Genomic DNA, 115,343 nt, shown 5'->3' with positions numbered 1-115,343 from the left:
GTTCAACATAGAATGTATCAGTTTCGGCTAATGTACCTGCAGCAACACCACGCATAACATTGGTAATTGAACGTTGGCTGATAACATCATCAATGTTTAGGTTAAAGTAATCGACTTTAAGACCGATGTCATCAACGATATCCCATGCAACACCTAAGTTAATATACTCTGAAGTTTCAGGGCCTAACTCACTGTTTGCACTAATATACGTATCATATTGCTTCTCAGAACAATCTGCATCAGCTACACCTGTCGATGTACAGAAAGGATAATCTGTTCCTGACTCTGCGCTGAAAGTCGTTGCTGCGTAAAGCTGACTTAATGAAGGTGCACGGAACGCTTCAGAATAAGAAGCACGTACCACAACATTATCAAGTGCCTGCCAACGAATAGATGCTTTTGGAGCAACGTTGTCACCAAAGTCGCTGTAGTCATCGTAACGAGCGGCTAGGTTTAATTCGATATCGTCAGTTAATGGCAATACTGCTTCATAGAACATCGCCCAAACTTGACGGTCGCCACCAGAAGAGTTACCCGCACTGCCGCCTACCAAACCTGCTTCAGACTGTGCGTCATACACTTCGCTGAACTGTTGGTCAAAGTATTCCATACCAACGTAATGCGCTACTGCACCGCCTGGTAATTCAAATGCATCAAAACCAAGACCTGCACTGTACTGGTCGAATGTTGCCTTACCAGTAGTAAGTGTAGTGGCTTTCATGTTATTAATGCCAGCTTCTGAACCTAAATCAATATCATTAGCTTGGTTGTAAGCAAGACCAGAATAGCTTAAGTAGTACTGACCCACTGACTTGTTGTCAGCGATGTTGTGGTGGTAATAAACTTCCCACTCTGCATCATTTAATGCACTAATAGTACCGCGTAAACCAGTTAAATAATCTTGGTTGTAATCGTCTACGTAACCATCACGCGTACCGATGCCTACCCAACGGAAATAACCTGTAGTTTCTTCACCAAATGGATTGTTTGGGTTATCAGCGGCCATGTTACTCCAAGCTGCCGCAGGAGGTGCATAACGACCAAATGAACTGTTTTGTGTAACCATCACACGACCAAACCATTCTACGTCTTCTGCAACTTCATAGTTAGCGTCAACATAAACAGTATTACGGTCAATAGAGGCTTTGTTGTAAGACACGTTAGCAAACGCATACATACAATAAGTTGAGCCAGGGCTCCAATCGTTGTCAGCTGCAACAGTTTGGAAAACGTTTGAACCATATTCAGCTTCTAAGTCATCACACAGTAATGACGCTTGTGCAGTAGAAAAATCTGGAGCCGCGACTGTGGCACCATAGATACTCCAACCAGCTGTTTCATCATAAGCTTGGATTTCGCCATCACCGTTAAAGTCAGTCATGCTTGCAGCAGTATATGAACGGTCAGCGTCTGATATACCTTGGCGATCTTGGTGATCAAATGCAAAAGTAATGTTACCTTTGTCCATTTGATAACCGGCAACTACCGAGAATTCTTTACTGGTTAATCCGCCGTCTTGGTCACGTGATCCACCACCAACATTGAATTCAATACCTTGGTAGTTCTTTTTCATGATGATGTTTACAACACCAGCAATCGCGTCAGAACCATAAGTAGAAGATGCACCATCGGTAAGGATGTCGATACGCTCAACAGCCGCCATTGGAATAGCGTTTAAGTTAGCTGATGCACCACCAAGTGTTGGTGAACCAGGGAAACGCTTACCATCAATCAATACTAGAGTACGGCTTGAGCCTGCACCACGTAGGTTGATTGTTGCTTGAGATTGTGCTGAACTACCAGAACGTTCAGAGAACGAACCGAAAGAGTTTAAGTTACTGTTACGAAGTGCATCAGCAACAGTAAAGTTACCTTCCATCTTCATGTCTTCAGTAGTAATGGTCGTAATTGGAGAAGCGCCTTCTAGGTCAGAACGCTTAATACGCGAACCAGTAACCTCAATACGTTCTACTTTTGCGCCATCTTCATCAGCAGCGAAAACTGCTGGTGCAGCAAATGCCGTTGCAGCAGCACCACCGATCAGTGCTAAGCGCACCGATTTAGCTAGGATATTCTTATGCATTGTCTATCTCCCTGGACTTTATATCTTTCTTATAATTCTAACGACCTTTTTAGGCGCTAGTTCAATGAGGGAATGCAACAGAAATCATCACAATCACTCAATTACGTATGCAATAAAATCACATTTGATACAACTAATCAACAATTGAAGTGCCGTAAGCGCAAAAGTTAATCAAATGTGATATCCATTCCTGTTAACAAAAATGGACACTAAAAAATAAAAACATTTAAAAGCATGGGTTTATAAAACTTTTGTTTTATTTTAATAAATTGGGGAACTTAAAAATAAAAAACTTAACATCCTGTTTTGCTAGCTGATTTATTGTGCTAGGACCGTTTTTTATTCACTGTTGCAACCAATAAAAATTTAACATTTATAAAAGTAGGCTTTGTAGAAAAGTTGTTAACATTGTCATTTTAGAGGCATGAGAGAGGAGATTATGTTGTTTTAGCGGGCGGTATTTCTGGCCACAATAGACCCATTCATAAGTGTTTAGTTGTTTATATTGGGATCCCTTTACGACGTAGGCAGTGTTGTTAATTAATCATGAAATCTCCATGTTTGTTAAACGCTACATATTTATAGTTCACAATGAAATGAGTTTTAGATTAATGAGAGTTGATCATTTACAAGAGCATCAAATCGTTGACCACATAATTGTAAAACCGGTTCGGCAATGGGCTGTATCTGTTTACTGATATAATATTCGTAATCAATATTATTAGGCTCAGCTTCAACAGCTTGAGCTCCTGTTGTCGTCATCAAGTATCTGATTTGATACCCTCTCCTTGTCGCTTTATTTGTACCCTGTATTTGTGCCAATTGTTTAGCCGCTTTAACATGGGGAGATGATTTTGCAGTGTAATCCTCTGCATGACGGCGTAAGCGCTTTTTAAAAATAAGTTCGCTGTCTCTTTCACCTTTTTTTAGGGCATCTAATTCTTGGCGTAAATAATCAATAACATCCTCACCATTGAAAAACATCTCGTATAAGACAAATTGCATCTTACGAGCTATCGGGCTCCAATCACTTCTCACCTGCTCCATGCCTTTAAATATCAACTTAAGCTTATTGTCTGCACCTAATGAAGCTCCGACATAACGTTTTTTACTTCCCTCTTCAGAGCCTCTTAGTGTTGGCATAATAAATTGATCAAAGTGGGTTTCAAACTCTAACTCTAGAAAACTGTTTAATTGATATTCTGCTTCACACCAAGCGTGCCAGCGCGTTGTTATGCGAGTTGCGAGTTGTAATCCCAAAGCATTAATGTCTTCAATACCATGATTAGCGCCCAGCCAAACAAAAGTAGAATCTGTATCGCCATAGATAACTTGATAGCCACATTCTTCTATCCATTGCTTAGTCAATTTCATGATTTGATGGCCGCGCATGGTAATTGAGCTTGCTAATTTTGCATCATGGAACACACAACCTTTTGAACCTAATACACCATATAAAGAGTTCATGATGATTTTTATCGCTTGTGATAACGGTGCATTTTTTTCTATTTTTGCCATTTCTCGTTGCGCTGCTAGGCTGGCAACTAAATCAGGCAAAATAGCGTTATCACGAGCAAAGTGAGCCCCCAAATAACCAGGAATGGTTGAAGCAATATCACCTGCTTTGGCCATGTGTAAACCTTCAACTAATCCTTTTGGATCAATTAAAAAAGTCCGAATAATCGATGGATACAAACTTTTAAAATCTAAGACCAATACATCTTTGTAATGACCAGGTATGGATGACATGACATAACCGCCAGGGCTTTCTAGGCCTTGGCTAGTTGGATGCGCTGGTGCGACAAATCCATTTCGATGTAAGTGAGGTAAATATAAATGATAAAATGCGGCAATCGATGCACCAACACGCCCAAACTCTAAGCCCGTTAATTTTGCCCTTTCAATAGCAAAATCTATCAATTGCGTTTTTTCAAAAATATCCCACACTAACCTGCTGTCTGTGATGTTATAAAACGCCAGTGCATTTTTATCAGTGTGAAATAACGAGGTAATTTCTTGGCCTCGGTTTTCAACATGATCAATTGCTTTACCTTCTTCGAGTAATTGCCTTGAAACAAACTCCAATGAGAAACTCTCAAATTGATAAAATGCTGCTTTTAACCAATCAATACCGTCAAGCACAACCCGCCCCGGCAAAGACAGGGTTTCGGGCCTAAATTTATCAGCGACCTTCCAGCTTAACTCAGTGCCACCTCGGCCGATTAATAAGGGGATGCAATGTAAAATGCAGCGGCGATATAATAAAGCTAAATCAAAAGTGACTACCGCCCAACCTATAATTATGTCTGGATCGTATTGCTCGAACCAGGTAATTAAATGATGGATAAGTTCTACCTCATCTTTTACCCACACAATAAAGTCATGACTATCATTTTGCGGCTCACCAACCATAAACACGCATTGGTATTGCTCACCATACAACCCTACTGAATAGAGTTCGCCATCAAAGCTGCATTCAAAATCTAACGATATTACAGATAATGTAATATCAACGTCGGTTGTTTCTGCTACAGGTTTTCTGGCTCGCTCAAGTGTCATTAACGGCAGTGTGGAATCGAGACTTATATTGTGAAAAGCCCCAACACATTCAATATCAAGAGCAATAAAACGTTCGATTAAATATCGCTGTTCGGGTCTAATGTCGACTTCAAATAGGATAATTCCCACATCGTTCGCAACCCTAATTAAGCCTTTCAATTGGCTGTTAGATTTTAAATACAAAGCGCATACCGGTTCATGAGCAAAACTGGTTAGCGCTATGAGCTCAGACTTGAGCGAAAAATCGACTTTTTGAGATAAAGTATTCACATCTTGCTGACGACAAAAACAAATCACATCACTGTGTGGCAATTCAATTAATATCGGGCCATTTGCCGTTTTTAAATAATATTGCAACACCAGTTGACCATGACGGTATATCGCATGGCGAGTCAATACACGCCCCTTCACACGCTGCAATGCAGACACGCTTTGATGAGCATGGGCGGAATGTTTTAATTGCGGCGGTAAATGATTCAATTTTATTTATTACTTCGTAGCATGCTAATTCACTGTTATTATGTACAGCATAATTCAGACAACGCAGAAATCATACTTCTATGCTACCGGATACGATAAAAAGTCAAATTCGCACAATTTACAAAGAAATTGCTAACGCTATGCCGCAATTTCGTTCTCGTCGCGAACAAAACTACATGGTAGCCGAAATATCAAAAACTTTAGCAGGAGAGTATGACAAAGATCGGCGAATTATTGTTGTTGAAGCGGGTACAGGGATTGGCAAGTCACTGTCGTATATTCTTGGCACGATTCCATTAGCCTTAGCCAGCAAAAAAAAGGTCTGCATAGCCACAGCAACGGTTGCACTTCAAGAACAGTTACTCCACAAAGATTTGCCATTTTTTTTACAGCAATCTGGCGTTGATTTTAAATTCGGCCTAGTTAAAGGTCGCCAACGTTACGTGTGTTTAGCCAAACTTGAAGCCATGATTGGCAATCAAGACAGTTCACAAATGGCCATGTGGCAAACAAAGCCAGACCAAAGCCAAATTAACGAGCTGCAGAAGCTACATCAAGACTTCCATCAAAAACGTTGGAATGGTGAAATAGATACCCTGCAGCATCCTATTCCAGATTTTCTATGGCAACAAATCTGTTGTGACAAACACAGTTGTCATCGACAAGTGTCTGCACATCACAATTGTCCATTTCATAAAGCTCGTGAAGATGTCGATACCTGGGATGTACTTATTGCCAACCACAGCTTGCTTTTTGCTGACTTAGAATTAGGTGGCGGTGTTATTTTACCTGATCCAGAAGACATGTTTTATGTTATCGATGAGGCACACCATTTACCGATTGTGGCAAGGGACTTTTCCAGCGCGCAAGCGACATTACGTGGTGCTTGTGATTGGTTAGAAAAAGCCTCTAAAACCTGCTCTAAGCTGCAAAATCAACTCAAAACAAATAACATTATTGCTCCTGTGCAAGCCATGCTTGATCATACAACCGACTTAACCAACTTATTAACTCAAGTCGCGCATTATTGCGATACTCAACCACAATTATTTTCCAACCCAGAAAGTCGGCTTCGCTTTGAGCATGGGCAATTACCGCAAGCATTATTGATTCAGGCAGAAAATTTAGCCACAGCATCAGGTGCGGCGGTTAAACAGTTTAATAAAGTAGTGTCAGTGCTAAGTGAGGCGATAAAAGACGGTGAAGTGCCTAAGCATCAATCTGAAGGTTTATTGTCTGAAACAGGTTTTATTCTTCAACGCTTAGACAATTTACATAAATTGTGGAAAATGATGGCCAAAGAAGACAGTAAAAAAGGGGCGCCAATGGCGCGCTGGGCAGAACTGATTACCGGTAAACAGCAGGATTACTTATTTTGCTCATCGCCAATAGAAGTCGGTTTTATGCTCGAGTCGATGCTATGGCAAAAAGCGGCAGGCGTTGTATTGTGCAGTGCAACATTACGTGCTCTAAACAACTTTAATCATTTTGCTCATCAAGTCGGCTTAGGGATTAATGATGGCACACGATTTTTAGCATTGTTGTCGCCATTTGATTACGAAAATAATGCCACATTGTTTATTCCGCAAATGGTTACAGAGCCTACTGATGATAACTACACCGCCGAAATCGCAGAGCACATTATTGCATTAGTGGATGGAGAAATGGCCACGTTAGTATTATTTGCATCTTATTGGCAAATGGAAAAAGTGGTTGATTTAGTTGAAGGAAAAATTGCCAAAGATCAGTTATTTGTTCAAGGTGAAATTCCACGGCAACAAATTTTAGAAAAGCATAAGCAGCGCTGTGATGATGGTCTGCCAAGCATCATATTCGGCACAGGTAGCTTTTCTGAAGGTTTAGACCTACCGGGCGACTATTTAACAAACCTAATTATTACTAAACTGCCTTTTGCCGTACCTACATCACCGGTAGAACAAGCACATGCGGAATACGTTAAAGTAAAAGGTGGTAATCCTTTTTTACAGCTGACAATTCCAGATGCATCGCGTAAATTAGTCCAAAGTTGTGGTCGTTTGCTGCGTAAAGAGCAAGATTACGGGCGAGTCACTATTTTAGACCGTCGCCTAGTGACCAAACGTTATGGCAAATCATTGATTGATGCCCTTCCCCCTTTTAGACGTGTTATTGAATAGGTACTGAGTTGGATTTATTATTAGACCCTAGCCATTGGGCAGTATTAGCGGTCATCGGGATTATTGCAGGTTTTATTGATGCCATAGTAGGTGGTGGTGGTTTATTGTCGATACCAGCATTGTTAACAGTGGGTATTCCACCGCACTTAGCCTTAGGCACCAATAAGTTAGCAGCGTGTTTTGGCTCATTAACTTCAAGTGTTACCTTCTACAAACAGCAATTATTTAATCCTAAATTATGGAAAGCCTGTTTTTTTGCCACTCTCATAGGTTCTGTCACTGGATGTATTCTCGTTTTTCTAATTGACCCAGCATGGCTAGATAAAATTTTGCCACTATTAATTATCGGTATTGCCATTTATACCTTGTTTAGCCCAAAAGCAATGGGAGACAAAAATGTCAACCTACCCATTGAACGCTCATCTGCTCGTAAGCAAATCACGCAAGGTTTTATACTTGGAAATTACGATGGATTTGCAGGACCAGGTATTGGGGCATTTTGGACCGTTTCATCAGTATCAATTCACAAACTCCCGCTGTTGCACAGCTGCGGCTTAGCAAGGGTGATGACTTCTGTAAGTAATGTAACTGCATTACTGATATTTGCCTCTATGGGGCAAGTGCAGTGGATGCTTGGACTATGGATGGGTGTTTGCATGATGGCTGGCTCTTATATTGGCGCAAGGAGCGCAATTCGATTTGGCATACCTTTTATTAAACCTATTTTTATCGTTATGGTATTGTCGATAGCAATTCACCTAACTTGGAGTGCTTGGGGATGAATACCCAGCAACTGGTTTTAATGTTAAAGCAGCAGCTTACTCAACTTGAGCAAGATGCCCTAATGCATGACCAAAACTTAGCACCCAACCAACGTCAAACGTTACAACAAACAGAACGATTTAATAGCCAACTTTTCGCCCAACAGGGCGGCCTACTCAGCCCATGTATCTCGCAGCTTCGCCAAGATATTCAAAAGCTAGAAAAACAATTATTACTAAAATTGAGTGGTCCTGTTATTCAACTCAGTTGTGATCGGATACAAGACCGCTTTATCGCGCTAAAAAGAGCCTTGCTCACCACCGACATTAATTTAAAAGCCGAAGCACAACGTAAAGCCAGTAATCGTGCGAGATATGCAAAAAAGCAGCAACAAGCAGTTCAAGACAGTGGTTTTGGCTGGATAGCCAGTAATGTGATGCAAAACAGCCATCAGCTATATGCTGAACTTACCAAACATCTCAACTGGGCGAAAAAAATTGAACAAAAAATACAACAAATGGAAGCAAATCTTGAATTCTGTCATAGTGATGACAAAATTCAATTGCAAAATGACATCCTTTTGATGCATCGTCGCTTAGGAAAATGTAAACAAGCAACAAGTTATATTGAAGAGCGCATTCAATTATTTGAACGACCTCGCCAAAGTTACCCTCGTTAAGGAGCAACAATGAAATCTGTATTCACCACTAGTGCGCTGTTAGCATTTTTAACTTCATCATCAGTATTTGCAGCTAATTTAACTATTCCAATGTCTTTTGAATATTTAGCTCTTGATGGCGAAGCAATTGAAACAAGCATGTTTAAACATCAATCGGATTTAACATTAACTAATGGCACTCATAAAATCGCCATCCGCTATCACGATGTCGTCGATGACTCCTTCAGTGACAGCCAATCATTTGTTAAATCAACGCCCTTTATTGTCACCCTCACGGTTGATGGTGATTATCAATACAATCTAAAACCGGCTAATGGTGATGTAATTAAAAAGCCTAAAACCTATGCAAAAGCCCCAGAAGTAAAGGTTAGCCGTCAAGATAACGGTTCAGTTTCTTATAGTGTTGAACAAACTAATTTTACTGAAGAGACATTTATCACTAGCTTGTTTAAAACCAATAAACAACAAGACTTTGAAAGCTTATCAGCATCTGCAACTGGTGATGGCACAACGGTTGTAGCACAAGCACCGGAGCAATCAGACATTGCTGTAGCAACCAACATGGCTCCCGTGACAGTAGAAACAACTGTGACAAAAATGCCTAAAAATAAAGCAACTACGCCAGCGCAAGCGGAGCAAATGTTACAGTACTGGTGGTTACAAGCTGATGAAAAAACTCGCAAAGAATTTATGGGTTGGGCCATTAAACAACTTTAAATGATAGCATCCATCCCCTTTGTGTATCACGCCAGCTATTCGCAGCTGGCGTTGCCTCGCACACACCGATTTCCAACGACAAAATATCAACTGCTTTATGAATATGCAATTGAGCAACAACTACTGCTTGGGTCATCACAGCATATTCCCACACCAATCAGTCTCGAAACACTGCACACTGTGCACTGCCCGCAATATGTTGATCAATTCATCAATGGAAAACTCGAACACAAAGCGCAACGACGTATTGGGTTTCCTTGGAGCCAACATCTTGTTACGCGTACATTACATGCCGTGAATGGCACAGTATTGTGCAGTCAATTAGCATTAGAGTATGGTTTTGCAGTGCATTTAACTGGTGGATATCATCATGCTCATTATGATTTTGGAAGTGGATTTTGTGTATTTAACGATTTAGTTATCGCGGCAAAATCAGCAATAGATAGCGGCAAAGCGGATAACGTGCTGATATTTGATTGCGACGTACATCAAGGTGATGGCACCGCAACGTTAACTCGGCAATACCCCAATATTATTAGCTGCTCAATCCACTGCGCACAAAATTTCCCCTCGCGTAAGCAAGTGTCAGATCATGATATTGATTTAAATAATGGCTGCAGCGATCTAGAATATATTGAGCATATCCAACAAATATTGCCCTACCTTATTCGACTGCATCAGCCAGACCTTATTATTTATGATGCAGGGGTGGATATTCATCAAGACGATGATTTAGGCTACTTCAATATTTCGGACCAAGGCATTCTAGCAAGAGATACCCAAGTGATATCAATAGCCAAAAGCCACAACATCCCCCTTGCAGCCGTGATTGGTGGAGGCTATAGTCGTAATGAAGCCGAGTTAACTCATCGACATAGCCAATTACTCGTTGCAGCAAATAAGTTATGGTTAAGCAAAGGCAACTAATCAACATAGCTAGTGTAGCGAACGCTTACACCTAATATATTCGACATAGACGTCGACAACACTGGTCTCAATGGAGCATATAATGCACTTAGATATTCGTAACTATTATGAAGTTCTATTAATGGAAATACTGAGAGATGAAGGCTTAATGGAAGAGTTGCCTGAAGAATACCTTGCCGATTTATGCTGCGTCACGCTCAATCAATTGCCTGTGCGTTACATTCGCCACTTGGTTGATACCTATTTTTTTGAAAATTATCAAGAATTGCACATGATGAAAACCGAGATTTATGATGCTCTCGAAAAGTCCCGTCAATTTCTTAAAGCCAATTTACAAAAACGCTTAAAAGAAGAAGCAGAAATAGCAGCGGCGCAGCAAATTTAAAGTTTAAAGATAATTATGCGAAGGTATACAGCCTTTAAGTAGCGACTTAAGCATGAAATAGATAACTGAATGAAAATGATGAGGGGAGTAAATTTGGAGGTTCCCCTAGAGCCGACACCCCGGCACACGAGTCGCTTGCTGCGGTTGCTCCCTTCCGGGCCTGGCCGAGTTCACAAGTTATCATTGCGGGGGGACCCTAGGGTCACCATTGACTTCTGATTAACAAATCTTATTTTTCAGAACGAGGCGATTATCCCCTAACCTATTGGCTTGATCAAGCCTTAATCCTGATAACTGTGCAATCACTTGCTTAGTTGCACAATACTTATGCAAATTTCAAACAATATGCATTTATCAACTTAACTTATGTTATTCCCTTACCGCTATTTTACTCTATTGTTTTGTAATTAAGCCTATGTTCGCCAAAGTTGCTCTCAATTAGACAAAGATTAACTGGACCCTATTCTTGCTAAGTTAAGGTAATAATTTCGCCTTTGACTCCAACAGATGACATTTGCCATTTACTCCCAAAGGAATAGTCAGATCTTAGTCACAACTCTGCACTTATTTCGATGAGTAACTCGCAAAGGTTAGCTAATATGAAAATTGAATAAAATCCGCACACTGTTAACCCTTGGTGAAATGCGCGATAACTAAAAGAATGCAGGGAATACATGATGAAAACAATGACCGTTCGTCCCGCAAAAAAAGCGGTATTAAGTGCAGGGCTTCTTGCGTTGGTACTATCGGGCTGTGGAGGCAGTGATGGTGCTAATGGCGAAGATGGTATCGATGGCATCATCGGTGTCGATATTGACAGCACATCCACATTACAAGCCACTTTTACAGATGCAACAGTGACTGACGGGAGCGTCAATGTTACTTTTAGTCTAAAAAATGGTAATGGTGTTGCAGTTCTCGGGTTAACAAAGGATCATGATCTCCGCTTTGGTATTTCGCAATTAACTCCAGTGACTGAAATAGTCGGTGACACACAAATTGATCGCGGCTACCAATGGCAGTCTTATATCAATGTATTAAAACAACCTAATACCAGTACGATACCTGATGGTGAAACCAATATATCACCCTCAGCTCAATATCAAGCAGAAGTTGAAGTTGCATCAGCTTGTGATACTTGTTTAGTTGATAATCAAGATGGTACTTACAGCTATACGTTCCAAGCTAATGTTGGCCAAATTACTGAGCCATTAACGATTACCTACAATCAAGATAACACCCAGCGTATTACCCTTGAATTAAAGCAACCGCTCATCACCGCAAATGCACATTATGACTTTCAACCTTCTACAGGGTTAATCGAAGATATCGCCTCGCGAGATGTAGTATCAATTGAGGCGTGCTATACCTGTCACCAACCAGATAGTCTCGAATTACACGGAGGTCGCAGAATTGATCTTGAAAACTGTGCATCGTGCCACACAGCAACATCTGGCGATCCAGAAACAGGTAACAGTGTTGACTTTGGTTACATGATACACGCTATTCATAAAGGCCAAGACCGCGTAACACATACCGCAACAGGTGAAGAAGCAGCCCCTTACAAAGTCATAGGTTATGGCGGTGGTGTACATGATTATGGCAACGTGATGTATCCGCAAAAACCTGCAGCAGATTGTAGTGCATGTCATGTCGAAGGCGCTGATGCCCCTAAAGATGCCGCATTATTTACTGCTAATAAAAGTGATACAGCTTGTATAGCGTGTCATACAGAGTCAGCATCAGAGCATCACGTGGGGTTAAGTACTCAATGTACTTCTTGCCATATTGAAGATGGTTATGCACGTAGTGCAAAAGAAGCCCATGGCGACGTGATGACGGCTTACAATGAAACACAGACCATGAATGTTGTCTTTAGCAATACAACAGTAACGGCTGAAGGTAAATTTAGCACAACTGTTAAATTTACAGATGAGTCCGCTAATGTTATAGCAGCTGAATTTATCGATACGAGTAGCCGTATTGTCATGGCATGGGACAGTGATATCGATTACCCCGCTTATAACGATGCCAGCTACAACTTTAGACGTTTAAGACTAAGTGAAGGTGTTGCAAATGCAGATAATAGTTGGACGTTAGTATGGAACAGCGTAACACTACCGACTGACTATGTAGGTAAAACCTTTGAACTTTGGTCTGCTGTAACGGCATGTTACAACAATGGCGGTTATGGTCGCCCTGAAGTGCAATTAACCTCGTGCGAGACTGACGATGTACGAAGCGTTGAAATAAAAAGCAATGCATACCACTTTGTCATGGCCGCTGATGCAGTAGATACAACTCAAACTGCAGCAACAAGAAGAAACATTGTAGATACAACAACCTGCCAAGGTTGTCATAACCAAGAAGTTTACCATTATGATAATGGTATTAACTGTCAAACTTGTCATACACCTGATAAAACGCTCAAAGTAGATTCGGCATACCCAGGGGGTAAAAAATCAACCAGTTTTGCATTTAAAGCTCACAGCGCTGAAGGTCACGATTTAAGTGTTTCAGGTGTTGAATCTGGCACAATATTAAAAACCGATTGTGCTACCTGTCATACAGCTGACGGAATTAGCTTAGGCCGTTCAGAAGAGAGAGTTTGGCGTTATGCAGATACTGACACTGGAGCGGATGTTTGGGTATCTTCAGATACAGGCGCATGCTTAACATGTCACCAACAATACATTACAGAGTCGACTATATCGCATATAGAATCTAATGGCGGTATTGTTGATGGTATGAGTGAAGAAGATGTCCATACCCGCTCAGCCGAAATGTGCTCAACGTGCCATACTCCTGCACGCTTAACCGAAAGCCACGGCTCTTAATGTTAATAACTTAATAGTTTATGCTTATTAAAAAGGCCCCAATTACATTGGGGCCTTTTTATATTACGAACAATTAATATGAGTTAAGTCTGTATTTTACATACCTCTTTATTAATAGCCTGATCACCATCACACTATTGCGTTCGCTTTACAGACGTCTTGATATTTGTAAAGTAATCTTAGTGTTGGGAAAACTTTTTACACATCAACTTAACTGATTTTTAATATTGCAGAAAATACTGCCAGTAAGTTTGATTGATGACCTTTGCAGGGACAATATGATGAATATAAAACACACAAAAATTGCATTATTACTTGCTATGTCAGCATCAATGACACTGGTTGGTTGCGGTAGCGGAAGTGACGGCGAAGATGGTGACGCGGGTAACCCAGGTGGCGAACCAGCTGAAACAATTCAAACACTAAATCTTGATATTACAGACGTAACATATCAAGACAACAAGCCGACAGTAACGGTATTCGCGACCAATCAAAGCGATTTACCAATCGTCGGTCTGACAGAAATAGAAGTTAAAAAGGTGGTTCAGCTAATTCCTGCTGGAGCATCAGGTGCCGGTAATGCTGCACAATGGCAATATATAGGCTCACAAGATGCGTTTACCGATTTAGGTAACGGCAAATACACTTTTACTATTGATGTAGAAGGCTTTAACTCAGAATTAACCCAACGTTACAATGTCATTTCAAGTGCGTCGACATTACTTGATGGTGTAACAACGGCCCCAAGAGCTGAAATCACAGAAGATTTTGACGGCGAAGGCTATACAGCTAAATACACTAAAAATGTGGTTAGTGATGCCACCTGTAACAGTTGTCATGCTGAAGGCGAAAGCATTTACCACAGCTATACCGATTTAACGACCTGTATCAGTTGTCATACCAATGAAATGGCAATCGAAAAAGATAAAGTCCAAGTCGACTTCAGCCACCTAATCCATAACGTCCATAACAATGCCAAAATGTATGGCCGTAATTTAGATAAAAGTGCCGAAGCTGCTCATGCGCTAGTACAAGACAACTGCTCAACCTGTCACGTTGAATCTGAACAGTTAACAGAATGGAACAACTGGACACGAATTCCAACCATGGAAACCTGTAGTAGTTGCCATACTGATATCGACTTTAAAACTGGTGAAGGTCACTCACAACAAGCCGATAACTCCAATTGCGTTGCCTGTCATAATGCGAGTTGGACAGAAACCTTACATATTTCTGCATTCAGTGAAAAACAAACATTAATTAACCAATATGGTATGAGTGCCATGCTAGTTGCCAATAAAGCCACAGATGATGACATGTCTGCGACGTTATCGGTTACCCTTACTGATGCCAATGGCACAGCGATTGATGCCACTACTTTAGTCAGCAAAATCCAAAGAATTGAAACGATTACCAATGTAGGACCAAACTTCCCTATTATGGGTTATAACGCTAGCCCAGGAAGCGGATTGGCAAAAATCAGTAAAGATTTAGTCAAAGTGGGCCAATTACAAACTGATGTAAGCATTGTCGATGGCAAACTAGTGTACACCATTGCATCACTACCTTTTGGCAGTGGTGATACAGACACCGCATTTAGTTTTATTGGTTTAGAGATGTGCAGCAATGGCAACGAAGCAATTGACTGTGTTGATGGCGTAGACACAACCAGTATGAAAGCAGAGCTTGCTCATGCCACATTATCAGGCGACACCCCTAGCTACCGCCATATCGACTCAGTTAATTTTGGCTCATGTGAAAGCTGCCACGGAGAAACCTTTGAGCTGCATAAAGGTTATCACGCCGGATTTATCATGACCGAACAACTTGGTCGTGAACTAAATGGTAAAATGACCGTAGGTGTTGATGGTTGTGTCACTTGCCATACGCCAGACGGTACATATGCATCGGGCGGCAATCAAGGTGCGCTTGAAATGAAACTACATAGTGTTCATGGCGAGCAAGGCATTATTAAAGACTGTACTCAATGTCATGATGACTTCAACCTAGATGCATTTAAAGTGAAAGGCGCCCTTGCTACTTCTGCGGGCTTATATACCACACCTATCACAGCAACATGTGCATCTTGCCATGGCTTTGACGAAATATCGCAACATGCGACAAGTCAGGGTGCAATTGTCAATGGTAGTTATCAAGAGGCAAATGATGCTGCACAATTAGAAACATGTTTCTACTGCCATGCACCCACCATTGAAAATCACACTGAAGTTAAATTTTAATTTGTCCATTGGGGAGAAGCATGGCTTCTCCCCAATGCTATGACTTACTTTATCGAACTGTTGATCATCAAAATGGACAAATTAGGAAGTCTACTTATGAAGACCACAAATCAAATCAATACGCTCTTATTTACTCTGCTCTGCCTCACGGCATCTGCCTTATTTTTATCAAATCAAGTTCATGCAGCAAAGTGGGATGCCACTATGACGCCTGCAGAAGTTGAAGCCACACTAGATAAAAAATTTGCAGAAGGAAAATATTCTCCTAAAGGTGCTGACTCATGCTTAATGTGTCATAAAAAATCTGAGAAAGTCATGGACCTATTTAAAGGTGTACATGGTGCGATAGACTCATCAAAAAGCCCAATGGCAGGCCTTCAATGTGAAGCATGTCATGGTCCATTAGGTACACATAATCGTGGCGGTAAAGAGCCAATGATTACTTTCGGCCCAGACTCAACACTTGCCCCAGACAAACAAAATAGTGTTTGTATGAGTTGCCACAACGACGACAAACGTATGACTTGGGAAAGCAGCCATCATGCAAATGCAGATGTTGCCTGCGCTTCTTGTCACAGTGTGCATGCTGCGCATGACCCTGTATTGTCAAAACAAACAGAAATGGACGTGTGCACCAGCTGTCACACTAAACAAAAAGCAGACATGAATAAACGCACAAGCCATCCTATGAAATGGAATCAAATGACTTGCAGCGATTGTCACAATGCACACGGTAGTTTAAGTGATGCAGACCTAGTGCAACCTACAGTGAACGAAACCTGTTATAGCTGCCATGCAGAGAAACGTGGCCCAAAGCTGTGGGAGCATGCACCCGTCACCGAAAATTGCGTAAATTGCCATAACCCTCATGGGTCGGTTAATGATGCAATGCTGAAAACGCGTGCTCCACAACTATGCCAACAGTGTCACTCAGGCGACGGCCATACAAGTAGTGCTTACCTTGGTAATACAGATATGGGTTCAACGGTTAATGGTAACGCATTTACTGGCGGACGAAGCTGCTTAAATTGTCATAGCCAAGTCCATGGGTCAAACCATCCATCGGGCAAACTATTGCAGCGCTAAGGAGAGAACATCATGAAAACAAAATTAAACATCATCACCTTAGCATTATTATCAAGTTGCAGTTTTGGTTTATTCGCACAAGGATACGGCTTGTCTAATGCTAAAACGGACAACGTAAAATTTGATGCATGGCAATGTAAAGGATGTGCTGTAGAAACAGGAACAACAGGTTATGTTGATGCTGGTATTGCTTATAACAGTGAAGACGATATCAAATCCGCGAATGCATTCAATAGCAGTAACCAAGTGGCAGGCAAAGTTGACGCTGATATTCGCTATAAAGGCAAAGAAGGTTATCAAGCTAACGTTGAGGCCCATAATCTCGGTATGGATAACGGCCGATTAGATATCGATGTCGGTAAACAAAGCGTATATAACATCAATGTTAACTATCGCTCTTTTGCCCATTATCAATCAAACAGTGCATTAAGCCCTTATCAAAATATTGGTAGCGACTACTTAACACTGCCAGATAATTGGGTTACAGCAGGCTCAAGCCCTGACATGCCAATGCTCTACCGTAGCTTAAATCCTGTAGAACTCTCATTAACGCGTGACCGTGCAGGACTTGGGTTTGAATACCAGACAGAGTCGCTGTTTACCACTTATGTGAATTTTCAACGTGAAGAGAAAACAGGTACTAAAACCACATCAGGCAGTTTTTATAACCAGTCTATGATGTTGGCAGAACCTGTCGATTACACCACAGATATCCTCAATGCGGGGATTAAGCTTCGCGGAGACAATTGGTTTACCAGCGTAAATTACACTGGCTCGGTGTTTAAAAATGACAATAATCAACTCGGTTTTGACAGCGCATTTAATCCTACATTTGGCGCACAAACGACGGGCTATATTGCACTAGATCCTGATAACGAAGCCCACACAGTGTCTTTATTAGGCCAATATAATATGGCCATGACGAACCTAAGTGGTCGCTTACTGATTGGGCAAATGACGCAAGATCAAACGCTCACGACTATCGGCTACGGATACCCACTCCCTGCAAACAGTATTGATGCAAAAGTGGATATCACTGGCGCGACCTTAAAGGCGGTGACAAGACTTAACCGCGCTTGGCGAGTCAATGGCAGTTATGACTACAACGACCGAGATAATAAAACCCAAATAGAACAATGGACCCAAATTAGCATCAACGATGTAACCGGAGAAGCTGCGTACAACACGCCGTATGATCTCACCACTCACCGCGCCAAATTATCAAGCGACTATCGTATTACCCACGGTATCAAGCTCGATGGCGGTTATGACTTTAAACGCGAAGAACGCAGCTATCAAGACCGTGAAACCACCGATGAAGACACCTTATGGGTTAAGGTAAATGTTAACAGCTTTGACATGTGGAATATGTGGTTAAAAGGCAGCGTGAGTCAGCGTGATGGTTCACAATATCAAGCAACAGAAACTGCGTCATCTGAGCAAAACGCATTATTACGCCGTTACTATTTGGCCGATCGTGACCGCAGCCAACTAGAAGCACGTTTCAGCCACACGCCATTAACCGATTTAACCGTCGACTTTGGTGCTCGTTATGCATTAGACGATTACTCTGAAACCGACATTGGTCTCACCAAATCAACAGACACTTATTACGATATTAATCTGCATTATATGGTCAACGCAGATCTATCGCTAAATGCATTTTATAATCATCAAATCATTGAATCTGAACAATCAGGCAGTTCAAGTTTTAGCGTCGCTAACTGGCAAGCTGACATTGAAGACACCATTGATTATGTCGGTGCAGGCATGAGTTACAGCAACTTAATGGACAGTCGACTAAAACTAGGCTTAGATTATGCTTACTCAGATTCAGACAGCACCACCCAGGTCAGACAAGGCGTTACGGGCGATTATGGTGACTACTTTGCCAAAGTGCATAACATCAACCTCTACGGTCAATATCAAGCCACAGACAATATGAGCATTCGTGTTGACTACAAAATGGAAAAATACCTTGATAACGACGACGCCAACGACCTCAATCCAGACACCATCTGGAACGTAGTCAGCTTTGGCAATGTCGACCATGATTACACTGCACATATGATTATGCTGAGCATGCGCTATAGCTTATAAACGATTGTGTTAACAATTAAATGCCAACATCTTTAATGTTGGCATTTTTATATTGTGGACAAAAAACTTGCAATACAACCATATTTAACATTATATTAACAAGGTGAATATCTTGTGATTGAAATTTGGGCAAAAGGATATTGCCCACATTTTATTTTTATTTTACCTCAACTGAGCATTAGAGTTGAAAATAAAACATTTAATATCAAAACAATAAAGCTCATCTATTTCAAATTGTCATTTGTTTTACTATTAAGGCGAACTGACGAGTCAATAACTATCCTATTACAAATTAATTAACCACAATTAGCGAAAAAATGGCTATTTGAAACCTTTTGCGACTCTAACTTCAAGTTATAACCTCTACTAACTATCCTCAAATGCATTTATTAAACATTGATTGTCACTATTGATACAACATAAGTTATCATGACCTTAATCAAGACTTAATTGCTACACACGAGGGATCTCGAGAGAATCATGCTTCAAATTGATACCGATATTGCGAGTAAAATTGTCGACCGCACGATGAAAATTATTGGTCACAATATCAATGTCATGAACGCGCAGGCAGTCATTCTCGGCTCGGGTGAAAAACATCGTATCGGCACCATTCACGAAGGGGCTTTACTCGCCATTAGCCAAAACCGTAACGTTGAAATAAATCACACGATTGCGGCTAATTTACAAGGCGTAAAACCCGGTTTAAATCTTCCCTTGCACTATCAGGGGCAAGTTGTCGGCGCTATAGGTATTACAGGCGAACCTGACACCTTAAGCCATTATGGCGAATTACTTAAAATGACCGCAGAGATGATTGTCGAGCAAGCTAATTTGCAAGAGCAACTTCAGTGGCAAAACCGCCAGAAAGAAGAGTTTATCTCACAACTTATCCTTGCGAGCGAAGCAGAGTTACCATCGCTAAAACAATGGGCTTTGCAGTTAGGCATTGATTTATCGATGCCACGGGTTGCAGCCATTATTGAACTTGATGGTCATAACGCCGCTTTCCAACAAGACAACCAAGCTCTCAAACAAGTCATGTACTTACTTCAAAATCCCATGCGTGACAATTTAATCGCCATGACATCACTGACTCAATTAGTGATCCTCAAACCTGCATTTTTAGACGGTAAGCAATTTAATCCCGAACTTGAAAGCCAACGCATCGATAAATTACTTAAACGCCTACCCGCTAACATGCAATTGCGATTACACATATCATTAGGACATTATTTTAGCGGGGACTTAGGCATTACATACTCCTACCGTACAGCCAAAGAAACCCTCGACATTGGTAAAAAATACCACCCAGAAAAAAGCAAATATCTATATCAAGATTACAGCTTACCTGTATTACTTTCAGGTTTGCGTCATCATTGGCGAGGTAATGCACTTGCAGCACCTTATCAAAAGTTAATTGAAGCTGATAATAACCAACAATTACAAAAAACCTTAGCGGCATATTTACAACACATGGGCGACTTACAAGCGTGTGCCAACAGCTTGTTTATCCATAGAAATACCTTGCGTTATCGCCTAGATAAAATTCAAAATGTGACCAATATTGATCTGCATAATTTCAATGGTTTACTCAGTTTGTACCTCGGGCAACTTATCCACCAGCCCGAATAAGTTAACCGATGCAATATATTGTGCATTTGCACAACAAACAAAAAAAACACCCTACTCAGTTGATGCAAACGAACAAAGCAATTTAAACCTAATGATTTACTATTATTGAGTGTTTTTACCCTTAAACAATAATAATGAGTAACTTATGGGCTTAATATTGATCCTACTTGGTGTTATCGCATTTATCGTGATTGCCACCTCAAAATTTAAATTACATCCGTTCTTAACCTTAATCTTAGCGTCATTTATTGCTGCTTTTGCTTACGGCTTACCTAGCCAAGAAATAGCCAAAACGATTACAAACGGATTTGGCGGTATTCTCGGTTATATTGGTCTGGTGATTGTCTTGGGGACTATCATAGGCACTATTTTAGAAAAAAGTGGCGCGGCCATTACCATGGCTGAAGTAGTCATAAAACTGTTTGGTCAGCGCTTTCCAACATTAACGATGTCTATCATCGGCTATCTCGTGTCAATCCCGGTATTTTGCGACTCAGGTTTCGTTATTCTAAACTCGCTAAAGCAATCAATGGCCCACCGCATGAAAGTCTCTAACGTGGCTATGAGTGTTGCGTTAGCAACCGGTCTTTATGCGACCCACACTTTTGTACCGCCAACCCCTGGTCCAATTGCCGCAGCGGGTAACTTAGGTCTAGAGTCACAGTTAGGCTTGGTCATTGCTGTAGGCGTATTTGTTGCAGCCATTGCGGCATTTGCAGGCATGCTCTGGGCTAACCGCTTTAAAAATGAAGAACCCGACGGTGAAGGCGCAGAAGAGTTAACTCAACAACTTGATCATCTCGATGACCTTAAAAATGCATACGGTAAGTTACCGAGCCCAACCAAAGCATTCGCCCCTATTTTTGTGCCTATCTTACTCATTTGCTTAGGGTCGATAGCCAACTTCCCTTCTAAACCACTTGGCGAAGAAAGCATATTCTCAATATTGGTATTTTTAGGCCAGCCAGTTAATGCTTTAATGATTGGTTTACTGCTGTCTTTATCACTTTTAAAAAGTGATAAAAAAATTGCCGAGTTTAGTGACCGCATAAGCCAAGGCTTAGTCGTTGCGGCCCCCATTTTACTCATTACTGGTGCGGGCGGAGCATTTGGCGCGGTATTAAAAGCAACGGAAATTGGTGCTTTTCTTGGCAGTAGTTTATCAGCGTTAGGTGTGGGTATATTTATGCCATTCATCGTTGCAAGCGCTTTAAAGTCAGCTCAAGGTTCTTCAACAGTGGCTTTAGTTGCCACTTCGGCATTAGTTGCGCCATTATTAGGTGATATCGGTCTTGATTCTGAAATGGGTCGCGTACTAACCGTGATGGCTATTGGCGCAGGTGCAATGACCGTATCTCACGCTAATGATAGCTTCTTTTGGGTTGTTACTCAGTTTAGTCGCATGAGTGTAAAACAAGCTTACCGTGCACAAACTGCAGCAACATTAATCCAAGGTGTCACAGCGATGATTACTGTGTACATCCTCAGTTTATTTTTACTGTAAATCACAGGTCTATATATGAAAATCGTAATTGCACCGGACTCGTTTAAAGAAAGCCTTAGTGCACTTGAAGTAGCAAACGCTATTGAGCAAGGGTTTAAACAAATTTTCCCCAACGCGCAGTATTGTAAAGTGCCTATGGCAGATGGTGGCGAAGGCACTGTACAAGCGATGGTGGATGCAACAGGTGGACATATAGTTGAACGTCGCGTTACAGGGCCGTTAGGCACTCCGGTTAACGCATTTTATGGCATCCTTGGGCAACCAAATGCAAACGGTCACCATACCGCCGTCATTGAGATGGCGGCAGCATCAGGCCTGCATTTAGTGCCATCAACACAACGCAATCCGCTATTAAGCACGAGCTTTGGTGTGGGTGAATTAATTGCAGATGCACTTAACCAAGGGATCAAGCACATTATTTTAGGCTTAGGGGGCAGTGCGACCAATGATGCTGGCGCCGGCATGATGCAAGCTCTCGGCGCTAAACTCACCGATGTTACAGGTGCTAATATTAAGTTTGGTGGTGCTGCACTTGCCACATTGCATAATATTGATATTCAATCACTACATCCAAACATCAGTGACTGCACCATTGAAGTTGCATGCGATGTAGACAATCCATTATGTGGACCTCGTGGTGCAAGTGCGATTTTTGGTCCACAAAAAGGGGCGAGTGCTGTCATGGTAGAGCAACTCGACCAGGCATTAGCCCACTTTGCCAACGTGATTAACCGCCAACAAACACCACAGATTACATTAGGTTGTGAATATCAAGCAGGTGCGGGCGCCGCTGGCGGGATGGGTTTTGGCGTGATGGCCCTTTTAGCTGCATCCTTAAAGCCTGGTGTTGAAATTGTGACTCAAAGTGTTGGGCTGGAAAAACATTGTCAAGATGCAGATTTAGTCATTACTGGCGAAGGTCGTATTGATGGGCAAACTGTCTATGGAAAAACCCCAATGGGTGTGCTCAATGTGGCCAAAAGATACAATGTGCCAACCATTGCAATAGCCGGCTGCTTAGGTGATAACGCTGATGCCATTATTCAACAAGGAATGATTGCAATTTTCCCTATTATTCCCGCAGTACAATCTTTAGAACAAGTATTGTCTGACGCTCAATTAAACCTAACCAATACGGCTCAGAATATTGCAGCAGTATGGTCACTCTCACTCAAGCCAATATAAGTTTGGAGCTCGTGACAAAAAGCGCCTAACACTCAACTGTATTAGGCGCTTTTTAATCTGTAAACAGTATAAATACTTGAAGCTAAGCAAGGCTTACAGTAAAGTTAGCACCCTCTTTTCGTCCTGTAGGCACTGCGATCATTTTAGCGCATTTGTCATCGTCTATAGGCTGCATTTTTCACCATAACGGCAAGCACAATGACCTCAAAAATTCCGCGTCAAGCACAGGCTTCAGCAGACAGTTTATTGCGAATTTTTACCGCACCTGAAGATGCTTCATCGACGCTAAGCATTATTGAACAGAGGTTATCACAAGACTTAGCCGGTTTTTTAGGTAATAGCATTGCGGCATTAGAAAAGCCTTTATCTGAAATTGAAACTGATTTTAATGCCCATCAAATTCCAGTCGATCCTACTTTTGTTTCTGACTACGCTGACGAAATCATGCGTAATTTAGTCGCTCATTCAGTTCATACTGCGGCACCGAGCTTTATTGGCCATATGACCTCTGCTCTGCCGTATTTTGTACTGCCATTATCTAAAATGATGGTCGGATTGAATCAAAATTTAGTTAAAATTGAAACATCAAAAGCTTTTACTCCATTAGAACGTCAAGTATTAGGCATGATGCATCACTTAGTGTATCAACAACCAAGTCAGTTTTATGACCAATGGATGCACAGCGCTAATCATTCCTTAGGTGCATTTTGCTCTGGGGGCACTGTGGCTAACATCACAGCATTATGGATAGCACGTAACCGTTTACTCAAACCGCAAGGTGACTTTAAAGGCATCACACGCGAAGGAATGCCTAAAGCACTGCGATTTTATGGGTTTGATGATTTAGCGATTTTAGTCTCTGAACGTGGTCATTACTCTCTAGGTAAAACCGCTGATCTACTCGGTATCGGTCGCGACAACATCATTAGTATCCCAACCGATCATCAAAATAAAGTCGATGTTGCAGCAATGCGCGTAGCCGCTAAAAAATTAGCGACGCAAAATATTAAAGTAATGGCGATTGTCGGCGTTGCTGGCACGACCGAAACAGGCAATGTAGACCCATTAACAGAACTCGCTGAGCTTGCGACAGAATTGCAATGCCATTTCCACGTTGATGCTGCTTGGGGCGGCGCAAGCTTGTTGTCGAACAAATATCGCCATTTACTTAAAGGAATAGAGCTCGCGGACTCTGTCACCATTGATGCTCATAAACAGATGTATGTGCCAATGGGGGCTGGCATGGTGATATTTAAGGATCCTGAACTAGCACAAGCCATTGTGCATCATGCTGAATATATTTTACGAGTTGGCTCTAAAGATTTGGGCAGCCAAACGCTTGAGGGATCACGCCCAGGCATGGCCATGCTGGTACATGCTTGCCTGCAAATTATTGGCCGCGACGGCTATGAGATTTTAATTAATAACAGTTTGGAAAAAGCTCGCTATTTTGCATCCATTATCAAACAGCACCCAGAGTTTGAGTTAGTAACCGAGCCTGAGTTATGTTTACTTACATATCGCTATATTCCAAGTGCAGTACAACAGTTTTTAAACGATGCAGTGACAAACCAAAATGAGTCATTGGTATCTCAAATCAATGAACTTCTCGATGGCTTAACTCAATTTATTCAAAAGCACCAACGTGAGCAGGGAAAATCGTTTGTATCACGTACACGCATTAAACCGGCTAAATACTTCAGGCAACACACTACCGTATTCAGAGTCGTGTTAGCTAACCCGTTAACAAACGAAAAAATCTTACATGACGTACTAACAGAACAGATTGAAATAGCCGCGTTAGACAAAGACTATTTACCACAGCTGTTGGCGTTAGTCGCACAGACTCATCAATAACGTCGATTTATATAGCTTGTTAGCTAGTTTTGCGTCGTCCCGCCATCTAGGTGTTTGTATTTTTTACTTATAGCCTATTGCAATAGGTACAAAAGAACAAAGACAAAATAAACACCTGGATCCCAGCTCAAAAGCATTACCGGGACGACGATTAAATTAACCTGCATAAATGGACTTGACTTGAAAAGGTGCCAATTCAACTCAAAATATGGGTAAACTTAACAATAAAACTCAAATTTCAGACGTAAAAAAGCCCCAACTAATGTTGAGGCTTTTTTACACCACTCTCTATTGCTAGAGATTATAATGGTACCCGAGGCCGGACTTGAACCGGCACGCTTATTCAGCGAGGGATTTTAAATCCCTTGTGTCTACCGATTCCACCACTCGGGCAAAGTGTGTTTTAACCGTTACTCATTGTAACCATTAAAAGCAATTTGTGGAGGCGCGACCCGGAGTCGAACCGAGATCGACGGATTTGCAATCCGCAGCATAGCCATTCTGCCATCGCGCCATACTTACCAACTTCAAATCCATCGGATAAGATAAGAAATTGGAGCGACATATCGGGTTCGAACCGATGACCTATACCTTGGCAAGGTATCGCTCTACCAACTGAGCTAATGTCGCGTTTCAATCTATTTTAAATGCTTTATCAAATCGGCAAGAAAGGTATCGTCTTTAAACCTATCCAACTGAGTTAATGTCGCATTTCAATCTATTTTAAATGCTTTATCAAATCGGCAAGAAAGGTATCGTCTTTAAACCTATCCAACTGAGCTAATGTCGCATTTTTTACTCTTGTAAACAATATTGATTAACATCTAACCTTAAGGCTTGCTGCTGACTCATCACTTGTCTACGGGGTGGCATTTTACCTAATTAACCTCGTGTGTCAATTATTGATTTAAGCAATTTTGACTGTTTGCGCACTAAATAAACTTATTGAACTATTATTGCACTATTCGGCGGTTAAATCTTTCCAAGCTGCTGAAATATAACTCATCATAGACCAAAATGTCAGTGCTGCTGCAACATAAAACAATGCATAAGCGAGGTCAGTGAGTAACGGTGTTGGTTTCCAAATCAAACCAACAATCGCCGCCATCTGGGCTGCCGTTTTATATTTACCTATCCAAGACACTGCAACTACGCCACGTTTGCCGATTTCAGCCATCCATTCCCGTAAAGCAGAAATAACAATTTCACGGCCAATCATAAACAGAGACGCTAAGGTTAAATACATATTGTCATTTTGCTGCACCAGTAAAACCAGTGCAGTAGACACCATGACCTTGTCGGCAACCGGATCTAAAAAAGCACCAAACCGGGTTAACTGACCTAATTTGCGAGCCGCGTAACCGTCTAACCAGTCAGTTAACGCTGCTAACCAAAAAATAAAGGCAGCGACAAAAGGCGCCCACGTGTAGGGGAGATAAAAAATCACTACAAATACTGGCAGCAAAGCAATACGAAATAAAGTCAGTGCGATAGGTACATTAAACGGCATAAAAAGACCAATTTGTCAGAAGCAGCGCCAATCTTGCCTTAATTTTAGCCCCCTCGCAATGCATCATGGATTGTTTGTGCCATTTCTAAGCTAATTCCGGGAACTTTTATTAATTCAGCCACACTAGCGCCTTTGACTTCTTGAATACCACCAAGATGTTGTAACAATGCTTTACGCCTTTTAGGACCAACACCAGGGATAGATTCGAGTGTTGAAGTGTTACGCGTTTTTTGACGTTTGTTTCTATGTCCGGTAATAGCAAAACGATGTGATTCATCACGAATATGCAAAATAAGGTGAAACGCGGGGGAGTCGCTTGGGATCTCAAAGGTTTGTTCACTGCCGCCCACGGTAAAGGTTTCTAACCCTGCTTTACGTCCCTCCCCCTTAGTAACACATATTAACAGTGGTGGATTATCAATCTTAACGCACTTTTCATCGACAATAGTTTGCGCAACTCTGAGTTGGCCAATACCACCATCAATAAAGACTAAGTCAGGTACTTTGCCGTTATTGTCGATTTTATCAAAACGGCGGCTAATAGCCTGCTCCATTGCCGCATAATCGTCACCACCGGTAATGCCTGTGATGTTATAACGTCGATAATCTGCCTTGTGTGGACCTTCTCGATTAAACACCACACAAGATGCAACAGTGCTTTCACCCATGGTGTGACTAATATCGAAACATTCCATGCGTTTAATCGGCTCGTTAAGCTCTAAAGCCTCTTCTAGTAGCTGGAAGCGTTGCTCTACGGTATTTTTGTGCGATAACCGTGTGGCAATGGCATTACTAGCATTTGTCATGGCAAGACGTAAAAAATTGGATCTTTCACCTCTAACTTGGGTTTTTAATTCAAACTTTTTATCCAAAGCATGTGCAATAGATGCTTCAAGCTCTTTAATGCCCTCAAAATCATGGCTAAGTATGACTTCTTTTGGAATGGTGCGTTGAATATCTGCGTTTAAATAAAATTGACCTAAGAATGACGATAACACCTCTTCAATGTCGGTTTCGGCTGGTACCGTGGGGTAATAGCTGCGACTACCAAAAATTTTGCCGTCGCGAATGAACAACAAATGAAAGCAGGCAATACCAGAGGCATAATCCACACCAATCACATCCATATCACCTTTATGATTAGACACTTCTTGTTGCTCGGCCACACGCCTTAATGCAGTTATTTGATCGCGGTATTGCGCCGCTTGTTCATACTCCATATCAACCGCAGCGACTTCCATTTTGGCTACCAACTGCGAAATCACCTGTTTATCTTTTCCACGTAAAAACAATCCAGCTAACTTAACTTGTTCGCTGTACTCTTCATCGCTCACAATGCCAACACAAGGAGCACTACAACGATCGAGCTGGTATTGTAAGCATGGCCGTGAGCGCGACTTATAGTACAGGTCATCACATTGGCGAATAGGAAAAAGTTTTTGCATTAAGTGCAAGCTTTCGCGAACCGCGCCGCCATTAGGATAAGGTCCAAAATAGTGGCCTTTTTCGCGCTTAGGGCCACGATGATAGGCAAGCCTTGGGTGTTTATGGCCGCTCAATAAAATATATGGATAAGACTTATCATCACGCAACAGCACATTGTATTTTGGCATGTACTGCTTGATATAATCGTTTTCGAGCAACAATGCATCGGTTTCGCTGTGAGTCACCGTCACATCGATATGATCAATATGCGACACCAAAGCTTGCGTTTTTACACTGGGGATATTACTGCGAAAGTAAGAACTAAGGCGTTTTTTGAGATCTTTGGCTTTACCAACATAAATCACTTGTTGGCGTATATCGTACATTCGATAGACGCCGGGTGCGCTGGTAACCGTTTTTAAGAAAGACTTGGCATTAAAACCACTAGGCATGATTAAAGCTACTTAATGCGTTACGCGGGATATTCCCAACTAAAATGAACCAGTATCGAGCATTTTGTAACGAATCGCCAAACGGGTCAACTCAACATCACCACCAATACCTAATTTAGCAAATAAGCGATAACGATAGCTATTAACTGTTTTAGGGCTTAAGTTAAGCTTTTCAGAAATATCATTGACCTTTTCACCGTTGGTGATCATCAACATAATCTGTAGTTCGCGCTCAGACAAACTGCTAAATGGGTTTTCATCAGAATGATTAAACTGACTGAGAGCCATTTGCTGAGCAATTTCAGGTGACAAATAACGCTGACCACGCGCCACTTGGGTAATGGCTCTTAGCACCTCAGGCGAGGTTGAGCCTTTGGTTAAGTAACCCGAAGCTCCAGCTTGCATAACCTTAGTAGGAAACGGATCTTCGGTTTGTACTGTTAATACAATAATCCGAGCCTCTGGTTGATAGCGTAAAATCTTACGGGTAGCTTCTAGCCCGCCCATACCAGGCATGTTCATGTCCATCAAAATAACATCAGCTTCATTCTGTCGAGACCACTGAACTGCAGTTTCACCGTCGGGAGCTTCACCAACAACTTTAATACCGCGTTCGTCTTCAAGAATGCGACGTATCCCCGTTCTCACGAGTTCATGATCGTCAACCAAATATACAGATATCACGTTCACCCACCTATTTTTATGCGTTATTCTTTTAAAATCTTTAGGGCCGTTTTATATAAAAAACATTCATATGAGGCTGGAGGCAAAATAGTGCCAATAAAACCCCAGATGTTAATTGTATGATTAAGACGCCTGAATTTAGCATCTTTACATTTACTTACACAAGCAAAGTCATAACCGAAAGTGAAGAATGCATACAAAACAGACAATTATATTATTTCATTTACACTTTACCTGTGTAATAACTCAAATTGGATAGACTATTCGCCTTGGATTGTAACAATTATTGTTCTTGAGGACGCATTATCGCGATGCTCGCACAAATATAATCCCTGCCAAGAACCTAAGTTCAAGCGCCCATGAGTAATTGGTATTGTTTGGCTAACGCCTATTAAGGTTGATTTTATATGCGCTGGCATGTCATCAAGCCCTTCATATGTGTGCTTAAAATAAGGAGCACCTTCAGGTGCAAGCACATTAAAATGACGTTCCATATCACAGCGGACTGTCGGATCTGCATTTTCGTTAATGGTTAAAGAGGCTGAAGTATGCTGAATAAATACGTGCATTAAACCCACCTCAATATCACGCAGTTGTGGTATATGCTTAACCACCTCATCGGTAATAAGATGAAAGCCGCGTTTTTTTGGGGTAGCGTAATACTTTTTTGTGTCCACATAGCGAAAACCTTAAATAACCAAAGCAAAGCTCAAATAACGACGACAATAAAATATCAACCGGCATAAATGCACTTGCCATTAATAAACAGAGCATCATACCATAAAATAAAATGACACAATCAACTTAGAGCATACACTCAAGTTAACCTCATCGATAGAATATATCGCGTAAATATCAACAACACAGTTTTAATGGTAGAAACATCCCTACGACAACGAAGTTAGTAACATAACGAACAATAACCCTCGTTGGCTAAACGATTATTTGTAAAGGATATTGCGGTGAGTAACGAATTTACTGAATGACTAAATGAGGCGTTTCTAAAATACTGACAATCAAAAAAAAGATGATGTCGAAATGACTTAATATAAGTTAAGGCTCACAGAAATAATCTAAGCGAATATTGATTGGGCATAATGGCATCTTGAATGGTCATCAAATAATCTAAGCCATTTCCGTATTCATTCAGACATACGAAAACGGCTTGTAATATCCGAGGTTACTCGCCTATTAAACGTTTTATATCGGTAATCAAGTTAGCAACAGAGGTATTATTTAAACCATTATAGATGCCTCTAATATGCCTATTTTTATCCACCAGCACTAGGTTTTCTGTGTGTAAAAAATCTTCTTTACTGACATATTCGCCTAAATCTTCATTGGCAAAATAAGCCTTTTTGGCAAGCGAGTAAATCTGCTCACGCTCACCAGTAACTAACAACCATTTAGCGGCATCAATATGATTTTTCTTAGCATATTGTTGTAGTACTTCAACGGTGTCATTACCTGGTTGAATCGAGTGAGACAGAATCATAACGTCGTCATCATCAATAAACTCACTTTGTACTTTAGACAACTGCGATTTCATTCGAGGGCAAATACCAGGGCATCGAGTAAAGAAAAAGCTCGCCACATAGATTTTATCTTTTACCGTATTTTGCGTGACGATTTCACCCTGCTGATCGGTAAAGCTAAATGCCGGAACCTGATGAAAACCAGCCAATTCAGGGCTATCAGGTTTAAACCAATGTGGAGTAAAATCAGCACTACCATAGTAAGGTAACTCAGCCAATGCTAGTTCACCACTCGGGTGAGCCGTCACCGGCATAGCCACAAACTGAACAGCTAACGCAGCAATTAATACATTAATCAGATTCAACCACTTCTTCATTTTCTAATCCTACACACATATTTGAACGTTTAAGGCCAAACACTCGCCCGTTAATATATTGATAATTACTAAAAAGTTTACCGTTTCGACGCCAAGCTTGCTGTAAACCAGCTTCAACTCCATCGACATAATTCATCTTTTTAAATCGCTCACCTGTGGCATACCATTGCAAAGACGTTCCATTAACCTTACCTTGATGATAAACCGACTCAGAACGCATATTTCCATTGCTCCACCAGCTTCGCGTTATGCCCTCAAGCACACCAAAAACATAGTGAGAGTCGAACGCTAAAGTTCCGTTTTCAAACCATTGGCGTAAAAATCCGTCTCGCAGACCTTGTTCAAAATGAGCTAATTTTGCCATTTGCCCATTGGGGTAAAAAGTGACTGCATCACCTGTAAAAGGACTATTTTGGTACATCCTTAGCCCTGTTGTTGGCGAAATACTGATGTGCTGACTTGCTACAGGCCCAGCTTTTACCATAAAAAAGTGCCCATAACTCAATCCCGCTAACAGTATTGAGCCCAAAATAACCAGCAATGCCTTAACGGATAGCACTGGCTGAACCTTGATAATTACCTGGGAATAAAATGTAGTACGAGCCTAAATACAGCTCATTTTGAATGTGATAATGGTATTCAGCATCTTGCGCGAATTGGGTTATCGACGTATGCCCGCCAGACTCATCTAAGTCTGTTGGGTAAGTACCAGTAGAGTTGCATTTACGACCGTATAAAAAGAAACCATCGGCAATCACACCAATTAAATTTGAATCATCGTCTGAAAATGAAATCGGTTCCAAGTGATAATGATAGCTTTGCGGCCCCGTGTGCGCGCCGTTAAAGTCTAGGCTAGTTGCCGCATCATCTAATGGCACACCAGGACCTTCTTCATCGTTATAAATTACCGAACCACTCACTGCAATACCAATAGCACCAAGCCCTGTCGCTGAGGTTGTACTGGCTTTTGATGGTGAGTTATCAACGGTTAAGGTATAAGTGCCCACAAAGTCATCGATATAGCCAGGCGCCATTTTTGCGTAAGAAGTGACTGTAGGTTCCACATGCAGTTCATTGCTAGATGACCAGTACGGGGATGTATGGTTGGGTAATCCGTTTGTTTCAATCACAACCTTAGTGCCACTCAGTACCACGTTGACGTTATCTTGATCAAATTCATAATACGCCGTATGTAAAATACCACTGCCCAGATCTTCTGAATCTGAATCTGAATCTGAATCTGTGTCTGTGTCTGTGTCTGTTACAGTATCAGTTGAACTCGAGCTAACGGTATCGGTATCTTCGGTACCGCCACAACCAGGTAAATTCAACAATAAGGCGCAGGAAATCGCAATCGTCAGTAAACGTAAAGGATAGGGATTCATGTGATATCTCATGATGTAAACATAAGACAAAGCTTAACAATGAAATGTGCAGAAAACATGCAGAAATCATGAATAAACAGCACGTTTGTATCTATTTTGTTAATCCCGTTAATCCCGTTAATACTCTTTGCATCATACTTAATATATGTTTGATTATATTAGACTGAAGAATTCTGCATCAACTGAATCACAAAGCATATTGGCATATTTAACACTTGTCAGAACTAAGCTGCCCCATTATTTTTCAACTAATTATGATACATAGCCACAATGAGAATCTCTTCACAAAATTAATTATCACAAAGACTTAGTATCAAGTTATCACGATAATTCAACAAAAAAGTTAGTCAACTTAAACCACAGATCTCTTCATGTTAACGGTGTATTTTCCACCCTAAGGATGCGGCAATGAAAAGTACTGATATTCGTGTTATTCCAGGCATCATTTCAATTGCGATAATTCTCTTTCTTTGGTTTATCGTCGAGCCGCCGCAAGGTGTGTCTGCAAATGCATGGCATTTGCTTGCGCTATTTGTTGGTACCGTTGTCGCTATTATCGGTAAAGCAATGCCTATTGGGGCTATTGCGGTGTTAGCCATTACCTTAGTCGCGTTGACTGGCGTAACTAATGACAAGCCATCAGATGCAATTAAAGATGCACTAAGCGGCTTTTCTAATTCATTAATTTGGCTAATAGGTATTGCGATTATTATCTCGCGAGGATTAGCCAAAACAGGTCTTGGAAACCGGATTGGTTATTACTTTATTTCTCTGTTTGGTCGAAAAACCATTGGCATTGGGTATGCATTAGCACTATCAGAACTCGTCATCGCGCCCGTTACACCCAGCAATACTGCGCGAGGAGGTGGAATTATCCATCCAATAATGAAATCAATAGCCTCAAGCTTTGGTTCATCACCAGAAGAAGGCACATCTAGAAAAATTGGTCATTATCTTGCCTTAGTGAATTATCACACCAACCCCATTACCTCAGCGATGTTTATTACTGCTACAGCCCCTAACCCACTAATAGTAAAATTAATTGCCGATGCAACGGGCGCAGATATTAGTATCACGTGGGGAACCTGGGCATTGGCGGCGTTGTTGCCTGGTTTATTATGTATTGCGTTAATGCCTTTAATTATTTATGCCGTATATCCTCCGGAGATTAAACGAACTCCAGACGCCAGCATTTATGCTAAAGATAAATTAGCCGACATGGGCCCTATGTCTTACCCTGAAAAAATCATGATCAGTGTCTTTGGATTGTTATTATTTTTATGGGCAGGCGTCCCCGCCATGATATTTGGTGCTGCATTTGCAGTTGACACGACTGCGGTGGCATTTTTAGGCTTATCCATTTTATTAGTCAGTGGTGTACTAAGCTGGGAAGATGTGCTCAAAGAAAAAGCCGCTTGGGATACCGTGGTGTGGTTTTCTGCATTAGTCATGATGGCCACATTTCTCAATAAGTTGGGATTAGTGACTTGGTTTTCTGGAGTGGTTGAAAGCAATATCGCCCAACTTGGGGTTGGCTGGATGGTTTCGGTGATGATATTAGTGGTGGTTTACTTTTATGCTCACTATTTTTTTGCTAGCACAACCGCACACATTACCGCCATGTTTGCTGCATTCTTTGCGGCAGGTATCGCGTTAGGAGCCCCGCCTTTATACCTTGGTTTACTGCTTGCGGGAGCATCGTCATTAATGATGTCGTTGACTCATTATGCCACAGGTACCTCGCCCATTATTTTTGGCTCTGGTTATGTATCAATGGAACATTGGTGGATAATGGGGTTTATTATGAGCGTAGTTAACTTAACCATTTGGGGTGTAGTTGGCGGACTTTGGTGGAAGGTACTTGGCTTTTGGTAAAAATAGCTAAAATAAAATGATTCTACGTTAAGTAAAGATATTAAAGCTGACAAATTACATCGGTGATTTGCCAGCTTTATCATTTCTTCTATTATTAAGCTTGCGATTATTCTGTCTTAAATTGCTTTACGTTTAACTCTAAACTCTGCGCTAAAGCTTCAAGTTGATAACTTGCAGCAGTAATTTTACTCGCCTCCTGTTGAGCTAATAAGGCGGCATTAGTGATTTGAATAAAGTTTTCATTAATGTCTGCAGCAACCACAGATTGTTCCTCTGCCGCTGTCGCAATTTGAGTATTCATATCACTGATTTTAATCACAGTGACATTAATAGCCGTTAATGACTCACCTGCACTTTTAGCTTGTTGAACACTGCTATTTGCTTGATTTTGGCCTTCATTCATCACAGTTACAGCTTTAACCGAACTCGTGCGCATACTTTCAATAACCGCTTGAATTTGTCGTGTAGACTCTTGAGTCCGCTGCGCCAGGTTACGCACTTCATCCGCAACCACGGCAAAACCACGGCCTTGTTCGCCTGCTCGCGCAGCTTCAATAGCGGCATTTAATGCCAATAAGTTGGTTTGCTCTGCAATACCCTGAATAACATCAAGTACCGAACCAATTTCTTTACTGTCTTCTGAAAGCAAATTGATGATGTCGGCAGCTTCACTGACTTTAGTGGCTAAAGCATTAATATCATGTTGAGTTTTAGTCACCTCAATCTGACCTGCATTAAACTCATTTGTGGCGGTTTGCGATAACAATGCCGCATCACTCGTATGGCTTGCGACCTCAGTTACGGTACTCGACATTTGTGTAATTGCCGCAGCACCATTATCGGTAGCAATTTTTTGATTGTTGATAAGATGCTCGTTTTGTTTTGCCGTTTGGTATAAGTCTTTAGAGGCCGAAAGTAATTTATTGGCAGTCAACATCGAATTTTGAGTTATCTCGGTTAAATTAACAGTTAAATCTTGAACCGCACTTAATATACTGTGAGGAGAATCAACCGATAGTTTCACTGTAAGATCGCCACGAGCAATTTGTTGGATTATATCAGCTGCATATTCTGGCTCACCGCCAATAATATTCCTTAAACGTTTAACTGAAGTCAATGCAACACCACAGCCAATTAATAATGCTATAGCAGTTACGATTAACATCACCGACTGAAAACTAGTAGTTTGTTCACGCGCAGCAGACACTTGTTGTTGAATTTGTGTTTCTTGATAATCAATAAGCTTATTAATTCTTTTTAGCCACTCACTGTATAATGGCGAAACGGTCACTAATAAGTGTTCTGTTGCCACATCATTACGGCCCGAGTTAACCATATCTAACAAGGTTTCAGTCGCCACTAATGTGGTTTTCTCAATATCTTTAATCCCTTGCAACAAGCTTAATTCTTCATTGCTGTGCTGCACATTGGCATACATAGCATTAAGCGTCTGCCCTGCAGTAAGGTAAAACTGTTTAAGACGATCAATGTCATTTTGATGTTGTTGTGATAATGAAGCATTGTTGACTAATACGGCATCTCGAATGGAAATGGCGCGGTCATGCACACTGCCTCTGAAATTAATCGCTTGGCGCTGTTCAACTGCTGTCTGCTCTGACAATTTGGTTAAATTATTGTCTGCGATACTTATTTTGAGTAAACCAAACAAGGTTATACCAACCATAATGACCAGTAAACTTGCAAAGCCAAAGTAAAGACGGCTTATTATTCTCATTGTTAAGACCTTTTGTGTAATTAAGTGTATTGGTACTTTTCGGTAAAATTTGAAGCGTAAAATTGAGTCAGTAAAATTAAAAACATAAATAACAAGCGCTAAAGACAACAGCTATAGGCAATTAAAAACCTGACTTATATGAGGGAACTAAAATCAACTTCAATCATTGATGGTAATAGTGTAGTTGATGTAAGCCATTATCGAACACCATAACCAGTAAAGACCGGATAATCGTTTCAATACTTTCAGCAACACTTTTACAGCCTAACCTAAAGGATGGACTGATAGAAAGCGCAAGTGCGATAAAATAATGTTCTGCAATCAGCAGACTCAATACGCTTAGCGGACTACTTAGTTCACTTTTATCACATTTTTCGTCAATGCATTTAAAGTCATCAGATTCAAATTAATCAACAAAATGTCGTAAATAGAAATACCTGTTGTCAAAATGGCAACTCGTACCTACACACCTTTCAATCTATTATTCTTACAACATTAAGTGAGGGTTTTATGACTAGATTTATACTGTGTAGCTTTGCGTTGGTTCTGCTTTACCCCACTGCAATTGATCTTTACTTGGTTGGTTTACCACAAATAGCCAAAGACTTAGGCGCAAGTGAATCACAGCTCCATATCGCTTTCTCAGTGTATTTAGCGGGTATGGCCACCACGATGGTATTTGCCGGTAAATTATCAGACGTTATTGGCAGACGACCCATAGCGATTACTGGGGCCATTATTTTTACATTAGCTTCGTTCATGGGCAGTACAGTAGAAAACAGTCAAACTTTTTTAATTGTCCGCTTTATTCAAGGTGTTGGCGCAGGCAGTTGCTACGTTGTCGCCTTTGCCATTTTACGAGACAAGTTGGACGATAAGCGCAGAGTAAAAGTGCTATCTATGGTCAATGGGATAACCTGCATCATGCCCGTTATCGCCCCGGTGATCGGCCATTTGATCATGCTTAGCTTCCCATGGCCAAGTCTGTTTATTACTATGGCAGGCATGGGTGGAGTGGTGTCTTTATTGTCTGTGCTTGTGTTAAAAGAAACCAATACTACACGCCAATCTTCAATGGATAATTTAACGCTAAACGTCGATACACGCTCTCAATCAGCAAGCCAATCAGCGATAGTGGCAGAATCACTTTACCAACGATTCTTTTTAAGTAGATTACTCATCAGTTCCATTGCAGTCACAGCAATTCTTACGTTTGTAAATGTATCGCCAATGCTGATCATGAATACAATGGGCTTTAGTCGTGGCGAATATTCAATTGCAATGGCACTAACAGCACTTGTTAGTATGCTAACCTCATTTGCTATGCCACTGGCGTTATCATATATCAGGCAAGGTACTTTAATGCTGGTATCGCAAATACTGTTTGTCGCTGCCGCAGTCATACTCGGGTTAACCCAGTTAAGTGCCGACAGTCAAATTATTAGCCTATTTGGTTTTAGTCTTATCTGTGCAGGATTTTCAATTGGATTTGGTGTGGTAATGAGCCAAGCGCTTAGCCCCTATCGTTATCGGGCTGGTATTGCCAGTTCCATTCTTGGTGTTGCGCAAATTTGCAGTTCCGCTTTGTATATTTGGTTATTAGGCTTATTTGGTGTGAGTGCATTGAATATGCTGTTGTTAATCTTACTGATTGGTGGTGTTATTAGCGCTGTTTTAATACTATTCATTCCCTCATCACTGCCGAGTCTTTCCAATGAAGAAATCATTAGCACGCCTTGATCTAAACTTACTGATCACTCTGCAGTTGTTATTACAGGAATTAAGCGTCACTAAAACAGCAAAAAAACTGAACGTGACACCGTCAACCGTGAGCAAATCTCTTAGCAAGTTACGAGAATGGTTTGACGACCCTTTGTTTATAAAAACACCTTATGGATTTAGCCCAACGTCACTCGCCATCAGTATGGAACAAGAACTGGCTGACTGGTTACAAGTCAGCAGTCAAATACTCGCAAAACGCGGCGATGAAATCCCTAATGGCGTGCGCTTTAATCTTGCCATGGAATCGCCATTACTGCTGACCATGTTTAACCAACTTACACAGCACATTTTTCAGCAGTATCCAGACGCTAAAGTTAAAGTTCATAACTGGGACTATGACTCAATTGAGGCGATCATTAGAGGGGAAGTCGACATTGGTTTTACTGGCCGAGAGAGCCACCCAAGGTCAAAAGAATCGATTAAGCTTTTACCCTACTTTATCAATTACGAAGTGTTATTTACCGACCTCCCCTTAGTGTATTTGCATAAAGATCATCCAGCCTTAAAAGAAGATTGGAATATTGATACTTTTGTAAAATACCCACAAATTAACATCACATGGGAAAAGTCAGACACCTGGGCATTAGATGAAGTGTTAATAGAAATGGGCTTAAGCCGTAATATTGAATTAACCATGGCCACGTTCGAACAATCTTTGTTTATGACAGCGCAGCCTGGTCACAACATGATTACCACTGCACCACAATATTGCCAGCACTACTGTCGTAATATACACCCAGATTTGGTGTGTTTACCCATTCCTGTTGATAAAGCATTACAAGATAAACTGATGATCCCCTTCACCATGATTTGGCATAAACGAAACAATCAAAATCCAAAAATAAAATGGTTAAGAGGTGCGATAAAAGCCTTATATCATGACCTTAATAATACCGACTTGCGTTAGCGAGACCATTTTCAAGAGAACAACGTGGTCAGTTTTTGCGAAAAAAAATGCTTTATCACGTAATTGTTTAGCGCTATCTCCATGTAAAAGTAAAATATCGTCTTAGTCAACCCAGATAAACTTTCGAATGGGTTGTGATTGCAATAGTTCATTAGCTTACACCATTTGAAAAATTGGAATACGGCAGCTAAGTATTCTTTATTGCTTTTGTAGCTTCGGCCTTGAATCAATAAGGCATCGCGATAGATCATCGAGTCTGCGCTGGTTATATCGTGCACGCATTTGCTCTCAGTTTTGAAAGTAGATTTTGATGATACGGTATCAATAAAATGGCGTATGCGTTGTTCAAGCTGCTTGATAGACAGCGGCCTAATGGCTGATTTCTGTTTTGAGATAATAAACGCACTTAATGCTTCGTTTAACCCAATAATAGGCTTTGCTTGCGCCACAGCGGTAGTTTCACGATGCTGAGACAATTTAGTCTCTCTAATGGGGATAGCATGAGGTTTCGGCGTGATGTTGAACGTAATATCAGAATCATCAGCATCAAACTGAGCTCTAAGATGGTTAATGACCTCATCGACGTAGCGAATAAAGTCGTTAATACGGGTTTTATGGTCAATGGACTTGATGATTTTTTTGAGTGTTCCGGCAACATCAATGTTACGGATGACCGCTTCTGCTCTGTCACTAGTCAGTAAGGAGACTTTTACATCAAAGGGGAAACCCTTGTCACGTAAATATTTGGATAAACAGATACGCGTAAAGTATACGTTGTTGGGTGCTCGATAAAGATACATTGTCTGAGTCAATCCTTATGGAGAGCCCCTCAAACGCCAGAAACAAAAAAAGCCGTTGATAATCAACGGCTTTTCTCGTATTTAATGTGGCGGAGGGATAGGGATTTGAACCCTAGAACGGGATAAACCGTTGCCGGTTTTCAAGACCGGTGCATTCGACCACTCTGCCATCCCTCCGAACGGCGTGAATAATATAAGTAACTCGTTTGCTTGTAAACCATAAATTTCAAAAAAATGACTGAATGTTTAGCATTTAAACAGCTTGCTATGATTTTATACATTCGCACTTTGGAAGTGTTTAGCGGTAACAGGTTAAATTCATTAGTGACGTAATCGATTTGAACTAAGAATCAGCTAAGGCTTTTGTGATGCTTTATGCTAATATCATCAGATTATTTTTCGTTGCTATGGCCCGATTATTACTCTATGAATCCAACGTTATTGCCTAGTGCCAAACTTGCCCCTCAATATCATTTACCAGAAACTGCCACATCGGTTTTTTTTCCAAGTCATTTATTGCTTGGACAAGAGCGCGCTGTTGATGCATTTAAATTAATGACCAAAATCGATTCGCAACATTTGTTTCTTGGTGATTTTCCTGGTGTTGATAGACCATTATTTATCAAGGCATTAGTGTCTCAGGCTGATACGCCGTCGAATAACTATTTAGTCGCGACGAAAAAGTTGTCTGACGATGCAGAGATCCAGTTTAAATGGCAAGCTGCAATGCCTGCACAAAATGTTGGCATTGTTGCTAAGCAAGAATCATTGTCATGTTATTTACAAGGTACATTGCGCCGTGCTGATTTACTAGGTCGAATGATTAAAACAGACAAAGCCAGTATTTATAAACCGGGAGCTTTGGCAAGTAATCATATGGTTTTTATTTGTTTAGAATCCATTTGGCAACGAGAAAATCTGTGGGACTTGTTAATGCAAATTCTGCATGATGGTTTCTATCGAATCAATAATGAGCTTGCCCCTATCCCGGTTAATTGCAAAATAATTTTAGTTGGATCTGGTCTTGCTTATGGCCAATTGCGAGTAGAAGACCGCAAATTTAACCGTCACTTCCCTATACTTGCAGAAATGAACAACGAGGTTGATTTAACTCAGCACCCTGAATCCGCTTACGTACAATGGCTTAGCGTGTTGGCTAATGATGAAGCCGCCGAATTGGAACCTTCTAGTTTATTACCACTGTTTTGGTTTAGTTCTCGCCAGGTTGAGCACCAACAACGTTTAAGTTTAAACATGTTGGAGATTAAGCAACTCATCGCTCAAGCCAAAGCTTATGCAGGTAAGTCATCGCTTAATGCTTCTGCTATAGCTAAAGCGCTGGAGAAGCTCAAGTTTCGCCATAATAGCTCTGAAGTATATTCGGCCCAAAGCTTTGACGATAATTTCATAAATCTGCCAACTAAAGGTGCTATGGTGGGGCAAATTAATGGACTAACGGTCATTGATACTGGCGATTACACTTATGGTGAACCGGCTCGTATTACGACGTCAGTGCATTATGGTGATGGCGAAGTTGCAGATATAGAAAGAAAGTCTGAATTAGGTGGCAATATTCATGCTAAAGGTATGATGATTTTGTCCGCTTGTTTATATCGTATCTTTGGCCGTGATGCGCCGCTGCATCTTAATGCTAACATTGTGTTTGAACAGTCATATCAAGAAATCGACGGTGACAGTGCATCATTAGCAGAGTATTGCTGTTTAATGTCAGCCATTGCTGAACAGCCCATTGTACAGAGCCTCGCGGTGACAGGGGCATTAGACCAATTTGGTAACGTTCAAGCCATTGGCGGAGTGAATGAAAAGATTGAAGGGTTTTACACCTTATGCCAACGTCGTGGGCTCAGTGGCGAGCAAGGTGTGATTATTCCTAAAGCAAATGTGTTGCAGCTTAATTTGGAACCTGCTGTAATCGATGCGGTAAATAAAGGTTTATTTCATATCCATGCGATTGAACACATGGACCAGGCAGTTGAAATTTTAATGCAAATGCCAGCAGGCGTTGCCAATGAAGATAACGACTTTGCAGCTGAAACCCTTTATGGGTTGGTACAACAACGACTGGATAAACTCGCAGGTCAAGATGATGACGATGTTGAGCTCAACTTTTTTGCTAAATTGTTAGCTAGGTTACGGATTATATAGTGATCGGAGTTGTTTAGCTTACACGTGTTCGCTATCTTGTTTGAATTAATAGTTGATAAAGTGGTAAAGAATTAAATGGAAAAAGCTAACAGTTTCACTAAAGAACAACTTATCGCCTGTGGTAATGGTAACCTTTTAGGCCCAAATAGACCTCGTTTACCTGTCGATAACATGTTGATGATTGACCGTATTATTACCATCAATGAAGATGGTGGTGAATTTGGTAAAGGTGAAATTGTTGCCGAACTTGATATCACTCCTGAATTATGGTTTTTTGATTGTCACTTTAAAACTGACCCAGTAATGCCTGGCTGTTTAGGTTTAGATGCTATGTGGCAGTTAGTGGGTTTCTATTTAGGCTGGGAAGGTGCTGAAGGCAAAGGTCGAGCTCTAGGTGTCGGTGAAGTGAAGTTTACAGGTCAAGTATTACCCAATGCAAAAAAAGTGACTTATAAACTCAATATTAAACGTAAAATTCATCGTAAATTGGTGATGGGCATTGCAGATGCAACCATGGAAGTTGATGGTCGCCAAATTTATTCTGCAACCGATTTAAAAGTCGGTATTTTCAGCGATACTTCTACGTTCTAACATATTAATGTGTTTTCCCCTATTACAAAATGCCCTCATATGAGGGCATTTTGTTGGGCATTATTTGTTAAATAAGCCACTGAGTCGACCATCAACTCCTTCACGCCATCCACCAAGCCATTGAGACCGTGAGTCAAGATTAGCGTGAGGGCAAACTTCTTTTGATCGCCCTCCTATCCCGGCCTGAAATCCTTTTGAAAAAGCTCTGTCTAAACGATCTCTTTTCTGTCTTTTCATTCATGCGTCCTCTTCCATTTACAGGCTTCTGTTTAACGGGATGAAGCTGAAGCCGTAAATATAGAAATAGACGCTTTTTTAACCAAAATCAATCAAAAAAATGACCGAATTATGGAATTTTTATTAAGGTATTGAGAAATAAATTAAAAAAAATCGAGGAATTATTCCTCGATTTTTTGATTAGTCATTTGGATCAAATATGTTGAAGCAAATATTAACTAAGGGTTGAGTTATTTTTTTACTCTACGGCGAAGCCATAATAGAGGTAATGCGAATAACCAGCCAAAGCTTGCAGCGCCCTGACGCTCATAGTCGGCGTCTTCAACTGAATCTGATGTTGAGCATGGTTCACCTGCAGTTGGCTTTAATACTACCATACGCGGCAGGTAAGAGGTTACAGGCTCACCGTTACCATCTAACTCAAATAGTGGTAAACCATTTTCACCAATAATTAAATCGCCAGTTGTCGAATCATATTGATATTCAGGCTTTAAAATAAACGCAGTACCGACAATGGTGCCGTCTTCGTTAATACTATTGGCTTCGACTACTGAGATTTCAGTATTATAGGTTAACACTTCACCCGTGCCGTCTTGAACACTCACTGTATGACGAACCCAGTCACCTTCTAAGTTTCTTTCATAACCTTTTGACTCACAGGTCAATTGATTATTTAAGTTAACAAATTCAGTGGTAGTACTGTCATACAAAAAGGCCACTTTAGGGCGAGGTAATTCTTTATCGTATGTCGACTCAATATAACCAACAACCTGGCCTTTGTTGTTAATGTCTTTTGGCTTGCTACTTAAATCAGACAGTGAGGTTTGGAAGTCATTAGGGGTAGTAATGCCCTCTTCTGGATTATTGGTATCCAACATAAAGAACTTACTACGTAGATAACCACTGATGTACTTACTGTAGCTACCAACTAAGATACCAGAGTCATTGATATCATAAGCAATTGAATAATAAACATCATCATCCATTTCTACCCAGTTGTACTGGTAGTTGCCATTACTGTCTTTATTCCAGTATGCCGCATCAAAATATAAATCATCTTCATCACCGTTACGATATACATGTGAACGGCCGGCAACATCACCGTCAGAGTTAATTCCTAACCCTTGCGATGTAAAAATGAGCGTCGAATCTTCATCTGGAGTTAACCCTAGTGGTAGCTCTGTACTCTCAGGTAAACCATCTTCATCTAAGTTATTTAGATCCCACACAAAGCCGCGGGTTTGGTATTGAATATAGCGCGTACCATTATCATCTGGATACTGCCATCCTTGGACGCAAATATCAGTAGGAATTGGGTTGTCTTCATCAGTATCTTCTGCATCTTCGATACAATTATCGATACGAGTTTCACTTGATGATGCCAAGGCAGTACTACCGTAACCAACCACTAAATTATCATCATTTACCTTGGATGCGAGTGACCAACCACCGACTTCAACAGTCGCAGCATCAACGTCAGCAGTTTGCTCACGTTCGTAAGTGGTAAATGACGGTAATAATGGATATTCCACACCGTTTTTTACTGCTATCCCACGCATTTCAAATTCACGATAATAGAAATATTCTTGCGTAGTGCTGGTGCCTTCATAATCTAAGGTCAATTGCGGGCCAGTATAAGCGCCTACTTTTACACCATTATTGTTAATGCCATAAAAGAAGGTATCGACATCATTTACAATTAGCTCATCGTCGTCATCATAATCTTCATTAGAAGGGTCGAATGTATCCGCCATGCTAAAGAATTCAGGAACCCAAGAGCCCACGGCAGCATTATCGCTTGCTATAAAAGTAAAGTTGTTCGCTTCAATTTCAGAATAAACAGAATATGTGATCGAGTCTGCGGCGGTTATACCATCTTCGATATCAATCACTGAATCATCGACGTCGTCGATGCTTAGCTTGTTTTTACCTTTAGAAATACCAACAAGTTCGTCTTCATCGTTAACGGCCATGGCATAACCATTTCTCGTGCCATCTAAAGTGCCATTTAAATCGTAATCTTCGATGTTAACAATTTCATATACAGAGGCGGCTTGAGCCGAACCGATAACACTTAATACGCCTATTGCAACTAATGATAAGGCTTTATCAAACTTTAACTTCATGTAACCATTCCTGTTTTATTATGCTTTACTTCAGTGACTCAAGTTCTTCCCAGCGTTGGAAGCACAGCTCTAAATTCTGTTCTTTCTCTGCTAATGTTTGCAGAGCCTTGTTAACCGTTTCTGCTGGCTGACTATAAAAGTCAGCACCACTAACGGTTTGCTGTAATGTTTCTATCTCTTGTTCGAGCTGTTCCATTTGATTTGGAAGCGCTTCTAACTCTTTTTGTAATTTATAAGAGAGCTTTTTAGCAGGCTTTTCAGGTGCTTTTACAGGCTTTGTTTCAACAACGGGTGCTTGTTGGACAACAGTTGTTGCTACAGGTTCCTCAGAATAAAATTTAGCACCCTGAGAAATGGCATCTTGATAGCCACCCACGTATTCAGACCAATGTCCGTTACCTGCAAACCACCAGCTACTCGTCACGGTGTTGTCGATAAATGCTCTGTCATGGCTTACGATAAGTAATGTACCAGCAAAATCAGCAAGCAGAGACTCTAGCAATTCTAAGGTCTCAATATCAAGATCGTTTGTTGGTTCATCAAGAATAATTAAGTTTGCTGGGCGTAATAACAATCTAGCCAATAACAAACGGTTTTTCTCGCCACCAGACAATGCTTTAACTGGTGTACGCGCACGCATTGGTGAAAATAAGAAATCTTGTAAGTAACTTAAAATATGTCGGTCTTGGCCATTAATCGTAACAGTACTTTTACCTTCGCCGACGTTTTCTTCAACGGTTTTTTCAGGGTCAAGAGCTTCGCGATACTGGTCGAAATAAGCCACTTCTAACTTTGTACCAACTTTAATTTCGCCAGATTGAGGTTGTAGCTTTTCAATCAATAATTTAATTAATGTTGATTTACCACAACCATTAGGGCCAATTAATGCAATTCGATCACCGCGCATCACGGTAGTGCTGAAGTTTTTAACTAAATTTTTATCCGGTAAATTGTAGTTAACATCTTTAACATCAAACACCAACTTGCCAGAACGTTCTGTGTCAGACACTGCCATTTTGGCATTACCTTGGCGGTTTAGTCGCTCCCCACGCTCAGCTCGCAATGCCTTTAATGCTCTTACACGGCCTTCATTACGGGTGCGTCGAGCCTTGACGCCTTGCCGGATCCACACTTCTTCGTCGGCCAATTTTTTATCAAAATGGGCATTCTTTTCAGCTTCTACTCGTAACCATTCTTGCTTACCATCTAAATAAGCTTGGTAATTACCAGGGAATGAGATCACCACTCCACGATCTAAATCTACGATTCTGGTAGCCATGCGTTGAATAAAGCCACGGTCGTGGCTGACAAATACGATAGCGCCTTTAAAACTTAATAAAAACTGTTCTAACCATTCGATGGTATCGATGTCTAAATGGTTCGTTGGTTCGTCTAGTAACAACAAATCGGGGTCAACAACTAAGGCGCGCGCCAAGGCAACTTTACGCTGCCAGCCACCTGATAGTTCATTAAGTGGTTTATCAGGATCTAAACCCAATAATTGACAGTTTTGAATGATGCGCGAGTCAAGCTGCCAGCCATTGTTATGGTCTAACACTTCTTGGATACGTTGCATTTCATTTAGCATGCGATCCATTTCTTCAGGATTTGCGTCTGCTACGTCGTGAGATAACTGATGATACTTCTCTAACGCTTCACCAATGTCTTTTAATGCTGCTGCAATATAAGAATAGACCGAGCCAGTTTCGGCTTTAGGAGGGTCTTGTTGTAAGCGACTGACATTGACATCGTTAGCGATATTGAACTCGCCTTCGTCAAGCAGTACGTCTTTTGACAGCACTTTCATTAAACTGGATTTACCCGCACCGTTTCTGCCAACGATACAAACTCGCTCGCCAGGTTCAATGGTAAAGTCTGCATTTTGCAGTAAAGGAGTATAACCGTAGGCTAACGAGCCATTATTTATCCGAACCAGACTCAATCTAAACTCCTATAAACTCTTGTAATTGTTCGCCATCAAAAGGCCAAAATAATTCACGCTTACCATGTGTTAACACAGGTATGCTTGTGCCATAACGCTCAGCTAACGAGGCGTCATCACAAATATCAATGTGTTGAAAATCAATGTCTGTTTGCTCAACGAGTGCCAAAGCAATATCACACAGATGGCAGCCATCTGTGTGATATAAAATGTAGGGTAAAGCACTACTTGGCATGTGTGAGTAACCAAACATTATGAATATGTGGGTTGCGCTTATAATCTAACGGTAAACATAAATGGTCGATATTCGTGACGTTAATGCCAGCTTGGCTTAACGCTTCAATATCCATCTTAAATTTACGTTTGTTATTTGAGAAAATAAGCTCACCCGTTGGAGACAGTAGTTTAATTAATCCGCCTAACATCTCGGCGTGATCACGCTGTACATCCCAGCTGTCTTCCATACGTTTTGAATTTGAAAACGTGGGTGGGTCAATAAAAATCAAATCAAATTGCTGATGACTATTGTCTTTTATCCACTGCAAACAATCAGCCTGGATAAAATCGTATTTAGCACCAGACAAACCATTTAGAGCAAAGTTTTCTTTCGCCCAGTTGATATAGGTATTTGACATATCAATGGTGGTGACGGTTTTAGCGCCGCCAATAGCCGCATGCACAGAAGCAGAACCAGTATAAGCAAATAAGTTTAGCACTCGTTTACCTTTAGATTTATCACCAACTAATTTGCGGGTCACTCGGTGGTCTAAAAACAGTCCAGTGTCGAGGTAGCCCGTAAGATTAAGTTTAAATCTGGCCCCATATTCTTCGGTTATAACTTCAACTTTACGTTCATCTAATTTTTGATATTGACTCGCGCCTTTTTGACGTTCGCGAGTTTTTAATGTCACACGATCTGGGTGAATACCTAAAGCACTTGGTAGTGCTAACAAAACATCGCTAATGCGTCGTTTTGTCACAGCTTCAGGAATTGTTGCCGGGGCTGAGTATTCTTGAATAACTACATAATCAACGTATTTATCAATGGCGACATTGTATTCTGGCAAATCTGCATCGTATAAACGATAGCTATCTATACGCTCTTTTTTAGCCCATTTTTCAAGCAGCTTAACATTCTTTTTAATACGATTAACAAATGAAGGCGCTATATCGACAAGCTCGACACCTTCAGGTAGAACAACAGCCTCGCGACGTGTACTGTTAGCATGCAAAGTATAAATGTTAAATGCACATTCTAATGCACCATTGAACATCTTCATTTGCTTATCTGCTTTAAGCTTGAGCGATGACATTAACTCTATGTCACTACACAACATGGCAATTTTCCAACCACCGAACTCTTTTTTCAGCTTGTCACCTAGCTGGTAATAAAGTTGTAGTAGTTCAGTGACATTACCTAAACGCTCACCATATGGCGGGTTGGAAATTAAAAAGCCTTCACTTACTGGTGGTGTGACATCTAATGCGTCAGAAACCGTAAATTCAATAAACTCTGCTACGCCAGCATTTTCGGCATTACGTTTAGCAATTGAAACGAGGTGCGCCTCAATGTCAGATCCATAAAACTTAATTTTACAACGTGTTTTACCTAATGTCGCACGAGCCTGAGCTTCGTCAAAAATGGCTTGCCACATCGTTTTGTTATGACTTTGCCAATTTTCAAAACCGAATTTTTCACGATTTAAACCGGGAGCGATATCAGCCGCCATTAAAGCGGCTTCAATTAATACCGTGCCACTACCGCAAAATGGATCGAGAATCGTGGTTTGATTTGCTTGCCAACCACTACGCACTAACATATTGGCTGCGAGGTTTTCTTTTAATGGGGCTTCGCCGGTTGTTGAACGGTAACCACGTTGATGTAACGATGCACCCGAAAAGTTCATCGAAATAGTGACTTGACCATTACGGAAATGAGCATCGATTTTAAAATCAGGATTAACACGCTCAACATCTGGACGGGGGGTACCATCATCACGAAAACGGTCAACCACCGCATCTTTGATTTTTAGTGCACCAAATTGAGTATTATTAATAAAGCCACCCGTACCGTGGAAATCGATACTAAAGGTTTTTTTATGAGAAAAGTGCGATGGCCAATCGATACAATATGCAGCGTTATAAAGTTGCTCGGCAGATTCACAAGCTCCTTTATAAATAACTAATACTATACGGCTCGCTAAGCGGGTCCATAAGGTGATCCGATATGCCAGTTCAAGCGGTGCAGAAAAGTACACACCGGCAACGCTTTCTTTAACATCGGTAGCACCAAAATCTTTCAATTCCGAGGCTAGGCTATATTCAAAACCCTTAGGGGCTGCAGCAAAAAAATTAAACATGTATTAGTCAGTCATCGTTACACAAAATTCAGTGCAGCATTATACCTGTTCAAACACATATACCCAACGACTTATCGAAAAGGGGCTATAAATTATCCAATTTGCCATATAAATAATCAATCTCATTTGATTACAGCACTACAAGCTTAATTAACCAGCAAACAAAAGGAATTATTTCGATTTTACTTGCAAAGATAAATGGGGATCGCTATAGTTCGCTCCGCTTTGAAGCAGACAGGTTTACACACCAACTGGCGTGTAACCTAGATTCAACGAAGCAGCGTTTATCGGACGCGGGATGGAGCAGTTGGTAGCTCGTCGGGCTCATAACCCGAAGGTCGTAGGTTCAAGTCCTGCTCCCGCAACCATTTCTTTAGTCAATAGAATCAAAATAATCGACAGCGTTTATCGGACGCGGGATGGAGCAGTTGGTAGCTCGTCGGGCTCATAACCCGAAGGTCGTAGGTTCAAGTCCTGCTCCCGCAACCATTTCTTTAGTCAATAGAATCAAAATAATCGACAGCGTTTATCGGACGCGGAATAGAACAATTGATAGCTCGTAGTGCTCAGCTTTTTATCAACAAGAGTCGAAGGTCGTAGCTTTTTATCAAGTCCTGCTCCCGCAACCATTTCTTTAGTCAATAGAATCAAAATAATCGACAGCGTTTATCGGACGCGGGATGGAGCAGTTGGTAGCTCGTCGGGCTCATAACCCGAAGGTCGTAGGTTCAAGTCCTGCTCCCGCAACCATTTCTTTAATCAATAGAATTAAAATAATTGATAGCGTTTATCGGACGCGGAATAGAACAATTGATAGCTCGTCGTGCTCAGCTTTTTATCAACAAGAGTCGAAGGTCGTAGCTTTTTATCAAGTCCTGCTCCCGCAACCATTTCTTGTTTAACAAGAATAAAGATAAACGGATTGAGAATAGATTCTTCGTCAATAGAATTAAAATAATTGATAGCGTTTATCGGACGCGGGATGGAGCAGTTGGTAGCTCGTCGGGCTCATAACCCGAAGGTCGTAGGTTCAAGTCCTGCTCCCGCAACCATTTCTTTAGTCAATAGAATTAAAATGTTGATAGCGTTTATCAGACGCGTAATAGAACAATTGATAGCTCGTCGTGCTCAGTTTTTTATCAACAGCTCTTTTTTATAAGCCAAAGCTGAAGGTCGTCGCTTTTCTTTTTTATCAAGTCCTGCTCCCGCAACCATTTTGAAACCTTAAGCCCAAAATCTCAACGCACTCTCCAAATAAATCATAAAAAATCCATTATTATCAGACTAATACCAAAGCAGTTGGTAGCGCGTCGTGCTGAGATTTTTATAAACAGCTCTTTTTTATAAGCCAAAGCTGAAGGTCGTCGCTTTTCTTTTTTATCAAGTCCTGCTCCCGCAACCATTACCTACGATCAAAAATCAGCTACACGCATACAATCCAGCTAAATGAATAAGCTAAACTGATGTCAGATCATGCTACTCGAGTGTCTTAAGAAACGTTTCGATACAGTGATTTACCTTATCGGGTTGTTCAGCAAATACCATGTGAGTACCCTTCTCAATGATGACGATTTGCGCTTTAGAGATATGTTGTTGTAAAAATGTGGCGTATTTTATCGGTGTCATTTGATCTTCATCACCCACAATAATTAACGTCGGCACATCAATTTGCGGCAGTTGCTCGATAACATCAAACTTATTGCAAAGAGTGAAATCATTAAGCATGACGCTAACACCATTATTGATAATTGAAGTGTTGATTTGTGATTGTAAGGGCTCGGCAATATTTTGATTTGTAGCCAATAAATAGTCTGGGAATGGTTGTTTTGAATCGACGATTGTTGTGAGTGATGCTAAAAGTTGAGGCATCACTTTTAGCCTAGCCCCTGCACCAATAAGCACTAACGCCTTTAAGTTTTCCTGTGCAATGATAGCGAGTTGCATTGCTACAGCGCTGCCTAGAGAATGTCCAACTAACACCACATCGACCAACTGATGCCGCGCAATGTAGTCTGCCAGCCATAGTGCGAGTTCATCCACATTGTTCAGTGTTTGTCCATCTGGGTGGCCGGGGTAATCAACAGCAATACTATGTTCAAAAAACTGTTGTTGGTACTGCCAAACAACATGCGTACAGCCTGATCCATGTAAAAAAAGTAGCGTCATGTTAGTGAACCTTTTTCTATTTTTCTTGCGTTGATATTGTCGGCAGTTTCGCTTTCCACCAGCTCAGCATTCCTCCTTTGAGTTGGTAGACATTATTAAACCCAAACAGCTTAAGTTTCCTCACTGCCGGAATGCTTCGATGAGCTGATAGACAAATAACAATGGTGAGTTGGTCAGTGTTCAGCTGCAATTGGTCAACTGACCCTCTAGAAAAATGAGTAATGGGTAGGTTACAAGCGCCTTTGATGTGTGACTTACCCCACTCCAGTGACGTGCGCACATCAACGATTTGAATGTTGTTATTTTCAAGGTGTTGAAAAACGGCTGTAGTATCCATTTCTGGTACATGACCAAACGGTAACCACTGAGATAATCGACTGATGAGTGACATAGGTAGTTCCCAAAATAACAAAGTGTTAGCTTAAACTATATTATGTTCAAACTTTTATTCAATCTATTAAGGCTTTAGTCGGGATAAAAAAATGCCGGATGATTTCTCACCCGGCATTTCCTGTAAATATGATTAACACGGTTCACTTAAGCCAGTGTTTAACTTTAGTCCGGTTATTATTATCACGACTTTGCTTAATTAACTCATCATCTGCTTTGACTTGAGTCATCTTAGCAAGGCGGTCATAAAGCAACACATTCACTGATGCAGCAAGATTCATACAACCTACGGTTGGCACATAAACAACGTCGGTTGCGGCATCAATCAATTGTTGCGGAATCGTGCCATCTTCGGGGCCAAAGATATAAAATGCATTGTCGGGATGAGTAAATAACGGCAACGGTGTCGCGCCTACCACCAAGTCAACGCATACGATTGTTGCGCCTTGAGGTACGCTTTCAAGTAATGACTCAACACCTACTAACGGAATACGTTTAGCTGCATCTTTAGTGTCAATATCATATTGCGCATCACCAGACTTAGCCGCTAACTCATAGCGCTTACCTGTATAACAGACGCGATCAACACGATAGCAGCCTGCAGCGCGCATAATCCCGCCAACGTTTACAGGTGTTTTGGGGTTGACTAAACCAATAGTCACTTGTGAGAACGAATTGACCATAAAGCCGATTTTTATTCCTGTTTATGCTGCTTGAGCAACAATTCGAAGACGTAATTGTTGCCAGGCGGCTTCAACTAGAGCGTAGTCGTCTGCATTTAATTCTTTATCCGCTAACGCTAAACAGGTTAATATTTTTTGATCGAGTGCCGCTAAATCTTGCTCAGATTCGACTTCTAATTCAGCTAACACAACAGCAATATGACCTTGTAAGTAACCACAAGCAAATAATGCATCATCGTCACTGTTATTTACGCTTTCTTCAATCCAAGACTCTAATGCTGCATCGTACTGTTCTAACATGGTTTAGTTCTCCACCAAATCTGGGTTGGCTACTTGATACATCACGTAATCATGGTAGCCAGTGACTATTTTGTAATAGCCAGTGAGTGCTTTGTCTAATTCAGGGTCGCCACTATCCACAATTAATGGTCTACCTTCAAGTGCTTTAAGCTTAGTTTTTGTAGCTAAGATTAAAATATTGTCTTTTGGGATGCGTTTTATCAACTCTGGTGACAATTGCTGGTTACCGCGGCCCAATATGTGCCCTTGCCCACCAATAAGAGTAATTACCAACTTAACTTTGTCGGCTGGTGTATCTTTGGTCAATTCGATTAATTGATTGGCGCTGACATCTTGAGCGATTAGCATTTTATCTTGAATAACATCAACACCGAGTAAGGTATTGTCTATACATAAATCTTCCATCACAGCAGCTACGGTGCTGCCCGAACCTATAATGAATAACTCATCGTCCATTGATTCAATAATATCAGCTGCAATATCAGCTAACACTAACTCGTCCACTTCTTTACCGCCCATTTTCACCGCTTGAATATAACGCGGCTCTGCTGGTACGGTCATTTCACCAAATCGTTTTGCTCTTACTGTGCCTTGCCTAAATGCAACTTCATCAATGTCCATCACATCGGCCACCATTAAGCTAACGAGTTCACCTTGTAATAACATACTCAGCACCAAGCCTGAAGCATGTGGCGTAATGCCGTAAACGCCAGAGTGAATTTTAACACCAGCAGGCACACCTAATACGGGTAACTTATCTTCAACTACGGCATAAATATCACGCGCAGTGCCATCACCGCCAGCAAACAGTAGTAAATCTAATTGCTGTTCGAGTAAGCAAGTCACAGCTTGTTGGGTATCTTGCGAGGAAGTGGTAGTTTCACAGCGATAAACTTCAGTGGTAGTAAAACCCATTTGGCAGCATAAGTTCGCGCCCATGCCTCCCGATGCAGTAATGATGTCTATATTATCAGCAAAAGGTAATATCACCGTTAAGGCCTGCTGCATACGCATTTGAGCTTTAGGTATTGCGCCTTTAGCGATAGCTTCTAAAGCCACACCATCAGAGCCTTTTAACCCGACACTGCCACCTAATCCAGCCAATGGATTAATGATTACCCCTAAGCGAAAACGTTTCACGATAACTCCTTGCGACCCACTTTTAGATATTAATTCTGTGCTGCGCTAACTGAATCTTCACCATTGATATTGGGGATCATCAATACCGCAATCATAGATAAAAACGCACAGCTAGCGGCAAAGACCCAAACCCACATTGTTTGACTGCCATCGCCCCAAATCATGCCGCTTATCCATGTCCCTAACGCACCACCTACACCAAAACTCACGCTGGCGTATAACGCCTGCCCAGTGCTGCGATGGCTAACATTAAAATGACGATGAATAAAATGAATAGACGCGGCATGCACTAAACCAAAAGTAAATGCATGCAGAAGTTGGCTTATGACCAACAATGAAACTGAGTCGACACCAAAAGCTAATAAAAGCCAGCGAACAGCTGTCAGTAACATACTCACTACGAGCAATGCTCGGATACCATATTGGCGAATTAACCGTGATGAATAAAAGAAAATAACAATTTCAGCAAGAACGCCTAATGCTACCAACATACCCGCTATTGTTTCTGAATAACCAAACTGCTTTAAGTACAGTACGAAGAAACCATAAAAAGGCCCAACACTCATCTGCAGCAACATCGCCGATAACATAAACCAAATAAGTGATGCATCGAATGTTAATTTAGGCCTGTCTGCACGATTAACAACCACACTGCGATTAGCCGGTAACGGTAATGAACAGGCAAACAACCCAAGAAATAATATCATGCCCATATATGGCAGCACTTCAGGGCCCCAATAATCAATGGCTAAACCACCACTTATCACTAACACAATATAGCCGACACTGCCCCAGCTACGAATTGCGCCATAACGCTCAGCTTTGTCACCTAAGGTTTCTAAGGTAATCACTTCTAACTGCGCCAGAATTGAGTTCCAAAAAAAGGTGTAAATGGCCAAGCTAATGGCAAGGTATAAAAAGCTACCATCAAAGAAAAAGCTGATGTACGTCATTGCGGCAGCGAAGGATCCGAGTTTAATTAACTCAGCACGCATACCCGTTCGGTCAGCCACTGCCGCCCAAATATTGGGTGCCACAATGCGCGTAGCCATTAAAATAGCCAACAAAAAACCAATCTCTTGCGCATTGAAACCTCGACTGTCAAAAAAGACCCCTAGGTAGGGAACCATGATGCCGAGAATAGAAAAGAAAAAGAAATAGCAGGCACCGAGCCAGCGTAAATCTGGTTCGGCGCGTTGACTTAAAGACATTAACGCATTCCAATCACAGGAGTTTGACGAACCACATCTTGGTTTTGCGCGCGGTGTCTTAATAAATGATCCATTAATACAATCGCTAACATGGCTTCAGCAATAGGCACTGCACGGATACCCACACACGGGTCGTGTCGGCCTTTAGTGATCATATCAACCGTATTCCCCTGCACAGTCATACTTTGACCCGGTACACTGATGCTTGATGTTGGCTTTAACGCAATATGAGCCACAACAGGTTGCCCAGATGAAATGCCGCCTAACACGCCACCGGCATGATTAGAAGCAAACCCCTCTGGTGACATTAAGTCGCGACCTTCAGAGCCCTTTTGGGTAACCACGCCAAAACCATCACCGATTTCAACGCCTTTAACGGCATTAATGCCCATAAGCGCATGGGCAATATCAGCATCGAGTCGGTCAAATACTGGCTCACCTAAACCAACAGGTACACCTGTGGCTGCTACCGTAATTTTGGCGCCAATTGAGTCACCCGATTTACGCAAACCACGCATATACTCATCTAATGCTTCTAACTTACTTGCATCAGGAAAGAAAAACGCATTTTGTTCAATTTGGGTTAAATCGATAGTTTCAGCACAAATTGGACCTAATTGAGCAAGATAACCGTGAATTTCAATACCATGTACTTGCTTTAGGTATTTTTTTGCAACTGCACCCGCAGCAACGCGCATGGCGGTTTCACGCGCGGATGAGCGTCCACCACCGCGATAATCGCGCATGCCATATTTTTGCTGGTAAGTATAATCAGCATGACCAGGGCGGAATGTGTCTTTAATATCAGAATAGTCTTGGCTGCGTTGATCGGTATTCTCAATCAGCAAACCAATAGAGGTACCCGTGGTTTTACCTTCAAAGACACCTGATAGAATTTTTACTTCATCAGCTTCACGCCTTGCTGTGGTGTAACGCGATGTACCTGGACGTCGTCTGTCTAAATCATGTTGCATGTCTTCAACGGTTAATTCGAGTCCCGGAGGACAACCGTCAATAATACAACCCAAGGCGACACCATGGCTTTCACCAAAGGTTGTCACAACAAAGTTTTGACCAATACTGTTTCCTGACATGCGCGTTAACTACCTCTATATTTTATTTAATCGACTGCGTGATGCTTACTCTCTATTATTCAACATCTTTGTATACAGAGAAAAGTGATTCATTTTCAACTAGCTGATCACGGGTCAACACAAATACACCATCACCGCCAAATTCAAAATCAACCCAGGTGAACGGCATATCAGGGAATTGCTCCATTAAATGCACCATTGAATTACCCACTTCGACCACTAATACCCCATTTTCAGTTAAGTAATCAGCAGCATTAGCTAAAATGCGTTTGGTTAAATCTAAACCATCGCGGCCTGATGCTAAACCAATCGCTGGCTCGTGGTGATATTCATCTGGCATATCACCAATATCTTCAGCATCAACATACGGCGGGTTTGAAACGATTAAATCGTAATGCGGTCCTTTAGGAATTGCCGAGAATAAATCAGACTGGATTGGGAAAACACGCTCCATCACATCAAGTGACTCAATGTTAATTTGTGCAACTTCTAATGCATCTTCACTAATATCAAGCGCATCCACTTCGGCATGTTCAAATGCATGAGCACAAGCAATCGCAATACAAGCACTACCCGTACATAAATCCATAATGCGATGTACAGGCTTGTTGTATAACCAAGGGCTAAAATGGTTATTGATCATTTCTGCAATGGGTGAACGAGGCACTAACACACGCTCATCAACATAAAACTCAAGGCCAGCAAAACGCGCTTTGTTGGTTAAATACGGCACAGGTAAGCGTTCACGTACACGACGAATAATTAACTCAACAATTTTATGCTTTTCACTGCTGGTAAGGTTACTTAAAATAACCTGCTGACCGATTTCTTCAGGTAAGTGTAAAGCATGAAAAACCAATGCAATGGCTTCGTCCCAAGCATTATCAGTACCGTGACCATAATAAATATTGGCATCATTAAAACGGCTAACCGCCCAGCGCAACATATCACCTATGGTACGTAACTCAGTGACCGCTTCATCTACAAAGATCTTATCCAAAACACACTCCTAAAAAATTGTTCTACGGTATTGTAACTGATGTCTATTAAGATGACCTAGAATTCAATACAATACCGCCATGAAAGACGAAAATTACTCAGACTCGTCGCTGTTTAGTCAATTGATAGACGGTATCAAACCGCTTAAGCAAGATACCCACCATTTTAAACAGCCAGTCAAACCCAAACAACAATTCGAATTTAAAGAGCGTCAAATCCACGTTGATAGCTATTTTTCGGATACTTATCAGCCGCTGCTGCCGGTCGAAGGCCCTATGCGCTGGATAAATGACAGTGCAGATAAACTTGAGCTAAAACGCTTAAGACGAGGTGATTATTCACCCGATTTGTTACTAGACTTACACGGCTTAAGGCAGTCTGAAGCTAAACTCGAGTTGGCTGCACTCATTCAAGCGTGTGTTAAACAAAGCAGTATTTGTTGTTGTGTGATGCACGGTTTCGGTACGGGGATTCTGAAGCAACAACTGCCTTTGTGGTTGGCACAGCACCCTAAGGTAAAAGCGTTTCATCAAGCACCTAAAGAATGGGGCGGCGATGCAGCATTACTGGTACTGATAGATATAGGCGAACAACCTCATCGACGCTAACCTTATTTAATGTGATTTATCGATGCTAAATTGAACACAATAGAAGTATGGACAATGAAAATTGTCGCATCATACCTAGCAACAAAGGTAAGTAACAACTTACCTTATTGTGTAGACATTATGTTTAAGACGAATAAATAGATCCATTAAGACACGACTTGATGCGGGGCTGTCATGGCAACAAAACTGCATTGCTCCATATGTTTATCTATTTGAGCAATAGCAGACGTGGCAAATAATGGCGGCTCGATACCAGCAACTAACTCACTGACCATAAAACCTAAGATAGGCATGTGAGCAATTACTAACACTTTGTCTGCTTTGTATTGCTCTGTGTAAGCTAGCACGACATCTACAGCTCTTTTAGCATCACCAGAAGGCGTTACATCATCGAGCACAACGAGCTTGCGGGGATCGGGTAAATGCTTACTGACTTCTTGCCAGGTTTGCTGCGCACGCAAATATGGACTCACAATCACTAAATCAAAGTGGCTAATATTTTTTACTAACCAATTGGCCATGTATCCACTATGAATACGGCCTATTTCAGTTAACTTACGCTCTCTGTCTGACGGTGCGTCAAAACTTGCTTCGCCATGTCGCATCAAAAATAGCTGCATACTTCTCTCTAGATGTTTTTATTATCATTCTGAGTCAATTGTAGCGCTAAATAGCGTAACAACATACCCTACTATCGCCGATATTTAGCTAAACTTTAGTCGATAAAAGCATAAAACTTGCCTCGGCTATTTGCTAAAAACTCATAAGAAGATCAATATATAACAAGTTATGTTTTCTGGAGCCTCCTTTTGCCTGATTATCCAGCAGTTTATAAAAGCCAAAATGATCATCGTCAATATCAATATCGAGTGTTAAGCAATCAGTTACGAGTGCTTTTGGTTGAAGATATGCAATCAAACCAAGCCGCAGCATCAATGGCCGTCAGCGTTGGGCATTTTGACGATCCCGTCGAACGACCAGGGATGGCACACTTTCTTGAACACATGTTGTTTCTAGGTACCGAAAAATACCCGGATTCAGGTGAGTACCATGCTTACATTAATCAGCATGGCGGTAATAACAATGCATGGACAGGCACAGAACAAACAAACTTTTTTTACAGCATTAATGCCGACGCTTTAGAAGGCTCACTAGACCGTTTTAGCCAGTTTTTTATCGCACCTAAATTTGATTTAGAGTTAGTCGACCGGGAAAGACAGGCTATTGAGTCTGAATTTAGCCTAAAGCTCAAAGATGATATTCGCCGTGTTTACCAGGTACAAAAAGAAACGGTTAACCCAAGGCATCCATTTTCAAAGTTTTCAGTAGGTAATTTGGCCACTCTAGCGGGTAAACAAGCAGATATTCGCGAAGAGCTATTAACATTTTACCAGCAGCACTACAGCGCCAACATCATGACGCTTTGCGTTGTTGCTCCGAGGCCAATTGCTGAACTAGAAGTTATTGTTAAGCAATACTTTTCAGGCATCCAAAACAGAAATGTAAGTAAACACTATCCGTTAGAAGCCCTATTGAATAAAGAACAACAACAAAAACACATTCAAATTGTGCCGCTCAAAGATCAAAAACGTGTGAGCATCTGTTTTACACTTCCTGAAATAGATCAATTTTACAAACGTAAACCTCTTACTTTTATCAGCCACCTACTTGGCAATGAAAGTCCTGGCAGTTTGTTGTCGTATTTAAAACTACAGGGACTAGCCAATAATTTATCTGCTGGTGGTGGAGTTAATGGTTATAACTTCAAAGATTATTCAATCAGTATTCAACTCACAGATAAAGGGTTCGCGGATTTAGAAGAAGTGGTCACTTGCGTGTTTGAATATATCGAACTCATCAAACAACATGGTTTAGTTGCATGGCGATACCAAGAACGTGCCAGCTTATTAGACACGGCATTTCGATTTCAAGAGCAAATCAAAACCCTAGATTTAGCCAGTCATCTCAGCATCAACATGCATCATTACGACATCGAAGATATTATTTACGGTGACTATCGAATGGATGAAATGTTGGACCATGAAACCAAACTGCTATTATCGATGATGTCTGCAGATAACATGCGCTTGATGACCGTAGCCAAAGAATCACAAGTAGAAAAACAAGCTGCGTGGTACGACACTCCTTATAAAGTCAGTCCATTAGCTGCTGAACAGCTCGAAAGGTGGGCCTCAGTAACGACAAGGTCGGCGCTTAAGTTGCCTGAAAAAAATCCATTTATTGTCGCTAATCCACAAGCGAGATCCGATAAAAGTAATACCATAGTGCCTAAGATTGTCGCCGAAGGTGAAGGCTATCGGATATGGCACAAAAAGGATGATGAATTTAATGTGCCGAAAGGCCATCTGTATCTATCACTAGACTCAGATCAAGCCAGCTCAACACCCAGACAAGCAGCATTGACACGTCTTTATGTTGAAATGCTCATCGACTATTTAACAGAGCCAACTTATCAAGCTGAAGTTGCAGGACTTAATTACAATATATACCCACATCAAGGTGGAATAACCCTGCACCTCACAGGCTTTACTGGGAATCAAGAAAAGCTGTTAACGCTAATTATCAACAAAGCGCGCGAACGTAATTTTACCGAACAGCGCTTTGACATGATCAAAAAACAAATTTTACGTAGCTGGAATAACGTCGCCCAAGCCAAGCCGATATCACAATTATTTACTAGCCTCACGGTAACACTTCAAAAAAGAAGCTTTGAACCAGCAAGAATGGCAGAAGAATTAGCCGTGCTCAGCTTAGAAGATTTACATAACCATGTCAGTGCATTCTACAAAAAAGTCTATCTTGAAGGATTAGTCTATGGCGATTGGTTAGAACACGAGACACAAAATTTAGGTAAGCGATTACAGCACTTGTTGTCATTAGTTACTAAACCCAGTGCCGAGTCTTCTAGGGAATTAGTTAATTTAGACAAAAGAGGCTCGTTATTACGAGAAAAAAACATTGCCCATCAAGACAGCGCCATCATTGTGTATTATCAATCTAGGGCAGCAACACCAGAACGTATGGCGTTATTTAGTTTACTAAATCACACAATGTCCTCAACATTCTTTCATGAGTTACGCACGAAGCAACAACTCGGCTATATGGTGGGTACTGGTTACTTACCATTAAATCGACACCCTGGGATTATTTTTTATGTGCAATCCCCTACTACTGGCCCCAGACAATTACTTGAAGCCATAGATGAGTTTATCGCAGATTTTAACTATGCCGTGATGCAGATAACCAACGAGCAGTGGGAAAGCACTAAACAAGGTATGATTAGCCAAATAATGGAAAATGACACCAATTTAAAAACCCGCAGTCAGCGTTATTGGGTGAGTCTAGGGAATCGAGATTATCAATTTAACCAACGAGAAGCTGTGGTTGCTGAAGTCATGAAGCTCACCAGAGCCGATTTAATCAAATTTATGGTGGCTCATATGCGCAGTAAAGACTGTGATCGCTTAGTATTATTCAGTTGTGGTGAACAACATCACAGCCAAGCCAGTCTTCGATCTGATAACATGATTGTCGATTTGAAAGCCTTTAAAGAACAGGCCGATAAGTTTCAATTTTAATCGATAAATTTGCACGTAAACGCTCAGTTTAACTAGTCAATAATGGGTACTTAACACTGGGCGAATACATATCATTTAAGTGTGCTTAATATATTAAAGAATAAAACAAGCACTCAATCTCAGTTCAAATCGACAGTCTAAAATTATGAAATTGCTAAGCAGATTACTTTTTAGTCAAACAGGAGGACAGACTGTTATTAACACTCTGTATTACCTGAGCAATGAAACACTTAAATGTAAAGAGTGTAAACGCAACTTACTGAATTGCGTGCCCTATAAAACTTTAGTACGACTTAAGTTATTGATAAAAAAGTAACTCTACACCATCTTATTTAGAATAATTGCTCAATAATCTACCAATCTCGTTTTTTTTGTTAACATGCTTTTGACAAACACGCAGGTTTCTGAAAAAGTAGACAATTATGCTATTTTATTGCGGCATCGACTGAGAACAAAAATAACAATTATGCCTAGAATTTTACTACTTACGTTAATTACGGTCTTGACTATTTTTAGTTCACCTGAGCTTGCAGCAATAGCTGACTCGAAGTTTAATAGTTCAGATTTTGACATTTCCCTTAACTACGATTCATACACTGTTAAAGATGGATTATCCCAAGGAACAGTGACTAGTATAGCTGAAGATAATGAAGGATTTGTCTGGGTTGGAACCTTAAATGGTCTTAATCGATTTGATGGCAATGAATTTAAGCAATATTTTGCAAATGAAAATAATTCAGGCCTACCTAGTTCGTTTATTAGAAATATATTAATAACAGATGCCGGAGACATCTTAATTGGCACAGACAAAGGACTAGTCCGATATAACCCTGAACTAGATAGCTTTATTACACCTAAGTTCGGTGACAGCATAAAAAACGAACCAATTTGGTCATTAAACGAACTAAGTGATAAAATCACAATTGGGTTAAATAACAGGTTTATTATAATTGACAAGAAATCGGACGAAGTAATATTAGATAATTACAACGAAGATATAAAAGAAATAAAAAAAATAACAATTTTAAACGACAACATTTTTATTAGAAACTATGATGGAACGATATTTAAATTCAATAACAAAGAATACAAAGTAGTTAGCGAGAAATCAAGGGATCTAATAAAAGTAAAAGGTGAAATTTTCTCAATACGTGATACTGGAATATATATAGTAAAAAATGAAACATCAATTAAATTCAGCAAACTTGTAATTAAAAGCATATCACAAAACACAGATTATAACGGGCTTTTTACTATACTTATTGACAACAGTCTCTATAAAACAAAAGATTTCATATCACTTAAAGAACTAGGTACAATAAGTGAAGTATCATTAAACTTTAAGAACATGTATATTCAAGCTGATAAAAACAATATATACATTTCAGACCTCGACAAAGGTTTTTTTTCAATAAAAGAAGACAGTAATTATGTAAAAAAAATAAATATTATAGAGAAAAACATTTGGTCAATCTCTAAAAACTCCTCAACAATATTTATTGCTAGTGACAACAGTTATATATCAACGTACTCTTTATCCTTAAAAAATAGAAAAATAATAGATATAAGTCTAACTGAAGGATATAAATTAATTGCATCATCAGATGAGTGGCTATATGTAGGCAGTAACAATGAATTAACATCAATAAACCTAGATAATAATAAAAAAGAAAAACTTACTAATGATCATATAACTCACTTAAAAAATTACGATAAAAATAAATTTATTGCTGGAACATTTGATGGAAAAATATTATTTATTGATAAAAATAAAATAGTAAAAACTATAGAAACAAAAGCAAACTATCCTATCCATGATACTTTAACAGTTGATGGTAAGCTATGGATCGCGTCCCAGAGTGGGATATTAGTTTATGAAAATGGAATTTCAAAAAATGTATTCAACTCTGACTTTTCGATTAATTTAATGCTCGTAGGCGAAAATATATTTTTCGGAGGAAGAACATCTTTATATAAAATAAACATTAAAACTTCGATTATACAAAAAGTATCTGATAACAAAAACCTTATATATTCACTAATAAATAACAATAACATTTTAACATCAAATTCTAGTGGAGAGATAGCAATAACATATGAAGGTAAAACATTATTATTAAAAAATCACAATGGTGTTGAAGATGATTATAATGTCCAATCAAACTTAATGTTAGACAACAACATACTTTTAGGCTCAACGACAGGGTTAAGTATCTTAAACCCTGAAAAAATAATAAGCTCAATTTCACAAAATAGAAAAACAAAAAAAGTAATCTTAAATAGCTTATATTTATTTAATAATATCGTAACACCAAGGGAAGGCATTCTTAAAAAAACTTTGAACAACACTGAAGAAATAACACTCAAACACTCCGACTACCCATTTAAAATTAAATTCAATGTCAATGGCTTAGTTAATAAAAATGTTGAGTTTTATTATTACCTCGAAGACTTAGAGAACAACTGGCTTTCATCAAAAGGAAACAACTCTGCAACCTATACAAATTTGTCTAAAGGGAATTATACATTCAAGGTATACGGGGTAGACCTACTCAACAATCAAAAAACTGAAATAAAAACATTAAAAATTAAAATTACGCCACCATGGTGGTCTTCAAATTTAGCAATTGGTATTTATACGGTTATTTTATTTCTTTTTATATTTCTAATTTTCCGAACCATTCATCGACGCCGTCAAACACAAAAACAAATCGCCTTGAGTGAAGAACGTTTAAAATTATCCTTGTGGGGCAGTGGCGATGAAATGTGGGACTGGGATATTGAAAGCGGTAAAATTTATCGTTCTAACATATGGGGCTCATTAGACTTCCCTCAAGACGGTCGCCGTTCAGGGAATCCAGATGAAGAAAGCAATATCCACCCACTTGATCGAGAGCGTGTAACTAAAGCTTTAAATGATCATTTTAATGCATTAACAGATCATTTCGAAATCGCTTACCGCGTTAAAGCGCGAAACCAGCAATGGGTATGGATTTTAGACCGCGCTAAGATTGTAGAGCGCGACCAAAAAGATCAACCATTACGTATGACTGGCACAATTAAGGATATTAATAATATTAAGCAAGCAGAAGAACAGCTGCGATTATTTGCTCGTGCCATTGAAAATATTTCTGAGGGTATGTTCATCCTTAACGAAAAATACCAGTTTGTTGAAGTCAACGATGCTTGTTGTGAACTAACCGCATCAACTCAAGAAAAATACCTTAATGAAACACTGAGTTTTAATCGTTACCCTGACAGTTATTCGGAACAAATTCGAGCGATTCTAAAACAACAAGGCAGCTGGAGTGGCGAAATAGAAGCGAGCAAAGGCACAGATGATTTTTTCTTGATGGAGCTCACCATTGATGCTATTTACAACGAGCAAGGCGAAACGAGTCATTATGTGGGAGTATTCTCAGACATTACCCGCCGTAAGCAACAAGAAGAAGAACTTAGAAAGCTAACCAACAATGACTTGCTAACAGGGTTGCCTAACCGCTCGAGCTTACAAGTTACTTTAAGTAATCTGGTCAAAAAAGACATTCACCATACTCTTATGGTGCTAGATTTAGATAATTTTAAACGCATTAATGATTCTTTAGGGCATCAAATCGGCGATGATTTATTAATAGGCGTAGCTGAACGCATAAAACTGGCCATTCCCAAGCATGCGAGTCTTTATCGTTTGGGGGGAGATGAATTTGCCCTGCTTGTTGACCAGCATCCAGACATAGGTTCATGTGCCGCTATCGCTTCGCAAGTGATTAATTGTTTAAAGCCTGCTTTTAGCCTGAACAACGAATCACTGGTATTAGGGATCAGTATTGGGATTGTGCTATATCCTGAAGATGAGCAAAACGAGCAAGCCTTGCTGCGTAAAGCCGATATCGCCATGTATCATGCTAAATCAGCTGGTGGCAATCGTTATCAATTCTATTCAGAATCACTAAACCAAAATGCCTTGCGTCAATTGGAAATTGAAAACCTGATAAGAGAAGCCTTAAAAGACGACTTATTTGAGGTGTACTATCAACCTAAAATTGATGTAAAAAAAGATCGCCTCACAGGCATGGAAGCGCTCGTTCGTTTAAATCACCCAACGCTCGGTTTGATTGGTCCCAATGAATTTATTCCATTAGCAGAAGAAAATGGTCTTATTGTAGAAATTGGTGACGTGGTATTACGCAAAGCCTGTTTTGCCGCGCAAAAATGGTTGGAGTCCGGATTATTTACTGGTCGTGTTGCTGTCAATTTATCGTCAAAGCAGTTTGCACTCATAGACTTACAACAACGCATAGAGTCAATTTTACGACTCACAAAACTGCCTGCAAAGCATTTAGAGTTAGAAATTACCGAAGGTACAGTGATCAAGAACCCAGAACAAGCCATAAAAGTGATGCAGCAACTGGCTAAAATGGGCGTTAGTTTGGCACTTGATGATTTTGGTACTGGTTACTCATCATTATCGTATTTAAAACGCTTCCCGATTAATTGTTTAAAAATTGATAAAACGTTTGTTGATGATATCGATAAGTCCGATCGCGACCTTAAAATGGTCGATTCAATTATCACCATTGCTCACAATATGGGCTTAACGGTTGTGGGTGAAGGTGTAGAGCAAACTGCGCAGCTCAACATACTAAAAGCTTTAAATTGTGAAGAAATTCAAGGCTATATTTACAGCAAACCGATTAAAGAAGCAGACTTTGAATTGATGTTAACAGCTGACAAACTCAAGTTTGATACGCTTACCCTCACACAAATGAAAAAATAAATCATTCTCTTTAGCATTTGGCATGCTAAATGCTAGTACAAGCTCAGTAGTCAAAATAATATTGATATTAAACCCTGAGCTTGAATAATAAATAAGAGAGAATGAAAATGAACAAAGGAATAATTGCACTAGCTGTGATATCGACTTTATCTGTTGGTAATTTCGCAATGAACGATAATGTTGAAATTACCGGTTTTCCAAACATTAAAGTTCTAGATACCCAAACAGCTGGCTTTCCAAACATTAAAGTACTTGACACCCAAACTGCTGGCTTTCCAAACATTAAAGTTCTAGATACCCAAATTGCTGGCTTTCCAAACATTAAAGTTCTAGATACCCAAACTGCTGGCTTTCCAAACATTAAAGTTCTAGATACCCAAACTGCTGGCTTTCCAAACATTAAAGTTCTAGATACCCAAACTGCTGGCTTTCCAAACATTAAAGTCCTAGATACCCAAACTGCTGGCTTTCCAAACATTAAAGTTCTAGATACCCAAACTGCTGGCTTTCCAAACATTAAAGTTCTAGACACCCAAACTACTGGGTTTCCAAACATTAAAGTGCTAGACACTCAAACAGCTTAAGGAGAACATGATGTTTACTTCTCTTAAAATCGCACTGGGTTTAGCCAAACCTGCACGTAAAAAGGTTAAACTACCTGAAGGGTTGAATCATTTAGAAGTTATCCAAGCCAAAGCTTGGTGGAAGTAACTCGCGCGCGCCAAATTGTAATACCCAATAAAAAAGGAGCTTATGCTCCTTTTTTATTAAATCTTAATAAGTGTTATCCGCGATTTTTAGCATTCAATTCGATACTTTCCATAACGTAATAACTTTACATCAGCCAGGCGTTTGTGTGCGCTAAATAACGGGTATGTAAATGGACCGAGCAGTAATCCTAGGCAAGCCCATCGTTTCACCGCTAAACCTTGCTTATAAGCTGCTAATGCAAATGCTATACAACTACTTGCGCTCGATAACACAAGAATCACCAACAAACTTACCGGCATATCGCTTAACCTCAACGTTAAAAATATCGTCCATAGGACGTATACCAAAGAAATTATCAAACCTCAGGGTATTTGAATTTACTCACTATGACTCAAGGCTTCGAAACAAAGCAGCCAACCTAGCCTAAAGCATGAGCACTATACGCTAAACAATGACATTATTCGATTAAAAATCAGGCAAAGGTATGCCATACGATAACAAATAATCGGCAAAACATTGCCGCTTATTTGTACATTAAAGCAATGCTCAGTCAAAAGTTTGACTGAGCATTCATCTGGACAAAGTCTACACGGTATGTATTTTTGTAAATAAGCTTAATTCCAGCTAAGCGTTCACATCTTTAATACTGCTAAATGATAAGCAATAAAAAACCGCTCATGATGAGCGGTTTTAAGTTAACGAGTATTTATCGTTAGCTATTATAGAACTGGCTACCGTCACTCGCCATTTTAACTAGAGTCTCACACGGAGCGAAACGTTCACCGTAAAGCGATTGGTAACCATGCAATGTGTCGACTAAATTCTTGGCACCTAGGGTATCAATATAACGGAAAGGTCCACCTAAGAATGGTGGGAATCCAATACCAAAGATTGCCCCAATATCACCATCTCTTGCAGAAGCGATAATCCCCTCTTCTAAACAACGAACCGCTTCATTTAACATTTGGATGGTGCAACGTTCAGCAACATCTTTAGACTCTTTATCTGAAGCAATTAAGATATCGAGCACTTTGTAAACCGACTCATCTACCAGTTTTGCTTTTTTGGCTTTAGGGCCATATTGATAGAAACCTTTACCATTTTTGCGCCCCTTGCGATCATCGCCTAATAACTTATCAAACGCGGCGGGTGCTTTAAATCGCTCACCGAGCTCTTTCTCTAAAATAGGTGAAATCTTAGCGCCAACATCGATACCGACTTCATCAAGTAATGTCATCGGGCCTACTGGGAAACCAAACTTCACTAAAGCACGATCTAAATGCTCAATGCGCTGACCTTCTAATAACAGTTGCGCGGCTTCGTTCATATACAAGGCTAAGATACGGTTAACATAAAAACCGGCACCGTCTTGAACAACAATTGGGGTTTTACCCTGCTTGCGAGCAAAGGCCACTGTAGTTGCAATGGTTTCAGGCGACGTGGTTTTATGGGCAATAACTTCCACTAGCGGCATTTTTTCTACAGGAGAGAAGTAATGCAAACCAATCACATTTTCAGGACGACTTGCCGCAGCGGCAATTTGGCCAATAGGCAGCGATGAAGTGTTTGATGCAAAAATAGTATGCTCACCACATTCGCGTTCAACATCTTTAACCATCTGATGCTTAAGCGCTAGGTCTTCAAATACAGCTTCAACAACAATATCAGCGTCTTTGATGCCGGTGTATTCAGTTGTTGTAGTCATCAACGACATAATATTGTCACGGGCAATGGGCGTCATATGACGACGTTTAACGCCTTTGTCCAATAATTTATAAGCGTACGATAATGCATTGCTTAAGCCCTGCTCTGAAATATCCTTAACGCGGGCAGGAATTTTCGCCTTAGTTGTTGTGACAGAGGCAATACCGCCACCCATTAAGCCGCCGCCCAATACCATCACTTTTTTAACTTTGCGCGGTACAGCACCTTCAGCACCGGTTTCTTTCTTCATTTCTGTGGTAGCAAAAAATAAGCTACGTAGTGCAGCAGATTCTTTTGACATCACTAAATTAGCAAAGTGAGTCGCTTCAACCTCAAGACCTTGTACCATGCCTTTGTTCATACCTTGACGGACACAATCAATAATCTTCGCAGGAGCAGGGTAATTACCTTGGGTTTTCTTCATGACCTGTTTACGAGCTTGATCAAACATAATGTCGCGCGTAAACGAGCTAGACTCTAAAAACTGATTAATTTTAGATTGCTTAACAGGCTTCGCAGCTTGCTTGCCTTTTTTAGCAAGCTCTACTGCAGTTTCAACCAAAATAGAATTGGGTACAACATCATTCACCAAGCCCATTTTCAATGCTTGTTTGGGACGAATTTGTTTGCCTGTCAGCATCATATCTAATGCTGTCGCAATACCAACTAATCGAGGTAAACGCTGTGTTCCACCGCCACCAGGCAATAAACCCAGTTGTACTTCAGGTACGCCTAACATGGTTTTTTTATCGTCACTACACACTCGCAAATGACACGCTAATGCTAGCTCTAAACCGCCACCAAGGCACGCGCCATTAATCGCGGCGACAACCGGAATAGACAAGCCTTCAAGTTTAGAGAAAACCACGTGCCCTTGCTGAGACAAAGCTTTCGCATCTGCCTCACTTTTACAGGCGGCTAACATTGTGATATCGGCGCCGGCAACAAAGGAATCAGCTTTACCTGAAGTCACAACCAAACCTTTAATACTACTATCAGCTTTGATTTCAGCCAATATCTCGGTGATTTCAGGTCCAAATTGTTCTTTTAAGGTGTTCATGGTTTCACCAGGAACATCCATTGTTAAAATGGCAATACCATCTTCACGACGAGTTAACTTAAATGTCTTTTCCATGCTCATTACTCCACCTCTAAAATCATTGCTGCACCTAAACCACCAGCAGCACAAGCTGTTGCCAAACCAGTACCACCGCCACGACGTTTAAGTTCACGACATACTTGAGTAATCAAGCGAGTGCCAGTAGCAGCAAATGGGTGACCATAGGCTAGCGAACCACCTAGCACGTTAAACTTACTCATATCGATTTCGCCAATCGCGCGGTTACGCCCTAGCTTTTCTTCAGCAAACTTTTTAGATCCAAACATCTGCATATTTGCTAATGTTTGTGCAGCAAATGCTTCATGCATTTCAATTAAGGTTAAATCCTCTAATTCCATACCAGCACGTTTAAGCGCTAATGGCGTGGCATAAGAAGGTCCCATTAGCATGTCTTGCCAAACATCAATGGCAGTAAAGGCATAGCTTTTAATGTAACCAATCGGTTGATAACCTAATGCTTTAGCACGGCCTTCACTCATTAGAATAATCGCAGAGGCACCATCGGTTAATGGCGTACTGTTTGCAGCGGTCACGGTACCGTGCTTACGGTCAAACGCAGGACGTAATTTGGCATAAGACTCAAGCACAGAATTTTCACGGATATTATTATCACGGTCGATAAACTGCTTATAAGGTGGAATGTGCGCCGTCATCACCTCTTGTTGAAGCACGCCAGAATTCCATGTTTCTGTCGCTAAAGTGTGTGAACGATGAGCTAATGCATCTTGATCTGCTCGGCTAATATTATATGTCTTAGCCATTTGTTCTGCTGTTTGTCCCATTGACAAACCCGTTGAGTATTCTGCTACGGCTGGCGGTACAGGCATTAAATCTTTTAAGCCTAAACGACGTGCAATCGCAAACTTTTGCTTAAAGGTACGTGCTTTATTAAGGTCTACCAATGCGTGAGCTAATTTTTTCGACACGCCAATCGGTAATACAGACGATGAATCTGAACCACCAGCCAAACCGATTTCAATATTTCCGGTCATAATGGATTCAGCCACGTTAACCGCCGACTGGAAACTCGTCGCACAGGCACGCGTAACTGAGTAAGCATCAGTTGTAACATTCATACCTGTACCTAATACGATTTCACGTGCAATATTTGGCGCAGCAGGCATTTGAACAACTTGACCATACACTAATTGTTCAATAAGCAGAGGGTCTATTTCAGAGCGAGACAGCAACTCATTCACCACCATTTTGCCCATATCCAGCGCAGAAACACCATGGAAAGCAGTGGCTTGTTTAGCAAATGGAGTTCGTAAACCGGCAACAATCGCAATGCGTTCGCCCCGGGCATTCGTTACCTGTTGTCTATCACTCATATGTCACCCTCTATTATTGTTAGCTCATCAAGGCAGAGCCGATAAGTATTCTATTTTTGCCAGATTATCTGGTCAGACCATCAAAGTGTGATCTGATTCTAACTTTTTATTGAATAGTTTTAAACAGCCGTTTACAACTATCTGATTCATTAATAGTTAAAATATGTTAATCCTACTAGCCAAAAACCCATAGAATTCATAACATAGGCTTCAATAACCCCAATGCCAACTAAATAAATTGAGTACAGCTATGCCGTTAAGTCGTTTCCACTCACTGCGCACCTATTTAGATACTGTTGTGTTAGGTCAGCCCGTATTAACCGAAAACCTATTAATTGCACTTATCGCTAATGGACATTTATTAGTTGAAGGCCCTCCAGGTTTAGCAAAAACCCGTGCTGTTAAAGCACTTTGTGACGGGGTTGAAGGTGAATTTCATCGTATTCAATTTACGCCAGATTTGTTGCCTGCAGATTTAACCGGTACTGATATTTATCGTCAACAAACTGGTACATTCGAATTTGAAGCCGGACCGATTTTTCACAATCTTATTCTAGCTGACGAAATTAACCGCGCACCAGCAAAGGTACAATCAGCATTATTAGAAGCGATGGCAGAAGGTCAAGTGACCGTGGGCAAAAATAGTTACCCATTACCGCCACTATTTTTGGTCATGGCAACCCAAAACCCATTAGAAAACGAAGGTACTTACCCACTGCCTGAAGCACAGCTTGACCGCTTTTTAATGCATTTAAATCTTGATTATCCCAGTGCAGAAACTGAGTGCCAAATTTTGCGTCAATCGCGTAAAGAAGCACAAACACATCAGTTGCCAACAATCGACCCCGTTGCCCAAGCAGATGTATTTGCCGCGCGCGATCAAGCATTAGAGATTTATTTAGCCGATCCGCTAGAGCAATATATCGTTGAAATTATTATGGCTACCCGTCAGCCAGCACGTTACAGTGCCGAGTTAGCTAAATGGTTAGAATATGGCGTAAGCCCGCGTGCAACTATTTCATTAGAACGTTGCGCCCGCGCCCGTGCTTGGTTACACAATCGTGATTTTGTGTCACCTGAAGACATTCAAGCCGTCGCGCCTAATGTATTACGCCACCGCCTATTATTGAGCTATCAAGCGCAAGCAGAAGGTGTGACAGCCGATCAGGTTATCAACCATATTCTTAGCCAAGTTGCCGTACCTTAAAGGCGCAATTGCATGTTGATATTAGTAAGTATAATAGCGCTATGATGCACGATAATCATTCATTGCCACTTTATAGCGACGGTGTGAACCTCACCGAGCAAGAGCTCATTGCCTGCCAAAGCCTGTCGCGAGCGATCCCAGATCGCCAATCGCGAGCTAAAGCCGCCTTATCCGGGCATCGCAGTAGTCTGATTAAAGGCCGCGGTATGGAGTTCGCTGAAGTACGTCATTATCAAAATGGTGATGACGTTCGTACCATCGACTGGCGCGTTACTGCACGTACCGGTGTGGCGCACACAAAATTGTTCGTAGAAGAGCGTGAACGCCCTATTCTGCTACTTATAGATTTAAGCCACAGCGCTTATTTTGGCTCACAACTCTTACTGCAGTCGGTGCAAATAGCCCACCTTGCCACCACGCTTGGCTGGAATGCCATTAACCATGGCGACCGCCTAGGTGCACTAATTGCCAGTGAGTCGACTCATTTAGAACTTAAACCTCGCAGTCGTCGCCAAGGTATTTTGCAATTAACCTCAGGATTAATTGACGTTCATCAACAACAATTAAGCCAAATTAATCAGCTTGTGTCTGCTCCAGACCATATGTTTAAAGCTTGCCAGCGGTTACAACGTATTGCTAAGCCGGGTTCATTAATATGGATTATTAGTGATGGTCAACATATAAACCAACAATGCTTAGCGCCGCTTACAGAATTGTCGCGCCACTGTGATATCGGCGCATTTGTGGTTACGGACCCTATTAGGCAAGGTACATTAGCCTTGCCCAAACAGTTCACTTTACCTGTGCGTGATGGCCAACAACAGCTAACGTTAACTCGCCAAAGTTATGAAGCATGGTTAGCAAACCAGCAATCACAACAACAGCAATTTATTAACCTAATGAATTTGATTAAAGTACAGCCTAGATTAATTGATGCAGCAAAACCACTTAGTGCCCAATTGGATATTTTACGTTAAATGACAACCTCAAATTCGCCAATGCCGCCAATAACAACTGATGCCAGCACGTCACCATTAGCACAGTTACAAGATATCAAGCTTCCCGATCAGATTAGTGCAATGCCAATCGCACCCGGCTACTGGATGATTGCCGCATTCATTATCGCCATTGCAATTTGGCTTGGTTATCAACTTTATAAAAAATATCAATATCATGCGCCAAGAAGAATGGCTCTAGCCATGTTGAATCAATATGATATAAACGACGATGGCTTTGCCGCGCAGGTCAACAGCTTACTTAAACGTATAGCCATGACTTACCTGCCACGAGAAAACCTAGCCAAACTCAATGGTCAACCATGGTTTGACTGGTTAGACACTCGACTGCCTAGTAAACAACAGCAAATCATAGGTCGACTACTGACTAAGCGTCACCAAGCCAGTGGGCTAACATTGGACGAAAAACAACAACTGGCATTACTTGCAAAAGCTTGGCTCAGTAATAAACAAGCATTTAGCGACGCTTCGTTAACACATCACAATAGCGTGCAGGGGGTCTAATGTTAGCTTTATATTGGCCTTGGTTACTGCTGTTACTGCCTTTACCATTTTTGATAAAACAGACCAAAACGACTGATGTGGGTGGGCATTTACATATCCCCGGCATTGGGACAACAACTACTGTCATCCATACCCACAAAAATAAACAAAGTCGTAAACGCTACTGGTTAATGTGGACATTTTTATTAATCGCCATCGCTAGACCCCAATGGTTGGGCGATCCGATTGAGTTACCATCAAAAGGCCGCGATTTAATGATGGCCGTTGACCTTTCAGGCAGTATGCAAATTGAAGACATGGTGGTTAATGGGCAAACCGTTAATCGTTTTACCTTAATTCAGCACGTACTAAGTGATTTTATTGAACGTCGTAAAGGTGACAGGCTCGGGCTTATTTTGTTCGCCGACCATGCTTATTTACAAGCACCCTTAACCCAGGACAGGCGCTCTGTTGCAACCTTTTTAGACGATGCCCAAATTGGTTTAGTTGGTAAACAAACGGCAATTGGCGAAGCTATTGCTCTGGCGGTAAAACGCTTCGATCAAGTCGATGAGAGTAACCGAGTATTAATTTTATTAACCGACGGCTCAAACAACGCCGGTAATATTGAACCAGAAGTAGCCGCGCAAATTGCTGCTAAGCGTAACATCACCATATACACGATTGGTGTCGGTGCTGAAGTACTTGAGCGCCGGACCATATTTGGTAAAGAACGTATTAATCCATCAATGGATTTAGATGAAACGCAATTGAAAAAGTTAGCAGAAATGACCAATGGTTATTATTTCAGAGCTCGCAACACCGAAGAGTTGAATAGTATTTATCAACAAATCGATAAACTCGAACCCGTCAGTCGTGACCAACTGAGTTATCGCCCTAAAAGTGAATTGTTCTATTGGCCGTTATTATTGTCATTGCTCATCAGTTTACTGATAGTGCTACAACAGCAATGGCCAACAGTTTTTGCTCCTAAAACCAAGGAGGAAAATTGACTATGTTGCATTTCATTCGACCAGAGTGGCTATTTGCCCTGCTACCAGTGGCCTTAATCAGCTTATTATTTTGGCGTAGACACAGCCAGCAGTCGGCGTGGAAGCAATATATCGCGCCTCATTTAAGCCAGCTGTTAATTACGCAAGGTACTGGCAACAAAGGCCAACCTAAGTGGTTATTAATAGCGTGTTGGATTATCGCAGTTATTGCCTTAGCTGGGCCCGCTGTTAACAAACAAAACTTGCCCGTATTTGCAACAGAGCAAGGGCGCGTGCTCATAATGGACATGTCATTGTCTATGTATGCCACAGATTTAAGCCCCAATCGTTTATCATATGCGCGCTTTAGAGCTACTGACTTATTGTCAGAGTTAAAAGAAGGTGAAACCGGCCTTATTGCCTACGCTGGTGATGCATACACCATCAGCCCTTTAACCCGTGATACCGCAACGATTCTTAATCTTTTACCCACTCTGTCACCAGACATTATGCCGACAAAAGGGTCTAACCTCGCCTCAGCGCTTACCCTTGGAGAAAATCTGTTGGCACAAGGTGGTCATGTACGGGGTGATATTATTTTGATGACCGACGGTGTCTCAGATGCCCAATTTAACCAAGCTGCTAAAGCATTAAAAAATAGCCGCTACCGCTTATCAATTATGGCATTTGGAAGCCAACAAGGTGCACCCATTAGTTTGGGCGATGGTCAGTTACTACGCGACAGTAGCAACGAAGTGGTGGTTGCTAAAACAGATTACGGTTTATTGCAAAAGTTAGCTCAACAACATCAAGGGATTTTAGTACCCGCTCAAACCGACGGTAGCGATATCAAAACACTAACCGAATGGTTAGCCATTGATGGTGATGCCACCGAAACCGAACTTGCTGGTGAATCTTGGCAAGATTTAGGACCTTACCTTGCAATATTATTGGTATTACCTATGCTCATGAGCTTTCGCCAGGGATTATTGACAATTCTATTAAATCCCGCTTTTTTACTTGGCAGCCTAATGGGGTTAACGGCAATAAATAGCCAACCAGCGCATGCATCTCTCTGGCAAGACTTATGGCAGACTCAAGACCAACAAGCACAGTCGGCGTTTGAGCAAGGCGACTTCACCCAAGCCGCTGATACCTTTAAAGATCCACAATGGCAAGCATCTGCACATTACAAAGCCGGTGATTATCAGCAAGCCCTTGAAGGTTTTGAGCAAGATAGCAGCGCCAATGGTTTATATAATCAGGGTAATGCATTAATGCAACTAAGCGACTACCAAGAAGCCATTAAGCGTTATCAGCAAGCTATTGAATTACAATCACCTTTTACTGAAGCTCAACAAAATTTAGAAGTCGCAAAAAAGAAACGTGATCAACAAAAAGAACAATCGTCAAATCAAGATCAATCTGGCGAGGGTGAGCAATCAAACGATTCAAATTCTGATGAGTCTAGCCAAGATAATTCATCCTCTTCTGAACAATCACAATCTGATGAGGCGGATGATAAACAAGATGGGCAACAATCAGATGATAATCAACAAAGCGATGCTGACAATCAACAACAGCAATCGCCGCAAAATAATGCTAGTGAGCAAGCTAACGATTCACAAAGCAATCAATCACAAAACAATGATTCAGATGATTTAGATGATTCAGATGATTCAGATGATTCAAAACAAGATAGCCAGCAACAATCAGGCTCTGAACAACAAGCGGATAAAGAGCAACAGCCTAATGACAATAACCCAGCGTCAGATGAGCAATCTGCTGTCGACAACGCGCAAAATGATCCACAGTCGCAACAAACAGATCAGCAACCGAGCGATAGTGAACCATTAAGTAACGAAGCCAGCATGCAAGCTGCAGCAGATGCCGCCGAAGATCAAGCTAACCAGCAGCAAATGAATGCGAGCGAAGTAACAGAAGCGCCTAAAGATAAGCCGCAAGGGACGTCTTCAGAAGTCATTTCAGCATCTCAAGTTAATCCAAATGATTTACCTGCAGATATGCAACGAGCATTACGAGCCATTAACGAAGACCCGCAAGTGCTGATCCGTAATAAGATGCAGCTAGAATATCAAAAACGTCGTCAAAATAGTCAACCGTCTAAGGATAATGAACAGTGGTAATCAGAACTCTATTTAGCCTATTGCTATTTATTATTGCTTCACCCGCCTTTGCACTTAGCCAAATACAAGCCACAGTCGATAGAAATCCCGTGGCTGAAGGTGAATATTTTGTGCTTGATATCGTGGCTGATGACGACCTCAATGCCGGCGCACTCGACACCTCAATCCTGCTTGATGATTTTATTGTTGGCAGAACAAGTGTTGGTCGCAGCACTAAAATGGTTAACTTTGACACCACGCGCGAAACTCGCTGGCAAGTATTACTGTCACCAAAATCAACTGGCACAGTCATCATTCCGGCTTTTAATATTAAAGATGTCAGCTCAAAACCTATTGCTTTAAAAGTGATGCCATCAGGCGCATCAGCAGATGAAGTACAAAATGTCTTTATTAAAGTACACACCAATGCTTCAGAAGCGTATGTTGGCCAATTGATTACGTACAAGGTTAAATTGTATCTAGCAGTAGAGTTACAGCGTGGCGTATTGAGTGCGCCAGCCGTTGAAGGCGCTCAAATTAAACAAATTGGCGAAGATAAAGACGGCAGTGAAATACTCGACGGACGTCGCTTTAGAGTCATTGAACGCACTTATGGCATTATTGCCGATCTTCCTGGCGAGCTCGTCATCAATGGGGCCAGCTTCTCGGGGGACGTATTAGTTGAAGCGCAGCGTCGTGGTGGCATGTTTGGCTTTAATGAAAGCAGGCCAATGCAAACAGAAGCCGAGCGTGAAGTGATTCAAATTAACTCGACGCCACCAAGCTATCAAGGTAAATGGTTGGTGAGCGACATCGCCATATTAAAAGAAACGTGGCCAGAAGAAGTCACTGAATTTGAGGTCGGCAGCCCAATCACCCGTACCATTAGTCTTATTGCCTCTAATACCGACGACACTAGCCTGCCCGATATTGATATCCCGCTAGCTGAAGGATTAAAATCATACCCAGAAAAACCTGTTAGACAAACGTTTGTACGTGACAATCAAGTCGTGTCGCAATATAGCCTGACTACCGCCATCGTACCGACAAAGCCAGGGACATATGTCCTGCCAGAAATTCGCGTGCCATGGTGGAACCCACATCTTAAAAAGCAACAGTTTGCCACTTTGCCACAACGCACAATCACTGTAATAGGCAGTAGCGCAACCACTGCCGATATTCCTGCTGCAGATAGTTTCAGCTCAACAACAACTAATGAATACTGGCCAATAGTGAGTGCTGTGTTTGCGTTATTGTGGTTAATCACACTCGTCTTATGGCGCAGAGCTGTCGCGGCAAGTTACTCGTTCAATCGAAATGCGAATACAGAGCAGACTACTACACAGAGAAAAACAGCCACTACTGGCTTAAACGCTATTATTCATGCATGTGATAGAAATGACAGCAGCGCAGCCATTACGGCGGTACAGGCCTATTTTAGCGAACGCTGTGGTACATCAATGACCTTAACCCAAATCAGTGGATTATCGCCTGCTTTAGCGCTTGCTATTAATAAACTGCAAGCCGACAAATACAGCCGTCAGCCTCAAGCGATGGATAAAAAATCATTGATGGATGCCATCTTGGCGTATAAAGAAAAGCCTCACTCCAATTCAACATCCCTCATTGCGGACTTAAATCCCTAATGACGGTTAAATCTTTCACCTCAGTGCTATCGTGATGATTGAGAAAGTCACTAACTATGGTGCTGAGGTGATTTATCTTGCTATTGCCGCTCGGGCTTTTTAAGCTATTGGACATGTTTAACTAAAAAAAGTTAAAAAATGTTCGGATCCCTACGAAAGAAAAAGACTGATGTCGCGGTCTTATCTGACATGGTAACAAAACAACGACGATACGATAGCCTTGTCAGGGCACTTCATACAGACATTTTCCGTTACGCCTTTTGGCTATGCGGAGATAAGCATGTTGCTGAAGATATCACTCAAGAAACGTTCTTACGAGCGTGGCGTGCTTTAGACTCTTTAAAAGATGATAAAGCAGCAAAAGCGTGGCTCATTACCATCTTACGACGGGAAAATGCCAGACGTTTTGAGCGTAAACAATTTGACTATAGTGATGTTGAGCAAGAATTACTTGAAGATGTATTTTCCTCAAGTAATGAAGATGAAACAGAACAATATTGGCTTCGTCGCCAAATAGGTAAACTCGATATCGAATACCGAGAACCTTTGTTATTGCAACTGATTGGTGGATTTAGTGGCGATGAAATAGCCGACATGCTCGAGTTGAACCGCAATACGGTTATGACGCGCTTATTCAGAGCTAGAAACCAATTAAAAGAAGCATTAGAAACACCAGAGGTAAGAGGTCAATCAAATGGATGATCTACAATTTCGTCGTCAAGCATACGGCGACCCGAATAATCAATCCGACGAGTTTTTAGCGCACCTTGCTGAAAATGAAGACGATGCGAAATTTGTCAAAGACCTAAAAGCATTTGACCAAAAACTGACTCAGGCATTAACTATTGATGTGCCTGAAGGTTTGGCTGATAAATTGCTTTTACGACAGCAATTAAGTCAACATCAGCAGACCAAAAAGCGTGGCCGTTATATGATGGCTATGGCGGCATCAGTTGCCTTTGTTGTAGGTGTCAGTTTTAGTATGTTGCGGTTTACCCCGGTGAATTTATCTGAGAACTCACTAGCGCATGTTCATCATGAAACCAAAGCATTAGTGATGGATCAAGATATTGGCTTTAATGATGTTAATTTTAAGCTAGCTAGCCTGAAAGGTCTGAGCGACTCTAAATTCATCAAACAACCAGGACGAGTGTTCTATACCTCATACTGTGACTTCCAAGGAGTAAAATCACTGCACTTGGTCATGGCGGATGAATTAGGTAATAAAGTCACTTTGTTCATTGTACCTGTTGAAAGTCGCATGGTATTAGAAGAAGCTTTTGCTGACGAACAATACAAAGGACAAAGTTTTCAAACAGCAGACGCCTATATGGTATTGGTCGGCGAGCCAGCTTCAGACCTTGATTTTGTCAAAAAAGAAGTCGAAAACACCTTTATTTAATACTGAAGCTGTATCACTAAAAATCCGCTATTTCCTTGAATAGCGGATTTTTTTGATCATGAAAAAAATCAAAGTGTGAACAAGATCAGACTTCTGCTAGGATTGCGCCCATAAAAATAACTCACTGGACGATATATGGAAATTCAAACACCAATCATCATCACATTTGTTGGATATTTAATGCTAATGATGGGCATAGGCTATTGGGCTTATCGTAAAACAGACACGGTTGACGACTATATTCTAGGCGGCAGAAAAATGGGCCCTGCAGTAACAGCGCTCAGCGTAGGTGCCTCCGATATGTCGGGCTGGTTACTCTTAGGCTTACCTGGAGCTGTCTACCTTAGCGGCTTGGGAGAAGCATGGATTGGTTTTGGATTGATTTTCGGTGCATGGTTAAACTGGTTATTTGTCGCCAAACGCTTACGTATATACACCCAGATGGCAGATAACGCCCTCACACTGCCCGACTTTTTCGAAAACCGCTTTAACGACAGCCATGGTTTATTAAGGTTAGTCTCTGCTGTGACGATTCTGGTATTTTTCACATTTTATGCATCTTCTGGCATGGTCGGTGGCGCAATATTATTTGAAAAAGTCTTCGGCCTCGATTATACCGTCGCGTTAGTTATCGGCTCGTTCATTATTGTGTCATACACGTTCGTGGGTGGTTTTTTTGCTGTTAGTTGGACTGACTTTTTCCAAGGTTGTTTAATGTTATTAGCCTTGATAATTGTCCCAGTTGCCATATTTAGCCAACCGGATACACAAGTTGGTTTTGAAAAAATAGACCCTGCGATGCTGTCATTTATTAACGACAACACCACGGTTTTAGGCTTAGTGTCTTTATTGGCCTGGGGCTTAGGTTATTTTGGGCAGCCGCATATCTTGTCTCGTTTTATGGCCATTGGCGATCCAAAAGATTTGGTGCTATCTCGCCGTATCGCCATGAGCTGGATGATCTTATCCTTAATTGGTGCATTAGCAACAGGTATTGCTGGCAGTTTGTACTTTGCCGCAGAGCCGTTAGAAAACGCTGAAACGGTTTTCATTAACTTAGCTCATATTGCATTTAACCCGTGGATTGGAGGCTTGCTGATTGCGGCAATTTTATCGGCTATTATGAGTACGATTGACTCACAACTGCTGGTTTGTTCAAGCGTAATCACTGAAGACTTTTACCTTAAATGGTTACGCCCTAAAGCTAGCGACAAAGAGTTGATGCTGGTAGGACGCTTTGGTGTTATAGCAATTGCCTTAGTGGCTGGCATTGTGGCATTAAACCCTGCCAGTAGTGTATTAGGTTTAGTGAGTTACGCTTGGGCTGGGTTTGGTGCTGCATTTGGACCTGTGGTTATATTGTCATTGTTTTGGCGTGGCTATAGCCGTAATGGTGCCGTATTAACGATTCTTGTTGGGGCTGTTACCGTTGTGATATGGAAACAACTTACTGGCGGCATATTCGATTTATATGAAATCGTGCCAGGCTTTATATTGGCGACATTAGTTGGCGTTGTTGTGAGTAAGCTGTCACCACCGACGCCTAAAACAATGACTGACTTTGATAACTTCAATACCTCTTTAAAATCATAAAGTAATAGTAAATGGCGATTCATCAATTAACATCGCTTGGGTAACGCAATCTCGTCATGAGGTTGTGTTGCCACATCCCATCTATTAAGTCAGCTTAATTTACCCTCCTGTTTTTTAACGTTTATATTACATTTTGTATAAATGAATATTTTTTAATTAATTAATTAATTGAAAATGCGAGCAAAGCATATTTACATATACTGCCATGCTATCAAACACCTAGGATACAGTCACAAAGCATAATTAACTTAATATTAACAATAACTAACATCTGGTCGGAGTTGTTAGTAGCATATCACTTACCTAAGATGCCTCAGACTTTACGCTGTGAGTGGTCCAACAAGTTAACTCTTGTTCATCACAGTCATAATAAATGGGAAATAATAATGAATAAGTTCAACAAGACTCTTCTTGCTACAGCAGTGTTGCTTGCTAGCGCCCAAGCTTCTGCAGCAGGCTTTCAACTAAATAGCCAATCAGCAACAGGTATTGGCCGTGCAATGGCTGGCGATGCTGTTATTGCCGACAATGCTTCAGTGTTATCACGTAACCCAGCAGCAATGGCATTATTTGATAACACCTCATTATCTTTAGGTGCCGTGTACGCCGATATCGATGTGTCTGTTTCTAATGTAACGGGTTCGTATGGCGGCCAAGATGTTGACTATGGCAGCGAGCACGATGCTGCAGACTCAAAAGTCATCCCAAATTTTTATTATATTAACCCAATCGATGATAAGTGGGCTTTTGGTGTTGCTGCATTTAGTAATTACGGTACGGGTACAGATTTAACCTCATTAGCCGACAGAACACCAACCGTTGGCGGTAATGCAGTGCCATTGCCAACACCGGTGGACTTACTCGGTAACACCGAAGTGGTCACCATTAACTTAAATACCAGCGTGTCATACCGTATAAGCGAGCAATGGAGCTTAGGTTTAGGTCTTGATGCAGTTTATGGCAGCGGTACCTTAACTCGTACCACACAAAACACACAAATAGGCAGTATTGTTGACGTTGAAGCCGATGGTTGGGCTTTAGGCGGTATCGCTGGTGTTGTGTATGAAATGAATGAAAATAATCGTTTTGGCCTCAGCTATCGTTTAAGCCCTACATTAACCGCTAAAGGTGATGTTAATTATGCTTATTCTGAATATAACGAAATTGATATCCCAATTGCTGATATTGCTCAGTTTGCCGGCTTCCACCAGCTAACTAATGATTTTGCAGTGCATTACACCGCACAATGGACCAATTGGAGCAAGTTTGACCGGATCGAAGTTATCGATGGCGATAACGGTGTTGCACAAACTGATTTAAAAGAATATCACTGGAAAGACTCATGGTTCCTTAGCTTAGGGGCGACATACAACCTAAGTGAAGATTGGACTTTACGTGCAGGTATTGCATCAGATGAAGGTGTTGTTGATCAGCACTCATCACTTTCAATCCCAGATTCTGATCGTACTTGGTATACCGCAGGTGTCAGCTATGATTTGACTAATAAATCTAGTGTGGATTTTGGTATTGCATTTGTTCGCGGTGAAGATGTTACCGTATTAGAAGACAGTGCAATCTTACCTATGGTAACGGGATTAGACAGCGAGATTTCAGCACACACGCGCTCAAATGCTGTGTATTACTCTGTGCAGTACAACTATAGTTTTTAAGTCTACCGGCATATTAAATGCCTAACATACAGAAGTGATAAGTAAGAATGTGACTTATCACTTTATGATGTATCTCGCTAAACCGCCTTTTCATAGGCGGTTTTTTTATATCTCTTTGTACTAATATATAAATTTTTCTACTACACCTATTGCGTAAAAAACCAAAGTCCATTAGAATTTTCTTATAGACTTTATATAGGTGCAACCATTATGTCTCGGTTACTCACATCGCTCTCGTTCATTGGTGCTATATGCACTGCTATTTCTTTTCCGATATTTGCGGCATCTGAGGCGTTTGATACGGTCACGTTGCAATATTCTAATCATGCACAACCACGCGTATTTGACGCAAAAGTAGAAGCAGTAAAAGCCGCTACGGTATCTGCACAAACTTCTGGTCGCATTATCAATATTCATTACGACGTGAATGATTTAGTGCCTCAAGGCGCAGCATTACTTGAAATAACCAATAAGGAACAAGGTGCTGAGCTCGCAGGAGCAGAAGCTGAGCTGGCTAAAGCTGAAGCGGTAAATAGCGAAGCTCAAGCACAATACACGCGTTATAAAGAATTATTTCCAAAAGGCGCCATATCAAAAGGTGCAATGGACGAAGCGACAGCAAAAGCAAAATCATCCGCACAAGCTGTAAGCAGTGCTAAAGCACAACTTATTAAAGCCAAAGAAAGCTTAAATTACACGATTGTGAGCGCCCCTTTTAGTGGTCGTGTTACCCAGCGTTTTGTAGAACAAGGCGAAACCATTTCATACGGTCAGGCGCTATTTTCTGGTTATGATACTCAACATCTTAGAGTCGTATTTCAAGTATCACAGCAAGACTTAATTCAGATTCAACAACTTGAGAGTGTCCGTATTCAATTAGCCGATGGCAAAGTGATCTCGACTACCGAGATCAATCCATTTAACTTTGCCGATCAACTCACTCATAGCCATGCTGTAAGAGTCAATTTCATCAACCCAAACGACACAGACAACCTTGTTGGCCAATGGGTAAAAGTATTGTTTGAGCAAACTAGTCAACCAAGCTTATTCATTCCTATATCTGCTATTCATCAAGTGGGAGATCTCACCTCGGTATTCCGTAAAAAAGGTGACAACATTGTGCTCAATCAAGTGCGGCTAGGTTTTATGGATAGCACCAAGCAACAAGCTGAAGTGCTTTCAGGTTTAATGCCATCGGACGAAATCATCATCGACGCGGCACAATACTTAATTAATGCCAATGTCGCTAAGGTGAAGGAGTAATTTATGACACCTTCAGAGCGCTCATCCCATTTAGGCATATCTGGAAAAATCGCCAGTGCATTTCAACACAGTGCAATCACACCTCTATTAGCAATATTGGGTTTATTGCTGGGTATTTTTGCGGTCATCATTACCCCTAAGGAAGAAGAGCCACAAATCGATGTGACCTTTGCTGATGTATTCATTCCTTATCCAGGGGCAACGCCAACTGAAGTTGAAAATCAAGTCACCCTTCCAGCTGAGCAGATTATTTCTGAAATTAAAGGCATTGATACCCTGTACTCATTTTCGCAACCTGACGGGGCATTAATTATTGCTATTTTTGATGTCGGCGTGCCCCGAGATGAGGCGGTAGTGAACCTTTACAACCAACTATATTCCAACAGTGATAAATTTAATTATGCTGCTGGTATTGGTGAACCACTCATTAAACCTCGAGGTATCGATGATGTGCCTATTGTCGGATTAACCTTATGGTCGAAAGACCCAAGCATGACAGCGGAGCAGCTAACCTCAGTTGCATCTGTGGTGGAAACAGAGCTTAAAAGGATCCCTGGTACTCGCGAGATATACAGTCAGGGCCAACATGAGTTGGTGTTAAATGTGCGCTTAGACCCCATAAAAATGAACAGTTATGGCATAGCATTTACCGACATAAGCAGCGCGTTACAAGATAATAATCAGACCTCTGCATTAGGTTCACTCACGCAATATAATCAAGAAATCAAACTAAAAACCGGCGAGTTTTTGCGCAATGTCGATGACGTAAAGAATTTATTAATCAAGGTCAATCAAACCACCACAACCGGAGCGGCCGGCGTAGTATATTTGTCAGACATTGCTGATATTCAATTACAAAGTGACATTCCTAAACAAAGTGTATGGCATGTTAATCAACAAGGCAGTTACCCTGCGGTAACCATTGCTATTGGTAAACAAGCGGGCCAAAATGCTGTCGATATTGCCAATGCAGTACTGGCCAAAGTAGAAGCGGTCAATAATGTGCTGATCCCAGATAACGTTGAGGTGGCTATCTCACGTAATTACGGCCAAACGGCCGGTGACAAATCAAACACACTTATTTTTAAACTGATATTTGCTACTTCTGCGGTAGTGCTATTAGTGCTATTTACTATGGGGCTTCGTGAGTCGGCTGTGGTGGGTATTGCGATTATCATCACCCTAGCAATCACCTTATTTGCATCATGGGCTTGGGGCTTCACCTTAAACCGCATCTCGCTATTTGCACTGATTTTTTCCATCGGGATTTTAGTCGATGACGCCATTGTTGTGGTAGAGAATATTCACCGTCATATGGCCCTTAGCAATAAACCCATAAGCGAGCTTATTCCGCATGCCGTGGATGAAGTTGGCGGCCCAACTATTTTAGCAACGTTCACTGTCATCGCAGCGTTATTGCCTATGGCATTTGTGTCAGGTCTGATGGGCCCTTACATGAGTCCTATCCCTATTAATGCCAGTATGGGTATGCTGATATCATTGTTAATCGCCTTTATCATGACTCCATGGCTAAGCAGCCATTTACTCAAACCACATAAACATCACAGTAATGATGAGCCCGGTGTTGAACAAGAAACCGCATTAACTCGATTTTTCACAAAAATGATGAGCCCTTTTCTCATTGGTGAACATGCCGCTAAAGCGCGCAAGGGCTTAGCGCTCATTATCATGCTACTAATCGCAGTCGCTATCGCGTTACCGGTATTTCAAGCAGTTGTATTAAAAATGCTACCATTTGATAATAAATCTGAATTTCAGGTTATGGTAGATATGCCTGAAGGCACTCCTGTTGAGCAAACACAGCGAGTACTGCAAGATTTAAGTCAATATCTCACCAGTGTAGAAGAAATCGAACATATCCAGCTTTATTCAGGCACTCATGCACCGATGAATTTCAACGGTTTGGTAAGACATTACTTTTTACGAAGCAGCCAAGAACTTGGCGACATTCAAGTTAATTTAGTGGATAAAAAACACCGCGATCGCGACAGCCACACTATTGCATCATCAGTACGTGAACCCTTACAACGTATTGCCTTGCAATATAACGCCAATATAAAAATTGTTGAAGTGCCTCCTGGTCCACCAGTGTGGTCACCTATTGTGGCTGAAGTGTATGCACCAACAACACAATTACGAGAGCAAGCTGCTAATGATTTATTACAGCGCTTTAAAAATACTGAATATGTTGTCGACATGGACATATTTTTACCTGCACAACAACAGCAATGGCAAGTAGTGATAGACCGCAGCAAAGCACGTTTACTTGGGGTATCTTACAGCAGCATTATCGATGCTATTAACAGTGCAGTTAATGGCAATGACGCCAGTTATTTGCACCTAGAACAGCGTAAACACCCAACACCGATCCGCTTACAAGTAGACGAAGCCGCAAAGGTGAATTTGCAACAAGTACTGCAATTACGTGTGGCAAGTCAAAGTGGCGCTCAAATTGCGCTGACTGAACTGGTTAGTGTGAAACAACAAGCAATTGATGCACCTATTGTTCACAAAAATATGGTCCCGATGATTATGGTTGTTGCAGATATGGCAGGACCAACTGGAAGTCCATTGTATGGAATGTTTGACATGGTGAGCCAAATTAACCATGAAACAGAACAAGGCGAGCTTAACTACCCTATCGAGCAACATTTAGTAAACCAACCAGATGGGTTAACTGACGTGGCTATTTTATGGGATGGCGAATGGAAAATTACCTACGAAACCTTCAGAGACATGGGTATTGCTTATGCCGTTGGCATGATTGCTATTTACTTACTGGTAGTTGGGCAATTTAAATCTTATATCGTCCCCTTAGTGATCATGGCCCCTATTCCATTAACCATTATTGGTGTGATGCCTGGTCATGCCTTATTAGGGGCACAATTTACCGCACCATCAATGATTGGAATGATTGCACTTGCAGGGATTATTGTTAGGAACTCGATTTTGCTAGTCGATTTTATCAACCAGCAAACTGCTGCAGGCGTTCCATTTGAACAAGCGGTTATTCACTCTGGTGCAGTGAGAGCCAAACCTATTATGTTAACTGCGATGGCGGCCATTATTGGTGCTCTATTTATTATCGACGACCCAATTTTTAACGGCTTAGCGATAAGCTTAATTTTCGGAATTTTTATCTCAACCATTTTGACGCTAATTGTGATCCCAGTACTGTATTTTTCAGTGATGAAATCAAAAATGGCAGCAAAAATTACTCAGTAGTTATTATGTTATCGGGCATTAGCCCAAAGGAGCTCATTATGTCGTTAGAAAGAAGTATTATGGCCTTTGCTGGCTTTATGATTTTGTTGTCTTTAGTGTTAATGGCAACCGTTAGCCAACATTTTATCTGGCTTACTGTGTTTGTTGGCGCTAACCTATTCCAAAGTGCATTTACAGGCTTTTGCCCTGCAGCCATGATCATGAAAAAGTTGGGTATTAAAACTGCAGCGGAAATAGCCTTAAACAAATAACCTGTTTTAAGGTTAACCATAAGGAACCTTGTGTTGAAAAAAACTATTCTGATGACTATTAAACCAATATTAACTGCATTGTTTATCGTATCGACATGGTTTGCAATACCTGTGCAGGCAACAGAGCTACAGCCCGATGTTGCATGGCAAAAAATTAATGCCAATGCAACATTAATCGACGTGCGCACTGCGCAAGAGTTCGCTGCAGGGCATGTAAAAGGGGCGATTAATATTCCGTTTGAAAATATCGTTGCAGAACTAGAAAAACTCAACATCACCAAAGATACTGAGGTAGTACTGTATTGTCGAAGCGGTCGACGCAGCGGTATTGCTCAAAGTGCATTAGTGGAACAAGGTTATACAGCAACATACAATGCTGGTGGGATTGACACCCTAATGTCTACACATTAAATCATTAATGGCCTTAAATACATTTAAGGCCATTAATTTTTACTTGATAGCTTCACTGCCAAATGTCGCTGCCAATGTCATCACCTTTCATGATATATGCCCTCTTAATCATCTCCTCCTGACTTGCAACAAATAAAAATACACGAATAAATTTCACTTAATTTAGCAAGCTAGGTTAAGCGCTTTCATTAAATGTAGACCCCATCAGCACAGTAAAAACAATATCAGCACGCCACTCCACAAGAGAATACTAATTCAATAAAATCTAATAAAAATTCAAAATCAACAAGTTAGAACAGGTGTTCACACAAATCACTTGTTAACATTTTATTTACAACTGGTTAATTTTTGATTACATTTTATTGTGTTAAGCAAACATAGCTTATCGATAAAACATAATTAGAAAGACAATATTTAACCCTGATAACATGGAAGATAACATGAAAAAAAACCAACATAAGGCTGTTGTACTTAGCATGACAGCATTGGCGTTAGCCATATCAACTCAAGTGAATGCTGCACCTAGTTCTCTAACACTTTCATTAACAAATCAACAAATTGAGCAGCAATCTCCCTTACCTAAGCGTTATATCGTCAAGTTTAGAAACGACAATGCCGCGCAAGTAATGAGTGATATTGCGATAAGCCAAAGTGCTAACGAGATAACCGATGCCAGTAGCATGGACTATCAACCTAGAACTAATGAAATCTTCAGCCAGTTAAGAGCACTTAACAGCGTTAAAGCACGAGAAATGAAACGAATTGGCAGAAGTAATAGTTATTCAACAAAGCTCGACAGCACGTCTATTAGAGCGTTGCGTCTGCGTCAAGATGTCGAATACGTAGAAGAAGATTTACCGCGTCGCTTATTAGCTGAAACCACCCCGTGGGGGCAAACTTATGTCGGTGCAACAGTATTGAGTGACAGCCAAGCAGGCAATCGTACCATTTGTATTATTGATTCTGGTTACGATCGTAGTCACAACGATCTAAGCGGTAATAATGTCACGGGTACCAATAACTCTGGTACAGGTAACTGGTATCAACCGGGTAACAATAATGCCCACGGTACACACGTTGCAGGCACCATAGCAGCTATCGCCAACAATGAAGGCGTTGTGGGTGTGATGCCAAACCAAAATGCTAATATTCATGTGGTTAAGGTGTTTAACGAAGCGGGATGGGGTTATTCTTCATCACTTGTTTCTGCAGTAGATACCTGTGTTAACTCTGGCGGCGCGGATGTAGTGACGATGAGCTTAGGCGGCAGTGGTTCTACTACAACTGAACGTAATGCACTCAACACACATTACAATAATGGCGTGTTACTCATAGCCGCTGCAGGTAATGCCGGAGACAGTAGTTACAGTTACCCTGCATCGTATGACAGCGTAATGTCTGTTGCTGCGGTAGACAGCAATCGCGACCATGCTGCATTTTCACAATACACCGACCAAGTTGAGATTTCTGGCCCAGGTGAAGCGATTTTATCAACCGTAACTGTGGGCGAAGGCCGCACTGCAGATATCACTATTGCTGGCCAATCATACTTTAATAATGGCGTGGTTCCTCATAACCGCTTAACACCATCAGGCAGTAGTTATGCATCTGCACCTGTTAATGCAAGCGCTACAGCAACATTGGCTGAATGTACCGTTAATGGTACAAGCTTTAATTGTGGCAGCATGAGCAATAAAATTTGTTTGGTGGAACGAGTAGGTAATCAAGGTTCTAGCTACCCAGAAATCAACGCAGTTAAAGCGTGTAAAACCGCTGGTGCAAAAGGCGTCATTGTTTACAGTAACACCGCACTGCCTGGCTTACAGAATCCCTTTTTGGTCGATGCAAACAGTGAAATCACAGTACCATCAATGTCTGTTGACCGCGCAACAGGTTTAGCACTGCGAGCCAAAATTGGTCAATCGGCTACAGTATCAAACTTGGGCAATCAAGATTATGAATACTATAACGGGACATCAATGGCGACGCCACATGTGTCTGGCGTAGCAACATTAGTATGGAGCTACCACCCAGAATGTAGTGCCACTCAGATCCGTGCGGCGCTGAATGCAACTGCAGATGACTTAAATGTAGCAGGCCGTGACAATAAAACCGGCTTTGGTATGGTGAATGCTACTGCTGCAAAAGCTTATTTAGATGAATCATGTACTGGCCCAACTGATACGGGTAGTGGCTCTGGTGACAACGTGCTTGAAAAAGGTGTTGCAAAAACCGGTTTAGCTGGAGCAAAAAATGATGAGCTTTACTACTCGCTTGATGTGCCAGCAGGGGCAACAGCTTTGAGCTTTACCATGAGCGGTGGCACAGGTGATGCTGACTTGTATGTTCAGTATGGCGCTTCGCCAACAACGAGTAGTTACGATTGTCGTCCATGGAAAAGTGGGAATGCAGAGTCTTGCCCTATCGCAACGGCGCAATCTGGAACATATTATGTGATGGTTCAAGGCTACAGTGCCTTCAGTGGCGTAAGTTTAGTGGCTAATTATACTGCTGCAAGCTCTGGCAGTGGTACAGGCGGTCCTGCGACTTACACCAATACTAACAACTATAATATCCCTGATAACAACACAACGGGTATCTCAAGCCCTATCTCTGTTACACGTACCGGTAACTCTGGAACGGTATCAGTGTCTGTTGGTGTCATCCACACCTATATTGGTGATTTAAAAATCCAACTGATAAGCCCTACAGGCCAAACCGTTGTGTTACATAACAATACGGGAGGCGGCACAGATAATATTAGCCAAACATACACGGCAAATATGGCTGGTGTTGAATCGAGTGGCACTTGGACGCTTAAAGCCGTTGATAACGCTAATAGAGATACAGGGTATATCGATACTTGGAGCTTAAGTTTTCAATAACTTTGCTCATTAACTCATAAAAATAGCCACATCATGTGGCTATTTTTTGTTTAATCGACAGATATTAAAAATGGGGTTGTGGAGTTTTTAGTACCGCTGGCTGTTGAATTTTACTGATCACATCAAAAATAGCAGCAAATGAATTTGGAGTGCTGACATCGACCGCTAATTTTAATCTGCGGGCAATATCATTAGCCGATAACACACCTCGAATAGCGTGTTGTTGCCTGTCTAAAACGAGACAATGCTGTTGCCCTGCTGACTTTAACGTTTCGATGACATCACCGATTTTGGCATAGCTTAAATCATCGTAATCAATGGCTTTTAACTGATCTTTAGGGATCATAAAATCAATGACTTTAAGCTGTTCCCGTTGATGCCCTTCAGCAACTCTCTTTAATATTTCTTGATTATGTAAAGATTCAAAACTAATCAAACCCAAAAATTCATTTTTATGATTAACCACTAATTTAAGACGGACGTGGGATTTTTGCATCAAGCTTTCCACTTCGACAGCTGATGCATTTGATTCAATGACTAGAGGGGTCACTTTTTTGAAATCCGTAAAAATATTTACCGCCGAAGAAAGGATTGAGATATCTTCATGTGCTTCAGGTGAGGTTAATTCGTCGATTTTTTCTACTGGGTATAATGCTAATTTTTTCACAACAACATCCTTAATCTACTACCGCCACATAATAAAAACACCATAATAATCATGATGATAAAATAAAAATAGTGTTTAAAACATGCTTTGATTATCTTCCTGTGATTTTATTTGCACAATACCTTTCCAGATTAAAGTTTATTCACAATTGTGAAATTAAGGTTTAATTCACATTCCAATGCTATGAGGTGTGATAGAAAGGCAACATTAATAGGTAATCTTGAAGTGTTTTTGAAGAAGTAAATCACTAGCTAAACTGCGAGCTAACCTGACATGATGAATAATGTAGAGTTAACACAGCGATAAAACATCGCTGTGTTTGATAAAATAATGTTTAGCTATCGAGGAAGCGATAATATTAAATTTATAATACCTCTAGAAAGGAGTATGGTTAATTCGAGTAACCAAAGGTCGAATATTTCTTATTACTTAAGCTTTTCAGGCTCAATCATGACACTGTTGTCTTTGTCAGAAAACCACACTTGCCCTTCACTGATACTGACTTGAAGCGCCATATTACGAGTAACAAATATCTCTAGTTGCTTAACAGCTTCTTCAGGCAAATTAATCACAGATAAATTGTCATAACGACTTAATGCTTGCTGGTTTTGTTGCCACCAAATAGGCACACTGCGACCACCATAGGTATATAAAATAACTTGTTTGGATCGCCCACTGGCTTTACGCAACCATTTCTCATCAGCTTGGCCAAACTCAACCCATAAGTTTATTTCATCACTTAAACTTTTATCCCATAATTCGGCTTCATCATCGACACACAACCCTTTACTAAATGCCAATGTCTGTGATGCATTTAATGCAAAAGCTAACAATCGAACCATCATCCGCGTATCGGTTTCAGAAGGGTGCTGAGCGAGTGTAATAGCATGATCAGCATAGTAATGACGATCCATATCAGCAATTTGAAGTGCAACTTTATATACGGTAGCTTTGGCGGCCATTAGGCGATCTCAATAGGCATAAAAAAGCCGAGTCTACTACAAACTAGACTCGGCGTGTTAGTTGAGCACGCTTAAAACGTTATAAAGCACCGGGTCGCAAATGTTTTGCCATCGGGAAATAAGCAATCAACTGGGCCACTTTTTCAGTATTGGCGACTATCAGCATGCGCTCTCCTTGTTCATAATGATGGGAGATCTCACTTAACTTAGGAATAGAGGTTCGATTTGCATCTCTGCGTAACAACTCATTCGTATCGCTATCAACGGGTTCATCACTGAAAATAACATCAAGTTTTTGCAGTAATGGCATTGCAGCAATCGGTAACAAACTTGCAGGTGTATGCTCAGTCAGTAATAAAATTTCGCCTTGTCGAGTCATATCTTGAAAAGCATCAACATAGCGTTGCACGGTGAGATTATCGAACCTGTCTTGGTTACTATTAAAGAAACGTTCCCAAAATAGCCGACGATCTTTACCGTCGGCTAAGGTTTGCTGCACTTCCTCACGTTTACTTGCAACAAAATCAAATAATGGAGTTAACGATGCCGGCAACATAGTTTCTAAACGTGAGCGGATAGTCCTAGCAAATACAGGCGCTGCGCCCGCGGTACTAATCGCAACAACTAAGCGGCCACGGTCGACAATTGAAGGAGTTATAAACCGGCAATACGACGGATTATCGACGACATTAACCCATATACCACGTTCATTAGCTAAATCCGCAAAATCCATATTAAGCTGCTCATTTGCTGTGGCCAAATAAACGATATCCACACCAGCAATGTCAGTTTCTAATACTTCCCGGCGAGATAATTTAATCCGACCTTGCGTATGATAGGTCTCAATATCTTTAGCCACGTCTGGAGCTATCACATGAATAATGGCATCAGTTCGCGACAACAAATCGAGCTTTCGAGTTGCAACCTCACCTGCGCCAACAAGCAACACACGTAAACCTTGAGTATCAACAAAAAGTGGAAAATATTGCATTTAAATCTCAATCTTGAACAATAGGGAATTGATGTTGGATCCAGGCTCGATAACCCCCAACCATAGAAGCAACTTGAGTGTAACCCATCAATTGTAAATTATAAGCAGCCAATGCAGCACGCTGGCCTGCACCGCAGTAAAGCAAAATTGGCGTATTTTTATCAGGAAAACGGTGTTCAATATCTCGTTCAATGATACCGCGACTCAAATGCTTTGCTTGAGGCAAATGCCCCTGTAACCATTCATTGTCTTCACGAACATCGATTAATTGCCATTGATCTTGCTGTTGATACTGTTCGATAGTCACTAACGTGACATGTGACATAACTGATTCAACTAAACTAGCAAATGCTGGAGACGCTTGCATAATGAGCCCTTAAAAAGATAACGCCATTTTTAGATAATGACACTTATATACGTCAAAACTGTAAAAAAAGTTTATTAGATAGCTTAAGAAAATAATAATTTATACAAGAAGTTAGATAGACTTTATTTTGTTTCACGATGAATATTACGAAATATTAGTTAACTCCTCGCTACAAGTAACGCAGCATAAATTAACATTAGCTAACCGATTACCGCTTTTCAGGGCACCTAACAGAGTGGCTTACTGAGCATGTAACATTATTATTTAATTATGCGTTTCGCTTTTTTGTGCGCTGCATTGCCAGCATAGTTCAAAACTGCCTTCATTCATTTCATGGCATTGCACACATTGCCATTGTGGTTGCTCTATTTCGAGAGCATCAAGTAATGTTTGTGCAGCGGCTAACTGAGTGTTCATCACCCATAATTCAACAGTTTGCATTTCAATAGGAAGGCCACCCACGCCACCTATTAGCGCTTCACCTTTAAGATCAACTTCAATGCCGCTGGTTTCCAGTAACCCTTTCCATGTGTGGGCCTGTAACAGATTGCCACCGGCCAATAATACTTTTCGTTGTTCCATGCGTTATCCTACTGCATTGCTCTGCTGGCAAATTTGTTTCATCCTACTTCCTCAACCAAAATCTGTCGAGTACTGTTTATAAATTGGACATTTCTATTAAACAATGATTACCTTAAGTTTATCGATACCATGAACAAAGCTCGTAATCAAAAGGACTCAACATGACCAAGGTTGTCTTAAAAGGCGTTTTTCAAATTACCCAATGGGATGAAACCGCATATGCAGAGCATGAAGATGGCACCAAGCAAACGATTGCAAATATAAAACAAACTTATTCAGGAGACATCACCGGATCAGCGGATATTCGTTATGTGATGTCATACCAACAAGATACTACTGCTGTATTTACAGGCTTAGAAGAGCTTAATATTACGACACCTGAAATTACAGGCCGTATCATATTTCAACATAACGGCACATTTGTCACGGGTGTGGCTCAAAGTGAATTTCATATTATTGCCGGGTCCGGAACAGAAAATCTAACGGAATATATTGGACAAGGCGAGTTTACTTCAACTGAGAATGGCCAAGCTGAATATGTAATTACGCTTAACATAGCTTAATGGTTAATTGATCAATTACTTGAATTAGCCATCATTTAAAGACTAATTAGTTAACGCCAAATAGATTTTTTTGAATTTCAATCGCTAAATTAACAACTTTTAGTCAGTAAAAAGTATTACCCTACTTCTTTGCTAAGGGGGATATTTAATTATAAATAATGCCTTCAATATACTATTGAGTTCCTTTGTTTTTAGCTGGGCTTTGATTTGAACTTTAGTGCAAAGCCTGCACTCACTTGCAGCTCAGATTTGCTGCTAAGTGATTGTTAGAATATATAAATAAAAAAGCGTTATGTTAATGCCAACTTCATTACATAATCAACAAAACATATACAAACTCAATTGTTAAATGACAAAATTTACTCTACACTCGTAAATTAATCACAAACGGTATTTGTTTCCATATAAACAACCGTGCCAAATTCTACAACTAACTATTTAAGAGCCCAAACTAATGCGGACAACCAAAATAATCTTGTTATCATTAAGTTTATTAATCGGGTTATCTCTTTTAGTTATAATCACACTCAATCAAAGTCTTCAAGCCTTTAATCGCGATAATAACAACGTCAATTTGCAACAATTTGATCAGCGTAATGTGGCCCCTGTAAGTAATCATTGGGCAAGCATCTTATTGAACTATAACATTGTGTCTGATGACAAAAAAAACTATGTAGTATTATCCAAAGTTGATAATGAAATAAAAGTAATTAGCCTTAATGATGCATTCAATAATATTATGCTATTCAGTAACTTGCCTTTATTGCTTTTAGGTTTCTTTGCCATCGGTATTCCGTTTTACATTACTCGCCGACAAAAGAGAAAACTTGATAAGTCGTTAGAGGTGGTAAACAACGAAACAAACAAGTTACTGGCAGCCTTTAATATTACACCGCCTAAGGTTGAGCAACAAAATACTATCTCTAAATTGAGTTTAGCTCTGATTGAGCTCAATAAACAAATCCACGCACAGCAGCACAAAAATATCATTAGCCAACATCAAGATAAACTGACCGGGCTCATTGACCGCCATGCATATTTACAACACCTGCAAACTCAACTTGAACAAGCCCAAGCGTTAAAGAAAAAGCAGGCATTATTGTTTATCGACCTCGATGGTTTTAAACAAGTGAATGACTCATTCGGCCACAGTTTTGGTGATGAAGTATTAATTCAGGTCGCCCAGCGACTTGCGACGGTTGTACGTAACCGCAAGCTCAGTCATTTTGCACCAACATTAGGCTTGGAGTTAAGTTTATCGAGATTAGGTGGTGATGAGTTTTCCATTTTCATTGAAGACTTACATGATGAAAATCTCGTAATAGAAGTGGCTCAAAATGTATTACAAGAGATAGAAGGCGATTTTGTATTAGGTAATAAATTAATTAAAATTGGCGCTAGTATTGGGATTGCGGTTTATCCCGACAGTGCAGCAAACCCCAATACTCTATTACAAATGGCCGATGTTGCAATGTATAGAGCCAAAACAGATGGTCGAGGCATTTATCGTGTTTATTCGCCAGAAATGGGCAATAAAATGCGTCGTTATCACTATTTACTTGAAGAAATGCGTCTTGCTATGGCGAGTCAAAATTTTAGTTTATCTTTTCAACCCATTGTGAATGTAAACGATTTCAGCATCGATTATTTTGAATGTCTGGTACGCTGGCACCACCCAACTGAAGGTTCTATTTCACCTACTGAATTTATCCCCATAGCAGAAGACTCTAACTTAATTTTAGAGTTGGGTAATTGGATATTGATTGAAGCCTGTCGCCAAATGGCGGCTTGGTATAATGCAGGTATGAATAAGGTAAGAATATCGGTCAATATTTCTGGGGTACAACTAGCACATATCCCGCTTCATGATTGGGTTATGGAAACCATTAACAAAGTTGGATTACCGCCAAAAGCATTATTACTTGAAATCACCGAGTCGTGCTTTATAGATGCTTCTGAAAATGTGATATCGGATTTAGAAAAACTGCGTCAAGCAGGAGTATTAATCGCTATTGACGACTTTGGTACTGGGTTCAGCTCGTTATCCACCCTGGCTAATTTACCCGTTGATGTCATTAAAATTGATAAGTTGTTTATTGACCAAGCAAATATTAACCCCAAATATGAAAAGATTTTAAATTCGATTAGTGGCTTAGGGAAAACCCTTGATTTAAAAATCGTTGCTGAAGGTGTTGAAACAGCACCACAGTTTGAGTTAGTCAAAAAACTCGGCATTGATTGCATTCAAGGGTATTTAATCAGCCGTCCTGAAACGTCCAAAGATGTTGGCAGTAAAATGATTAGCCAAAACTTCAATCATATTGCCATGACGGGCACTGGTGTATACGCGCCACAAACAACCAAGGCTCCTATCGTGCAAATAAAGGCCAGTTAGAAGTAGTATGAATATCAGCAGTATTAAGTCGTTATAGAAGGACAATAGTCGGTTATAAACATGAATACTCAAAAAGCTAATAGTAAACCAAGTCTGATTAACATTAGCCGATTAAACACTACGGCAGGGACATTCAGAGTCACAGCAGACCATGAGAACTCGCTAAGGTTAATTATGATAGAGATTTTGAGTACCGATGGCTGGGAAGCGTTAGTCATTGAAACTGATTCTAGTTGGTATCAAACTCTGCTTACAGCCTGTAAACAACACCTTCACAAGCAATCATTAAACAGCAATGATCAGCAAAAACCAGCCTAATGCTTCATACCTACAAAATAACGTCTTATTTATAACGCCAATGAAACAAATAAGTGCATAAAAGCTTGTATTAAAACACCTTCAAAATTAGATAACTATAAAACAATAAACCCCAGCAAGCTGGGGTTTATTGTTGGCAATTGAGCTGTAATAATACGTGTTACGGCATCATAGAAGGCTGATCAGCGCCCTCTTTCTCAATCTCTACAGGTAGCATGTGTTCGCGGTTAATACCCAGTTTAATGGCGAGATAACTTGCCACATAAATCGATGAGTACGTACCCACAAAAATACCCAATAGCAATGCAGTCGCAAAGCCGTGGATCATGGTGCCACCTTTAAGGAATAACGCAATGACCGTAATCAAGGTCGTACCGGTAGTAATAACAGTACGACTCATGGTTTGAGTAATAGAGGTATTCACAATCTCTTCAGGTGTGCCTTTACGCATTTTTAAGAAGTTTTCACGAATACGGTCATACACTACGATGGTATCGTTAAGTGAGTAACCGACAACCGTTAACAAACCGGCTAATACCGTTAAGTCAAACTCCAGTTGTAATACAGAGAACACCCCTAAAGTCACAATCACGTCGTGAGCAAGTGCCGCAACAGAGCCAGCGGCTAAGCGCCATTCAAAACGAAATGAAACGTAAATAAGAATACAGATTAAGGCAACAATAACTGCGAGGCCACCCTGCTCTGCTAACTCTTTACCGACTTGTGGGCCGACAAATTCAACACGTTTTTGCACCACACCAGCATCAATTGATTGAGCTGCAGTTAATACTGCTGCAACCTGAGCATCACTTTTCAGTTCGCTTCTTACAGGTAAACGAACTAAAACGTCACGGCTAGAACCAAAGTTCTGTACCACTGCACCTTCAGCATCGTCTGTTGTCATGGTTGCACGCAACGCATTTAAGTCAACAGGTTCTGAAAACTCCATCTCAACAACGGTACCGCCGGTGAAATCTAAACCCCAGTTAATGCCTTGCACGCCTAACGATACAAAAGAAGCAATCACCAAGATAAACGACATGACACTGATAGGAAATGCATGACGAAGAAAGTCGACTGTGTTTTTTACTGAAAATATCTGAAACATATTCAACTTCTCCTTTAGATAGATAATGACTTAACGCGCTTACCACCCCAAATCGCATTCACGATTGAGCGTGTGCCAACAATGGCTGTAAACATCGAAGTCGCGATACCTATCATTAAGGTAACAGCAAAGCCTTTCACCGCTCCGGTACCCACAGCAAACAAAATAAGTGCTGTCATAAAGGTAGTGATGTTTGCATCGGCAATCGTCGAGAACGCATTACCGTAACCTTCATGAATGGCTTGTTGTACGCTACGACCGCCTAGAATTTCTTCTCGGATACGTTCAAAAATAAGCACGTTTCCGTCAACCGCCATACCAACAGTTAGCACCATACCGGCAATACCTGGCAGTGTTAATACCGCACCTGGGATCATCGACATAACGCCCACAACCATGATTAAGTTAGCCATCAATGCAAGGTTGGCGATAAAGCCAAATGCACGGTAGTAAACCATCATGAATACCAGCACAACAACCATGCCCCATACCATGGCTTGTACACCGTTTTCGATGTTTTCAGCACCAAGGCTTGGACCAATAGTGCGTTCTTCTACGATTGTTACTGGCGCAATAAGTGCACCGGCTCGTAATAGTAACGCTAGACTTTGTGCTTCACTGTGCTCAAGGCCTGTGATCACAAAATTACGGCCTAAACGAGCTTGAATGGTCGCAACCGAAATAACCTCTTCAATCTTGGTCATTTTAACGGTGCCATCAGGGTTACGAAGGCCGCTGTCTTTGTATTCAATAAACAATGTTGCCATTGGTTTACCGATATTGTCTTTGGTTACGTTCGAGAAAATCGTGCCGCCTTTTGCGTCAAGATTAATCGCTACCTGAGGTCGACTGTATTCGTCAAAAGTAGGCTGTGCACCAGTGATATGATCACCAGTTAACATCACTTCTTTTTTCAGAACGGCAATGCCACCTTCACGACGTTGATAAACTTCAGCTCCAGCAGGTACACGGCCACTGGCCGCAGCACTGACGTCTGCTTTGTCGTCAACCATACGAAACTCAATCGATGCAGTTGCACCTAAGATCTCTTTTGCACGAGCGGTATCTTGTACACCCGGTAGTTCAACAATAATACGCTCTGCGCCTTGACGTTGCACTACAGGTTCAGCAACACCTAACTCGTTAACACGGTTACGAATCGTTGTGATGTTTTGCTGTAAAGCTTCTTCCTTAATTTGCTTAAGGTATACATCACTCATCGTTGCCAGTAATACAAACTCTTTATCAGTGCTTGCATCGGTATAGATCATGTCGTTGCTGCGAGTTTTTAAATAATTCTCAGCTTGGCTAACCGTGTCAGCATCACGAAACTTAATCGCAATTCCTTTAGGGGTTTTGCGAACACCTGCATAGCGGATTTTTTCTTCACGTAGCTGGCTACGGAAATCAGCTACTTTGGCCTCTTCCATTTTGCGGATCGCTTCGCCCATATCCACTTCCATTAAGAAGTGAACACCACCACGTAAATCCAAACCTAACTTCATTGGTGACCCACCAACAGCTTCAAGCCATTCAGGGGTTGCCGGCGCTAAGTTCAGTGCAACGGTATATTTCTGTCCAAGTTGCTCAGCAATGGCCTCTTTAGCCACTAACTGTTGCTCAGAGTTCTGTACTCGAACTAATAATTGTCCGTTTTCAAGTTCAGCACGCTTAATCGCAATGCCTTTACCTTCTAACATTTGTACAACGTTAGCTTGAGTTGACGCAGTAACTTCCGCACCACGAGTTGCCACTACCTGAACAGCATGGTCTTCACCAAACAAATTCGGTATGGCATAAAAACCACCAATGGCGATGATAAGCACCACCATGATGTTTTTCCACATTGGGTATTTATTTAACACACCATAGCCCTCTTGGCTTATAACGACTGGATAGAACCTTTAGGCAATACCGCTGCGATGTAATCCTTTTTAATCGTAATTTGGTTGTTATCGTTAATGGCTAATAACACGTAATCACTTTCTTCGCTGATTTTAGTTACTTTGCCTAAAATACCACCGCTAGTTAACACTTCATCACCTTTTGAAATCGATGCCATCAGGTTTTTGTGTTCTTTAACGCGCTTTGACTGTGGACGGAAAATCATGAAGTAGAAAATCAACCCGAACATCACAAGCATAAAAATTAACTGCATGGTTTCGCCACCGGCAGCGCCACCCATTGGGCTTGCATAAGCATTTGAAATTAACATAGTTCTCTCTTCTTATTAGCTAAAATTAATCGATTAACTCAGGTACTTCACGACCAAGACTGGTATAGAACTCCTTCACAAAGGCGTCTAATGTACCTGTCTGAATTGCGCCGCGCAAACCTTCCATCAACATTTGGTAATAACGTAGGTTGTGAATGGTGTTTAAACGTGCACCTAGAATCTCATTACAACGATCTAAATGGTATAAATAAGCGCGCGAATAGTTTTTACAGGTATAACAATCACACTTAGCATCAAGCGGTGCAGTATCATCACGATGACGTGCATTACGGATTTTAATTACCCCTTCGCTGGTAAATAAATGACCGTTACGAGCGTTACGTGTTGGCATTACACAGTCAAACATATCAACGCCACGACGCACACCTTCAACTAAATCTTCTGGTTTACCTACACCCATTAAATAACGCGGTTTATCAGCAGGAATTTGCGGACAAACGTGTTCTAAGATGCGGTGCATATCTTCTTTAGGCTCACCGACAGCTAAACCACCAACGGCATAACCATCAAAGCCAATGTCTAATAACCCTTTAACACTTTCATCGCGCAAATCTTCGTAAACACCACCCTGAATAATACCAAACAATGAGTTTGGATTTTCTAGACGGTCAAACTCATCACGCGAACGTTTTGCCCAACGCAGTGACATTTGCATTGATTTGCGAGCTTCGTCATGCGTTGCTGGGTATGGCGTACATTCATCAAAAATCATCACGACATCAGAACCCAATGAATCCTGGATCTGCATTGATTTTTCTGGATCTAAAAAGATCTTTTCACCGTTAATCGGTGAACGGAAATGCACACCTTCTTCAGTGATTTTACGAATGTCGCCTAAGCTAAACACCTGAAATCCACCTGAATCAGTCAATATTGGACGTTGCCAGTTCATAAAGTCATGCAAGTCACCATGTTTGCGCATGATTTCTTCGCCTGGGCGTAACCATAAATGGAAGGTATTACCCAATAAAATGTCTGCACCTGTGGCGCGGACTTCTTCAGGCGTCATACCTTTAACAGTACCGTAAGTACCTACAGGCATAAATGCTGGCGTTTCTACAGTGCCACGGTCAAATATCAAACGTCCGCGACGCGCACGTCCATCAGTTGTGTCTAATTCAAATTTCATAAATCACCTTGCCAGATAAACAGTCTGACTTGTTTAGTTTCTATAGTAATGAGGGCGAATTTTAATGCTTCAAGGTTAAGAACACATTAAAACATCAAAACGCCCACTATTAGCGGGCGTTTATTGGCGTGTATTGTAAATCAATTTCAGGGATTAGGGGGCTTTTTTCGTCACAAACATGGCATCACCATAACTAAAAAAGCGATATTTTTGCGCTATAGCATGTTGATATGCCGCCATGACCTCATCGTAACCAGCAAACGCACTAAGCAACATGATTAATGTTGACTCAGGTAAGTGAAAGTTAGTCACCATCGCATCAACAATCTTAAACTGATAACCTGGGTAGATAAAGATATCGGTATCGCCGCTAAACGTTTCAAGGGGCGCATCACCACAAGCGCGAGCAGCACTTTCTAAAGAACGTACTGACGTAGTGCCAACGGCAACAACTCGGTGACCATTAGCTTTAGTTTGCGCGATAAGATCAACAACATCTTGCGGTACATTTGCCCATTCAGAATGCATTTTATGTTCAAGTATATTATCAACACGAACAGGCTGAAATGTCCCAGCGCCAACATGCAAGGTCACAAAAGCAACATTGACACCTTTATCTTTTAACGCGGCTAACATTGCATCATCAAAGTGCAAACCTGCTGTTGGTGCTGCTACCGCACCTGGAGTTTGGTTATAAACAGTTTGATAACGCTCTTTGTCCGCATCTTCATCTGGACGGTCAATATATGGCGGAAGTGGCATATGGCCTACTTGCTCAAGCACGGCTAATATCGTGTTATCGCCTAATAACTCAAGCTCAAATAATGCCTCATGACGCGCAAGCATCTTCATTTGGTAGCCTGAATCTAAATTAATTAATGTATCTGCTTTTGGCGATTTGGAGCTACGTACATGGGCAAGGATACGCTTATCATCAAGCATGCGTTCAACTAAGATTTCAAGCTTGCCACCTGTGGCTTTTTGGCCAAATAAGCGTGCAGGGATCACTCGGGTGTTATTGAACACCATTAAGTCGCCAGGATTAATTAACTCAAGTAAATCAGTAAACTGCTTATCCGCTAACTGTCCGTCTATACCGTCGAGGGTTAGTAGACGCGACGCATTGCGTTGTGCAGTCGGATAACGAGCAATAAGCTCATCTGGAAGGTCAAAAGAAAAGTCAGCAACGCGCATAGTAATATCTCAACAGTAAAAACGGCCGCTAGTCTATTGTGAGCGCAGGTTAAGATCAAGTTTACTGATTACTTTGTCGGCTTTTGTATTGGTGTAGCAGAGTTGGGACTGTTGTGTTCTAAAGTTGCAGTTATTGGCTGCTCAGTCGTTTTATCAGACTTAAAAGAATGAACTTCGTAGCGCATATCAATCTGTACTTTATTTGTTTTAGCCGCTATCGGCCTGCCGAATATTTTTTTAAGCCAGTTTTTCATCATCCATGATCCCTAAATAAAGCCTTAATTTTTATAATCAATTAGTTAACACTAATTTATAGCAGTAACAACAACACAGTTCACAATACTCAATGACATTTGCGTATAAAGCGTTATGATTGAACCAAGCAGCTAGTCATTATTGTAATGCTTTGTTACAAACGGCTTGTATCATACTGTAATATAATAAAATTAGAAGCACAAAATATGAACTTTTTAGCACACTTACATTTAGCTGACATAAGCGATACCCATCTAGTGGCTAATTTGTGCGGTGATTTCGCCAAAGGAAAAATTGAAGATCACCCTCAACATCTTCAGCAAGGAATTTGGTTGCATCGTCAAATAGACCAAGTAACTGATAGTCATGAAATTATTATCGATTTATTGAAACAATTCCCTAAAACGTCTCGCCGAGTCGCGCCCATATTAATCGATTTAGCATTTGACCATTATTTAGCCTTTTATTGGGAAGAATATCATCATCAAGAACTCGATGTGTTTTGCCAAAAAGCCTATCAAGAACTTAATACTACGCCCCAATTACCTGCAACCTTACAGGCTATCGCACCTAAAATAATCCAACAAGATTGGTTGAGTAGCTACAAGACGAAACAAGGATTAAATCAAGCAATAAAAGGGGTTAGCCAGAGGCTGTCAAAACCAGAATTATTTGACCATGCGATACGTGATGTAGATAAACTGTATGTCGAAATTGAAATAGCATTTCGGACCTTTTACCCGCAGTTAATGGCTTATAGTAAAATATACAGTCGTAAAACCCCAAACCAGTATTTACCTTAAAATGAAGTAAGCCCTCAATATGCCAATATGGATTACACGTTGTATTAACACTATCGGTGTAAATGTTCGTTCATCGCGATTTTGGCTACTGGCCTTACGAGATTTAGCTATGCTAGCAGCACTATTATTTGCGGTTGCAAGTTACCTTCAACGTGACATGCTAACGGGTACAGCCCCACCTATTAATGATATTGTGATCAATAACAGCTTGGCCAATAGTCAGCAACACAACGAGAGTGAGGTATCATTTTTTAATCACGCTCAGCAGACCAACAAAGCAAGCTTAGTGTACTTTTGGGGTACCTGGTGCACAGTGTGTAAAGTTACCTCGCCTATGGTCAATAGCGTGGCAAAAGAGCAAAATTATCAGGTTATTTCTGTTGCTGTGGCCTCTGGTTCAAATACTGAAATAAATGCATTTATGCAGTATAATGATTACCAATTTGCTGTCATCAACCAAACCAATAATCACCATAGCCAGCAATGGGGAGCAACGGCCCTACCAGCCATTTATATTGTCGACAGCAACAATCAAATTCGCTTTGTCACATCTGGCGTTACTAGCTACTGGGGCATGTCGCTGCGCTTGTGGTTTGCAAGTTTGTAGTTAATCTCAACTTGAAGATATTAAATGTCAGCATATCTTCACCTTTCCATAAATACCCACTTGATAGACACTGTTAACGTTATCTTATTTTCGTTACTGAACAAATTTTGTTAGTATGCGCGCGTTACCTTCAGGCATAACTCAGTTTATTAAAGAGACAATTCCATCATGCACATCTTTACTTATCGACCACCGTCAATTCCTTGGTTGGACATCCGTTATAAAGACCGTGATATTATTGTGATTAATAAACCTTCGGGATTATTATCAAATCCTGGGCGCTCACCAGACACTCATGACACAGCAATAACTCGCTTACAGCAACGTTACCCAGAAGCGATTTTAATCCACCGCTTAGATTGTGATACTTCAGGGATTTTGATTTTTGCTCGCACCAAAAAAGCGGAGTCTCACTTAAAAATCCAGTTTCAGAACCGCCAAGCTAAAAAAGTGTATATTGCCGAAGTATTTGGACAAGTATTGGAACAGCAAGGTAAAGTAAATTTTGCATTAGGCCCAAACCCTGACACGCCACCCTTTCAGATGTTAAGTGATTCGGGCAAAGCAGCACTAACTTATTTTAGTGTGTTAGAACACCGCAGCAATTCAACCTTAATGGAACTTAAGCCTCATACCGGTCGCACCCATCAGTTGAGGGTGCACATGCTTGCTCTGGGTCATCCTATATTAGGTGATGAATTTTATGGCGACAAAGAAACCATACAAGCCAGTAAACGCCTCAATTTACATGCACAATCATTAATTATTACGCATCCATATACCCAAGTTGAAATGACATTTTTTAGCCAACATCCATTCTAATAACATGAACTCAGGATAATAGTAACTGGTTTAAATCAATCACAAAAATGCCGGCACCACAGTTATCCCATGGGCCGGCATTTTTATTCTATCTGCTACATTTAACTTACTTGAGCCGCCTCTTTAGCTTCGGCTGCTTCACACGCCGCTGCCGTGAAGATAACGTCAGTAGAGCTGTTTAAAGCTGTTTCAGCGGAGTCTTGAATAACACCAATAATAAAGCCTACCGCAACAACCTGCATTGCAACGTCATTTGAAATACCAAATAAGCCACACGCTAATGGAATTAACAATAACGAACCACCTGCGACACCAGACGCACCACAAGCAGATATAGAAGCAACAATACTTAATAATAGCGCGGTCATAAAGTCGACCGGAATATTGAGTGTATGGGCTGCAGCAAGGGTTAATACGGTAATCGTAATTGCTGCCCCCCCCATATTAATGGTCGCGCCCAATGGAATGGATACAGAGTAAGTATCTTTATGCAGCTTTAACTCTTCACATAGTGCCATGTTGACTGGAATATTAGCGGCACTAGAACGAGTAAAGAACGCCGTTACGCCGCTTTCACGTAAACATTTAAAAACCAATGGATAAGGGTTACGCTTAATTTTAACAAACACAATAATAGGGTTTACCACTAAGGCAATAAATAACATTGCACCAACGAGTACCGCTAATAACTGAGCATAACCTGCTAGTGCTTCGAAACCCGTTTCAGCAAATGTTGCTGCCACTAAACCGAAAATACCGATTGGGGCTAAACGAATGACAAAGCGAACAATATTCGAAACAGCATCGCTTAGATCTGAAAGCATTTGCTTAGTGCTCTCACTGGCGTGATGCATGGTAATACCTAAACCTGCACCCCATACTAAAATACCGATATAGTTGCCGGTTAATAGCGCGTTAACGGGGTTATCAACAATTTTAAATAACAAAGTATTTAAAACCTCGGTAATACCTTGAGGTGGATTAGAACCTTCAATTCCGGTTGCCAGCAATAATGTCGTTGGAAAAGCAAAACTGAAAATAACCGCAGTAAAGGCTGCTGCAAAGGTTCCTAAAAGATATAAACCAATGATAGGACGCATATTGGTGTGACTGTTTTTCTTTTGATTCGCAATCGATGATGCGACTAAAACAAATACAAGTACGGGTGCAATGGCTTTTAGTGCGCCAACAAACAGCGAACCTAAAAATGCCACACTGTGGGCACCGGTTGTTGAAACACTGGCTAAGATCACTCCCAAAATGATCCCGCTGATAATTTGTAGCACTAAGCTACCGCTAGCGATTCGAGCTAACAGTGATGTTTTCTGATTCATTGCTTAACCTATGATTATTATATTAATGGCTTTTTTTATTGTTAGTAATACCTAAAGCTAATACTGTGATTAATCGCATAATGCGTTATAAAACAACTATCGTTATCATATAAAGCGCTAAACAAGTTAACCGTATCCCTGAAAAGTATTATGTTGCTGGTATCCTTGTTAACAATTTAACTCAACATAAGCGTTTCAAAAATAACTTCATGGCTTTAGCTTTATGCTATCACTGGGCGCGGTGCACCGAAAAAGCCTTGTAGCTATATATCAGGATGGAACATAAGAAGTCTAGTTTTGAGCACAAAAGAGTTAAAAAAATCTATCGTTGTTGTTTAAATGAACGATAGTTTATCTGTTCTATATAAATTGAAATCAAGTTGTTAAACATGTTACAAGCCCAAGGCTACAGAAAATATTGATGTTTTTACTGTTTATCAAACAATATGCTTAGTATTCGCGCCGCGCAACATGGCTTCAATCAACTCTTTAGCATCAAACTTAGTTAATGCTTCGTTAGCCCCTACTTGCTTAGCCTGACTGACGCTTATTTCGCTAGATAATGACGTGTGTAGAATAATATAAGCATTGGCGATATCGGGATTATTTTTAACTTCGAATGCGAGTTCATAACCATCTAAGCCCGGCATTTCAATATCACTAACAAGTAAATCTATTGGCGCACGCTCTTTTGCAGCCTGTAACATCATCTGCAATGCTTCATGGCCGTCGGACGTGACTTGATAGGCAATGTTGATTGAATCTAATGCATCAGATAGCTGCTTACGAGCGACTTTTGAATCATCTACCAATAAAATGCGTAATGGTTTGAGTTTTTCTCGTTGGACATCGGTCAATATAGCGCGATTAGTAATGGGATCATCAGGGAATATCTTTGACAACAATAGCTCAACGTCAAGAAGTTGAACAAGCTTGTCATCAAACCGAGTCACTCCAGTTAAAAAAGCATTTTTGCCTAAATTATTTGATGGCGCCTCAATATTGCGCCAGTTACATTCAATAATCTTGTCAATTGCACGTACTAAGAAACCAATCACCATGCGTTGGCAATCGGTAATGATGATGTAGCAATCTTGACGTTCTAGATCTGTCACGGGCTTAAAACCAATGCCAGCAGCCATATCAATAACAGGAATCGTCATGCCACGGATTGTCGCTGCACCCATAATAGCAATATGAGAGTGAGGGATTTTGGTTAACGGTGTATACGGAACAAGCTCACGAATCTTTAAGGTTCCCAATGCAAACTGTTGAGTGTGGTTTAACCTAAAAAGCAATAAACCTTGCGATTGATTCGCTTTGCTCATTTTTGGACTCATTGTTTCCCCTTGTTCGCGCGTTTGTCTTTTTCACTATAGCATTTATCGTCAAACTTTAGCGTGTATTAAACATATACAGATCACAAGACAAAAAAATCCACAGAGATAACGATTTCACAAAAAATAAAGGGAAACATTAAGATAAATCTGAGCGATCTATCTTGATGTTTCCCTTAACGCACTGTGTTGTCTGTGTGTTTAATCTGTTAATTTGATGCTGACTGTAACTCGTAAAGTACATCATAAACGAATTGATCCCAGCCATCTGCATCAAATGCTAAACCACTGGCATTACGCACTTGGCTTACTGCATGTACAGGGGCAGCACCATTTTCCATCATGTAATAGGCCATCACCATTTCGGTGCGGTTAATCCCAGAGCGACAATGTAATAATACTGGTAATTGCTCTGCTTCACATTGACGAATAAAAGCTAATACCTGTGGCAAAATTTCTGCACATACAGCTAAATCTTGCGGTTTAGGCGGAATGTTATCGGGTAGATTAAAGACTTTATGCTTTAAACCTAGTTGTGCCATAGCAGCAGTATCACAGCCTTCACCATTGTTTAATGATGCAATCGCGCCAAACCCGGCTTGCTTTAATTCAGCTAAGTCCCATGCATCTTTGTTTGGACCACTTCGCCCTGCGATTTGATCATCAACTAACCAAAAAATATGTTTCATATTACCTACTACTAATCTGGTTTTTTAGCCCAAATATCAACATTAATTGGGGGTGACTTTTTGCGTTTCTTCTTACCTGTACCTTCCGGTTTTGCAACTGGTTTAGGTTGTTCTAACACGACGTCAGGTATATTCTCGTCAGCTTCAAATCCGCTAACTTGTTCGCGTTCAAGACGAATTTTATTCTTTTTCTCAATAACAGAGAAATGATGATACTCATCATGAGATATCAAGGTCAACGCTAAACCGACCTCTCCTGCACGACCACTTCGGCCGATGCGATGCATATAATCTGCTGGACTGCGTGGTAAGTCAAAATTAATTACTACTGGCAGTTTTTCAATGTCCAAACCACGTGCTGCAATGTCGGTTGCTATCAATACCTGTATCGTTCCTGCTTTAAAGCTTTCGAGTACTCTGCTACGTGCACCTTGCGCTTTATCACCGTGAAACACTTCTGCACTAATTCCACGTTTAGCTAACTTTTGCGCTAAATGATTACAGCCATTTTTAGCACTTACAAAAATCAATACCTGACGCCATTGATGCTCAAGTAATAAATGCGCAAGCAAAGCTGTTTTCTTCTCACGGTTAACCGTCATGACACGTTGTACAAGAGTACTGGCTTCGGCGCTTTGTAACTGTACCTCTAAAGGTTCAACCAATAACGCTTGGGTTAGTTGGCGCACTTCTTCAGGGAATGTGGCAGAAAATAATAGAGTTTGTTTTTTCTTAGGCAGCAAAGCGATGAGTTGCGATAACTCTTCAGTAAAGCCTAAGCTAAGCATTCTATCGGCTTCATCAAGAACTAATGTGGTCACTGCAGATAACTTAATCGCATTAGTTGACACTAAATCTAATAATCGGCCCGGTGTTGCCACAACAACATCTGCACCGCCACGTAAAGCAAGCATTTGAGTATTAACCGATACACCACCAAACGCAGCAACCACTTTAATCCCGCCATTTAAATGCACGGCATAAGATTTAAAACTGTCGGCGACCTGTTTCGCAAGTTCTCGCGTTGGTACTAATACCAAAGCACTCACAAAGTTTCCTTTAGTCGCATTAACGTTTGTGCGTTTCATTAACTGCTGCAATATCGGTAATGCAAACGCTGCGGTTTTACCTGAGCCAGTATTAGCACCTGCTAGTAAATCTTTACCTGCTAAAATGCTGGGGATTGTGTGGGCTTGAATAGGCGTAGGCTGAAGATATTGAAGCTCTGCCAAGCGAGCCAACAACAGAGTGTTTAGGCTAAATTCTGCAAAAGTAGTAGCTAATGAAGCTTGTGTCATGGATCAGATGTGCTCAACAATGGGTAACAATCGGACATTTTACCGCACTTTAGCGCAGCAGTCAGATAAATTACGATTTAATCGCTCGCTTCGAGATTAAGCAACCATTGCTTCATTTCAAGTCCATAAGCATAACCAGTTAACTTACCTCCTTTACCAATCACGCGGTGACACGGGACAATAATGGCGATTGGATTAGCGCCATTTGCCGCTCCAACAGCCCTAACCGCTTTAGGCCGACCTATAGTATTGGCAATATCACTGTAACTGCAGCTTCCGCCAAAAGGCAGCTCACTTAAAGCATGCCACACTTGTTGTTGGAACTCAGTTCCTTTAGGCGCTAGCGTGACACTAAACTGCTGTCGCCTACCGGCAAAATATTCTGCTAATTGTTGAGTCGTAGACTCTATGTAATTTTGTGCATCAACGGTTAGGAGATCATCATCGTGACTTATGAATAATGTGGTTAATGATTGAATCGCAACATCTGCGTGAGTACTTGCTAGGTCCTCAACTTGTAAATGAGTCAAGCCATTCTCGGATGCTTTGAGCGAAAGCAAGCCTACAGGGCTTGAAACCATCGCGGATATTCTTGGGGGAGCAATTATAGGCATCATTTTATTCTTTTGTTGGGTTCAGTGGATCTTCATCCCATAACTGAAACGTTAAATAACTGCCCCAAGGGCTGGCAGATTGACTTATTTTTTGGGCTATTTGAGCATAGACTTTTGTTGATTCAATAGGTTTGTTAGCCAATTGATGTAATGCATACAAGCGATTTTTTATTACTAAATCTGTGGTTAAAAAAACATTAGGATCACTTAGACCACGCATTTGAGCGTAAGCGACAGTCCATGGACCAATACCTTTAACCGTTAGCCAATCTTGTGGTGTAGAGTTTGGATGTTGAGCAACATATTGCCCCAAAGCATTCAATGCGAATTTACGTGCAGCAGGCATTTTTAGCTCATCAAGTGAGGCTTGAGCAATGGCCTGAGGAGTTGGGAAAAGTCGCCACTTTTTACCATTAACGATTAATTCTTCGCCATAATGCTGTACCACCGTATTAAGTAACTTAGTGGCTTGCACTACGCTAACTTGCTGCCCCAACACGGCACGGCATGCTGCTTCAAATGCATTACCTGTACCAGGGATCCTCAAGCCAGAATCGACTTTAGCCCCAAGGGATGAAATAGAGGTTAATGCTTGTTCAATAACCCGCATATCAGCATCTAAGTCAAATAAGGATCTTACTTTAGCGACAATTTTGTGCAAATGTTTTACGTCTTCTGCGTTAACAAAATAAATACTAAGATCAAGCTGTGTTTTTTGAGTATTCGGACTAACTGAAAAAACACCATTAACACCAAAAAACGAAAAGCTTCTCGCATAACCTCCTTTTTCATCAACGACCTCCATATGATCTACTTGACGAAAAGCATAAAAACGATTCATTTTTTGCCAGTTAAGTGGCGGACGATAGGCCAAAGCTAGCCGAATAGGGTTGACAGGCATAACTTCATTATCAGAGTGGACTTTCGTTAATGTACGTTGATTATTTTGTTTACGTAAGTCTGAAGGTGTAAGCATAAGCTGTTGTTTAAAGACTTCATTAAAACGTCGAATACTATTAAAGCCTGCAGCCATGGCAACATCTGTCATTGATAATGATGTTTGGTGAATAAGTTGTTTCGCAAACATTAATTGCTGATAAATTGCAAATCGTTTGGGCGAGGTGCCGACACCTTGATTAAAAAGTTGGCTTAAATATCGACTGGTAATCCCAAGCCGATCAGCAAGCTCAGTGATGGTACCTGCATTATCACCACTTAAAAAACCTTGCTCAATTAACTTAATGGCACGATTTAATGAGGTGTCCGTTCCTCGCCAAGCATGCGAACTTGGTGCGCTATCAGGACGACACCTAAGACAAGGTCGCAAACCCGCATTGGCGGCTTTGATTGCCGAATCGAAATAGCGTACGTTTTTTTCATGAGGAGGCGGAGCTGGACAAATTGAACGACAATAAATTCCCGTTGTTAGCACTCCAGTAAAAAATTGACCATCAAAACGTGCATCGCGGCTAAGCCTGGCCTGCTGGCATACTTGTGCCGTCAATGTGCAATCTGCTGGAGACACATCAATTGACATAATCTATTCCTGCAACTGAATAAAATATAAAACATACTGAACATTCATCTTAGGATTCTCGTATAACTTGTTATTGCGTTATTTTACCTAAGGCAAAGTACCACACCTAGCGGAAAACGGAACTCAATCGTATTTGTATACGGTAACAATTTAACCGATTACATTTGCCATTTTTACGTTATCCTATGCACCAGAAATCTCACTAACAATGTTAGAGCAATAGATGTTTAAATTTTTTGAATCTTTGACCCAAGCTTTACCACCTGAAGAACCGACTCAGCCACCGAACACCTTATATGCATTCTGTCGACACTATACTCGCGGGTTTGGTTGGCCTTTAATCGTGATGTCTGTGCTTACGGCAATGCTTGCCATTCTCGAAGTGTCTTTATTTGGCTTTATGGGAAAATTAGTTGATTGGTTAGTTACTAAGAATCCACAAACATTATGGCAAGATGAGCACGTAACCTTAATTGGCATGTCGATAATAGTGTTAGTTGTGATCCCTTTTTTAGTCTGGTTACATGCCTCAATTATTTATCAAACTTTGCTCGGCAACTACCCGATGGCCATTCGATGGCAGGCACACCGTTACTTACTTAAGCAGAGTATTTCGTTTTATCAGGACGATTTTGCAGGCCGCGTAGCGACTAAAGTAATGCAAACCTCTCTAGCTGTTCGCGAAACAGTCATGAAATTATTAGATGTACTGATGTACATTTTGATTTATTTCACTTCGATGCTAGTAATGATTGCCAGCGCCGATGTTCGTCTTGTATTACCTATGTTGGTTTGGTTAGCTGCCTATGTTGCGATCCAATGGAAATTAGTCCCTAAACTCAAAGCTGTAGCCACCGAACAAGCTGATGCCCGCTCAACAATGACTGGACGTATTGTTGACAGTTACACCAATATTTCAACCGTAAAATTGTTTTCTCATACCAAGCAAGAAGCAGATTATGCACGCGACAGTATGAGTATTTTTTTAAACACGGTTTATGGCCAAATGCGTTTGGTTACTGTAATTAACGTGTTGGTTCAAATCATTAATTATTTGTTGGCATTCACTATCACTGCTGTTTCAATTTGGCTATGGGCAGACAGTGCGATTACAGTAGGGGCAATCGCTATTGCAGTGAGTCTAGCCTTGCGCTTAAACGGGATGTCACAATGGATCATGTGGGAAATAAGCTCGTTATTTGAAAATATTGGTACAGTAACAGACGGCATGAATACTTTGTCGAAACCCATTGCAATTCAAGATAAACCGAATGCAAAGGACATTATAGTTAATCACGGTCAAATTGATTTTAACCAGGTAAGTTTTCATTATGGTGAGAAAAAAGGGGTTATCGACACCCTTGATTTACACATTAAACCAGGCGAAAAAGTTGGCTTAGTCGGTCGCTCAGGTGCTGGAAAATCAACATTAGTTAACTTGCTAATGCGTTTTCATGATGTTGAGCAGGGACAGATTATTATTGATGGCCAACCATTAACGGACATTACTCAAGATTCATTACGCGCAAACATTGGCATGGTGACGCAAGACACATCTCTACTGCATCGCTCAATTCGTGAAAATATTTTATATGGCGATCCAAACGCTAGCGAAGAAAAATTGATGGCCGCAATTACTCAAGCTCAAGCGTTCGACTTTATTGATACGTTAACGGATCCTTTTGGCAATAAAGGCTTAGATGCACAGGTAGGCGAGCGCGGAGTTAAGCTGTCTGGAGGCCAGCGTCAGCGTATCGCAATTGCAAGAGTATTGCTCAAAAATGCCCCTATCTTATTACTCGATGAAGCCACCTCTGCGCTCGACTCAGAGGTAGAAGCGGCAATTCAAGAGTCATTATACGAACTAATGGAAGGTAAAACGGTTATTGCCATTGCTCATAGGTTATCCACCATTGCGGCAATGGACCGTTTGATAGTATTAGATCAAGGAAAAATAGTAGAACAAGGCACTCATCAAGAATTGATTAAAGCCAATGGCATTTACTCACAACTTTGGGCTCATCAAACAGGTGGTTTTTTAGGGCTGGATTGATGCCGTAATTTACAGAGTTTAATAGAAGCCATTCAATTTGAGTGGCTTTTTTATGGCCAAACATCAAGAAAGTTAAAAAGTGAGATTGTAAGAAGCAATATTAGAGTGTTCTAAATAAGATTAAGTGATCAAATAATATTGCAGTTGTCTAAGAAAAATTGGAGTAGGATTAAATTAGAATTTATAACGAAGAATATGGTGGTCGCTACTGGGCTCGAACCAGTGACCCCCTCCTTGTAAGGGAGGTGCTCTCCCAGCTGAGCTAAGCGACCTGGGATATAACGCAGAAAATGTGATTTGATATGGTGGTCGCTACTGGGCTCGAACCAGTGACCCCCTCCTTGTAAGGGAGGTGCTCTCCCAGCTGAGCTAAGCGACCTGGGAATATCAATCTATAAAACAAGTAAAATATGGTGGTCGCTACTGGGCTCGAACCA

The 115,343-nt window shown here is 41.0% G+C and carries 89 protein-coding genes, 10 tRNA genes, 1 other RNA gene and 1 pseudogene (1 of these 101 running past the window's edge); 49 read left to right on the top strand and 52 right to left on the bottom strand.

Annotation, left to right across the window (positions count from 1 at the left end; all coding sequences use genetic code 11):
* Nucleotides 1-2,083 carry the 5' portion of a TonB-dependent receptor domain-containing protein gene (locus IEY40_RS07265; protein ID WP_188954759.1) on the bottom strand. The gene continues 524 nt to the left of window position 1, outside the view, so only the first 2,083 of its 2,607 coding nucleotides appear in the window; it begins with the start codon at nucleotides 2,081-2,083; its stop codon lies off the left edge, out of view.
* 603 nt (nucleotides 2,084-2,686) lie between these two features.
* Nucleotides 2,687-5,071, bottom strand: coding sequence for a DNA polymerase II (locus IEY40_RS07260; protein WP_188955316.1), 2,385 nt, complete (start codon nucleotides 5,069-5,071; stop codon nucleotides 2,687-2,689).
* A gap of 131 nt (nucleotides 5,072-5,202) precedes the next feature.
* On the opposite strand from IEY40_RS07260, the gene dinG reads away from it, so the two are divergent.
* The 6 genes from dinG to IEY40_RS07230 all read left to right on the top strand — a co-directional run bounded on the left by dinG (nucleotide 5,203) and on the right by IEY40_RS07230 (nucleotide 10,748).
* Nucleotides 5,203-7,278 carry an ATP-dependent DNA helicase DinG gene (gene dinG, locus IEY40_RS07255; protein WP_188954756.1) on the top strand — a complete coding sequence of 692 codons (2,076 nt, stop codon included), beginning with the start codon at nucleotides 5,203-5,205 and terminating at the stop codon, nucleotides 7,276-7,278.
* Nucleotides 7,279-7,286: 8 nt separating this feature from the next.
* On the top strand, nucleotides 7,287-8,060 hold the full coding sequence (locus tag IEY40_RS07250) for a TSUP family transporter (protein WP_188954755.1): 774 nt from the start codon (nucleotides 7,287-7,289) through the stop codon (nucleotides 8,058-8,060).
* Nucleotides 8,057-8,719: a primosomal replication protein gene (locus IEY40_RS07245; RefSeq protein ID WP_188954753.1), complete on the top strand. Its 663-nt coding sequence runs from the start codon at nucleotides 8,057-8,059 to the stop codon at nucleotides 8,717-8,719. The genes IEY40_RS07250 and IEY40_RS07245 overlap by 4 nt, the downstream gene beginning before the upstream one ends.
* A 9-nt stretch (nucleotides 8,720-8,728) precedes the next feature.
* Nucleotides 8,729-9,436 carry a DUF2057 domain-containing protein gene (locus IEY40_RS07240; protein WP_188954752.1) on the top strand — a complete coding sequence of 236 codons (708 nt, stop codon included), beginning with the start codon at nucleotides 8,729-8,731 and terminating at the stop codon, nucleotides 9,434-9,436.
* On the top strand, nucleotides 9,437-10,363 hold the full coding sequence (locus tag IEY40_RS07235; RefSeq protein WP_188954751.1) for a histone deacetylase family protein: 927 nt from the start codon (nucleotides 9,437-9,439) through the stop codon (nucleotides 10,361-10,363).
* 82 nt (nucleotides 10,364-10,445) lie between these two features.
* A complete protein-coding gene (locus tag IEY40_RS07230; protein ID WP_188954750.1) occupies nucleotides 10,446-10,748 on the top strand; it encodes a late competence development ComFB family protein in 303 nt (100 codons plus the stop codon).
* A 102-nt stretch (nucleotides 10,749-10,850) separates the two neighbouring features.
* On the opposite strand, the gene ffs is transcribed toward IEY40_RS07230, so the two are convergent.
* An RNA gene (gene ffs, locus IEY40_RS07225) (signal recognition particle sRNA small type) lies at nucleotides 10,851-10,948 on the bottom strand.
* A gap of 474 nt (nucleotides 10,949-11,422) precedes the next feature.
* Between ffs and IEY40_RS07220 the strand changes: the two genes are divergently transcribed.
* The 8 genes from IEY40_RS07220 to panP all read left to right on the top strand — a co-directional run bounded on the left by IEY40_RS07220 (nucleotide 11,423) and on the right by panP (nucleotide 25,192).
* On the top strand, nucleotides 11,423-13,585 hold the full coding sequence (locus tag IEY40_RS07220) for an OmcA/MtrC family decaheme c-type cytochrome (protein WP_188954749.1): 2,163 nt from the start codon (nucleotides 11,423-11,425) through the stop codon (nucleotides 13,583-13,585).
* Nucleotides 13,586-13,863: 278 nt separating this feature from the next.
* Nucleotides 13,864-15,825, top strand: a complete 1,962-nt coding sequence (locus IEY40_RS07215) for an OmcA/MtrC family decaheme c-type cytochrome (protein ID WP_188954748.1) — start codon at nucleotides 13,864-13,866, stop codon at nucleotides 15,823-15,825.
* A gap of 96 nt (nucleotides 15,826-15,921) precedes the next feature.
* Nucleotides 15,922-16,911: a DmsE family decaheme c-type cytochrome gene (locus IEY40_RS07210; RefSeq protein ID WP_188954747.1), complete on the top strand. Its 990-nt coding sequence runs from the start codon at nucleotides 15,922-15,924 to the stop codon at nucleotides 16,909-16,911.
* Between the two features lie 12 nt (nucleotides 16,912-16,923).
* A complete protein-coding gene (locus IEY40_RS07205; protein ID WP_188954746.1) occupies nucleotides 16,924-19,011 on the top strand; it encodes an MtrB/PioB family decaheme-associated outer membrane protein in 2,088 nt (695 codons plus the stop codon).
* Between the two features lie 480 nt (nucleotides 19,012-19,491).
* Nucleotides 19,492-20,646 carry a sugar diacid recognition domain-containing protein gene (locus IEY40_RS07200; RefSeq protein WP_188954745.1) on the top strand — a complete coding sequence of 385 codons (1,155 nt, stop codon included), beginning with the start codon at nucleotides 19,492-19,494 and terminating at the stop codon, nucleotides 20,644-20,646.
* A gap of 145 nt (nucleotides 20,647-20,791) precedes the next feature.
* Nucleotides 20,792-22,150: a GntP family permease gene (locus IEY40_RS07195; protein WP_188954744.1), complete on the top strand. Its 1,359-nt coding sequence runs from the start codon at nucleotides 20,792-20,794 to the stop codon at nucleotides 22,148-22,150.
* Between the two features lie 15 nt (nucleotides 22,151-22,165).
* Nucleotides 22,166-23,335 carry a glycerate kinase gene (locus IEY40_RS07190; protein ID WP_188954743.1) on the top strand — a complete coding sequence of 390 codons (1,170 nt, stop codon included), beginning with the start codon at nucleotides 22,166-22,168 and terminating at the stop codon, nucleotides 23,333-23,335.
* A gap of 198 nt (nucleotides 23,336-23,533) precedes the next feature.
* Complete coding sequence (panP, locus tag IEY40_RS07185) at nucleotides 23,534-25,192, top strand: pyridoxal-dependent aspartate 1-decarboxylase PanP (protein ID WP_188954742.1); 1,659 nt, start codon at nucleotides 23,534-23,536, stop codon at nucleotides 25,190-25,192.
* Between the two features lie 307 nt (nucleotides 25,193-25,499).
* Here panP and IEY40_RS07180 read toward each other — a convergent pair.
* The 10 genes and pseudogenes from IEY40_RS07180 to IEY40_RS07135 all read right to left on the bottom strand — a co-directional run bounded on the left by IEY40_RS07180 (nucleotide 25,500) and on the right by IEY40_RS07135 (nucleotide 32,500).
* Nucleotides 25,500-25,585: transfer RNA gene (locus IEY40_RS07180), tRNA-Leu, on the bottom strand.
* A 47-nt stretch (nucleotides 25,586-25,632) separates the two neighbouring features.
* Nucleotides 25,633-25,706 (bottom strand) — tRNA-Cys (locus tag IEY40_RS07175).
* 40 nt (nucleotides 25,707-25,746) lie between these two features.
* A tRNA-Gly gene (locus IEY40_RS07170) sits at nucleotides 25,747-25,822 on the bottom strand.
* A gap of 331 nt (nucleotides 25,823-26,153) precedes the next feature.
* Nucleotides 26,154-26,702 carry a CDP-diacylglycerol--glycerol-3-phosphate 3-phosphatidyltransferase gene (gene pgsA, locus IEY40_RS07165; RefSeq protein ID WP_188954741.1) on the bottom strand — a complete coding sequence of 183 codons (549 nt, stop codon included), beginning with the start codon at nucleotides 26,700-26,702 and terminating at the stop codon, nucleotides 26,154-26,156.
* Between the two features lie 44 nt (nucleotides 26,703-26,746).
* Nucleotides 26,747-28,579, bottom strand: a complete 1,833-nt coding sequence (gene uvrC / locus IEY40_RS07160) for an excinuclease ABC subunit UvrC (RefSeq protein WP_188954739.1) — start codon at nucleotides 28,577-28,579, stop codon at nucleotides 26,747-26,749.
* Between the two features lie 39 nt (nucleotides 28,580-28,618).
* Nucleotides 28,619-29,263 (bottom strand): UvrY/SirA/GacA family response regulator transcription factor, encoded by a 645-nt coding sequence (gene uvrY / locus IEY40_RS07155; protein WP_188954737.1) that lies wholly within the window; start codon nucleotides 29,261-29,263, stop codon nucleotides 28,619-28,621.
* Nucleotides 29,264-29,523: 260 nt separating this feature from the next.
* Nucleotides 29,524-29,942: pseudogene (locus IEY40_RS07150) on the bottom strand (secondary thiamine-phosphate synthase enzyme YjbQ).
* 501 nt (nucleotides 29,943-30,443) lie between these two features.
* Complete coding sequence (locus IEY40_RS07145) at nucleotides 30,444-31,115, bottom strand: SCO family protein (protein ID WP_188954733.1); 672 nt, start codon at nucleotides 31,113-31,115, stop codon at nucleotides 30,444-30,446.
* Nucleotides 31,090-31,674, bottom strand: a complete 585-nt coding sequence (locus IEY40_RS07140) for a toxin-antitoxin system YwqK family antitoxin (RefSeq protein WP_229777044.1) — start codon at nucleotides 31,672-31,674, stop codon at nucleotides 31,090-31,092. Before IEY40_RS07140 ends, IEY40_RS07145 begins: the two co-directional genes overlap by 26 nt.
* Nucleotides 31,661-32,500, bottom strand: coding sequence for a YHYH protein (locus IEY40_RS07135; protein WP_188954730.1), 840 nt, complete (start codon nucleotides 32,498-32,500; stop codon nucleotides 31,661-31,663). Before IEY40_RS07135 ends, IEY40_RS07140 begins: the two co-directional genes overlap by 14 nt.
* A 408-nt stretch (nucleotides 32,501-32,908) precedes the next feature.
* Between IEY40_RS07135 and IEY40_RS07130 the strand changes: the two genes are divergently transcribed.
* Nucleotides 32,909-34,375: a DASS family sodium-coupled anion symporter gene (locus tag IEY40_RS07130; protein WP_188954728.1), complete on the top strand. Its 1,467-nt coding sequence runs from the start codon at nucleotides 32,909-32,911 to the stop codon at nucleotides 34,373-34,375.
* A gap of 106 nt (nucleotides 34,376-34,481) precedes the next feature.
* Here the strand turns inward: IEY40_RS07130 and IEY40_RS07125 are convergent, their stop codons facing one another.
* Nucleotides 34,482-36,110: a methyl-accepting chemotaxis protein gene (locus IEY40_RS07125; RefSeq protein ID WP_188954726.1), complete on the bottom strand. Its 1,629-nt coding sequence runs from the start codon at nucleotides 36,108-36,110 to the stop codon at nucleotides 34,482-34,484.
* 510 nt (nucleotides 36,111-36,620) lie between these two features.
* Here IEY40_RS07125 and IEY40_RS07120 point away from each other — a divergent pair.
* Together IEY40_RS07120 and yidZ are read left to right on the top strand one after the other, a co-directional pair.
* The gene (locus IEY40_RS07120; RefSeq protein ID WP_188954724.1) at nucleotides 36,621-37,850 is read left to right on the top strand and encodes an MFS transporter; all 1,230 of its coding nucleotides are present in this window, start codon (nucleotides 36,621-36,623) and stop codon (nucleotides 37,848-37,850) included.
* Nucleotides 37,825-38,799 (top strand): HTH-type transcriptional regulator YidZ, encoded by a 975-nt coding sequence (gene yidZ, locus IEY40_RS07115; RefSeq protein ID WP_188954722.1) that lies wholly within the window; start codon nucleotides 37,825-37,827, stop codon nucleotides 38,797-38,799. The genes IEY40_RS07120 and yidZ overlap by 26 nt, the downstream gene beginning before the upstream one ends.
* An 11-nt stretch (nucleotides 38,800-38,810) precedes the next feature.
* Here the strand turns inward: yidZ and IEY40_RS07110 are convergent, their stop codons facing one another.
* Together IEY40_RS07110 and IEY40_RS07105 are read right to left on the bottom strand one after the other, a co-directional pair.
* Nucleotides 38,811-39,599 carry a hypothetical protein gene (locus tag IEY40_RS07110; RefSeq protein ID WP_188954720.1) on the bottom strand — a complete coding sequence of 263 codons (789 nt, stop codon included), beginning with the start codon at nucleotides 39,597-39,599 and terminating at the stop codon, nucleotides 38,811-38,813.
* A gap of 87 nt (nucleotides 39,600-39,686) precedes the next feature.
* Nucleotides 39,687-39,776: transfer RNA gene (locus tag IEY40_RS07105), tRNA-Ser, on the bottom strand.
* Nucleotides 39,777-40,025: 249 nt separating this feature from the next.
* On the opposite strand from IEY40_RS07105, the gene IEY40_RS07100 reads away from it, so the two are divergent.
* Together IEY40_RS07100 and fabA are read left to right on the top strand one after the other, a co-directional pair.
* Entirely contained in the window at nucleotides 40,026-41,765 is a 1,740-nt protein-coding gene (locus IEY40_RS07100; protein WP_188955312.1) for a S16 family serine protease, read from the top strand.
* A 75-nt stretch (nucleotides 41,766-41,840) separates the two neighbouring features.
* Nucleotides 41,841-42,356, top strand: coding sequence for a bifunctional 3-hydroxydecanoyl-ACP dehydratase/trans-2-decenoyl-ACP isomerase (gene fabA / locus IEY40_RS07095; RefSeq protein WP_188954717.1), 516 nt, complete (start codon nucleotides 41,841-41,843; stop codon nucleotides 42,354-42,356).
* Between the two features lie 60 nt (nucleotides 42,357-42,416).
* On the opposite strand, the gene rmf is transcribed toward fabA, so the two are convergent.
* The 5 genes from rmf to rlmKL all read right to left on the bottom strand — a co-directional run bounded on the left by rmf (nucleotide 42,417) and on the right by rlmKL (nucleotide 49,021).
* Nucleotides 42,417-42,593, bottom strand: coding sequence for a ribosome modulation factor (rmf, locus tag IEY40_RS07090; RefSeq protein ID WP_160053401.1), 177 nt, complete (start codon nucleotides 42,591-42,593; stop codon nucleotides 42,417-42,419).
* A 230-nt stretch (nucleotides 42,594-42,823) separates the two neighbouring features.
* Complete coding sequence (locus tag IEY40_RS07085) at nucleotides 42,824-44,719, bottom strand: DUF3466 family protein (protein ID WP_188954716.1); 1,896 nt, start codon at nucleotides 44,717-44,719, stop codon at nucleotides 42,824-42,826.
* Nucleotides 44,720-44,744: 25 nt separating this feature from the next.
* Nucleotides 44,745-46,661 (bottom strand): ABC transporter ATP-binding protein, encoded by a 1,917-nt coding sequence (locus IEY40_RS07080; protein WP_188954714.1) that lies wholly within the window; start codon nucleotides 46,659-46,661, stop codon nucleotides 44,745-44,747.
* A gap of 1 nt (nucleotide 46,662) precedes the next feature.
* Nucleotides 46,663-46,896 carry a glutaredoxin family protein gene (locus IEY40_RS07075; RefSeq protein ID WP_188954712.1) on the bottom strand — a complete coding sequence of 78 codons (234 nt, stop codon included), beginning with the start codon at nucleotides 46,894-46,896 and terminating at the stop codon, nucleotides 46,663-46,665.
* Nucleotides 46,886-49,021: a bifunctional 23S rRNA (guanine(2069)-N(7))-methyltransferase RlmK/23S rRNA (guanine(2445)-N(2))-methyltransferase RlmL gene (rlmKL, locus tag IEY40_RS07070; protein WP_188954710.1), complete on the bottom strand. Its 2,136-nt coding sequence runs from the start codon at nucleotides 49,019-49,021 to the stop codon at nucleotides 46,886-46,888. Before rlmKL ends, IEY40_RS07075 begins: the two co-directional genes overlap by 11 nt.
* A gap of 292 nt (nucleotides 49,022-49,313) precedes the next feature.
* Here rlmKL and IEY40_RS07065 point away from each other — a divergent pair.
* The 4 genes from IEY40_RS07065 (at nucleotide 49,314) to IEY40_RS07050 (ending at nucleotide 50,073) form a co-directional block, all read left to right on the top strand.
* Nucleotides 49,314-49,389 (top strand) — tRNA-Met (locus IEY40_RS07065).
* 45 nt (nucleotides 49,390-49,434) lie between these two features.
* Nucleotides 49,435-49,510 (top strand) — tRNA-Met (locus IEY40_RS07060).
* A gap of 185 nt (nucleotides 49,511-49,695) precedes the next feature.
* Nucleotides 49,696-49,771 (top strand) — tRNA-Met (locus IEY40_RS07055).
* Between the two features lie 226 nt (nucleotides 49,772-49,997).
* Nucleotides 49,998-50,073: transfer RNA gene (locus IEY40_RS07050), tRNA-Met, on the top strand.
* Between the two features lie 424 nt (nucleotides 50,074-50,497).
* Here IEY40_RS07050 and IEY40_RS07045 read toward each other — a convergent pair.
* The 8 genes from IEY40_RS07045 to prmB all read right to left on the bottom strand — a co-directional run bounded on the left by IEY40_RS07045 (nucleotide 50,498) and on the right by prmB (nucleotide 57,005).
* Nucleotides 50,498-51,187 (bottom strand): alpha/beta fold hydrolase, encoded by a 690-nt coding sequence (locus IEY40_RS07045; RefSeq protein ID WP_188954708.1) that lies wholly within the window; start codon nucleotides 51,185-51,187, stop codon nucleotides 50,498-50,500.
* 16 nt (nucleotides 51,188-51,203) lie between these two features.
* A complete protein-coding gene (locus IEY40_RS07040) occupies nucleotides 51,204-51,578 on the bottom strand; it encodes a rhodanese-like domain-containing protein (RefSeq protein ID WP_188954706.1) in 375 nt (124 codons plus the stop codon).
* 142 nt (nucleotides 51,579-51,720) lie between these two features.
* Nucleotides 51,721-52,260, bottom strand: coding sequence for an RNA methyltransferase (locus tag IEY40_RS07035; RefSeq protein WP_188954704.1), 540 nt, complete (start codon nucleotides 52,258-52,260; stop codon nucleotides 51,721-51,723).
* 21 nt (nucleotides 52,261-52,281) lie between these two features.
* Nucleotides 52,282-52,560 (bottom strand): YfcL family protein, encoded by a 279-nt coding sequence (locus IEY40_RS07030; RefSeq protein WP_188954702.1) that lies wholly within the window; start codon nucleotides 52,558-52,560, stop codon nucleotides 52,282-52,284.
* A 3-nt stretch (nucleotides 52,561-52,563) separates the two neighbouring features.
* On the bottom strand, nucleotides 52,564-53,700 hold the full coding sequence (locus tag IEY40_RS07025; protein ID WP_188954700.1) for an ATP-NAD kinase family protein: 1,137 nt from the start codon (nucleotides 53,698-53,700) through the stop codon (nucleotides 52,564-52,566).
* Nucleotides 53,701-53,729: 29 nt separating this feature from the next.
* Entirely contained in the window at nucleotides 53,730-54,911 is a 1,182-nt protein-coding gene (locus IEY40_RS07020; protein WP_188954698.1) for an MFS transporter, read from the bottom strand.
* Complete coding sequence (aroC, locus tag IEY40_RS07015; RefSeq protein WP_188954697.1) at nucleotides 54,911-56,005, bottom strand: chorismate synthase; 1,095 nt, start codon at nucleotides 56,003-56,005, stop codon at nucleotides 54,911-54,913. Before aroC ends, IEY40_RS07020 begins: the two co-directional genes overlap by 1 nt.
* 55 nt (nucleotides 56,006-56,060) lie before the next feature.
* Entirely contained in the window at nucleotides 56,061-57,005 is a 945-nt protein-coding gene (prmB, locus tag IEY40_RS07010) for a 50S ribosomal protein L3 N(5)-glutamine methyltransferase (RefSeq protein WP_188954695.1), read from the bottom strand.
* A 79-nt stretch (nucleotides 57,006-57,084) separates the two neighbouring features.
* Here prmB and smrB point away from each other — a divergent pair, with 79 nt between their 5' ends.
* Nucleotides 57,085-57,612: an endonuclease SmrB gene (smrB, locus tag IEY40_RS07005; protein ID WP_188954693.1), complete on the top strand. Its 528-nt coding sequence runs from the start codon at nucleotides 57,085-57,087 to the stop codon at nucleotides 57,610-57,612.
* A 146-nt stretch (nucleotides 57,613-57,758) separates the two neighbouring features.
* On the opposite strand, the gene sixA is transcribed toward smrB, so the two are convergent.
* A complete protein-coding gene (sixA, locus tag IEY40_RS07000) occupies nucleotides 57,759-58,232 on the bottom strand; it encodes a phosphohistidine phosphatase SixA (protein WP_188954691.1) in 474 nt (157 codons plus the stop codon).
* 189 nt (nucleotides 58,233-58,421) lie between these two features.
* On the opposite strand from sixA, the gene IEY40_RS06995 reads away from it, so the two are divergent.
* The 3 genes from IEY40_RS06995 (at nucleotide 58,422) to IEY40_RS06985 (ending at nucleotide 66,572) form a co-directional block, all read left to right on the top strand.
* Entirely contained in the window at nucleotides 58,422-61,211 is a 2,790-nt protein-coding gene (locus IEY40_RS06995) for an insulinase family protein (RefSeq protein ID WP_188954690.1), read from the top strand.
* 466 nt (nucleotides 61,212-61,677) lie between these two features.
* Nucleotides 61,678-65,988: an EAL domain-containing protein gene (locus IEY40_RS06990; RefSeq protein WP_188954688.1), complete on the top strand. Its 4,311-nt coding sequence runs from the start codon at nucleotides 61,678-61,680 to the stop codon at nucleotides 65,986-65,988.
* Between the two features lie 107 nt (nucleotides 65,989-66,095).
* Nucleotides 66,096-66,572 (top strand): hypothetical protein, encoded by a 477-nt coding sequence (locus tag IEY40_RS06985; protein WP_188954685.1) that lies wholly within the window; start codon nucleotides 66,096-66,098, stop codon nucleotides 66,570-66,572.
* A gap of 213 nt (nucleotides 66,573-66,785) precedes the next feature.
* Here the strand turns inward: IEY40_RS06985 and IEY40_RS06980 are convergent, their stop codons facing one another.
* The 3 genes from IEY40_RS06980 to fadI all read right to left on the bottom strand — a co-directional run bounded on the left by IEY40_RS06980 (nucleotide 66,786) and on the right by fadI (nucleotide 70,854).
* Nucleotides 66,786-66,998, bottom strand: a complete 213-nt coding sequence (locus tag IEY40_RS06980; RefSeq protein WP_188954683.1) for a hypothetical protein — start codon at nucleotides 66,996-66,998, stop codon at nucleotides 66,786-66,788.
* Between the two features lie 413 nt (nucleotides 66,999-67,411).
* Complete coding sequence (gene fadJ / locus IEY40_RS06975) at nucleotides 67,412-69,538, bottom strand: fatty acid oxidation complex subunit alpha FadJ (RefSeq protein WP_188954681.1); 2,127 nt, start codon at nucleotides 69,536-69,538, stop codon at nucleotides 67,412-67,414.
* A 5-nt stretch (nucleotides 69,539-69,543) separates the two neighbouring features.
* The gene (gene fadI / locus IEY40_RS06970; RefSeq protein ID WP_188954680.1) at nucleotides 69,544-70,854 is read right to left on the bottom strand and encodes an acetyl-CoA C-acyltransferase FadI; all 1,311 of its coding nucleotides are present in this window, start codon (nucleotides 70,852-70,854) and stop codon (nucleotides 69,544-69,546) included.
* A gap of 250 nt (nucleotides 70,855-71,104) precedes the next feature.
* Between fadI and IEY40_RS06965 the strand changes: the two genes are divergently transcribed.
* The 15 genes from IEY40_RS06965 (at nucleotide 71,105) to IEY40_RS06895 (ending at nucleotide 91,045) form a co-directional block, all read left to right on the top strand.
* On the top strand, nucleotides 71,105-72,061 hold the full coding sequence (locus IEY40_RS06965; RefSeq protein ID WP_188954677.1) for an AAA family ATPase: 957 nt from the start codon (nucleotides 71,105-71,107) through the stop codon (nucleotides 72,059-72,061).
* 41 nt (nucleotides 72,062-72,102) lie between these two features.
* The gene (locus IEY40_RS06960) at nucleotides 72,103-73,038 is read left to right on the top strand and encodes a DUF58 domain-containing protein (RefSeq protein ID WP_188954675.1); all 936 of its coding nucleotides are present in this window, start codon (nucleotides 72,103-72,105) and stop codon (nucleotides 73,036-73,038) included.
* Nucleotides 73,039-73,581: a DUF4381 domain-containing protein gene (locus IEY40_RS06955; RefSeq protein WP_188954673.1), complete on the top strand. Its 543-nt coding sequence runs from the start codon at nucleotides 73,039-73,041 to the stop codon at nucleotides 73,579-73,581. It abuts the gene before it with no gap.
* Entirely contained in the window at nucleotides 73,581-74,573 is a 993-nt protein-coding gene (locus tag IEY40_RS06950; protein ID WP_188954671.1) for a vWA domain-containing protein, read from the top strand. Before IEY40_RS06955 ends, IEY40_RS06950 begins: the two co-directional genes overlap by 1 nt.
* Nucleotides 74,574-74,575: 2 nt before the next feature.
* Nucleotides 74,576-76,699 (top strand): vWA domain-containing protein, encoded by a 2,124-nt coding sequence (locus IEY40_RS06945; RefSeq protein WP_188954669.1) that lies wholly within the window; start codon nucleotides 74,576-74,578, stop codon nucleotides 76,697-76,699.
* On the top strand, nucleotides 76,693-78,324 hold the full coding sequence (locus IEY40_RS06940; protein ID WP_188954667.1) for a BatD family protein: 1,632 nt from the start codon (nucleotides 76,693-76,695) through the stop codon (nucleotides 78,322-78,324). The genes IEY40_RS06945 and IEY40_RS06940 overlap by 7 nt, the downstream gene beginning before the upstream one ends.
* A gap of 138 nt (nucleotides 78,325-78,462) precedes the next feature.
* Nucleotides 78,463-79,026, top strand: a complete 564-nt coding sequence (locus IEY40_RS06935; RefSeq protein ID WP_188954665.1) for a sigma-70 family RNA polymerase sigma factor — start codon at nucleotides 78,463-78,465, stop codon at nucleotides 79,024-79,026.
* Nucleotides 79,019-79,726 (top strand): DUF3379 domain-containing protein, encoded by a 708-nt coding sequence (locus IEY40_RS06930; RefSeq protein ID WP_188954663.1) that lies wholly within the window; start codon nucleotides 79,019-79,021, stop codon nucleotides 79,724-79,726. Before IEY40_RS06935 ends, IEY40_RS06930 begins: the two co-directional genes overlap by 8 nt.
* Nucleotides 79,727-79,861: 135 nt before the next feature.
* Entirely contained in the window at nucleotides 79,862-81,319 is a 1,458-nt protein-coding gene (gene putP, locus IEY40_RS06925) for a sodium/proline symporter PutP (RefSeq protein ID WP_188954661.1), read from the top strand.
* A gap of 386 nt (nucleotides 81,320-81,705) precedes the next feature.
* Nucleotides 81,706-82,989, top strand: a complete 1,284-nt coding sequence (locus IEY40_RS06920) for an OmpP1/FadL family transporter (RefSeq protein ID WP_188954659.1) — start codon at nucleotides 81,706-81,708, stop codon at nucleotides 82,987-82,989.
* Nucleotides 82,990-83,199: 210 nt separating this feature from the next.
* A complete protein-coding gene (locus tag IEY40_RS06915) occupies nucleotides 83,200-84,252 on the top strand; it encodes an efflux RND transporter periplasmic adaptor subunit (RefSeq protein WP_188954657.1) in 1,053 nt (350 codons plus the stop codon).
* Nucleotides 84,253-84,255: 3 nt separating this feature from the next.
* On the top strand, nucleotides 84,256-87,498 hold the full coding sequence (locus tag IEY40_RS06910) for an efflux RND transporter permease subunit (RefSeq protein WP_188954655.1): 3,243 nt from the start codon (nucleotides 84,256-84,258) through the stop codon (nucleotides 87,496-87,498).
* Nucleotides 87,499-87,536: 38 nt separating this feature from the next.
* Entirely contained in the window at nucleotides 87,537-87,749 is a 213-nt protein-coding gene (locus tag IEY40_RS06905) for a YgaP family membrane protein (RefSeq protein WP_188954653.1), read from the top strand.
* Between the two features lie 30 nt (nucleotides 87,750-87,779).
* Nucleotides 87,780-88,160 carry a rhodanese-like domain-containing protein gene (locus IEY40_RS06900; RefSeq protein WP_229777043.1) on the top strand — a complete coding sequence of 127 codons (381 nt, stop codon included), beginning with the start codon at nucleotides 87,780-87,782 and terminating at the stop codon, nucleotides 88,158-88,160.
* A gap of 440 nt (nucleotides 88,161-88,600) precedes the next feature.
* A complete protein-coding gene (locus IEY40_RS06895; RefSeq protein WP_188954651.1) occupies nucleotides 88,601-91,045 on the top strand; it encodes a S8 family serine peptidase in 2,445 nt (814 codons plus the stop codon).
* Nucleotides 91,046-91,109: 64 nt separating this feature from the next.
* Here the strand turns inward: IEY40_RS06895 and IEY40_RS06890 are convergent, their stop codons facing one another.
* From IEY40_RS06890 to IEY40_RS06870, 5 genes are all read right to left on the bottom strand, one after another.
* Entirely contained in the window at nucleotides 91,110-91,712 is a 603-nt protein-coding gene (locus IEY40_RS06890; protein ID WP_229777042.1) for a CBS domain-containing protein, read from the bottom strand.
* Between the two features lie 425 nt (nucleotides 91,713-92,137).
* Nucleotides 92,138-92,674: a YaeQ family protein gene (locus IEY40_RS06885; RefSeq protein WP_188954649.1), complete on the bottom strand. Its 537-nt coding sequence runs from the start codon at nucleotides 92,672-92,674 to the stop codon at nucleotides 92,138-92,140.
* A 79-nt stretch (nucleotides 92,675-92,753) separates the two neighbouring features.
* The gene (locus IEY40_RS06880) at nucleotides 92,754-93,665 is read right to left on the bottom strand and encodes a precorrin-2 dehydrogenase/sirohydrochlorin ferrochelatase family protein (RefSeq protein ID WP_188954646.1); all 912 of its coding nucleotides are present in this window, start codon (nucleotides 93,663-93,665) and stop codon (nucleotides 92,754-92,756) included.
* A gap of 7 nt (nucleotides 93,666-93,672) precedes the next feature.
* Nucleotides 93,673-94,032 (bottom strand): rhodanese-like domain-containing protein, encoded by a 360-nt coding sequence (locus IEY40_RS06875; RefSeq protein ID WP_188954644.1) that lies wholly within the window; start codon nucleotides 94,030-94,032, stop codon nucleotides 93,673-93,675.
* 264 nt (nucleotides 94,033-94,296) lie between these two features.
* Nucleotides 94,297-94,614 (bottom strand): putative signal transducing protein, encoded by a 318-nt coding sequence (locus IEY40_RS06870; protein WP_188954642.1) that lies wholly within the window; start codon nucleotides 94,612-94,614, stop codon nucleotides 94,297-94,299.
* 161 nt (nucleotides 94,615-94,775) lie between these two features.
* On the opposite strand from IEY40_RS06870, the gene IEY40_RS06865 reads away from it, so the two are divergent.
* The 3 genes from IEY40_RS06865 to IEY40_RS06855 all read left to right on the top strand — a co-directional run bounded on the left by IEY40_RS06865 (nucleotide 94,776) and on the right by IEY40_RS06855 (nucleotide 97,890).
* Nucleotides 94,776-95,177 (top strand): DUF3224 domain-containing protein, encoded by a 402-nt coding sequence (locus IEY40_RS06865; protein WP_188954640.1) that lies wholly within the window; start codon nucleotides 94,776-94,778, stop codon nucleotides 95,175-95,177.
* Between the two features lie 454 nt (nucleotides 95,178-95,631).
* The gene (locus tag IEY40_RS06860; RefSeq protein WP_188954638.1) at nucleotides 95,632-97,572 is read left to right on the top strand and encodes a putative bifunctional diguanylate cyclase/phosphodiesterase; all 1,941 of its coding nucleotides are present in this window, start codon (nucleotides 95,632-95,634) and stop codon (nucleotides 97,570-97,572) included.
* Between the two features lie 60 nt (nucleotides 97,573-97,632).
* Complete coding sequence (locus tag IEY40_RS06855) at nucleotides 97,633-97,890, top strand: hypothetical protein (RefSeq protein ID WP_188954636.1); 258 nt, start codon at nucleotides 97,633-97,635, stop codon at nucleotides 97,888-97,890.
* 160 nt (nucleotides 97,891-98,050) lie between these two features.
* Here IEY40_RS06855 and secF read toward each other — a convergent pair whose 3' ends face one another.
* From secF to IEY40_RS06825, 6 genes are all read right to left on the bottom strand, one after another.
* The gene (gene secF, locus IEY40_RS06850) at nucleotides 98,051-98,998 is read right to left on the bottom strand and encodes a protein translocase subunit SecF (protein WP_188954635.1); all 948 of its coding nucleotides are present in this window, start codon (nucleotides 98,996-98,998) and stop codon (nucleotides 98,051-98,053) included.
* 14 nt (nucleotides 98,999-99,012) lie between these two features.
* Nucleotides 99,013-100,863, bottom strand: a complete 1,851-nt coding sequence (secD, locus tag IEY40_RS06845; protein ID WP_188954633.1) for a protein translocase subunit SecD — start codon at nucleotides 100,861-100,863, stop codon at nucleotides 99,013-99,015.
* Between the two features lie 17 nt (nucleotides 100,864-100,880).
* On the bottom strand, nucleotides 100,881-101,213 hold the full coding sequence (gene yajC, locus IEY40_RS06840; protein ID WP_160055628.1) for a preprotein translocase subunit YajC: 333 nt from the start codon (nucleotides 101,211-101,213) through the stop codon (nucleotides 100,881-100,883).
* A gap of 25 nt (nucleotides 101,214-101,238) precedes the next feature.
* On the bottom strand, nucleotides 101,239-102,363 hold the full coding sequence (gene tgt / locus IEY40_RS06835; protein ID WP_160055630.1) for a tRNA guanosine(34) transglycosylase Tgt: 1,125 nt from the start codon (nucleotides 102,361-102,363) through the stop codon (nucleotides 101,239-101,241).
* A gap of 153 nt (nucleotides 102,364-102,516) precedes the next feature.
* Nucleotides 102,517-103,557, bottom strand: coding sequence for a tRNA preQ1(34) S-adenosylmethionine ribosyltransferase-isomerase QueA (gene queA, locus IEY40_RS06830; protein WP_188954632.1), 1,041 nt, complete (start codon nucleotides 103,555-103,557; stop codon nucleotides 102,517-102,519).
* Between the two features lie 68 nt (nucleotides 103,558-103,625).
* Nucleotides 103,626-103,814, bottom strand: a complete 189-nt coding sequence (locus IEY40_RS06825; RefSeq protein WP_188954631.1) for a hypothetical protein — start codon at nucleotides 103,812-103,814, stop codon at nucleotides 103,626-103,628.
* Between the two features lie 204 nt (nucleotides 103,815-104,018).
* On the opposite strand from IEY40_RS06825, the gene IEY40_RS06820 reads away from it, so the two are divergent.
* From IEY40_RS06820 to IEY40_RS06810, 3 genes are all read left to right on the top strand, one after another.
* Nucleotides 104,019-104,615: an acyl carrier protein phosphodiesterase gene (locus IEY40_RS06820; RefSeq protein ID WP_188954630.1), complete on the top strand. Its 597-nt coding sequence runs from the start codon at nucleotides 104,019-104,021 to the stop codon at nucleotides 104,613-104,615.
* A 19-nt stretch (nucleotides 104,616-104,634) separates the two neighbouring features.
* Nucleotides 104,635-105,222, top strand: a complete 588-nt coding sequence (locus IEY40_RS06815; RefSeq protein ID WP_188954629.1) for a protein disulfide oxidoreductase — start codon at nucleotides 104,635-104,637, stop codon at nucleotides 105,220-105,222.
* Between the two features lie 168 nt (nucleotides 105,223-105,390).
* Entirely contained in the window at nucleotides 105,391-106,044 is a 654-nt protein-coding gene (locus tag IEY40_RS06810; protein WP_188954628.1) for an RluA family pseudouridine synthase, read from the top strand.
* Between the two features lie 101 nt (nucleotides 106,045-106,145).
* On the opposite strand, the gene sstT is transcribed toward IEY40_RS06810, so the two are convergent.
* The 6 genes from sstT to IEY40_RS06780 form a co-directional block, all read right to left on the bottom strand.
* Complete coding sequence (sstT, locus tag IEY40_RS06805; protein ID WP_188954627.1) at nucleotides 106,146-107,378, bottom strand: serine/threonine transporter SstT; 1,233 nt, start codon at nucleotides 107,376-107,378, stop codon at nucleotides 106,146-106,148.
* Nucleotides 107,379-107,815: 437 nt separating this feature from the next.
* Nucleotides 107,816-108,718 (bottom strand): chemotaxis protein, encoded by a 903-nt coding sequence (locus IEY40_RS06800; protein WP_188954626.1) that lies wholly within the window; start codon nucleotides 108,716-108,718, stop codon nucleotides 107,816-107,818.
* A 206-nt stretch (nucleotides 108,719-108,924) separates the two neighbouring features.
* On the bottom strand, nucleotides 108,925-109,404 hold the full coding sequence (locus IEY40_RS06795) for a protein-tyrosine phosphatase family protein (protein ID WP_188954625.1): 480 nt from the start codon (nucleotides 109,402-109,404) through the stop codon (nucleotides 108,925-108,927).
* Between the two features lie 11 nt (nucleotides 109,405-109,415).
* Nucleotides 109,416-110,702 carry a DEAD/DEAH box helicase gene (locus IEY40_RS06790; RefSeq protein WP_188954624.1) on the bottom strand — a complete coding sequence of 429 codons (1,287 nt, stop codon included), beginning with the start codon at nucleotides 110,700-110,702 and terminating at the stop codon, nucleotides 109,416-109,418.
* 77 nt (nucleotides 110,703-110,779) lie between these two features.
* Nucleotides 110,780-111,319, bottom strand: coding sequence for a methylated-DNA--[protein]-cysteine S-methyltransferase (locus tag IEY40_RS06785; RefSeq protein ID WP_229777041.1), 540 nt, complete (start codon nucleotides 111,317-111,319; stop codon nucleotides 110,780-110,782).
* A 1-nt stretch (nucleotide 111,320) separates the two neighbouring features.
* Nucleotides 111,321-112,853: a DNA-3-methyladenine glycosylase 2 family protein gene (locus IEY40_RS06780; RefSeq protein ID WP_188954621.1), complete on the bottom strand. Its 1,533-nt coding sequence runs from the start codon at nucleotides 112,851-112,853 to the stop codon at nucleotides 111,321-111,323.
* 223 nt (nucleotides 112,854-113,076) lie between these two features.
* Between IEY40_RS06780 and IEY40_RS06775 the strand changes: the two genes are divergently transcribed.
* Nucleotides 113,077-114,906 (top strand): ABC transporter ATP-binding protein, encoded by a 1,830-nt coding sequence (locus IEY40_RS06775; protein WP_188954620.1) that lies wholly within the window; start codon nucleotides 113,077-113,079, stop codon nucleotides 114,904-114,906.
* Between the two features lie 196 nt (nucleotides 114,907-115,102).
* Here the strand turns inward: IEY40_RS06775 and IEY40_RS06770 are convergent.
* Both IEY40_RS06770 and IEY40_RS06765 read right to left on the bottom strand, forming a co-directional pair.
* Nucleotides 115,103-115,178: transfer RNA gene (locus IEY40_RS06770), tRNA-Val, on the bottom strand.
* 31 nt (nucleotides 115,179-115,209) lie between these two features.
* Nucleotides 115,210-115,285 (bottom strand) — tRNA-Val (locus IEY40_RS06765).
* Nucleotides 115,286-115,343 lie beyond the last annotated feature (58 nt).

This window comes from Shewanella ulleungensis, assembly GCF_014648315.1.
Taxonomy (GTDB): Bacteria; Pseudomonadota; Gammaproteobacteria; order Enterobacterales; family Shewanellaceae; genus Shewanella; species Shewanella ulleungensis.
Note: the sequence above shows the minus strand (reverse complement) of the source record. Positions and strands in the feature narration are given on the sequence as shown.

Bases quoted from the DNA above. Each gene is read 5' to 3' on its own strand.
- dinG (WP_188954756.1), top strand. From the start codon at position 5,203: ATGCTACCGGATACGATAAAAAGTCAAATTCGCACAATTTACAAAGAA.
- IEY40_RS07245 (WP_188954753.1), top strand. From the start codon at position 8,057: ATGAATACCCAGCAACTGGTTTTAATGTTAAAGCAGCAGCTTACTCAA.
- IEY40_RS07240 (WP_188954752.1), top strand. From the start codon at position 8,729: ATGAAATCTGTATTCACCACTAGTGCGCTGTTAGCATTTTTAACTTCA.
- IEY40_RS07235 (WP_188954751.1), top strand. From the start codon at position 9,437: ATGATAGCATCCATCCCCTTTGTGTATCACGCCAGCTATTCGCAGCTG.
- IEY40_RS07230 (WP_188954750.1), top strand. From the start codon at position 10,446: ATGCACTTAGATATTCGTAACTATTATGAAGTTCTATTAATGGAAATA.
- IEY40_RS07220 (WP_188954749.1), top strand. From the start codon at position 11,423: ATGATGAAAACAATGACCGTTCGTCCCGCAAAAAAAGCGGTATTAAGT.
- IEY40_RS07215 (WP_188954748.1), top strand. From the start codon at position 13,864: ATGATGAATATAAAACACACAAAAATTGCATTATTACTTGCTATGTCA.
- IEY40_RS07210 (WP_188954747.1), top strand. From the start codon at position 15,922: ATGAAGACCACAAATCAAATCAATACGCTCTTATTTACTCTGCTCTGC.
- IEY40_RS07205 (WP_188954746.1), top strand. From the start codon at position 16,924: ATGAAAACAAAATTAAACATCATCACCTTAGCATTATTATCAAGTTGC.
- IEY40_RS07200 (WP_188954745.1), top strand. From the start codon at position 19,492: ATGCTTCAAATTGATACCGATATTGCGAGTAAAATTGTCGACCGCACG.
- IEY40_RS07195 (WP_188954744.1), top strand. From the start codon at position 20,792: ATGGGCTTAATATTGATCCTACTTGGTGTTATCGCATTTATCGTGATT.
- IEY40_RS07190 (WP_188954743.1), top strand. From the start codon at position 22,166: ATGAAAATCGTAATTGCACCGGACTCGTTTAAAGAAAGCCTTAGTGCA.
- panP (WP_188954742.1), top strand. From the start codon at position 23,534: ATGACCTCAAAAATTCCGCGTCAAGCACAGGCTTCAGCAGACAGTTTA.
- pgsA (WP_188954741.1), bottom strand. From the start codon at position 26,702: ATGCCGTTTAATGTACCTATCGCACTGACTTTATTTCGTATTGCTTTG.
- uvrC (WP_188954739.1), bottom strand. From the start codon at position 28,579: ATGCCTAGTGGTTTTAATGCCAAGTCTTTCTTAAAAACGGTTACCAGC.
- IEY40_RS07145 (WP_188954733.1), bottom strand. From the start codon at position 31,115: ATGAAGAAGTGGTTGAATCTGATTAATGTATTAATTGCTGCGTTAGCT.
- IEY40_RS07135 (WP_188954730.1), bottom strand. From the start codon at position 32,500: ATGAATCCCTATCCTTTACGTTTACTGACGATTGCGATTTCCTGCGCC.
- IEY40_RS07130 (WP_188954728.1), top strand. From the start codon at position 32,909: ATGAAAAGTACTGATATTCGTGTTATTCCAGGCATCATTTCAATTGCG.
- IEY40_RS07125 (WP_188954726.1), bottom strand. From the start codon at position 36,110: ATGAGAATAATAAGCCGTCTTTACTTTGGCTTTGCAAGTTTACTGGTC.
- IEY40_RS07120 (WP_188954724.1), top strand. From the start codon at position 36,621: ATGACTAGATTTATACTGTGTAGCTTTGCGTTGGTTCTGCTTTACCCC.
- yidZ (WP_188954722.1), top strand. From the start codon at position 37,825: ATGAAGAAATCATTAGCACGCCTTGATCTAAACTTACTGATCACTCTG.
- IEY40_RS07110 (WP_188954720.1), bottom strand. From the start codon at position 39,599: ATGTATCTTTATCGAGCACCCAACAACGTATACTTTACGCGTATCTGT.
- IEY40_RS07100 (WP_188955312.1), top strand. From the start codon at position 40,026: ATGAATCCAACGTTATTGCCTAGTGCCAAACTTGCCCCTCAATATCAT.
- fabA (WP_188954717.1), top strand. From the start codon at position 41,841: ATGGAAAAAGCTAACAGTTTCACTAAAGAACAACTTATCGCCTGTGGT.
- rmf (WP_160053401.1), bottom strand. From the start codon at position 42,593: ATGAAAAGACAGAAAAGAGATCGTTTAGACAGAGCTTTTTCAAAAGGA.
- IEY40_RS07085 (WP_188954716.1), bottom strand. From the start codon at position 44,719: ATGAAGTTAAAGTTTGATAAAGCCTTATCATTAGTTGCAATAGGCGTA.
- IEY40_RS07075 (WP_188954712.1), bottom strand. From the start codon at position 46,896: ATGCCAAGTAGTGCTTTACCCTACATTTTATATCACACAGATGGCTGC.
- rlmKL (WP_188954710.1), bottom strand. From the start codon at position 49,021: ATGTTTAATTTTTTTGCTGCAGCCCCTAAGGGTTTTGAATATAGCCTA.
- IEY40_RS07045 (WP_188954708.1), bottom strand. From the start codon at position 51,187: ATGACGCTACTTTTTTTACATGGATCAGGCTGTACGCATGTTGTTTGG.
- IEY40_RS07040 (WP_188954706.1), bottom strand. From the start codon at position 51,578: ATGTCACTCATCAGTCGATTATCTCAGTGGTTACCGTTTGGTCATGTA.
- IEY40_RS07035 (WP_188954704.1), bottom strand. From the start codon at position 52,260: ATGGTCAATTCGTTCTCACAAGTGACTATTGGTTTAGTCAACCCCAAA.
- IEY40_RS07030 (WP_188954702.1), bottom strand. From the start codon at position 52,560: ATGTTAGAACAGTACGATGCAGCATTAGAGTCTTGGATTGAAGAAAGC.
- IEY40_RS07020 (WP_188954698.1), bottom strand. From the start codon at position 54,911: ATGTCTTTAAGTCAACGCGCCGAACCAGATTTACGCTGGCTCGGTGCC.
- aroC (WP_188954697.1), bottom strand. From the start codon at position 56,005: ATGTCAGGAAACAGTATTGGTCAAAACTTTGTTGTGACAACCTTTGGT.
- smrB (WP_188954693.1), top strand. From the start codon at position 57,085: ATGAAAGACGAAAATTACTCAGACTCGTCGCTGTTTAGTCAATTGATA.
- sixA (WP_188954691.1), bottom strand. From the start codon at position 58,232: ATGCAGCTATTTTTGATGCGACATGGCGAAGCAAGTTTTGACGCACCG.
- IEY40_RS06990 (WP_188954688.1), top strand. From the start codon at position 61,678: ATGCCTAGAATTTTACTACTTACGTTAATTACGGTCTTGACTATTTTT.
- IEY40_RS06985 (WP_188954685.1), top strand. From the start codon at position 66,096: ATGAACAAAGGAATAATTGCACTAGCTGTGATATCGACTTTATCTGTT.
- IEY40_RS06980 (WP_188954683.1), bottom strand. From the start codon at position 66,998: ATGCCGGTAAGTTTGTTGGTGATTCTTGTGTTATCGAGCGCAAGTAGT.
- fadJ (WP_188954681.1), bottom strand. From the start codon at position 69,538: ATGGAAAAGACATTTAAGTTAACTCGTCGTGAAGATGGTATTGCCATT.
- fadI (WP_188954680.1), bottom strand. From the start codon at position 70,854: ATGAGTGATAGACAACAGGTAACGAATGCCCGGGGCGAACGCATTGCG.
- IEY40_RS06965 (WP_188954677.1), top strand. From the start codon at position 71,105: ATGCCGTTAAGTCGTTTCCACTCACTGCGCACCTATTTAGATACTGTT.
- IEY40_RS06960 (WP_188954675.1), top strand. From the start codon at position 72,103: ATGATGCACGATAATCATTCATTGCCACTTTATAGCGACGGTGTGAAC.
- IEY40_RS06955 (WP_188954673.1), top strand. From the start codon at position 73,039: ATGACAACCTCAAATTCGCCAATGCCGCCAATAACAACTGATGCCAGC.
- IEY40_RS06950 (WP_188954671.1), top strand. From the start codon at position 73,581: ATGTTAGCTTTATATTGGCCTTGGTTACTGCTGTTACTGCCTTTACCA.
- IEY40_RS06945 (WP_188954669.1), top strand. From the start codon at position 74,576: ATGTTGCATTTCATTCGACCAGAGTGGCTATTTGCCCTGCTACCAGTG.
- IEY40_RS06935 (WP_188954665.1), top strand. From the start codon at position 78,463: ATGTTCGGATCCCTACGAAAGAAAAAGACTGATGTCGCGGTCTTATCT.
- IEY40_RS06930 (WP_188954663.1), top strand. From the start codon at position 79,019: ATGGATGATCTACAATTTCGTCGTCAAGCATACGGCGACCCGAATAAT.
- putP (WP_188954661.1), top strand. From the start codon at position 79,862: ATGGAAATTCAAACACCAATCATCATCACATTTGTTGGATATTTAATG.
- IEY40_RS06920 (WP_188954659.1), top strand. From the start codon at position 81,706: ATGAATAAGTTCAACAAGACTCTTCTTGCTACAGCAGTGTTGCTTGCT.
- IEY40_RS06915 (WP_188954657.1), top strand. From the start codon at position 83,200: ATGTCTCGGTTACTCACATCGCTCTCGTTCATTGGTGCTATATGCACT.
- IEY40_RS06910 (WP_188954655.1), top strand. From the start codon at position 84,256: ATGACACCTTCAGAGCGCTCATCCCATTTAGGCATATCTGGAAAAATC.
- IEY40_RS06905 (WP_188954653.1), top strand. From the start codon at position 87,537: ATGTCGTTAGAAAGAAGTATTATGGCCTTTGCTGGCTTTATGATTTTG.
- IEY40_RS06895 (WP_188954651.1), top strand. From the start codon at position 88,601: ATGAAAAAAAACCAACATAAGGCTGTTGTACTTAGCATGACAGCATTG.
- IEY40_RS06885 (WP_188954649.1), bottom strand. From the start codon at position 92,674: ATGGCCGCCAAAGCTACCGTATATAAAGTTGCACTTCAAATTGCTGAT.
- IEY40_RS06880 (WP_188954646.1), bottom strand. From the start codon at position 93,665: ATGCAATATTTTCCACTTTTTGTTGATACTCAAGGTTTACGTGTGTTG.
- IEY40_RS06875 (WP_188954644.1), bottom strand. From the start codon at position 94,032: ATGCAAGCGTCTCCAGCATTTGCTAGTTTAGTTGAATCAGTTATGTCA.
- IEY40_RS06870 (WP_188954642.1), bottom strand. From the start codon at position 94,614: ATGGAACAACGAAAAGTATTATTGGCCGGTGGCAATCTGTTACAGGCC.
- IEY40_RS06865 (WP_188954640.1), top strand. From the start codon at position 94,776: ATGACCAAGGTTGTCTTAAAAGGCGTTTTTCAAATTACCCAATGGGAT.
- IEY40_RS06860 (WP_188954638.1), top strand. From the start codon at position 95,632: ATGCGGACAACCAAAATAATCTTGTTATCATTAAGTTTATTAATCGGG.
- IEY40_RS06855 (WP_188954636.1), top strand. From the start codon at position 97,633: ATGAATACTCAAAAAGCTAATAGTAAACCAAGTCTGATTAACATTAGC.
- secF (WP_188954635.1), bottom strand. From the start codon at position 98,998: ATGTTTCAGATATTTTCAGTAAAAAACACAGTCGACTTTCTTCGTCAT.
- yajC (WP_160055628.1), bottom strand. From the start codon at position 101,213: ATGTTAATTTCAAATGCTTATGCAAGCCCAATGGGTGGCGCTGCCGGT.
- tgt (WP_160055630.1), bottom strand. From the start codon at position 102,363: ATGAAATTTGAATTAGACACAACTGATGGACGTGCGCGTCGCGGACGT.
- queA (WP_188954632.1), bottom strand. From the start codon at position 103,557: ATGCGCGTTGCTGACTTTTCTTTTGACCTTCCAGATGAGCTTATTGCT.
- IEY40_RS06825 (WP_188954631.1), bottom strand. From the start codon at position 103,814: ATGATGAAAAACTGGCTTAAAAAAATATTCGGCAGGCCGATAGCGGCT.
- IEY40_RS06820 (WP_188954630.1), top strand. From the start codon at position 104,019: ATGAACTTTTTAGCACACTTACATTTAGCTGACATAAGCGATACCCAT.
- IEY40_RS06815 (WP_188954629.1), top strand. From the start codon at position 104,635: ATGCCAATATGGATTACACGTTGTATTAACACTATCGGTGTAAATGTT.
- IEY40_RS06810 (WP_188954628.1), top strand. From the start codon at position 105,391: ATGCACATCTTTACTTATCGACCACCGTCAATTCCTTGGTTGGACATC.
- sstT (WP_188954627.1), bottom strand. From the start codon at position 107,378: ATGAATCAGAAAACATCACTGTTAGCTCGAATCGCTAGCGGTAGCTTA.
- IEY40_RS06800 (WP_188954626.1), bottom strand. From the start codon at position 108,718: ATGAGTCCAAAAATGAGCAAAGCGAATCAATCGCAAGGTTTATTGCTT.
- IEY40_RS06795 (WP_188954625.1), bottom strand. From the start codon at position 109,404: ATGAAACATATTTTTTGGTTAGTTGATGATCAAATCGCAGGGCGAAGT.
- IEY40_RS06790 (WP_188954624.1), bottom strand. From the start codon at position 110,702: ATGACACAAGCTTCATTAGCTACTACTTTTGCAGAATTTAGCCTAAAC.
- IEY40_RS06785 (WP_229777041.1), bottom strand. From the start codon at position 111,319: ATGATGCCTATAATTGCTCCCCCAAGAATATCCGCGATGGTTTCAAGC.
- IEY40_RS06780 (WP_188954621.1), bottom strand. From the start codon at position 112,853: ATGTCAATTGATGTGTCTCCAGCAGATTGCACATTGACGGCACAAGTA.
- IEY40_RS06775 (WP_188954620.1), top strand. From the start codon at position 113,077: ATGTTTAAATTTTTTGAATCTTTGACCCAAGCTTTACCACCTGAAGAA.